The 115,343-nt window shown below is 70.0% G+C and carries 109 protein-coding genes and 2 tRNA genes (2 of these 111 running past the window's edge); 35 read left to right on the top strand and 76 right to left on the bottom strand.

All coding sequences use genetic code 11. The annotated features are described in order from the left end of the window. Positions 1–248, bottom strand: partial view of a sugar ABC transporter ATP-binding protein gene (locus tag PIR02_09070; protein ID WZH38810.1) — the 5' portion only. The gene continues 1,354 nt to the left of window position 1, outside the view; 248 of the gene's 1,602 nt are visible here — the first part of the coding sequence; it begins with the start codon at positions 246–248; the stop codon falls past the left edge of the window. A 74-nt stretch (positions 249–322) separates the two neighbouring features. After that, the gene (locus PIR02_09065; GenBank protein WZH38809.1) at positions 323–1,303 is read right to left on the bottom strand and encodes an ABC transporter substrate-binding protein; all 981 of its coding nucleotides are present in this window, start codon (positions 1,301–1,303) and stop codon (positions 323–325) included. Positions 1,304–1,552: 249 nt separating this feature from the next. On the opposite strand from PIR02_09065, the gene PIR02_09060 reads away from it, so the two are divergent. Further along, positions 1,553–2,113 (top strand): flavin reductase family protein, encoded by a 561-nt coding sequence (locus PIR02_09060; GenBank protein WZH38808.1) that lies wholly within the window; start codon positions 1,553–1,555, stop codon positions 2,111–2,113. Positions 2,114–2,234: 121 nt separating this feature from the next. Here the strand turns inward: PIR02_09060 and PIR02_09055 are convergent, their stop codons facing one another. From PIR02_09055 to PIR02_09005, 11 genes are all read right to left on the bottom strand, one after another. Then, positions 2,235–3,041, bottom strand: a complete 807-nt coding sequence (locus PIR02_09055) for a hypothetical protein (GenBank protein WZH38807.1) — start codon at positions 3,039–3,041, stop codon at positions 2,235–2,237. Beyond that, positions 3,038–4,267, bottom strand: a complete 1,230-nt coding sequence (locus PIR02_09050) for a CoA transferase (GenBank protein ID WZH38806.1) — start codon at positions 4,265–4,267, stop codon at positions 3,038–3,040. The genes PIR02_09055 and PIR02_09050 overlap by 4 nt, the downstream gene beginning before the upstream one ends. Further along, positions 4,264–5,235 carry a hydroxymethylglutaryl-CoA lyase gene (locus PIR02_09045; protein ID WZH38805.1) on the bottom strand — a complete coding sequence of 324 codons (972 nt, stop codon included), beginning with the start codon at positions 5,233–5,235 and terminating at the stop codon, positions 4,264–4,266. The genes PIR02_09050 and PIR02_09045 overlap by 4 nt, the downstream gene beginning before the upstream one ends. Further along, positions 5,232–6,506, bottom strand: coding sequence for a hydroxymethylglutaryl-CoA reductase, degradative (locus tag PIR02_09040; protein ID WZH38804.1), 1,275 nt, complete (start codon positions 6,504–6,506; stop codon positions 5,232–5,234). The genes PIR02_09045 and PIR02_09040 overlap by 4 nt, the downstream gene beginning before the upstream one ends. 121 nt (positions 6,507–6,627) lie before the next feature. Further along, complete coding sequence (locus tag PIR02_09035; GenBank protein ID WZH38803.1) at positions 6,628–8,391, bottom strand: GAF domain-containing protein; 1,764 nt, start codon at positions 8,389–8,391, stop codon at positions 6,628–6,630. Between the two features lie 8 nt (positions 8,392–8,399). After that, complete coding sequence (locus PIR02_09030) at positions 8,400–9,170, bottom strand: ABC transporter ATP-binding protein (GenBank protein ID WZH38802.1); 771 nt, start codon at positions 9,168–9,170, stop codon at positions 8,400–8,402. Further along, positions 9,167–10,939 carry a dipeptide/oligopeptide/nickel ABC transporter permease/ATP-binding protein gene (locus PIR02_09025; GenBank protein WZH38801.1) on the bottom strand — a complete coding sequence of 591 codons (1,773 nt, stop codon included), beginning with the start codon at positions 10,937–10,939 and terminating at the stop codon, positions 9,167–9,169. Before PIR02_09025 ends, PIR02_09030 begins: the two co-directional genes overlap by 4 nt. Positions 10,940–10,942: 3 nt before the next feature. Continuing rightward, positions 10,943–11,980: an ABC transporter permease gene (locus PIR02_09020; GenBank protein ID WZH38800.1), complete on the bottom strand. Its 1,038-nt coding sequence runs from the start codon at positions 11,978–11,980 to the stop codon at positions 10,943–10,945. 4 nt (positions 11,981–11,984) lie between these two features. Next, positions 11,985–13,574, bottom strand: coding sequence for an ABC transporter substrate-binding protein (locus PIR02_09015; protein ID WZH38799.1), 1,590 nt, complete (start codon positions 13,572–13,574; stop codon positions 11,985–11,987). Positions 13,575–13,654: 80 nt separating this feature from the next. After that, positions 13,655–15,235 (bottom strand): hydantoinase/oxoprolinase family protein, encoded by a 1,581-nt coding sequence (locus tag PIR02_09010; protein WZH38798.1) that lies wholly within the window; start codon positions 15,233–15,235, stop codon positions 13,655–13,657. After that, positions 15,232–16,344 (bottom strand): DUF917 domain-containing protein, encoded by a 1,113-nt coding sequence (locus tag PIR02_09005; protein WZH38797.1) that lies wholly within the window; start codon positions 16,342–16,344, stop codon positions 15,232–15,234. The genes PIR02_09010 and PIR02_09005 overlap by 4 nt, the downstream gene beginning before the upstream one ends. Positions 16,345–16,417: 73 nt before the next feature. Here PIR02_09005 and PIR02_09000 point away from each other — a divergent pair, with 73 nt between their 5' ends. The 4 genes from PIR02_09000 (at position 16,418) to PIR02_08985 (ending at position 20,321) form a co-directional block, all read left to right on the top strand. Then, the gene (locus PIR02_09000) at positions 16,418–17,902 is read left to right on the top strand and encodes a helix-turn-helix domain-containing protein (protein WZH38796.1); all 1,485 of its coding nucleotides are present in this window, start codon (positions 16,418–16,420) and stop codon (positions 17,900–17,902) included. 58 nt (positions 17,903–17,960) lie between these two features. Further along, complete coding sequence (locus PIR02_08995; GenBank protein ID WZH38795.1) at positions 17,961–18,635, top strand: hypothetical protein; 675 nt, start codon at positions 17,961–17,963, stop codon at positions 18,633–18,635. Between the two features lie 110 nt (positions 18,636–18,745). Further along, positions 18,746–19,372: a pyridoxamine 5'-phosphate oxidase family protein gene (locus PIR02_08990; GenBank protein WZH38794.1), complete on the top strand. Its 627-nt coding sequence runs from the start codon at positions 18,746–18,748 to the stop codon at positions 19,370–19,372. Positions 19,373–19,394: 22 nt separating this feature from the next. Then, complete coding sequence (locus PIR02_08985; protein ID WZH38793.1) at positions 19,395–20,321, top strand: PDR/VanB family oxidoreductase; 927 nt, start codon at positions 19,395–19,397, stop codon at positions 20,319–20,321. Between the two features lie 154 nt (positions 20,322–20,475). Here the strand turns inward: PIR02_08985 and PIR02_08980 are convergent, their stop codons facing one another. The 4 genes from PIR02_08980 to solA are packed head-to-tail and all read right to left on the bottom strand — an operon-like array spanning position 20,476 to position 24,746. Further along, entirely contained in the window at positions 20,476–21,936 is a 1,461-nt protein-coding gene (locus PIR02_08980; protein WZH38792.1) for an amidohydrolase family protein, read from the bottom strand. Beyond that, entirely contained in the window at positions 21,933–22,961 is a 1,029-nt protein-coding gene (locus PIR02_08975; protein ID WZH38791.1) for an ornithine cyclodeaminase, read from the bottom strand. Before PIR02_08975 ends, PIR02_08980 begins: the two co-directional genes overlap by 4 nt. Beyond that, on the bottom strand, positions 22,958–23,602 hold the full coding sequence (locus PIR02_08970; protein WZH38790.1) for an FMN-binding negative transcriptional regulator: 645 nt from the start codon (positions 23,600–23,602) through the stop codon (positions 22,958–22,960). The genes PIR02_08975 and PIR02_08970 overlap by 4 nt, the downstream gene beginning before the upstream one ends. A gap of 10 nt (positions 23,603–23,612) precedes the next feature. Beyond that, a complete protein-coding gene (gene solA, locus PIR02_08965; GenBank protein WZH38789.1) occupies positions 23,613–24,746 on the bottom strand; it encodes an N-methyl-L-tryptophan oxidase in 1,134 nt (377 codons plus the stop codon). Positions 24,747–24,876: 130 nt separating this feature from the next. Here solA and PIR02_08960 point away from each other — a divergent pair, with 130 nt between their 5' ends. Further along, positions 24,877–26,325, top strand: a complete 1,449-nt coding sequence (locus PIR02_08960) for a helix-turn-helix domain-containing protein (GenBank protein ID WZH38788.1) — start codon at positions 24,877–24,879, stop codon at positions 26,323–26,325. A gap of 40 nt (positions 26,326–26,365) precedes the next feature. Beyond that, entirely contained in the window at positions 26,366–27,229 is an 864-nt protein-coding gene (locus PIR02_08955; GenBank protein WZH38787.1) for an alpha/beta hydrolase, read from the top strand. Positions 27,230–27,257: 28 nt separating this feature from the next. Here the strand turns inward: PIR02_08955 and PIR02_08950 are convergent, their stop codons facing one another. Both PIR02_08950 and PIR02_08945 read right to left on the bottom strand, forming a co-directional pair. Next, positions 27,258–28,241 (bottom strand): PDR/VanB family oxidoreductase, encoded by a 984-nt coding sequence (locus PIR02_08950; protein ID WZH38786.1) that lies wholly within the window; start codon positions 28,239–28,241, stop codon positions 27,258–27,260. 1 nt (position 28,242) lies between these two features. Next, the gene (locus tag PIR02_08945; GenBank protein WZH38785.1) at positions 28,243–29,352 is read right to left on the bottom strand and encodes an aromatic ring-hydroxylating dioxygenase subunit alpha; all 1,110 of its coding nucleotides are present in this window, start codon (positions 29,350–29,352) and stop codon (positions 28,243–28,245) included. A 92-nt stretch (positions 29,353–29,444) separates the two neighbouring features. Between PIR02_08945 and PIR02_08940 the strand changes: the two genes are divergently transcribed. After that, positions 29,445–30,032, top strand: a complete 588-nt coding sequence (locus PIR02_08940; GenBank protein ID WZH38978.1) for a PadR family transcriptional regulator — start codon at positions 29,445–29,447, stop codon at positions 30,030–30,032. 1 nt (position 30,033) lies between these two features. On the opposite strand, the gene PIR02_08935 is transcribed toward PIR02_08940, so the two are convergent. Next, positions 30,034–30,507, bottom strand: coding sequence for a MarR family transcriptional regulator (locus PIR02_08935; protein ID WZH38784.1), 474 nt, complete (start codon positions 30,505–30,507; stop codon positions 30,034–30,036). 80 nt (positions 30,508–30,587) lie between these two features. Between PIR02_08935 and PIR02_08930 the strand changes: the two genes are divergently transcribed. The 4 genes from PIR02_08930 (at position 30,588) to PIR02_08915 (ending at position 34,482) form a co-directional block, all read left to right on the top strand. Beyond that, positions 30,588–31,517: an SDR family NAD(P)-dependent oxidoreductase gene (locus tag PIR02_08930; GenBank protein ID WZH38783.1), complete on the top strand. Its 930-nt coding sequence runs from the start codon at positions 30,588–30,590 to the stop codon at positions 31,515–31,517. A 3-nt stretch (positions 31,518–31,520) separates the two neighbouring features. After that, entirely contained in the window at positions 31,521–32,423 is a 903-nt protein-coding gene (locus tag PIR02_08925; GenBank protein WZH38782.1) for an amidohydrolase family protein, read from the top strand. Continuing rightward, positions 32,420–32,872: a MaoC family dehydratase gene (locus tag PIR02_08920; GenBank protein ID WZH38781.1), complete on the top strand. Its 453-nt coding sequence runs from the start codon at positions 32,420–32,422 to the stop codon at positions 32,870–32,872. The genes PIR02_08925 and PIR02_08920 overlap by 4 nt, the downstream gene beginning before the upstream one ends. Positions 32,873–32,940: 68 nt before the next feature. Beyond that, the gene (locus PIR02_08915; GenBank protein ID WZH38780.1) at positions 32,941–34,482 is read left to right on the top strand and encodes a long-chain fatty acid--CoA ligase; all 1,542 of its coding nucleotides are present in this window, start codon (positions 32,941–32,943) and stop codon (positions 34,480–34,482) included. Positions 34,483–34,497: 15 nt separating this feature from the next. Here PIR02_08915 and PIR02_08910 read toward each other — a convergent pair whose 3' ends face one another. The 13 genes from PIR02_08910 to PIR02_08850 form a co-directional block, all read right to left on the bottom strand. Continuing rightward, positions 34,498–34,743, bottom strand: a complete 246-nt coding sequence (locus PIR02_08910; GenBank protein WZH38779.1) for a hypothetical protein — start codon at positions 34,741–34,743, stop codon at positions 34,498–34,500. Between the two features lie 62 nt (positions 34,744–34,805). Next, a complete protein-coding gene (locus PIR02_08905; protein WZH38778.1) occupies positions 34,806–35,141 on the bottom strand; it encodes a hypothetical protein in 336 nt (111 codons plus the stop codon). Between the two features lie 160 nt (positions 35,142–35,301). Next, positions 35,302–36,222, bottom strand: coding sequence for a DUF808 domain-containing protein (locus PIR02_08900; protein ID WZH38777.1), 921 nt, complete (start codon positions 36,220–36,222; stop codon positions 35,302–35,304). A gap of 117 nt (positions 36,223–36,339) precedes the next feature. Next, the gene (locus PIR02_08895; GenBank protein ID WZH38776.1) at positions 36,340–37,281 is read right to left on the bottom strand and encodes a PrsW family intramembrane metalloprotease; all 942 of its coding nucleotides are present in this window, start codon (positions 37,279–37,281) and stop codon (positions 36,340–36,342) included. A gap of 57 nt (positions 37,282–37,338) precedes the next feature. After that, positions 37,339–38,382 carry a LacI family DNA-binding transcriptional regulator gene (locus PIR02_08890; GenBank protein WZH38775.1) on the bottom strand — a complete coding sequence of 348 codons (1,044 nt, stop codon included), beginning with the start codon at positions 38,380–38,382 and terminating at the stop codon, positions 37,339–37,341. A gap of 69 nt (positions 38,383–38,451) precedes the next feature. Beyond that, positions 38,452–39,168 (bottom strand): gluconate 2-dehydrogenase subunit 3 family protein, encoded by a 717-nt coding sequence (locus PIR02_08885; GenBank protein WZH38774.1) that lies wholly within the window; start codon positions 39,166–39,168, stop codon positions 38,452–38,454. Positions 39,169–39,203: 35 nt separating this feature from the next. Beyond that, the gene (locus PIR02_08880; GenBank protein WZH38773.1) at positions 39,204–40,853 is read right to left on the bottom strand and encodes a GMC family oxidoreductase; all 1,650 of its coding nucleotides are present in this window, start codon (positions 40,851–40,853) and stop codon (positions 39,204–39,206) included. Positions 40,854–40,894: 41 nt separating this feature from the next. Continuing rightward, positions 40,895–41,836, bottom strand: a complete 942-nt coding sequence (locus PIR02_08875; protein WZH38772.1) for an aldo/keto reductase — start codon at positions 41,834–41,836, stop codon at positions 40,895–40,897. Positions 41,837–41,852: 16 nt separating this feature from the next. Then, positions 41,853–42,854 carry a LacI family DNA-binding transcriptional regulator gene (locus PIR02_08870; GenBank protein WZH38771.1) on the bottom strand — a complete coding sequence of 334 codons (1,002 nt, stop codon included), beginning with the start codon at positions 42,852–42,854 and terminating at the stop codon, positions 41,853–41,855. 55 nt (positions 42,855–42,909) lie between these two features. Next, positions 42,910–43,977, bottom strand: a complete 1,068-nt coding sequence (locus PIR02_08865; protein ID WZH38770.1) for an ABC transporter permease — start codon at positions 43,975–43,977, stop codon at positions 42,910–42,912. A 51-nt stretch (positions 43,978–44,028) separates the two neighbouring features. Then, positions 44,029–45,537: a sugar ABC transporter ATP-binding protein gene (locus PIR02_08860; protein WZH38769.1), complete on the bottom strand. Its 1,509-nt coding sequence runs from the start codon at positions 45,535–45,537 to the stop codon at positions 44,029–44,031. Between the two features lie 99 nt (positions 45,538–45,636). Then, positions 45,637–46,710 carry a sugar ABC transporter substrate-binding protein gene (locus PIR02_08855; GenBank protein ID WZH38768.1) on the bottom strand — a complete coding sequence of 358 codons (1,074 nt, stop codon included), beginning with the start codon at positions 46,708–46,710 and terminating at the stop codon, positions 45,637–45,639. 130 nt (positions 46,711–46,840) lie between these two features. Next, a complete protein-coding gene (locus PIR02_08850; protein ID WZH38767.1) occupies positions 46,841–47,926 on the bottom strand; it encodes a hydrolase in 1,086 nt (361 codons plus the stop codon). Between the two features lie 331 nt (positions 47,927–48,257). Here PIR02_08850 and PIR02_08845 point away from each other — a divergent pair, with 331 nt between their 5' ends. Beyond that, complete coding sequence (locus PIR02_08845; protein ID WZH38766.1) at positions 48,258–48,497, top strand: hypothetical protein; 240 nt, start codon at positions 48,258–48,260, stop codon at positions 48,495–48,497. A gap of 533 nt (positions 48,498–49,030) precedes the next feature. Beyond that, complete coding sequence (locus PIR02_08840) at positions 49,031–49,633, top strand: hypothetical protein (GenBank protein ID WZH38765.1); 603 nt, start codon at positions 49,031–49,033, stop codon at positions 49,631–49,633. A gap of 271 nt (positions 49,634–49,904) precedes the next feature. Here the strand turns inward: PIR02_08840 and PIR02_08835 are convergent, their stop codons facing one another. The 13 genes from PIR02_08835 to PIR02_08775 all read right to left on the bottom strand — a co-directional run bounded on the left by PIR02_08835 (position 49,905) and on the right by PIR02_08775 (position 58,282). Next, on the bottom strand, positions 49,905–50,102 hold the full coding sequence (locus PIR02_08835) for a hypothetical protein (protein WZH38764.1): 198 nt from the start codon (positions 50,100–50,102) through the stop codon (positions 49,905–49,907). After that, positions 50,099–50,614, bottom strand: coding sequence for a hypothetical protein (locus PIR02_08830; GenBank protein WZH38763.1), 516 nt, complete (start codon positions 50,612–50,614; stop codon positions 50,099–50,101). The genes PIR02_08835 and PIR02_08830 overlap by 4 nt, the downstream gene beginning before the upstream one ends. 393 nt (positions 50,615–51,007) lie before the next feature. After that, positions 51,008–52,069, bottom strand: a complete 1,062-nt coding sequence (locus PIR02_08825) for a M23 family metallopeptidase (GenBank protein ID WZH38762.1) — start codon at positions 52,067–52,069, stop codon at positions 51,008–51,010. Beyond that, positions 52,062–53,183 (bottom strand): hypothetical protein, encoded by a 1,122-nt coding sequence (locus PIR02_08820; GenBank protein ID WZH38761.1) that lies wholly within the window; start codon positions 53,181–53,183, stop codon positions 52,062–52,064. Before PIR02_08820 ends, PIR02_08825 begins: the two co-directional genes overlap by 8 nt. A 197-nt stretch (positions 53,184–53,380) precedes the next feature. After that, positions 53,381–53,764: a DUF2190 family protein gene (locus PIR02_08815; protein WZH38760.1), complete on the bottom strand. Its 384-nt coding sequence runs from the start codon at positions 53,762–53,764 to the stop codon at positions 53,381–53,383. A 4-nt stretch (positions 53,765–53,768) separates the two neighbouring features. Beyond that, positions 53,769–54,119, bottom strand: coding sequence for a hypothetical protein (locus PIR02_08810; GenBank protein WZH38759.1), 351 nt, complete (start codon positions 54,117–54,119; stop codon positions 53,769–53,771). After that, positions 54,116–55,312, bottom strand: coding sequence for a hypothetical protein (locus PIR02_08805; protein ID WZH38758.1), 1,197 nt, complete (start codon positions 55,310–55,312; stop codon positions 54,116–54,118). Before PIR02_08805 ends, PIR02_08810 begins: the two co-directional genes overlap by 4 nt. Further along, positions 55,309–55,749 carry a hypothetical protein gene (locus PIR02_08800; protein ID WZH38757.1) on the bottom strand — a complete coding sequence of 147 codons (441 nt, stop codon included), beginning with the start codon at positions 55,747–55,749 and terminating at the stop codon, positions 55,309–55,311. The genes PIR02_08805 and PIR02_08800 overlap by 4 nt, the downstream gene beginning before the upstream one ends. After that, entirely contained in the window at positions 55,746–56,600 is an 855-nt protein-coding gene (locus PIR02_08795) for a hypothetical protein (GenBank protein ID WZH38756.1), read from the bottom strand. Before PIR02_08795 ends, PIR02_08800 begins: the two co-directional genes overlap by 4 nt. After that, positions 56,597–56,887: a hypothetical protein gene (locus tag PIR02_08790; protein ID WZH38755.1), complete on the bottom strand. Its 291-nt coding sequence runs from the start codon at positions 56,885–56,887 to the stop codon at positions 56,597–56,599. Before PIR02_08790 ends, PIR02_08795 begins: the two co-directional genes overlap by 4 nt. Then, positions 56,884–57,144: a hypothetical protein gene (locus tag PIR02_08785; protein ID WZH38754.1), complete on the bottom strand. Its 261-nt coding sequence runs from the start codon at positions 57,142–57,144 to the stop codon at positions 56,884–56,886. The genes PIR02_08790 and PIR02_08785 overlap by 4 nt, the downstream gene beginning before the upstream one ends. Beyond that, a complete protein-coding gene (locus PIR02_08780) occupies positions 57,141–58,082 on the bottom strand; it encodes a hypothetical protein (protein WZH38753.1) in 942 nt (313 codons plus the stop codon). Before PIR02_08780 ends, PIR02_08785 begins: the two co-directional genes overlap by 4 nt. Then, positions 58,079–58,282 carry a hypothetical protein gene (locus PIR02_08775; protein ID WZH38752.1) on the bottom strand — a complete coding sequence of 68 codons (204 nt, stop codon included), beginning with the start codon at positions 58,280–58,282 and terminating at the stop codon, positions 58,079–58,081. The genes PIR02_08780 and PIR02_08775 overlap by 4 nt, the downstream gene beginning before the upstream one ends. A 102-nt stretch (positions 58,283–58,384) precedes the next feature. Between PIR02_08775 and PIR02_08770 the strand changes: the two genes are divergently transcribed. Together PIR02_08770 and PIR02_08765 are read left to right on the top strand one after the other, a co-directional pair. Continuing rightward, positions 58,385–59,017: a hypothetical protein gene (locus tag PIR02_08770; GenBank protein ID WZH38751.1), complete on the top strand. Its 633-nt coding sequence runs from the start codon at positions 58,385–58,387 to the stop codon at positions 59,015–59,017. Further along, positions 59,010–60,119 (top strand): site-specific integrase, encoded by a 1,110-nt coding sequence (locus PIR02_08765; GenBank protein ID WZH38750.1) that lies wholly within the window; start codon positions 59,010–59,012, stop codon positions 60,117–60,119. Before PIR02_08770 ends, PIR02_08765 begins: the two co-directional genes overlap by 8 nt. Positions 60,120–60,177: 58 nt before the next feature. On the opposite strand, the gene PIR02_08760 is transcribed toward PIR02_08765, so the two are convergent. From PIR02_08760 to PIR02_08715, 10 genes are all read right to left on the bottom strand, one after another. Further along, positions 60,178–60,269: transfer RNA gene (locus PIR02_08760), tRNA-Ser, on the bottom strand. Positions 60,270–60,374: 105 nt separating this feature from the next. Then, entirely contained in the window at positions 60,375–61,643 is a 1,269-nt protein-coding gene (locus PIR02_08755) for an LCP family protein (GenBank protein ID WZH38749.1), read from the bottom strand. Between the two features lie 171 nt (positions 61,644–61,814). After that, positions 61,815–62,234 carry an ATP-binding protein gene (locus PIR02_08750; protein WZH38748.1) on the bottom strand — a complete coding sequence of 140 codons (420 nt, stop codon included), beginning with the start codon at positions 62,232–62,234 and terminating at the stop codon, positions 61,815–61,817. Then, positions 62,227–62,559: an STAS domain-containing protein gene (locus PIR02_08745; GenBank protein WZH38747.1), complete on the bottom strand. Its 333-nt coding sequence runs from the start codon at positions 62,557–62,559 to the stop codon at positions 62,227–62,229. The genes PIR02_08750 and PIR02_08745 overlap by 8 nt, the downstream gene beginning before the upstream one ends. Then, positions 62,556–63,746 carry a SpoIIE family protein phosphatase gene (locus PIR02_08740; protein WZH38746.1) on the bottom strand — a complete coding sequence of 397 codons (1,191 nt, stop codon included), beginning with the start codon at positions 63,744–63,746 and terminating at the stop codon, positions 62,556–62,558. The genes PIR02_08745 and PIR02_08740 overlap by 4 nt, the downstream gene beginning before the upstream one ends. Further along, entirely contained in the window at positions 63,743–65,767 is a 2,025-nt protein-coding gene (locus tag PIR02_08735; protein WZH38745.1) for a glycosyltransferase, read from the bottom strand. The genes PIR02_08740 and PIR02_08735 overlap by 4 nt, the downstream gene beginning before the upstream one ends. Before the next feature lie 26 nt (positions 65,768–65,793). After that, positions 65,794–68,151 carry an OpgC domain-containing protein gene (opgC, locus tag PIR02_08730; GenBank protein WZH38977.1) on the bottom strand — a complete coding sequence of 786 codons (2,358 nt, stop codon included), beginning with the start codon at positions 68,149–68,151 and terminating at the stop codon, positions 65,794–65,796. 468 nt (positions 68,152–68,619) lie between these two features. After that, positions 68,620–69,366, bottom strand: coding sequence for an alpha/beta fold hydrolase (locus PIR02_08725; GenBank protein WZH38744.1), 747 nt, complete (start codon positions 69,364–69,366; stop codon positions 68,620–68,622). 113 nt (positions 69,367–69,479) lie between these two features. Beyond that, positions 69,480–69,854 (bottom strand): hypothetical protein, encoded by a 375-nt coding sequence (locus PIR02_08720; protein WZH38743.1) that lies wholly within the window; start codon positions 69,852–69,854, stop codon positions 69,480–69,482. Between the two features lie 228 nt (positions 69,855–70,082). Next, positions 70,083–70,167 (bottom strand) — tRNA-Ser (locus tag PIR02_08715). Positions 70,168–70,252: 85 nt separating this feature from the next. On the opposite strand from PIR02_08715, the gene PIR02_08710 reads away from it, so the two are divergent. The 3 genes from PIR02_08710 (at position 70,253) to PIR02_08700 (ending at position 72,299) form a co-directional block, all read left to right on the top strand. Then, positions 70,253–71,548 carry a DUF2254 domain-containing protein gene (locus PIR02_08710; protein WZH38742.1) on the top strand — a complete coding sequence of 432 codons (1,296 nt, stop codon included), beginning with the start codon at positions 70,253–70,255 and terminating at the stop codon, positions 71,546–71,548. Between the two features lie 203 nt (positions 71,549–71,751). After that, positions 71,752–71,949, top strand: coding sequence for a PLDc N-terminal domain-containing protein (locus PIR02_08705; protein ID WZH38741.1), 198 nt, complete (start codon positions 71,752–71,754; stop codon positions 71,947–71,949). 155 nt (positions 71,950–72,104) lie between these two features. Continuing rightward, positions 72,105–72,299: a PLDc N-terminal domain-containing protein gene (locus tag PIR02_08700; GenBank protein ID WZH38740.1), complete on the top strand. Its 195-nt coding sequence runs from the start codon at positions 72,105–72,107 to the stop codon at positions 72,297–72,299. Positions 72,300–72,302: 3 nt separating this feature from the next. Here PIR02_08700 and PIR02_08695 read toward each other — a convergent pair whose 3' ends face one another. Continuing rightward, positions 72,303–73,199 (bottom strand): HAD family hydrolase, encoded by an 897-nt coding sequence (locus PIR02_08695; GenBank protein ID WZH38739.1) that lies wholly within the window; start codon positions 73,197–73,199, stop codon positions 72,303–72,305. Further along, a complete protein-coding gene (serS, locus tag PIR02_08690) occupies positions 73,196–74,464 on the bottom strand; it encodes a serine--tRNA ligase (protein WZH38738.1) in 1,269 nt (422 codons plus the stop codon). The genes PIR02_08695 and serS overlap by 4 nt, the downstream gene beginning before the upstream one ends. A gap of 167 nt (positions 74,465–74,631) precedes the next feature. Here serS and PIR02_08685 point away from each other — a divergent pair, with 167 nt between their 5' ends. Both PIR02_08685 and PIR02_08680 read left to right on the top strand, forming a co-directional pair. Next, positions 74,632–75,921, top strand: a complete 1,290-nt coding sequence (locus tag PIR02_08685; protein ID WZH38737.1) for a diacylglycerol kinase family protein — start codon at positions 74,632–74,634, stop codon at positions 75,919–75,921. 210 nt (positions 75,922–76,131) lie between these two features. After that, the gene (locus PIR02_08680) at positions 76,132–77,502 is read left to right on the top strand and encodes a deoxyribodipyrimidine photo-lyase (protein ID WZH38736.1); all 1,371 of its coding nucleotides are present in this window, start codon (positions 76,132–76,134) and stop codon (positions 77,500–77,502) included. A 102-nt stretch (positions 77,503–77,604) separates the two neighbouring features. Here the strand turns inward: PIR02_08680 and PIR02_08675 are convergent, their stop codons facing one another. Beyond that, on the bottom strand, positions 77,605–78,027 hold the full coding sequence (locus PIR02_08675; GenBank protein ID WZH38735.1) for an Asp23/Gls24 family envelope stress response protein: 423 nt from the start codon (positions 78,025–78,027) through the stop codon (positions 77,605–77,607). Between the two features lie 304 nt (positions 78,028–78,331). Between PIR02_08675 and PIR02_08670 the strand changes: the two genes are divergently transcribed. Next, on the top strand, positions 78,332–79,381 hold the full coding sequence (locus PIR02_08670; protein WZH38734.1) for an LLM class flavin-dependent oxidoreductase: 1,050 nt from the start codon (positions 78,332–78,334) through the stop codon (positions 79,379–79,381). Between the two features lie 172 nt (positions 79,382–79,553). Here PIR02_08670 and pheA read toward each other — a convergent pair whose 3' ends face one another. The 3 genes from pheA to PIR02_08655 form a co-directional block, all read right to left on the bottom strand. Beyond that, on the bottom strand, positions 79,554–80,516 hold the full coding sequence (pheA, locus tag PIR02_08665) for a prephenate dehydratase (protein ID WZH38733.1): 963 nt from the start codon (positions 80,514–80,516) through the stop codon (positions 79,554–79,556). A gap of 66 nt (positions 80,517–80,582) precedes the next feature. Continuing rightward, a complete protein-coding gene (locus tag PIR02_08660; protein WZH38732.1) occupies positions 80,583–81,992 on the bottom strand; it encodes a lipocalin-like domain-containing protein in 1,410 nt (469 codons plus the stop codon). Positions 81,993–82,115: 123 nt separating this feature from the next. Further along, positions 82,116–83,054, bottom strand: coding sequence for an EamA family transporter (locus PIR02_08655; GenBank protein WZH38731.1), 939 nt, complete (start codon positions 83,052–83,054; stop codon positions 82,116–82,118). A 72-nt stretch (positions 83,055–83,126) separates the two neighbouring features. Here PIR02_08655 and PIR02_08650 point away from each other — a divergent pair, with 72 nt between their 5' ends. Continuing rightward, positions 83,127–84,044: a LysR family transcriptional regulator gene (locus PIR02_08650; protein ID WZH38730.1), complete on the top strand. Its 918-nt coding sequence runs from the start codon at positions 83,127–83,129 to the stop codon at positions 84,042–84,044. 76 nt (positions 84,045–84,120) lie between these two features. Further along, positions 84,121–85,767 (top strand): phosphoglucomutase (alpha-D-glucose-1,6-bisphosphate-dependent), encoded by a 1,647-nt coding sequence (gene pgm, locus PIR02_08645; protein WZH38729.1) that lies wholly within the window; start codon positions 84,121–84,123, stop codon positions 85,765–85,767. Between the two features lie 618 nt (positions 85,768–86,385). Here pgm and PIR02_08640 read toward each other — a convergent pair. Further along, positions 86,386–87,432: an NAD(P)-dependent alcohol dehydrogenase gene (locus PIR02_08640; GenBank protein ID WZH38728.1), complete on the bottom strand. Its 1,047-nt coding sequence runs from the start codon at positions 87,430–87,432 to the stop codon at positions 86,386–86,388. Positions 87,433–87,565: 133 nt separating this feature from the next. Continuing rightward, positions 87,566–88,015, bottom strand: a complete 450-nt coding sequence (locus tag PIR02_08635; protein ID WZH38727.1) for a MarR family transcriptional regulator — start codon at positions 88,013–88,015, stop codon at positions 87,566–87,568. A 46-nt stretch (positions 88,016–88,061) separates the two neighbouring features. Here PIR02_08635 and PIR02_08630 point away from each other — a divergent pair, with 46 nt between their 5' ends. Next, entirely contained in the window at positions 88,062–89,321 is a 1,260-nt protein-coding gene (locus tag PIR02_08630) for a multidrug effflux MFS transporter (GenBank protein WZH38726.1), read from the top strand. An 89-nt stretch (positions 89,322–89,410) separates the two neighbouring features. Here PIR02_08630 and PIR02_08625 read toward each other — a convergent pair whose 3' ends face one another. The 10 genes from PIR02_08625 to PIR02_08580 all read right to left on the bottom strand — a co-directional run bounded on the left by PIR02_08625 (position 89,411) and on the right by PIR02_08580 (position 100,118). Beyond that, positions 89,411–90,373: a sugar kinase gene (locus PIR02_08625; protein WZH38725.1), complete on the bottom strand. Its 963-nt coding sequence runs from the start codon at positions 90,371–90,373 to the stop codon at positions 89,411–89,413. Continuing rightward, entirely contained in the window at positions 90,373–91,212 is an 840-nt protein-coding gene (gene kduI / locus PIR02_08620; GenBank protein ID WZH38724.1) for a 5-dehydro-4-deoxy-D-glucuronate isomerase, read from the bottom strand. The genes PIR02_08625 and kduI overlap by 1 nt, the downstream gene beginning before the upstream one ends. A gap of 167 nt (positions 91,213–91,379) precedes the next feature. Further along, on the bottom strand, positions 91,380–92,144 hold the full coding sequence (gene kduD / locus PIR02_08615) for a 2-dehydro-3-deoxy-D-gluconate 5-dehydrogenase KduD (protein ID WZH38723.1): 765 nt from the start codon (positions 92,142–92,144) through the stop codon (positions 91,380–91,382). Further along, positions 92,141–92,989 (bottom strand): fumarylacetoacetate hydrolase family protein, encoded by an 849-nt coding sequence (locus tag PIR02_08610; GenBank protein WZH38722.1) that lies wholly within the window; start codon positions 92,987–92,989, stop codon positions 92,141–92,143. The genes kduD and PIR02_08610 overlap by 4 nt, the downstream gene beginning before the upstream one ends. Beyond that, positions 92,986–94,170 carry a glycoside hydrolase family 88 protein gene (locus PIR02_08605; GenBank protein WZH38721.1) on the bottom strand — a complete coding sequence of 395 codons (1,185 nt, stop codon included), beginning with the start codon at positions 94,168–94,170 and terminating at the stop codon, positions 92,986–92,988. The genes PIR02_08610 and PIR02_08605 overlap by 4 nt, the downstream gene beginning before the upstream one ends. 19 nt (positions 94,171–94,189) lie before the next feature. Continuing rightward, positions 94,190–94,864, bottom strand: coding sequence for a ferredoxin-NADPH reductase (locus tag PIR02_08600; protein ID WZH38720.1), 675 nt, complete (start codon positions 94,862–94,864; stop codon positions 94,190–94,192). 3 nt (positions 94,865–94,867) lie between these two features. Then, on the bottom strand, positions 94,868–95,782 hold the full coding sequence (locus PIR02_08595; protein WZH38719.1) for a carbohydrate ABC transporter permease: 915 nt from the start codon (positions 95,780–95,782) through the stop codon (positions 94,868–94,870). Further along, positions 95,782–96,732: a sugar ABC transporter permease gene (locus PIR02_08590; protein WZH38718.1), complete on the bottom strand. Its 951-nt coding sequence runs from the start codon at positions 96,730–96,732 to the stop codon at positions 95,782–95,784. The genes PIR02_08595 and PIR02_08590 overlap by 1 nt, the downstream gene beginning before the upstream one ends. A 75-nt stretch (positions 96,733–96,807) precedes the next feature. Further along, positions 96,808–98,109 carry an extracellular solute-binding protein gene (locus PIR02_08585; protein WZH38717.1) on the bottom strand — a complete coding sequence of 434 codons (1,302 nt, stop codon included), beginning with the start codon at positions 98,107–98,109 and terminating at the stop codon, positions 96,808–96,810. Beyond that, positions 98,106–100,118, bottom strand: a complete 2,013-nt coding sequence (locus PIR02_08580; protein WZH38716.1) for a DUF2264 domain-containing protein — start codon at positions 100,116–100,118, stop codon at positions 98,106–98,108. The genes PIR02_08585 and PIR02_08580 overlap by 4 nt, the downstream gene beginning before the upstream one ends. Before the next feature lie 152 nt (positions 100,119–100,270). On the opposite strand from PIR02_08580, the gene PIR02_08575 reads away from it, so the two are divergent. From PIR02_08575 to PIR02_08565, 3 genes are read left to right on the top strand one after another with little or no spacing between them, the layout of a single operon-like run. Next, entirely contained in the window at positions 100,271–102,193 is a 1,923-nt protein-coding gene (locus PIR02_08575; protein ID WZH38715.1) for a heparinase II/III family protein, read from the top strand. Continuing rightward, the gene (locus PIR02_08570; GenBank protein WZH38714.1) at positions 102,190–103,290 is read left to right on the top strand and encodes a substrate-binding domain-containing protein; all 1,101 of its coding nucleotides are present in this window, start codon (positions 102,190–102,192) and stop codon (positions 103,288–103,290) included. Before PIR02_08575 ends, PIR02_08570 begins: the two co-directional genes overlap by 4 nt. Continuing rightward, entirely contained in the window at positions 103,287–104,879 is a 1,593-nt protein-coding gene (locus PIR02_08565) for an acyltransferase (GenBank protein WZH38713.1), read from the top strand. Before PIR02_08570 ends, PIR02_08565 begins: the two co-directional genes overlap by 4 nt. 42 nt (positions 104,880–104,921) lie before the next feature. Here the strand turns inward: PIR02_08565 and PIR02_08560 are convergent, their stop codons facing one another. Next, positions 104,922–105,233 (bottom strand): LPXTG cell wall anchor domain-containing protein, encoded by a 312-nt coding sequence (locus tag PIR02_08560; GenBank protein WZH38712.1) that lies wholly within the window; start codon positions 105,231–105,233, stop codon positions 104,922–104,924. Positions 105,234–105,319: 86 nt separating this feature from the next. Next, positions 105,320–106,366: a LacI family DNA-binding transcriptional regulator gene (locus PIR02_08555; protein WZH38711.1), complete on the bottom strand. Its 1,047-nt coding sequence runs from the start codon at positions 106,364–106,366 to the stop codon at positions 105,320–105,322. A 109-nt stretch (positions 106,367–106,475) separates the two neighbouring features. Here PIR02_08555 and PIR02_08550 point away from each other — a divergent pair, with 109 nt between their 5' ends. From PIR02_08550 to PIR02_08520, 7 genes are all read left to right on the top strand, one after another. Further along, positions 106,476–107,399, top strand: a complete 924-nt coding sequence (locus PIR02_08550) for a sugar ABC transporter permease (GenBank protein WZH38710.1) — start codon at positions 106,476–106,478, stop codon at positions 107,397–107,399. Between the two features lie 116 nt (positions 107,400–107,515). Further along, entirely contained in the window at positions 107,516–108,325 is an 810-nt protein-coding gene (locus PIR02_08545) for a carbohydrate ABC transporter permease (GenBank protein ID WZH38976.1), read from the top strand. Between the two features lie 80 nt (positions 108,326–108,405). Beyond that, positions 108,406–109,758: a sugar ABC transporter substrate-binding protein gene (locus tag PIR02_08540; GenBank protein WZH38709.1), complete on the top strand. Its 1,353-nt coding sequence runs from the start codon at positions 108,406–108,408 to the stop codon at positions 109,756–109,758. Between the two features lie 73 nt (positions 109,759–109,831). Beyond that, positions 109,832–111,352, top strand: coding sequence for an alpha-L-arabinofuranosidase C-terminal domain-containing protein (locus PIR02_08535; protein ID WZH38708.1), 1,521 nt, complete (start codon positions 109,832–109,834; stop codon positions 111,350–111,352). A 15-nt stretch (positions 111,353–111,367) separates the two neighbouring features. Further along, complete coding sequence (locus tag PIR02_08530; protein ID WZH38707.1) at positions 111,368–113,089, top strand: beta-galactosidase; 1,722 nt, start codon at positions 111,368–111,370, stop codon at positions 113,087–113,089. 42 nt (positions 113,090–113,131) lie between these two features. Then, the gene (locus PIR02_08525; GenBank protein ID WZH38706.1) at positions 113,132–113,704 is read left to right on the top strand and encodes a pyridoxamine 5'-phosphate oxidase family protein; all 573 of its coding nucleotides are present in this window, start codon (positions 113,132–113,134) and stop codon (positions 113,702–113,704) included. Between the two features lie 140 nt (positions 113,705–113,844). Continuing rightward, positions 113,845–115,343, top strand: partial view of an ATP-binding protein gene (locus tag PIR02_08520; protein WZH38705.1) — the 5' portion only. 145 nt of this gene lie beyond the right edge of the window; 1,499 of the gene's 1,644 nt are visible here — the first part of the coding sequence; its start codon is at positions 113,845–113,847; its stop codon lies beyond the right edge, outside the window.

Below are 115,343 nucleotides of genomic sequence, written 5' to 3'. Positions count from 1 at the left end.
CGGAAGAGCCGCTCCTCCCCGTCCACGCGGATGGTGCCGGCATCGATGCCGTAGACGCCGGTGAGGGCTTTGATGAGCGTGGATTTGCCGGCGCCGTTCTCGCCCATGAGGGAGTGGACTTCGCCGGGGTAGAGAGTGAAGTCGACCCCGTCGAGGGCTTTCACTCCGGGGAAGGAGATGCTGATTCCTCGCATCTCCACCACGGCGGCCCGCGGGCTCGGGACCGCGGCAGCACGTTCGGATGTCATGCTCGATCGCTTTCTGGGGTGCCGGGAGGGTGTGCGGGGCCGGGATCGGCCCCGCACACCCGGGAAGGGAGGGATCAGTACTTGCGGTCGGGCAGAGCGGCCTTGGCCTGCTCCTGGTCGAACGCCTGGTCCTCGACGATGTAGCTCTTGTCGACGGACTCGCCGGCCACGACCTTCTTGACGACCTCGGCGACCTTGTCACCCAGCAGCGGGTTGCACTCGACGATGTAGTTGAACTCGCCGTCGGCCAGAGCCGTCATGCCGTCCTTGACCGCGTCGATGGTGACGATCTTGATGTCGGTGCCGGGCGTGAGGCCGGCGGCCTTGATCGCGTCCAGGGCGCCGAGGCCCATGTCGTCGTTGTGAGCGAAGAGCACGTTGATGGTCGAGCCGTACTTCTGCAGGAAGCCCTCCATCACGGTCTTGCCCTCCGCGCGGGTGAAGTTGCCCGTCTGCGAGTCGAGCACCTTGATGTCGGTGCCTGCGATGGCTTCGTCGAAGCCGGCGGCGCGGTCGGTCGCGGCCGACGAGCCCGTGGTGCCCTCGAGCACGACGAGGTTGGTGGGCGTCTTGCCGAAGTTGTCAGCCACCCACGTACCCGCGGTCTCGCCCTCCTTCTTGAAGTCGAGGCCGACCCAGCTCGCGTACAGGTCTTCGGGAGCGGAGACCGTGCGGTCTTCGAGGATGACGGGGATGTTGGCATCCTTCGCCTCCTTGAGCACGTCGTCCCAGCCGTCGGTGACGATCGGGGCGAGCACGATGGCGTCGACGCCCTGGTTGATGAAGCTGCGCACCGCGGCGATCTGCGCCTCGGGCTTGTTGTCGGCCGCGTTGAAGATGAGGTTGAAGCCGTTGGCCTCGCTGAACGCCTCCTTCATCGACTCGGTGTTGGCACTGCGCCACCCGCTCTCGGAGCCGGTCTGCGCGAAGCCGACGGTGATGACCTTGTCGTCGCCGCCCCCACCGGCGTTGCTGCCGCCGCCGGCGCAGCCGGACGTCGTCAGGGCGATCGCACCCACCAGCGCGAACCCGGCAAGAATCTTCTTCGCCTTCATGTTGAAACCTCCTCGTTTCGCCGGCATCGATGCCGGTTCATGTGATGCAGCCCCCTCGGGCGGGCTGACTCCTGAATGTTAGCGCTCACACAATCCGTTCTGTCAAGGAATTTTCGCGCGCAAAAGTCACAAATGAGTAAATGTGAAGCCTCACACTCATGGCCCGCGGGGTCGGAAATCCGCCCGGAGCGTGTCGTCGTGTTGCGCCCCGCGGTGCCGACCGCCGCGGAAGCGCCTACCGTTTGAGGTATGACTTCGCTCCCGCACGCCACCCCCGAGGGCACCCCCGCGATCGGCACATCGGTCTCGGCGGACGACTTCAAGCGCGCGTTCCGCGGCCACCCCGGCGGCATCGCCGTGATCACGGCGTACGGCGAGAACGGTCCGGTCGCGCTGACGGCATCGTCAGTGTCGTCGGTCAGCGCCGACCCGCCGTTGCTCATCTTCTCGGTGTCGGCCCTGTCGTCCGCGACGCCGACGATCATCGCCGCCGACACAATCGTGGTGCACCTGCTCGACGCCGAAGACATCGGGCTCGCCCGCACGGCCTCCACCAGCGGCCTCGACCGTTTCGCCGACACCTCGACATGGTCGCGTCTTCCCACCGGCGAGCCGGTCTACCACGGTGTGCGTGCGTGGCTGCGCTGCAAGATCGTCAGCCGGATGGATGCCGGCGGCTCGACCGTCATCGCCGCTCAGGCCCTGCAGGTCGACGTCGAGCGCGACCTCGAGCCGGGCGACCCGGGAGCGGCCCTGGTCTACCACAACCGCGCCTGGCACCGCCTCGGCGAGCACTCGCGGCTCGACTGACCCGCGCACGCGGGTCTCTGCCCACGGGGCCGTGTCGCGCGCCGGCGTCCCCCGGGACGAGGCGCGCGGAGCCGTGTTCTATGAGCTGAACACGACCGCGTTCACCGGCGGCAGAGACCGCTCAGGCCCCGTCGATCTCCGCGGTCGCGAGGATGACGTCCCCCGCGTCGAGGGCGACCACGCGTGAGGCATCGGACGAGCCGCACAGGCGAATCGGGGTGTCGACGAAAGCCGGCGCCGTCATACGCACGCGCAGAGCGGTGATGCTCCGGCCAGGGGCGTGACGACGGGCGGCATCCACGAGCAGCATGCGCAGGAGCGGTCCGTGCACGAGGAGGTCGGCGAGACCCTCGATCTCGCGTGCCCATCGGCGGTCGTAGTGCACGAGGTGGGTGTTGAACGTCAACGCCGAGAACCGGAAGAGCTGCCGCGCGTCGAGGACGATCTCGTCGATCCAGGCCGCCCCCGCCGCCGCGGAGGGGTCCGTCCGCGGGGCGCGGCCCGCACCGGCGGATCCCTCGAGGAATACATCGTGCCAGGTGCTGCGCACCGCGACGTGACCGTCGACGGAGAGCTCCCGTTCGATGTCGGCGAAGACGAGACGACCACCGGAGCCGGTCTTCTCCGTGACCGCGCCCGCGGCGGCGGCCTGCGTCACGACGTCACCGAGACGCAGATCGCGGAAGAACACCGTGTCCTCCCCGGCGTACATCCGGCGGGGCAGGTCGATCTCGGGCAGGATGCCGTCACGTCCGGGCGTGCCGTCGGGGCGGAGGTCGGCCAGAGCCACTGCGAACGGGAAGAACACGCCTTCCCATCCCGCCGGGAGCACGTCGCCGTCGGCACGCGTCGGTTCCTCGGCTGCGAACGTGCCGCGGTAGGCCTCGGCGTGCGCGGCATCCAGGGTTTGCCTCCGGGACGCCGTCATGACAGGGCTCCCGATGCGCGCAGGGCGGCGATGCGGTCGGCGTCGTACCCGGCGAGGCCCGTGAGGACGACGTCGGAGTGCTCCGCGAAGCGGTTCGCGACGCGGGCCGGCGTCGCCGGCGTCGCGCTGAGCTTGATGGGCTGGCCGAACATGCGGAGCGTCCCGAGTCCCCCGTAGTCGGCCTCGACGATCATGTCGCGCTCAGCGGTACCGGGGTCGTCGACCACCTCTCCGATCGTCTTGATCGCGGTGAGGGGGATGACGTCTCCCGCGAGGGCCTCGAGCTCGGCCTTCGTCCGGTCGCGCAGCCACGCGGCGACGACGGGCTTCACCCGACGGGCGTAGATCTCCGGGTCGAACCTCTTGCGCATCGTGTCGATCTCGGGGTCGTCGGCGATCTCGGGCGAACCGAAGAGAGCACAACTGGCCCGCCAGAGCTTGTCGGTGTAGGCCCCGAAGAAGACCTGACCGTCAGCGCAATCGAAGAGCTCGTAAGGGCGGACCCAGGCGTGCTCGTTCCCGGCCGGCGCGGCCTCGACGCCCCGCACCGTGTAGTCGACGACGGCGGTCTCGGTCAGCGCGAGGATGCTGTCGACCTGCGCGACATCGACCATCTGCCCCTCCCCCGTGCTCTCGGCGTGACGAAGGGCGGCCAGGGTGCCGACCACGGCGAACAGGGTCGCCGACAGATCGCCGATCGTGACGCCCACGCGCACCGGGGGCTGCCCCGGATAGCCGTTCATCGACCACATGCCCCCGGCCGCCTGAGCGGTGTTGTCGAAGGCGGGGCGACGGCTGCGCGACCCCGTCTGGCCGTAGCCGGAGACAGCGACGTAGACCAACCGCGGGTTCGCCTCGCGGAGCACCTCGTAACCGACGCCGAGCTTGTCCATCGTGCCGGGGCGGAAGTTCTCGACCAGGATGTCGGCCCGCCGCACGAGGTCGATCAGGGTCTCCGTCCCCCCGGGGGCGGCAAGGTCGAGGCCTACGCCCAGCTTGCCGCGGTTGTACTGCGCGTAATACGCGCTGAACTCCTCGTCGCCGTCGGTCAGATACGGCGGGAAGCCGCGCGAGACGTCGGGGTCACGCGGGTTCTCGATCTTGATCACCGTCGCCCCGAGGTCGGCGAGCATCTGCGCGGCGTAAGGCCCCGCCAGCACGCGCGAGAGGTCGACGACGACGACCCCCGCCAGGGACCCGGATCCGGGGGTCAGGACGTTGCTCATACGGGGGTCTCCTCCGGGAGATCGGAACGGGTGAGGGCCGCGGCGACCCGCGAGACGTGCGGCCGACCGCGCACCCCCGCGAGCCACGCGCTCGTGCGCGCGAGGGCGGCGACGTCGAGACCGGTGCGGATGCCGAGGCCCTGCAGCATCCACACGAGGTCCTCGGTCGCGAGGTTGCCCGTAGCGCCGGGGGCGTACGGACACCGCCCGAGACCGCCGACCGAGGAGTCGAACTCGGTCACCCCGTTGCAGAGGCCCGCGTACACGTTGGCAAGAGCCTGACCGTACGTGTCGTGCAGGTGGAGGGCGAGGGCGGAGCGGGGGATGCCGGCGGCCGAGACCGCGTCGATGACCCGCTCCACGTGTCCGGCCGTCGCCACCCCGATCGTGTCGCCGAGGGCGAGGGTGCGGCATCCGGAGTCATGGAGGGCGGAGGCCGCGTCGACAGCGGCAGAGATGTCGACATCGCCCTCCCACGGATCGCCGAAGGCCATCGACACGTACCCGCGGACCGGGAGCCCCTCGGTGCGTGCGGCCCTGACGACGTCGGTCGCGCGGGCGATCGCCCCCGCACGGTCGGTGTTCAGGTTGGCGCGCGCGAAGGCGTCCGTGGCGCTGACCACCACCGCGACCTCGCGGATCCCGGCTGCGAGCGCGTCGTCGAGCCCACGTCGGTTCGGGACGAGGGCGACGCCGCGGCGGCCGGTCGGGATGTCGACGGATGCCACCACCTCCCGCGCATCGGCCAGCTGCGGGATCCACGAGGGCGGGACGAAGCTGGTCAGCTCGAGCGCCTCGACGCCGGCGGCGTACAGCCGACGGCACAGGTCGGCCTTCACCGGTGTGGCGACGACGTCGGTCTCGGCCTGGAGCCCGTCGCGGGGACCGACCTCGAAGACGGTCACCTCGGCCGGCATCCCCGGGCGGGGGACCACGCGCGGAGACGACCGCGGGGCGGGGGCCGTCACGACGAGCACCCGCGCAGTTCGCCGAGCACCTCGCGGGCGTACTCGACGCGGATGCGCCCGTCGGCGACGATTCGCTCGGCGACCGTTGCGATCTCGTCGATCGCGGCGCCCGCGCTCGCGGCGATCGTGCGCGCGTGAAGGGTCATGTGCCCGCGCTGGATGCCCTCGGCGGCGAGCGCGCGGCACGCGGCGAGGTTCTGTGCGAGACCCACCGCCGCGATCGCGGCTGCGAGCTCTCTCGCGGAGTCGACGCCGAGCAGCCGTACCGCGGCGCGCGCGGCGGGGTGTGCGCGGGTCGCTCCTCCGACGAGTCCGACAGCGAGGGGGACCTCGAGGGTGCCGACGAGGTCGCCGTCGGCGGTGCGCTCGAAGCGCGAGAGCGCGCGGTAGCCCCCGGTGCGGGCCGCGTGGGAGTGGCATCCGGCCTCCACCGCCCGTGTGTCGTTTCCCGTGGCGAGGACGACGGCCGAGATGCCGTTCATGATGCCCTTGTTGTGCGTGGCGGCGCGGTATGCGTCGGCCTCGGCGAACGCGCTGGCCGCCTCGATGTCGGCGACCACCTGCGGACCGCCGAGCATCTCCGCCGGGAAGACGGCGCGGGCGCGGGTGAGGCGCAGATCGGCCTTGTTCGTGAGGATCCGCAGCAGTGTGCGGGCCCCGGCGATCTCGGCGATCCGGGGGGCGAGCGCCTCGGCCATCGTGTTCACGGCGTTCGCGCCCATCGCGTCGCGGACGTCGACATGAAGGTGCACGATGACCTGCACGCCGGTCCGGGTGGCGAGGGTGCGCACCGCGATGTCGATCGCGCCGCCGCCGAGCGACACCAGGACGGGGTCTTGCGCGTCGGCGAGCGCCAGGAGCTCTTCGCGTGCCTCGAGAAGTCGGAGGCGCGCACCCTCCGGATCGACCGCGTCGAGCACCTGCACCTGCGCGATCATCACCTCGCCGGTCGATGAGGTGACGAATCCGCCGGTCGCTCGAGCCATCCGCGCGGCGTTGGACGCGGCGGCGACGACGGAGGGCTCCTCCGTCGCCATGGGGATCAGGCGATCGACGCCGTCGATGCGGAAGTTCGTGGCGATGCCGACGGGGATGCCGATGAGACCGACGACGTTCTCGACGAGGTGGTCGGCGTGCGAGAGGCTCAACCCCGCGTCCGGGTCGAGCGAGTCCAGCTCGGCCGCCGTGAGACCCGCGGCCTCAGCGACGAGGGCTCGGCGTTCGAGCGGCGCGTGATCGCGCAGACCCGAAAGACGGCTGGTGGGGGTCACGGGGTCTCCTTCGCAGACGGATTCCGCCGCGACGACGGCGGCGTCTCCTCGAACGGTAGGGCGCATTCCTCCGGGCGCATATGGATCCGCGCCCCACCGAAAAGCGGCGCGGATGGGTCGCTCACCCATCGCCCTGACCGCTCAATCGCTCGCGGAGGGCGTCGAGGCGGACGGCCGTCGAGAGACGGAAGAACCGTTCGTCGTCGCGCCAGTCCTCACCCAGGAGCGTGTCGAGTTTCTCCAGCCGCTGCAGGATCGTGTTGGTGTGGAAGGTCAATGCCCGCGCCGTGCGCGTGGGACTCGCGCCGTGCCGGACGAAGGCACGCAGCGTGGCGAGCAGCTCGGTGCCCCGTGCCGCATCATGACGACGCACCACGCCGAGCGTGGAATCGAGGAACGCGTCGAGCGCGCGTCGATCGGCCCCGATCGTCGCCGCATAGGGCAGGAGATCGTCCGCGGTCACGAGAGCGTTCTCCACTCCGAGCGCGCGAGCGAGCGCGATGGCGGTGCGCACATCGGAGGCCGCCCGCGCAACCTCTCCCGGTGCGGCGTCAGCGGTGACGGCCAGCACGTTCGCGCCCACGGCCCGCCCCACCTGGCGGTACAGCGCCGTGTCGAGGGGCGCATCGTGTACCGCGACGACCAGGGCGTTCCAGTCGCCGACGAGCGCGGCCGCCCCGAAGAGCGGAGCCAGGATTCGCGCGGCATCGGCCCGTCGCTCCCCCGCGAGAGAGAAGGCGGTGACCGCGCGCAGTCCGGCCTCCTCGAGGCCGGCGCGCCGGAGTGCCGCGGCGACGTCCGCCCGCCGCTGCGGCGACGCCGTGACGACCTCGACCAGGAGATCCGAGCGGGCGCGATGATCGGCGGCGGCCACCGCTTCCTCCGACAGAGCGAGCAGCGCCGCCACCTGCCCCGCGCGCTCCACCGTCCGCACATCGACGTCGTCGAGGGCTCGCTCCGGCACGCCCACGATGATCGCCCCCAGCGCGCGTCCGCCGCCCGCGACCGCGCTGACGATCCCTCCGTCGGCTGGCCGCACGGGCAGGCCCTCCGCCCGACTGCTCGCGATCGCGCGGACGACGTCGGCCGCCTCGGCCGTCACGTCGCCGCGTCTCGCGCGCACCGCGCCCTCGGCATCCACGATCATCACCGGCGCCTCCAACGCCGTCGACAGGGCCGCAACCACCGGTTCGAGGCCTCCTCCGGCCAGAACCGCGTCGACCAGTTCGCGGTGCACCCGGTTGGCCCGGTCGCGTGCGGCGACGTGAGCGGTGAGCTCGGCCACAGCGGCCTCGGCGCGCTCCGCCTGACGTCGAGCGTCGGCGAGCGCGGCCGCTGTCTGCAACACGACCGACGCGTGGTCGGCGAGGGCGGTGAGCACCGCGATGTCGTCGGGTGTGAAGTCGCGCTCGCGGCGCTCCGCGACGAACAGCACCCCCAGCACGCGGGCGTCGGAGAGCAGCGGCACGCCGAGGAGGGAGACGATGCCCTCTGCTTCGACCGCGGCATCGATCCCGTCGGCGTGACGCTCGGGCGCGACGGCGTCGTAGCGACGCAGCGCCCGCGGCAGGCGTGTCTCGGCGATCGCGCTCACGAGGCCGCGGCCCGCCGGCACGACGAGATCGCGCAACGCGGCGGTCACCGCCCCGCGGGTCGCCCGCACCCGGAGCGTCGCGTCGACGCCGTCGAACTCGGACAGGTAGGCGACGTCCGCGGCGAGCAGCTCCTGCGCGCGTTCGACGAGACGTTCCAGCACCGCGCCGGCGTCGCGGACGGCGGTCAGCTCCCGCGCACTCGCGTACAGAGCGGTGAGTTCACCGGTCCGACGGCGGAGGGCCTCGACCTCGCTGTCGAGGTCGTCCGCGGGGCGGGCGGGGTGGTTCACGGTCCGGCTCAGTCCGTGGTCATGCGCACGCCCAGCACCGGGACGGCGTCGAGGAGGTCGAGCGTGTAGGGCTCGGTGGGAGCGGCCAGCAGCTGCTCGGTCTGCCCCGACTCCACGATCCGGCCGTGACGCATCACCGCGATCTCGTCGCTGATGTATCGCACGACGGCGAGGTTGTGCGAGATGAAGAGCATCGACAGCCCGAAGCGTTCCTGGAGTTCGCGCAGGAGGTTGAGCACCGAGCCCTGCACCGACACGTCGAGGGCGCTGGTGACCTCGTCGGCGATGAGCACGCTCGGCTCCCCCGCCAACGCGCGGGCGATCGTGATGCGCTGACGCTGTCCGCCGGAGAAAGCGGCCGGCATCTCGCCCGCGCGGTCCGGATCGAGGTGCACGAGGCCCAGCAGCTCGCGGACACGGGCCACCCGCGCATCGCGCGTGAAAGTCTTCCCCGTCGCGCGCAGGGCCTCCGCGATCGACTCGCCGACGCTCATCCGCGGATCGAGGGCCGAGAACGGGTCCTGGAACACCAGTTGCAGGCGCCGTCGCGCCTCTCGCGCGGACTTTCCCCGACCGGATGCCACGACCCCGCCGACCCGCACCTCACCGGCGGCGGGCGGCACGAGGCCCACCACGGCGGCGGCGATCGTGCTCTTGCCCGAGCCCGATTCCCCCACGAGGCCGAGCGTGCGCCCGGCCGGGACGACGAGCGAGACGTCGTCGACGACGGTGCTGCGGCCGTACCGCACGGACAGGCGGTCGATCTCGAGGGCGTTCACACCCCCACCTCCTCGGCGAGGGCGGCCGCGGCGAGGTCGGAGGGGATCACCGGAAGCGGCCGCGTGCGGTCGGATGTCATGTCGGGCAGGCAGGCGATGAGCGCGCGCGAGTAGGGATGCGTGGCGTCCTCACGGATGCGTTGCGCGTCGAGCTCTTCGACGATGAGGCCGTCCTTCATGACCAGCACGCGATCGCAGAACGCCGAGACGAGGGCGATGTCGTGGGAGATGAACACGATCGCGGCGCCCGTGTCGCGCTGCGCCCGCCGGAGCACGCCCATCACCTGGCGCTGCACCGTGACGTCGAGCGCGGTGGTCGGCTCGTCGGCGATGATGAGCTTCGGGCGTCCCGTGAGTGCCTGACCGATCATCGCGCGCTGACGCATCCCGCCGCTGAACTGGTGCGGATACTGCGACAGTCGCCTGGCGGCATCCGGGATTCCGACAGCCTCGAGGGCCGCGGCCGCGTGAGCTCGCGCCTCGCTTCGCGACATCTTCAGGTGCACCTCGGGGACCTCGGTGAGCTGGCGACCGATGGTGAGCGCGGGGTTGAGCGAGGTGAGCGGATCCTGGAACACCATGCCGAGCTCGACGCCGAGGGTCGAGCGGTCGGCCGCGGAGAGCGGGCCGGTCATGTCGATCCCGGCGAAGCGGTGCGCACTCGTCGCGATGCGGGCATCGGAGCCGAGCAACCCCGCGAGGGCCATGGCCGTGAGCGATTTGCCCGACCCGGATTCCCCCACGATCCCCACGACCTCACCGGGGAGGACGCGCAGGCTCACTCCGCGCACACGCTCGACCTCGCCGCCGTCGGCGGTGCCGAACGCGACGCGCAGGTCGGCGATCTCGGCGACCGGCTCGCCCGGGAGCAGTTCGGGCCGGGCCGACGCGGCGCCGCCCGCCGGGCGACGGGTGGGAGCGACCGCCCCGAGCGCACGCCGCCCGACGGCCCGCGTGCCCGAGCCCGGCGCGTCGCCGAGGGTCTCGCTGACGAAGGTGAACACCAGCCCGGCGAGCACCACGGCGATGCCCGGTCCGATCGCGGCGAGCGGGTTGACGTAGATGCGGGTGATGCCGTCCTGCAGCAGTCGCCCCCAGTCGTACTCGGGAGCCTGCACGCCGAGGCCGAGGAACGACAGCCCCGCGAACGACAGCAAGGTCACGCTCGCGGTGGCCGCGGCGTTGACGAACAGCGGGTTGGCGATGTTGGGCAGGATGTGGCGGACCAGGATGCCGAACGGCCCCACGCCGACGACCCGGGCGGCGCGGACGTAGTCGCGGCCCGACACCGACGAGGCGAGGTTGTAGACCAGTCGCGCCATGAACGGGATGCCGGCGATGCCGATCGCGAACATCGCCGTCACGGCGCTCGCTCCCCAGATGACGGTGAAGAACAGCACCATGAGCAGCCAGGGGAAGGCCAGCAGCACGTCGAGCAGTCCGGTCGCGAGGCGGCGAACGGGCCGCGGCAGGATCACGGCGATGAGCCCGTAGGCGATGCCGCCGACGGTGGAGACGACGGTCGCGCCGAGCGTCAGCAGGAGGGAGATGCGCGCAGCCACGAGCACGCGCGCCAAGATGTCGCGGCCCAGGTCGTCGGTGCCGAACGGGTGCGCGAGGCTCGGCGGCAGGAGCCGGTCGGGGACATCGGAGGTCTCGGCCGCGGCGAGGAAGAGCGTCGGCCCCGCCACGGCGAGGAAGAGGAACAGCAGCACGCCGAGGAGAGCGGCGATGCCCGCCGGGGAGAGGAGTCGCGAGCGCCAGGTCATGGGTCAGCCCTCCGTGATCGAGGACCGCGGGTCGACGGTCACGAGGATGAGGTCCACGACGAGGTTCACGCCGAGGATGATGAGCGCGTAGACGACGACGAGTCCCTGCACGATCGGGTAGTCCTTCGCCCCGACCGCCGGGACCATCACGCCGCCCATTCCGGGAATGGCGAACACCGTCTCGATCAGCACGGTGCCGGCGATCATCCCGCTGAGCAGCAGACCGCTGACGGTGAGCGAGGCGGTGATGATGTTCGGCAGCGCGTGGCGGAGGTAGATGAGACGTCCCGGCAGCCGCTTGGCGCGCGCCGTGATCATGTAGGTCGCGCCGAGCACTCCCGACATCTCGACCTGCACGATGCGCGCGAGGTACGCCATGGGGCCGAGAGCGAGGGCGAGCACCGGGAGCACGGCATCCTCGGGCTTACCCCACCCGGCGGCCGGGAGCCAGCGCAGCTGCACGGCGAAGAGGGCGATGAGACCCACCGCGAGGAGGAAGCCCGGGACGGCGATGAGCATGCCGAGGACGCCGGAGATGAGGGCGTCGGCGACCCGGCGGCCCGGGCGCTGCAGGGCGACGGCCGCGCCGATGCCGAGCGGGACGGCCGCGAACAGAGCCAACAGGAAGCTCAGCACTCCGAGCGTCACCGTGGCGGGGAAGCGCTGACCGATGGTTTCGGAGACCGAACGGCCGGTGCGGATCGAGTCGCCGAAATCACCGCGGAGGAGATTCGCGAGGTAGTCGAAGAACTGTTGCGGCAGCGGCTTGTCGAGCCCCAGCTCGGAGCGCGTGGCCGCGACGAGTTCCGGAGACGCCTGGATGCCGAGAGCCGCGCGCACCGGATCCCCGGGCACGAGGTGGATGAGGAAGAAGGAGGCGACGACCACGACGATCAGCGACACGAGCAGGCGCCCGAGTCGGCGGACGAGGAAGGCCGCGCGGGGCGAGAGCTGACGGCCGCGCCCCTCCGCCCGCACCGCGAGGGCGGCGGTCGGAGCGCCGGCCAGGTCGGCGACGGCGGGCGGAGGGGTCGCGGTCATGGGGTCAGCCCTGCATCCGGATCGAGGTCGGGTTGAGGAAGTTTGGCTGCTCGAACGTCGCGCCGCTCATGTAGTTCGGCAGGATGTTGTCGATGACCGGGAAGGTGTCGAAACGGTCGATGAGCTTCTTCTCGGCCTGCTGCCACAGTCCGCACGCCGCGTCCGGAGTCGCGGTCTTGGCCTGGGTGGCGAGCTCGTTGTACTCGGGGTTGTTCACGAACATGAAGTTCAGACCGCCCTGGTCGGGGGTCGCCCCACCGAAGAACAGGTCGAGCACGACGGGGCTGCCCGGCGCGATCTGCACCCACCCCGTGTCCCAGTCGAAGCTCGTGTAGAGCTGGTCCGACCACGCCGCGGCGTCGTTCGCGGACAGCTCGGTGACCACGCCGAGCTTGTCCCACGTCTCCTTGACCAGTTCGGCGGCGGGAGCGTGCGAGGCGGTGGGAGCGTCGTAGATGAACTTCACGGTCAGCGGCTGTCCGTTCTTCTGGCGGATGCCGTCGGACCCGAGCACCCAGCCCGCCTGGTCGAGCAGTTCGCCCGCGCGGTCGAGGTCGGTTTCGGGGAGGGTCCAGCTGGGCGGGTCCTGCACGCACAGCAGGGGCGTCTTCATGACGAGCCCGCTGGAGGGCAGCCCGGTGGCACCGGCGATGACGGGACCGACCTCGTCGCGATTGATCGCGGTCGACAGGGCCTCGCGCACGAGCGGGTCGGAGAAGGGACGGCCCTCGCGCTCGTTGAAGAGGATCTGTCCGACGGGGTTGCGCACGCCCGCGTACTCCAGACCGGCACCCTGCAGGCGGTCCTGGTCGGGTCCGGTGACGACGCCCGTGTTGAGCTCGCCGGAGAGCAGGAGGTTGGTCACCGTGCTCTGGTCGGAGACGATGCGCGTCTCGATGGTGTCGGGAAGACCCGCGGTCTCGCTGGTGACGTCGTACGGGCCCCAGGTGTAGTTGTCACGCTTGGTGAAGACGTAGGCGTCGCCGGGACGCGCTTCGCTCAGCTGGAACATGCCGGTGCCGTTGGTCGTGTCCGACAGGGACGGGATGTCGGCGAGACCCGCGTCGCACACCATCATGATCGTGCCGATGTTGATCGCGAGGAACGGGTCGTTCACGGTGCTCGTGACCGTGACGACGTTGCCGTCGGCGGTGGCCGAGACGGCGTCGGTGATGACGGTGCCGTACGAGAACGTCGCGTTGGCGGGGTCGGCGTTGTAGGTGATGTTGTCGGCGACGGTCTGGCCCGTGAAGGCCGACCCGTCGGCACAGGTGATGCCGTCCTTCAGCGTGAAGGTGGCGGAGGTGCCCTCGTCGGTCCAGCTCGACGCGAGCCACGGCTCGTACTCGCCGTCCGGGGTGACGTAGATGAGCGACTCGTAGGCGATGGTGACGACGTCGAAGGTGTCGGGGGAGACGGCCTTCATCGGGTCGAGGTCGCCCGGGTCGTCGCTGATGGCCTTCACGAACGTGCCGCCCGAGACGACGTCTCCTCCGCCACCCCCTCCGTTGTCAGCGGGGGCGGCGCACGACGCCAGTGTCAGTGCGAGGAGAGCGATCCCGGCCGCGGCCGGGACGAGGATGCTGCGTTTCATTGCCTTGCTCCTTCAATCGGGTGAAGCGTCGGTGGTGCAGGGGTGGGCGGTGCGGCTGGGGCGGGTGGTGCGGTGCGGGGTCAGCGCGCGGGGATGGGCGCGGCAAGGTGGCTCAGAGGACCGGCGGCTTTCACCGAGACCTTGAGGGTGGGGCGCGCCGTGTATGACAGCGCGGTCTCGAGGACATCAACGATCTCGACCGCGAGGGGATCGGCCCCCGCCTGGATCGCCTTCGCGATCGCCGCTTCCGAGGCGGCCGCGATCGCGGCATCCCGGTCGTCGGCATCCGAGATCTGCTCCGCGCGGCCTCCGGCGAGCGAGATCGCCGCACCGACGGCATTGGCGACGTCGGCCCGATCGGGGCGCAGCACGTCGCCGGCTCCGGTCAGGTCGTCGGGCACGAGCTGGGCACCGCCACCGACGACGATGAGCGGGAGGTCGACGCGACCGAGCGACAGCCGCTCGACGGCTTCCTCGATGCGCTCGTGCGCGTGGGCGAGGCCGCGAGCCAAGAGGTCGCGCTGACCGCTCGAGAGCGACGGGAGCGCGTGCCCCCGGATGCCGTGCCCCGCCGCCGCGGCGGCATCGGTGAGGGTGAGGGTCGATCCGCCGAATACGAGTCCTTCCTCGGCGATGCGGTACCCCACCGACCCGGGGCCGACGGCGCCGGTGCGCGGGTCGATGATCGTGCCGCCGCCGATGCCGAGGCTCAGGATGTCGGGCATGCGGAAGTTCGTCCGCACGCCGCCGATGTCACGGGGAAGGGTCGACTCGCGGGGGAATCCGTCGACGAGAACGCCGAGGTCGCTCGTGGTGCCGCCGACGTCGACGACGATGGCGTTCTCGACGCTCGAGAGGAAAGCGGCTCCGCGAAGGGAGTTCGCCGGTCCCGACCCGATCGTCAGCACGGGGTAGCGCACCGCGTAGTCGAGCGACATGAGCGTGCCGTCGTTCTGCGCGAAGAAGGTCGAGACGTCGAGCCCCTCCTCGGCGACCACGTCGACGAGAGCTCGTGTCACCTCGCTCGCGACGCTGCGGAGAGCCGCGTTGAGCACCGTGGCGTTCTCGCGTTCGAGCAGGCCGTCGGGCCCGATGTCCTGGCTGAGGAACACGGGAACGCCCTCGCCGAGGTGGTCGAGGACGAGCTGCTCGACCTCGCGCTCCTGCTCGGGAGAGGAGGGCGCGAAGATGCCGCACACGGCCACGCTGTCGAAGCGCCCGCCGAGCCCGTCGAGGAAGCGGCGGATGCCGTCGCGGTCGAGGGGAGCGATCGGGGTGCCGTCGACCATGTGCCCGCCGCCGAGCATCGCCGCTCCGGCGAGAACCTGGTCGCCCAGGTCGGACGGCCAGCCGGTCAGCGGGGGCCACTCGGTGGCGGCGGGGGCGCCGAGGCGGACGAGCGCGACGCGGTCGAGTCCCCGTCGCGCGACGATCGCGTTGGTGGCGTGGGTCGTGCCGAGCATCACGCGCGACACCCGCTCGCGGTCGGCAGCCAGCTGCGCCAGGACCGCGGCGATCCCGGCGCGGATGCCGCCGATCACATCGGCCGTCGTGGGCTGCTTGGTCCACGCGATCACCGAGCCCGCGGCATCCACGACGACCGCGTCGGTGTTCGTGCCGCCGACGTCGACGCCGAGGGACAGGTCGCGAACGGCGCTCATCGCGCGTCCTTCCGTTCGAAGGGCACGTACGGCAGGTCGTAGCCGAACGCCCGGGGACCGGCGATCTCGAGGCCGCGGTCGGAGCGCCACAGCGGGTCGCACGCCCACGCCAGCACCGAGACCCGCTGGCCGTAGCGCAGCATCTCGGTCGAGATCGCGTGCCCCGTCTCGATGTCGACGACGGTGATGAGGTCGGGCACGGTGGCCAGCACCTCGCCGTCTTCGAGGACGACGAGGTTCTCGTTGCGCAGTTCGATCCGCTGAAGGCGACCGCGATCGGTGCCGATGCCGGCGATCGTGATCGACCCGCGGACGAATCCCCCCTCGGTGCGACGCGAGAGGTCGACGATCTTGCCCGAGATGAGCACGTCGGCATCCAATTCGTCGGCGACCGCGGCCACCGGCTCGCTGGCGGTCAACAACGCTCGCCCCACGCGGATGGCCGTGCTGATGGTGCCCGGGATGACGGCACCGCGGGCCGTCTCGGCGGTGAGCAGGTAGTGGGCGCCGAGGCAGATGCCCCCCGCCGCGACGGTGACCGCGCGAGCGTGGCGCTCGAGCCAGCCGAGGTCGACGGTGCGCAGGGTCACGACGTTGCCGACCACGTCGCTGAGGACCGCGAACTCGCACGGGACGCCGGCGACGTTGGTGGAGATCATCGTGGCCTCGGGGAACGCGCGGCCCATGCCGTCGGCATCGAGGAGCGCGACGCCGAGGCGGGCTGCCCAGCCGGCGGGCGAGACGCCGTTGCTGCCGCCGATCTCCGCGGGCATGATCGCCGTGATCTCGCGGCCCGCGACCCGCTCGGCCTCCCGCAGGAGCGTCTCGACCTGCTGCACCGACGAGAGCATCTCGATGCCGACCGTCGGGGCTCCGATGCCGCTCATCATGATGACGGCGTCGTCGGGACCGAGGTCGTCCAGGCTCAACAGCCGCACGGGACCGTGTTCGCGGATCGCCCGCTCGGTCGTCATCTGCGAGGTGTAGACCGCTCCTCCACCTCCGGTGCCGAAGATGGCCGCGCCCGCGGCGAGCGCGGCGATGTCGTCGGCCGTGACGTGCTCGGGGACGCGGGCCGTGGTCGGCGGACTGAGGGACGGGGATGCCATGACACGACCCTAGGCACCCCCTCGACGCCCGACAATGTGCTCAGACGACAGGGAATCGGCGTACATTGTGCTCGTGGCACAGCTCACCACCGCCGATCTCCTCGCTCAGGCCGAGCGCCTCGGTGTCGCGCGCGCCGCGGGGCCCGCGGGCGGGGCGGCGATCGACCGGGTCGACGTCACGACCCTCGCCGACCTCCCGGCCCTACCGGCGGCCACCCTCGCCGTCGTCGCGGGCGACGAGCCGCCCGCCCCCTACCTCGTCGACGTCGCACTCCGTCAGGCCAGCGCTCGGGGGCTGGCGGGACTCGTGATGCCCGTCGGCTTCACCGCCACCGAGACCGCGGCCGCCCTCGCCGCGCGGGGAGGCGTGCCCGTCCTGGTCTCCCTCGCCGCCCGGGCTCCCGACCTCGCCGTGGCGATCGACCGTGTGATCAGCGGCGGGGCGGCCGAGTCGATGACGCGCGCCGCGTTCGCGGTCGAGAAGGCGACGCAGGCCGCGGCGAGCGGCGAGGGCGACACGGTCGCGGCGATCCTCGAGTCCGCGGGGGCCGCCCTGGGCGTGCGGGTGAGCCTGCGCGAAGACCTCTCCACGTCGTGGACAGACGCCGACGCCGTCTTCGCCGGCGAGGTACCGATCGGGCGGCTGGTCGCCGAGACCTCCGATCCCGCCGCGACCGTGGCGCTGCCGGTGGTCGCCTCCCTCGTCTCCCGGGCGATGCAGCGCAACCTGCAGGACCGCTTCGCCCCGAACCAGTCGCGCGCGGACCTCATCGTGGAGCTGATCCTCGCCGAGGCCGGACGCGTCGACGGCTTCGTGGCGCCCGCGGCCCGCTTGGGTCTGCCCCTGCAGCTGTCGCACGCGGTCGCGTGGATGCGCCCGCAGCATCGCACCGACCCGGGCCTGCGCGCGCCGCGGTTCGTCGAGGCGGCGCTCGAGCTGTTCACCCTGCAGCTCATCGAAGACCGGCCCGAGCTGTGGCACATCGCCTTCCTCCAGGACGACGTGCTCGTGGTCAGCAGCGAAGACCACGGTGCCGGCGACCACCAACGTCGCCTTCGCGACATCGTCCTGCGTGTGCAGGCCCAGGCACGACGTCTCGCCGGCGACGACTGGACCTACACGGTCGGCCTCGGCACTCCGCAGACGGGCGCCGCGGGCCTGCGACAGTCGGCCGCGGAGGCGCGTGTCGCGGCCGATTCCGCGATGGCCGCCGGACGATTGGATGCCATCGAGCTCACCGACGTGACCGGGCTCCGGCGCCTGCTGCTCGACTTCTACGCGTCGCCGGTGAGCCGCAACCTGCTCGACGACATCCTGCATCCTCTCGACGCGCTCGGCCCCGAGCGGTCGACGACGGCGGTGCGCACGCTCCTGTCGTATCTCGGCAACCGCAACTCGCTCGCCCAGGCGGGGCGCGAGCTCAACCTGCACCCCAACGCCGTCGGCTACCGCATCCGGCGCGCTCGCGAACTGCTCGACGTCGACCTCGACGATCCCGACACCCGGTTCGCGGTGGAGCTCGCCTGCCGGGTTCGGCTTCTGGGCGCGGGGCGCTAGGCGGGCACGGCCGCACGAGCCCCTCGCAATCCGCCCGCCATCGGCGCACACTGGATCGATGGAGTTCGCCGGTGTGATTCCCCCAGACGCCCCCGATCCGAGCATCGCCGCGAACGAGCGCGTGCGCGCCCTCCCGTTCCGCATGGTGGGGCTGCGTCCACAAGCAGCGCTGACACCTCTGGCGATCCCGGGCATCACCGAGACCGCGTATGCCACGGGCACGGCACGCACGACGGTGGCGCTGTCGTACACGCTCTGGCGCTACCCCGACGACCGTGCCGATCCCCGCAACGAGGTCGATGTGGACGAGGACCTCCGTCGCTCCATCGAGCAGGAGCCGCCGTGGGGGCGACCGGACTGGCTGCGCGAGCAGGCCCGCGTCTTCCTCTACCCGATGCTGTGGGAAGCGGTGCGCACGACCTCCCACCGCGAGCCGAGCCCGGTCGCGGACGAGCTGATCGATCACGCCAACCACGTGCTGCGCAATCGGTTCCGAGAGGAGCTGGGCCTGCCCGCCGGGCCCGGGGGCGGCGATGCGTGGAAGGTCAGTCCCACGGGTCTCGGACCCGCGACCCTGCGGGTGGACGGAGAAGAGCGCCCCGCCGTTCGCATAGACACCGACCCGTTCGTCGTCGGTCTGGGCCTCGCTCTCGACCCGCACACCGTCTGCACCGTCGTCGTTCCGCGAGACGACCTCGGGGCGTTCGATCTGGAGCTCGTCACGGTCGAGTGACCAGCGAGGGGTGAGGTGCGGGAAAGCTGTCGCGACGGCACACATCCGCCCGGTGATCCTGTGCCCTCGGCACGATGAGGTTCTCCGCGACGGAGGATAGCGTGGAGCACATGCTCTCCACAGACTTCCGCGCGCTCGGACTCGAGGAGATCCGTGGCACGCTCGGCGAGCCCGAGGGACCGTCTCTGCAGAAGATCACCGATCGGCTCGACGAGAACTGCCTGCGCTTCCTCGCCCACTCCCCTTTCGCCACCCTGGCGACCGCCGACAGCGACGGAACCTGTGACTGCTCGCCGCGTGGCGACTACCCCGGTTTCGTGCGGGCGATCGACGATCGCACGGTGGTCATCCCCGATCGCCTCGGCAACAAGATCGCCGATTCGATGCGCAACATCGTCGACAACGGCCACGCCGCCCTGCTCTGCTTCGTGCCGGGGATGAGTGAGACCCTGCGCATCAACGGCACCGCGATCGTGACCGATGACCCGACGCTGTTGCGCTCGCTCGAGCAGGACCACACGGTGCCGGATCTCGCGATCGTGCTGCGAATCGAGCAGGTCTACCTGCACTGCGGACGTGCTCTGCTGCGCGGCGGGATCTGGGATGCCGAGATGCAGGACCTCGCGACGCAGGTCCCGAGCTCCGGGCAGATCTGGGCGAGCACCTCGGGATGGGATGCCAGCGTGGGCGACGTCATCGACGAGGCGATGTCCGGCGCTTACCGGGCGCTGTACTGAGGTGCGCAGCCGCGAGGGACTGATGCCCCTGGTGGTCCGCGACATCACGCGGCAGACGCCCGACATCGTCAGCGTCACCCTTCAGAGCGTCGACGCGACCCCGCTCCCGGCGTGGCAGCCCGGGGCTCACATCGACCTCCAGCTCATCACCCGGCACGAACGGCAGTACTCGCTGTGCGGCGACCCCGCCGACACGGCGTCGTACCGGATCGCGGTGCGCCGGGAAGAGCTCTCGCGCGGCGGCTCGCGCTACATCCACTCCTTCCTCCGGGAGGGCGGCACCGTCTGGGTTCGGCCGCCGCGCAACCTGTTCGAGCTGGGCGAGGCGCCCGCGTATCTGTTGCTCGCCGCCGGCATCGGCGTGACCCCCATCCTGGCGATGGCTCGGCACCTGGCATCCGTCGGCGCCGACTGGCGCATGATCGACATCGTCCGCTCTCGCGGCGGGGTGGCCTTCGCCGACGAGATCGCCGCTCTCGGCGAGCGCGCCACGGTGCACGTGAGCGGGGAGGAGGGACGACTCGACCTCGCCGCCACGGTCGGCGGCATCGCCCCCGGCACCGACGTGTACGCGTGCGGCCCGGCGTCGTTCACCGACGCGCTGCTCGCCCTGGCTCCGACGCTGCCGGAGGGGTCCGGCATCCACCTCGAACGTTTCGAGCCGCGCACGCGCACCTTCGCCCCGAACGAGCCGTTCACGGCCACCGCGACCCGCTCCGGGGTGACCGTCGAGGTTCCCGCGACGCGGTCGCTGCTCGAGTCGCTCCAGGGCGCCGGGGTGCCGCTCAGCGGCTCATGCCTGCGCGGTGTGTGCGGCTCGTGCGCCGTTCCCGTGCTCGACGGCGCGGTGGAGCACCGCGACTCGCTCACGGTCGACGACGATGCCCGTGTGATGTACGCGTGCGTGTCGCGCGCACGAACCGGATCGTCCCTCGTGCTCGACGTGTGAGCCGGCGGGTTCAGGGCCCTCGCGGGCGATGGAACCCGCACGACCCTGACCCCGCGCGGGCCGATGCCCGCGGGGGCTCGAGTCAGCGAGGGCCCGAGCCCGCGACGGCGTGAGCCGCCGCCATCTCCGCACCGGCAGCTGAAGAGCCGTGCCCTCAGACCGCCCGATGCGTGAACCGGCCGCCCAGCAGAGTCCCGGCGACCGGCATGGCACGGAGGGCGTCGCGGTCGCACGCGAAGGGATCGGCGTCGACGACGACGAGGTCGGCGGGCTGTCCGACCGCCAGCGTCGTGCGTCTGCTCGAGGCCAGCGCGACATCCAGCGGCAGGCGCTGTTCCGGATGCCATGCCTCGCGGTCGCCGCGACTGCGCGCCGTCGCCGAGGCGATCGCGTGCCACGGGTCGAGCGGGGCGACGGGGGCATCGGAGCCCAGCCGCAGCGCGGCTCCCGAGCGGTGCAGCGAGCCGAAGGCGAAGGCTCGCGCCGTGCGACCGGCCCAGTGCAGGTCGGCGATGTCCCGATCGTCCATCGCGTGCTCGGGCTGAACGCTCGCGATGAGACCGGCCCTGCGGAAGCGCGAGAAGTCCTCGTCGCGCACGAGCTGGGCGTGTTCGATGATCCCCGGCATCCCGAGTTCTTCGAAGACCTCGATGACCTCGGTGTTCGCGCGGTCGCCGATCGCATGGACGGCGGGCAGGATGCCGCCCTCCTCCGCCCGCACCAGCAGGCGGCGCAGCTCGCCGACCGGAACGCTCTGCACGCCGCACCCGTGTTCGGCGTCCGCGTCCGCTCCCGGGTAGGGATCCCAGCACCACGCCGTGCGGGTGTTCAGCGATCCGTCCACGACCACCTTGAGACGCCCCATCGTGACCAGTCCGTCGGGGTCGAGCGGGTCGCCGGTGCGGAGCCGCGCCGCGAGAGCCTCGTCGAGCCGGTCCGGCCACACCGAGGCGTCGACGCGCAGCGACCGGACCCCGGCGGCGACCCGCTCGGGCCACTCGAGGAAGTTGGGCACGTTCTCGTAGTCGACGATCCCGACGATCCCGCGCCGGGCCGCGGCCTCCGCCACCTCGCCGTACGCCTCCACCGGAAGGGATGCCGCCTGCTGGAAGCGTTGGAGCGCGGCGATCCACTCGACCTCCGCGACGACACCGCTCGCATCAGGCCGCAGACCGAGCCGTTCGGCACCGCGGGAGTTCATCCACCCGGCATGGAGGTCGCCGCTGACGAGCACCACCGGGTCGTCGGGGAACGCGTCATCGAGCGCGCCGAGCGAGGTCGGTGTGGTCCACAGACCGTCGCGATAGCCGTACCCGACGAGCACGCCGTCGGTGCGCGGCGCCCCCGTGGCGAGCGCCCGGCGGACGGCATCCACGACCTCGTCGGGGCTCGCGGTGCCGCCGACGTCGACGCGGCGGCTCGAGATGACCCACTGCGTGAAGTGCACGTGCGCGTCCCACAGGCCGGGCCCGATCCATCGACCGTCGAGATCGAGCACCTCGCCTTCCGCGGCCGTCCGGGCCGGAACGATCGCGGCGATCAGCCCGTCGCGGACGACGACGTCGACCGGCTCCCCGCCGAAGGGCCGAGCGGCGCGCAGGGTGAGCACGCTCACAGCGCCGGCACCGGGGAGCCGACGAGACCGAAGAGGTCTTTCGGGTCATCGGGGGCGGCCACGAGGTCGATCTCGAGCGCGAGCTCGGTGCCCGCGACGCTGTCGCGGAGGAACCGCAACGCCGAGAAGTCCTCGATCGCGAACCCGACGGAGCCGAACACCGTCACCTGCTCGTCGGAGGTGCGACCGGCGGCACGACCGGTGAGCACCTCCCAGAACTCGGTCACCGGGAAGTCAGCGGCGACGCGCTGGATCTCGCCTTCGATGCGGGTCTGCGGGGTGTACTCCACGAACACCGGGCCGCGCGAGAGGATCGCGGGATCGAGCTCGGTCTTTCCGGGACAGTCGCCCCCGATGGCGTTGACGTGCATTCCGGATGCCACGTCCGCATCGCCCAGCACGGTCGCCGCCGTCTTGTCGGCGGTGCACGTCGTGACGATGTCGGCGCCCCGTGCGGCCTCGGCCGCGGAGTCGCACACGACGATGTCGAAGCCGAGGGGCGCCAGGTTGCGCCGGAGCTTCGCGGTCGCCGCGGGGTCGACGTCGAAGACGCGCAGCCGGTCGACCCCGAGGACGCCGCGGAAGGCGAGGGCTTGGAACTCGGCCTGGCTCCCGGCGCCGATCATGGCCATCGTCGCGGAGTCGGGCCGCGCGAGCCGGCGCGCCACCATCGCCGACGTCGCCGCCGTGCGCAGCGCCGTCAGCAGTGTCATCTCCGACAGGAACACGGGGTAGCCGTTGTGCACGTCGGCCAGCACCCCGAACGCGGTCACCGTCTGGTAGCCGCGACCGGGGTTGAACGGGTGGCCGTTCACGTACTTGAAGGCGTAGGTGTCGGGATCGCTGATCGGCATGAGCTCGATGACCCCGAACGGGGTGTGACTCGCCATGCGCTCGACCTTGTCGAACGACGGCCACCGACGGTAGTCCTCCTCCAGGTAGCCGACCATGTCGGTCATCACCCGCTCGGCCCCGTGTGCCGCGACCCAGCGCACCATGGCATCCACGCCGACGAATCCGGTCATCGTTCTTCTCGTTCCTTTCGGGGGCGGATGGCATCCATCCGTTCGGCCAGGGCCGGGTTGGTGTAGGGGCCGGGAGCGCGCAGCGCCGCCACGATGCGGTCGACGACGGCATCGGGCTTGTCCTGGCTGAGCTTCTGCTTGGCCTCGAGGCGCGTCACCGGGAGCCGGAACCCGACCGTGCCGTGCACGATCCGCTCGGCGTACGCGGTGTTCTCGAGGGTGCGGTTCATCAAGAAGGGATTCGGCAGGGGCGCCTCGAAGTGGGCCACCAGCCGGTCGAGGACCGCGAGGTTCTCGGGGTCGTCGAGCAGCTCGGGGGTGCCGGACAGGTGCGCGACGACGAAGTTCCACGTCGGCACCGCCGGAGACACGTCGTACCAGCCCGGCGAGATGTAGCCGCTCGGTCCGTACACGACCACCATGACCTCGTGCGCACCGAGCTCGTGCAGCGCCTCGTCGGGGCGGCCGACGTGGCTGAGCAGCACCAGGTCCTCGGAGGTGTCGTCGACGAGCACGGGGTAATGGGAAGCCACGAGCCCCCGCCCCGGCACGTGGCTGACGAGGGTCGCCCACGGGTTCTCCCGCACGAGAGCGCGGACGGCTTCGGGGTCGTCGAGGGAGTAATCGACGTTGTGTCTCACGGGCTCCGCCTCACATCGCCGGGGCGGCGGTCGCGTCGACCGCGAACGCCGTCAGGTCGTCGGTGGTGTCGACGCCCATCGCGAGCTCCGCGAGCGCCAGTCCGATCGCGGGCGTGAACTTGAAGGCGTGACCGGCGCCGAGAGCCACGACGATGTCGGGGTGTTCGATCAGCGACCCCAGGATGAAACGCCGATCGGGCGTGAGCGCGTACTGGCAGGTGACCGTACGCAGCAGGTCACCGCTCGCCGGGATGGTCGCGGCGAGGAACGCCGCCAGTTCCGCGGTGCGCTCCGGCGACGGCACGAACGTGCGCTGCGCGGGCGTCATGAGGTTGTCGGACACGTCTCGCGCGGCCTTGATGGTCGGCTCGCCGTAGGTCGGGAAGCCGTAGAAGCACTGCTCGTCCTCCCAGATCCACACCGGGAAACGCTCGCGGTCGAATGCCGCCGGGTCGGCCGGTGCGAAGTAGCTGACCTGCTCCTGCATGACCTCGAGGGGGATGCGGACGCCGAGCGGCTCGAGCAGCTCGTTGGTCCACGCGTCGGCGGCCACGACGACCCGGCGGGCACGCAGGTCACCGGACGAGGTCGAGACGACGACGCCGTCGGCATCCGGGATCAGACGATCCACGCGCGTGCGATCGCGCAGCTCGGCGCCGAGCATCCGCGCGTGCATCTGCAGCGTGGCGACCGTGCGGGCGGCGTGCGCGATCCCCGAGTCGGGGGTGTAGACGGTGGTCACTCCCTCCGGCACCGCGAACTGCGGCCATCGTTCGCGCACCTCGTCCGGGCGGAGCATCTCGAACGGCACCCCGTTCTCGGCGAGGCTTCGCGCGAAGTCCGCGGAGTCGTAGGGGCCGTCGTCGGGGATGAACACGACCCCGCCGGTGATCGTGACGAGGTGCTCCCCGGTCGCAGCCTCCAGCGCCGCCCACTCGCGGTAAGCGGCCTGGGCGAAGCGGACGTACTCCCCCGCCCCGTACGACGTGCGGACGATCCGCGAGGTGTCGTGCGACGCTCCGCGCACGTGCCCCAGCTCGAACTGCTCGAGACCGACCGCTCGCACGCCCTGTCGTGCCAGGTGATAGACCGCGGCGCTGCCGAGCGCACCGAGGCCGACGACGGCGACGTCGAACTGCTCCATGACGGGTCCTCCCAGACGGCCGGTCGGGTGCCCGGCGAATGTCAGCCATTATTCGAAGACCGCAGCGCGGGGCTGTTACGGTCACCTCAGAGTGCAATTGCTCGCTCGAGAGTTTGCAGAAACGGATGCCATGAGCACACGACTCGAACAGGCGATCGCCGTCCTGCGTCTCGTCGCCGCGCGGCCCGACCCGACACGACCGCTCCCCCTCTCGGCCATCGCCGCGGGGGCGGCGAGCACACTCAGCACCGCATCCCGCCTGTGCGCCGAGCTTGCGGACGCGGGACTGCTCGAACGCACCGACGAGTACGGGGCCTATCGGATCGGCCCCCGCGCCGTGCGCCTGTCCGGGTGCGCGGCATCCACCCTCGCGTCGGTGGTCGACGTCGAACTGCACCGCATCGCCCAGGACACCGCCGAGACCGTCGTGTTCGCCGCGCCCGAGCCCGGCGGTGTCCGCATCGTCGCGACCGTCGGGTCGGGCTGGACGTTGCACGTTCCCGCCGCGACCGGCGAGCTCGTGACCGATCCGCGTCGAGCTGTCGTGCAGGCGAGCGCCGGGGAGGATCCGGTCGGCGAATCGCAGGCGGGCCGCGCCGTCGAGATCGCGGTGGGGCTGACGACGCCCGACGGTCGACGGGTGGCGGCCCTGGCCGTGAGCCTGCCCGTCTATCGCGCGGCTCGGGCACGGCCGCGCGTGCGACGCGTCCTGGGCGAGGCCCGCCGCGCTCTCGAACGAGCCCTCGCCCAGGCCCCGCGCCACCCCGCACCCGAAACGGCCCCCGCGGCGGCGACTGCGCCGGGTACGGTCGAGACCGCCGCCCGCCTGCTCGAACATCTCGCGCGAGGCCCTGCGACGGCGCGCTCCGCCGCGTCCGCCGCGGGTGTCCGCCCCGATCGCGCGCGCCGCGCGCTCGACGCGCTCGTGCGCGCGGGCATCGCCCAGCGCGACCGGGAGGCCGACAAGGTCCACCTCGACCTCTCGGTACACGCCTGGTACCGCGCCGCGACCGAACCGCTGCTCGGCGGATCCGGGCCGGCTCGTGCCGCCGCGACCGCCGCGGAGACTCGAGCCTGCGTCTTCGTCACCGCTCTCAAGGGCATGCGCAGCTTCACGCTCATCGAGCACATCGAACCTCTCGGCGAAGGGCTGCTGATGGCCCCGTGGCTCGGCCGACCGCATCCGCTCGTCGGGTCCGACGGGGGGCCCACCCTCGCCATGGACTTTTCCCTCGACGAACTCGCCACCCTCTTCCCGCGCCGTCACGGTGCGGCCGAGTTCGCCCGCTTCACGGCCCGCGTGCAGCACGTGCGTGCCGAGGGGGTGCTCACGATGGAGTCCATCGACGAGTTCGGCATCACCTCCGTCTCGGCACCGGTACGCGATGCGGCCGGACGGGTCGCGGCGGCCGCGTGCATCGTGGGTGCCACCGAAGACGTCAAGCCGCGCCTCGCGGATCTCGAGACGGCCGCGCGTGCGCTGGCGTCGCGGTTGTCCGCCGATCTGTACACCCCGGACTCGGCACACATCCCCACCCCCACGGCGATGGGTGCTCCGCCCATACCCCTGTCCCGCTGACGCGGGCTAACGTCGCTCGCACACGAACGAAGGACCCCGGATGCCGCTCACCCCCGATCCCGCGATCTTCTACGACACCACGGGCGACGCCTCCGCCCCTACCGTGGTGCTGATCGCGGGCGGCGGTGCGCAACTCATCGCCTGGCACGTCGACCTCGTCCGCGCGCTCGTGGACAGCGGTCTGCACGTGGTACGCATGGACAATCGCGACGTCGGCCTGTCGGCGCGCTTCGGCGGGGCCGATGACATCGACGGCGGGTACGGCCTCGAAGAGATGGCCGACGACGTCGTGTGCGTCCTCGACGATCTGGGCGTCGAGGCGGCCCACCTCGTCGGGCACTCGATGGGCGGCATGATGGCGCAGATGGCGGCCATCCGGCATCCCGAGCGGGTACGGAGCCTCGGCCTGCTCTCCACGATCCCGGGGCGCGATCCGCGCTACATCCTGCACGACGAACGTCCCGAGCTCATGCGCGCGCCCGTCCGGTACCCGCGCGACGAGGTGGTGGCGGGGGCGGCAGCCTTCGCCGCCTCCACCGCGGGCGAGCGCTACCCCCTCGACGTCGAGTGGAACGCCTGGGCCGCGGGCGAGGCCTTCGACCGCGGCTACTTCCCCGAGGGCTTCTCCCGCCAATGGTCGGCACTGCTGCGGGCGCCCGAGCGCCTCGAGGCGCTCCGCGCGATCACCGTCCCCGCCCTGGTGTTCCACGGTCGCGACGACGACGTGCTGCATTGGAGCGCGGCCGTCGACATGGCCGAGGCCCTGCCCGCGGGAGAGCTGCAGGTGCACCCCGGCATGGGCCACTACCTCGTGCCCGAGCTCTGGTCCGAGCTCGTCGCCGGTATCGTGCGCACGGTCGAGGCGGGCGAAGCCCGAGCGGCATCCGCCGGCACACGGGCGTAGGGCTCCCCGCACGCCGACGTGTCCCGGCTCAGCTCGTGACGATCTCCACCACCGCGGAGCCACCGGCAGGAGCCACCACCCGCGAGACGCAGCAGCACATCTTCGAGCGGGCGTCCTTCTGGCGCTCGCTGTAGAACACGTCGCGGTGGTCGATGTCGCCCTCGAGCCCGAGAACCCGCACCTCGCACAAGCCGCACTCGCCCTTGCGGCAGTCCCACATCATGTCGGCCCCGGCCGCTTCGAGCGCCTCGAGCATCGACTGGTTCGGCCGCACCCGCGCCTCGATGCCGGTCGCGGGGATACGGACCGTGAACTCCTGCGCGTCGAACCAACCGCTGTTGCCGAAGGTCTCCATCCGCAGATCGGCGACGGGGCGTCCTCGTCGCATCCACTCCCGCCGGATGGCATCCATGAGTCGGATCGGACCGCAGACGTAGACCTCGGTGCCGGGCGGGATGCCGTCGACCACCGCGGGAATCGACAGCGACGTGCCCTCGTCGCGCACGTGCAGGCTGAGCCGCTCGCCGTGGATGCGCTGGAGATCGTCGACGTATGCCATGAGCGGGCGGCTGCGCCCGGCGTAGAGCACGCGGTAGTCGGCCCCGCGCGCCCGGAGGCTCGCCGCCATGCCGACCATCGCGGTGATCCCGACGCCGCCGGCGATCAGCACGTAGCGGTCGGCGCCCGGCCGCAGCGGAAAGTCGTTCAGTGGCCGGGTGAGCTCGAGGCGATCCCCCGGCGCGAGGGCGTTCATCACCGCCGCCCCGCCCCGGCTCGCCGGCGAGGTGTACACGCTGAGGGCGATCCGGCGACCGTCGTCGGTGGCATCCACGATCGAATACGACCGGCGGTCACGCTCGCCCGCGATGGTCAGACGCACGTCGACGTGTACGCCGGGGTCGACCGGGCCGGGGTCGTCGACCTCGATCTCGATGCGGCGGATCTCGGGCGTGAGGGCTCGAGATGCCACGACCGTCCCGCCCTGCCAGACCTCGGTCCGTGAGACCGCCACGTCAGCGCACCAGCTGGGCGCCGCGACGCGGGGCCGGAGCGTGGTCGCGCCCCTCGGCGAGCAGCATCCGTTCGAGGATGCGCCGCACCCACATGCCGCCGGCGTCGATGTTCAGGCTGTAGAACTCGTAGTCGGGGTTGGCATCGATCGCTGCCTGTTGGGCGGAGAGCATCGCCTCGTCCTCTCCGAAGACGCCGTGCACGCCGTCGCGCAGTTGCGTGGTGATGAGCTGACTGTCGAGGCGGTAGTTGCGCTGGAACGACCAGAAGTAGTGGCTCGAGCGGGCGGTCTCTGGGGTGATGGTGTTCATCACGTAGCCGTTGACACCCTGCGAGCGGTCGCCCTCGGGCGCTCCCGTGCCGGCTTTGGCGACGCCCACGTCGATGCAGATCGTCGAGGGGGCCTCGAAGTGGATGATCTGCCAGCGGTCGACACGCCCCGAGAAGCCGGGGAACTTGTCGCGCATGTTCTTGAGCCAGAACGGCGGTGCCTCGATGTCGTGCATCCAGCGCTCGACGGTGACCGTGGTGTCGGTGTGGCTGGTGACGAACTCGCTCTCGCTGAGCTCCTTCTGCCCGATGCTGCTGGAGTGCACGAACTCCTCGTGCGTGAGGTCCATCAGGTTGTCGAGGATCAGTTGGTAGTTGCACGGGGCGTGGATGGTGAGGCCGTCGCCGGTCCACGCGGCATCCGTCATCTGGTGCATGTCGGGAATGAGGTCGGGGTCGGCGAGGGCCGGGTCGCCCACCCACACCCACACATAGCGATACCGATCGACCACGGGGAACGAGGGGACCAGCGCGCTGGGGTTGATGGTCTCCTGCGCGGGCATCGAGGTGCAGCGTCCCCGGGCGTCGTAGGTGATGCCGTGGTACGGGCAACGGATGTCCTCCGGACCCATGAGCGTCCCCTGCGACAGCGGCGCGAGGCGGTGCCAGCACGCATCGGCGAGGGCGACTGCGCGGCCGTCCTCCGTGCGGTACAGGGCGAGGGGGCGGCCGGCGACCGTGCGCGCGAGGATCTTCTTGCGTCCGACCTCGTGATCCCACGCGGCGACGTACCAGGCGTTGCGCGGGTGATCGAGCAGTTTGGCGGTCACGGTCTGCTGCATGGAAGACTCCCTCGTCCACTATCTATCGGGATAGTTATACGCGAGAAGATACGGTGGATGCCGACCATGCGCAAGCACCCGAGGAGTCGCCCATGAGCCTGCGGTACGCCCTGCTGGCCCTGCTGACCGCTCAGCCCATGACCGGCTACGACCTCGCGAAGGCCTTCCACGTCTCGGTCGGGCACGTCTGGCACGCCCCCGACTCGCAGATCTACCCCGAACTCAAGCGCATGGTCGCCGACGGTCTCCTGGTCGACGAGTCGGTGCCCTGGGGTGCGACCTCGACCAAGACGCAGTACTCCATCACGGACGAGGGCATCGAGGCCTTCCGCGCGTGGATGACCGAGCCGATCGACTACCCGCGCGAGCGCGACCCCGCGCACCTGCGCGCCGCCTACTTCGAGTGGGCCGACCCCGAGGTCGCGCGCCGGCACCTGCACGAGCACATCGCCCAGTACGAACGGCGTCGCGCGCAGTGGCAGGCGCAGCTGGATGCCATCCGTCGCCGTTCGCATCCGATCGTGGCGCGTCGGCTCGCGAGCGACACCGAGCACGACCCCGACGCCATCGTCGCGTTCAAAGTGTTCACGTACGAGGGCTTCCTCGACCGCGCCGAGGGCGAGATCGCGTGGGCACGGCACGGCCTGGACCTGCTGGACCGGCTGCACCCGGCCGGATGACTCAGCCCTCGAGCGGGAAGGCGACAGTGCGCAGGAGACGCGTCAGCTCGAGACGGTCCGCGGCCGACAGACCGACGTGCGCACGACGTTCGCCCGCCTCCACGTCGGCGAGCGCGCGCCGGTAGAGCTTGCGCCCCTCCAGGGTCGCGGCGACCACGTTCGCCCGACGATCGCGGGGATCGGGTTCGCGCGTGACGAGTCCGCGACGCTCGAGGTCGTCGATCAGGGCGACGACCTGACTCGGGTCGAGGCGCAGGAAAGCGGCGAGCTCGCGCTGCGACGGTCGCCCGCCCGTGACGGCGAGGGCCAGCACCGAGTACGAGCGCACCTTCAGGTCGTGCTCGGCGAGAGCCTCGTTGCCCGCGACCTGCGAGACCGCCGATGCGCGAGCGAGGAGGAACCCGAGATCGTCGGCGAGGGGCGCGTGCTCGAGGCGCGACACCTCGGCTGCGTCATCGTCGGCCACGGGATCCATGCCGCCAGTGTAGCGAAAATCAATCATTGACTTTTTCAACGAATGGATGCCACGATGGCCGCGATACGAAGGAGTTCACCATGTCGCTCACCGGCAAAGTCGCCATCGTCACGGGATCGGGACGCGGCCTCGGCCTCGCCTACGCCCAGGAGCTCGGCCGGCAGGGCGCCGCCGTCGTCCTCAACGACGTGGATGCCGCCACCGCCGACGCCGCGGTGAAGACCGTCGTCGACGCGGGAGGACGTGCGGTCGCCGTCACGGCCCCCGTCGGCCCGACCGAGACCGCTGACGCGCTCGTCGCCGCCGCGGTGGAGAACTTCGGCCGCCTCGACATCCTCGTGACCAACGCGGGGGTGCTGCGCGACACCGTCCTCTGGAAGATGAGCGATGACGACTTCGACACCGTCATCGGCGTGCACCTGCGCGGCACCTTCACCACCGTTCGCGCCGCCGCCACCTACATGCGACAGAACGAGATCGCCGGCCGCATCATCTGCATCGGCTCGCCCACCGGCCAGCGGGGCAACTTCGGCCAGACGAACTACGCCGCCGCGAAGGCCGGCATCGTCGGCATGGTGCGCACGTGGGCCCTCGAGCTGAAGAAGGCCGGGATCACCGTGAATGCCGTTATCCCCGTGGCTGCGACGGCGATGACCGCGACCGTGCCGTACTTCGCCGCAGCCGTCGAGGCCGAGGCCGCGGGCGAGGCCATGCCCGCCTTCTTCCGCCACCACCTGGGCTTCGGCACCTCCGACGACGTCGCGGGGCTCATCGCCTTCCTCGCCACCGACGACGCGGCCGGGATCACCGGTCAGGCCATCGGCATCGGCGGAGACCGCCTGCAGCTGTGGTCGCACCCCGAGCCCGTCACGACGGCGTACCGCGAGGGCGGCTGGACGTTCGAGGCCCTCACCAAGGGCTTCGCCGCAGCGGTCGGCGACCTGCAGAGCGTCGGCGAGCGCTTCCCCGCCCTGCCCGCAGAGCTGCAGCGGCCCGTCCCGACGGCCTGACTCATGCCCCGTTACGAACCGGCGATCGACGTCGGGAGCCTGCACGCGATCGATGTGCACGTGCACATCGAGGTCGACGGGCACGGACACTCCTCGCTGCCCGACGACCTGGCAGCGGCCGCGAGCCGCTACTTCGCGGTCGATGCCGGCCGCCCCGACCTCGACAGCATCGCGGCGTACTACCGCGAGCGGAACATGGCGGCGGTGGTCTTCACGGTCGATGCCGAGAGCAACCTCGACCATCCACCCCTGTCGAGCGCCGACATCGCCACGGGCGCCGCGCGCCACAACGACGTCCTCATCCCGTTCGGTTCCGTCGACCCGAATCGCACCGACGCGGTCGACCTGGCGCATCGCCTCATCGAGGATTCGGGAGTCCGCGGGTTCAAGTTCCACCCGACGGTGCAGAGGTTCGATCCCAGCGACGAACGGCACTACCCGCTCTACGCGGTGCTCGAATCCGCAGGCGTCGTCGCCCTCTTCCACACCGGGCAGACGGGGATCGGCGCGGGGATGAAGGGCGGCCGCGGCCTTCGGCTCGGCCTGTCGAACCCGATGCTTCTCGACGCCGTCGCCGCCGACTTCGGCGATCTGCCGATCATCATGGCCCACCCCTCGGTGCCGTGGCAGGACGAGGCGATCTCGGTCGCGACCCACAAGCACAACACCTGGATCGACCTGTCGGGCTGGAGCCCGAAGTACTTCCCCGACCAGCTCGTGCGCGCCGCCAACTCGTTCCTGAAGAGCCGCATCCTCTTCGGTTCCGACTTCCCCCTGCTCACGCCCGACCGCTGGATGCGCGACGTCGAGCAGACCGCCCTGAAGGCCGAGGTGATGCCCGGGATCCTGAAGGACAACGCCGCGCGCCTCCTCGGTCTCTCCACCCCTCCCCAGGAGAACTCATGACCACCACCGTCACCCCCGACGACATCGCCGGCCTCACCGGCACCGACCTGGGCTGGTCGGCCTGGCTCGAGGTCACGCAGGACCGCGTCGACCTCTTCGCCGACGCCACCGACGACCACCAGTGGATCCACACGGATCCCGAGCGTGCGAAGGACGGTCCGTTCGGCGGCACCATCGCGCACGGCTTCCTCAGCCTCTCGCTCGCGGTGAGGTTCTGGACCGAGCTGCTCGACGTCACCGGCGTGACCACGAAGGTCAACTACGGCCTCGATAAGGTGCGCTTCATCTCTCCCGTGAAGGTAGGCGCGCGGGTGCGCATGAACGCCGTCATCGCCGAGGTCACCGACATTCCCGGCGGATACCAGCTCGCCGTCGACCAGACGATCGAGATCGAGGGCGGCAGCAAACCCGCCGTCGTCGCTCGCGGCCTCTACCGCTTCTACGTCTGAGCCGATCGGGGCCCGTGCCGCGCGACCCCGACACCCTCGCGAACCCGCACTCGAAGAAGAGACCGCGCATGAGAACCCAAGGACTCGGAGCCTGGCTCCCCCGCCGCCGCCTGCGCTCCCCCGACAAGACCGCCGTGGTGTTCGGCGAAAATCAACGACTCACGTACCGGCAGCTCGCCGATCGCGCCGAGGCCGTGTCGTCCGTGCTCGTCGAAGAGGGCATCGGCGCGGGCGACACCGTCGCCTTCCTGGGCGAGAACAGCCCCGAGTTCCTCGTCACACTCTTCGGTGCCGTGCGCATGGGCGCCGTCTTCGTACCGGTCAACACCCGCTTGGCCGGACCCGAGATCGCCCACGTGCTCACCGACAGCCACGCGCGCCTGCTCATCCACGACGCCGTGTTCGACGATCGCCTGGATGCCGTCGACGCAGGCCTCGCCACCCCACCCCGCCGCGTGCGCACGGGGGCGTCCGGACGCAACGGCGAACCGGGTCTCGATCGGAGGCTGGATGCCGCCGGCCCGGCGCCCTCACTCGTGATCGCCGAACCCGACGCCCCCGCCGCTGTGGTCTACACCTCGGGCACCACCGGGCGCCCGAAAGGAGCCGTGCTCACCCATGAGAACCTCACGGCCGTCGCGGTGAACACGATCGTCGACTACGACGTCGTCTCCGCGGACGTGGCCCTCATGATCTCGCCGCTCTTCCACGTGGCATCCCTGGGGATGGGGGCGCTCCCCGTCGTCCTGAAGGGCGGAACGCTGGTGCTCGAGAAGGGTTTCGAAGCCGGTCGGGCGCTCGATCTCATCGAACGGCACCGCGTCACCATGGTCTCGGGAGTCCCCACGACCTTCCAGCTCCTGGCCGACCACCCGTCGTGGGCGAGCACCGACATCTCGAGCCTGCACACCCTCACCTGCGGCGGATCCGCCGTGCCCGACCGCATCCTGCGCGCGTGGGAAGAACGCGGTCTGTCGTTCTCGCAGGGCTACGGCATGACCGAGACCTCACCCGGGGCGACCTCGCTCGCCCCGCACATGACGCGGGCGAAGCAGGGCAGCGTGGGCCTGCCGCACTTCTTCACCGAGGTCCGCGTCGTCGACGACGAGGGGCACCCGGTTCCGGCCGGCACGGTGGGCGAGGTCCACGTCACCGGTCCGAACGTCTTCGCCGGGTACCTGGGTCTCGACGAGGCCACGCGGGCGGCGAAGACCGACGACGGCTGGTTCCGATCCGGCGACCTCGGATATCTGGATGCCGACGGCTATCTCTACATCTGCGGGAGATCGAAGGACATGATCATCTCGGGCGGCGAGAACATCTACCCCGCGGAGGTGGAGGCGCTGATCGCCGACATGCCCGGCGTCACGGGCGTCGCGGTGATCGGCATCCCGGACGACCGGTGGGGCGAGGTGCCGCTGGCCGTGCTGACCCTGAGCGAGGGGGCGACGGTCGACACCGACGCCGTCCGCGCCCGTCTCGACGGACAGGTGGCTCGCTACAAGCTCCCCAAAGAGGTGGTCGTGATCGAGGCGTTGCCCCGCACGGCATCCGGAAAGGTCATCAAAGCCGAGCTGCGCGAGCGCTTCGGCGCCGCCTCTCCCGCCTGATCACATCCGGCCTGCTCAGCAGTCGCTGTAGAGCACGCTGATGACGTCGGGATCCTCGCTCCCCGCAGCCGCGACGAGGTCGGGAGTGACGTCGATGTCGACCGGGCCGACATCCGTAGAGGTCGACTCGAGGTGCTGCTGGATCTCGACCCCCACCTGTTCGTCAAGGTCTGGTCCGGCGGCGTGCGCCCCTCCGGCGAGCGCCACGACCGAGACGACTCCCATTGTCGCCCCGGCGAGAGATGTACGTGAAAGTGACATGGTTGTTCCTTTCGATCGAGCGGAACGGCCCTGTTCTCAGGCCTGTGAACGGGCGAGCTCTCTCAGAGGGAGAGGGCCCCGAGCACCGCGGTGATGATGCCGAGCACCAGACAGATCCCCTGTGCGACGCGATCCATGCCCTTCACCGAGGCGAAGCGGCGTCCCAGAAGAAAAGCCCCGAACAGCAGGACGGCGAGCACGAGGAGCACGACGCCCGTCGACACGCCTCCGGCGAGGGCCACTGCCCCGAGCGCGTCATCGGGTGCCACCCGGATGAGCAGGACGGCGGCTGCCACCGCGATGGAGAGCCACGCGACGATGCGGGCGACGAGTCGAGCTACAGGGCTGGGCGACGCAACGTTCAGCGAGCCAGGAACGGATGCTGTGTGGTCGGTCATGAGCGCGACGCTACGCTCGAGGTTCGCGACCTTCAAGACCCCCTCCCCGACGGCCACGAAAGATCACGCCAGGGGAAATAACCGCTGATCGGGGGAAAGCGAAGAGTCTCCGAGTTACCTGGCGGCCCTCGCGCCTGTCGGAAGGGTACTGCCGTAGAGGTCAGCCGTCGACGTGGGCCGTCGTGGGGGCGCTCTCCTCGGCATGCCCACCGCGCGTCGTCAGGCGTGTGATCCCGGTCACCACGGCGACGATGACGAGTCCGATCACGAGGCCGAACACCGCCGACATCGCCGTCTCGACGATCCACACGATCACCGGACCGGCGGCCTCGATCGCGTGCGTGACGACGTGCACGACGTCGTAGGGTCCCGCCCAGAGGGTCTCCGCCAGATTCTGCAGCAGGAGGTGCCCGCCGACCCAGAGCATCGCGACGGTGCCGACGATGCTGATCACGCGGAACACCGCCGGCATGGATGCCACGACCCGCACGCCGAAACGACGTACACCGCGTGACGGGCTCTTCATGAACCGCAGACCGATGTCGTCGATCTTCACCAGGAGCGCGACGGCGCCGTAGACCACCACCGTCATGGCCAGGCCGATGATGAGGAGGGCACCCAGCGTCATCCAGATCCCGAAGTCGGGGTCGAGGCTCGACAGGGCGATGAGCATGATCTCGGTGCTGAGGATGAGGTCGGTACGGACGGCGCCGAGCACCAGCTTCTTCTCGTCGCGGGGACCGTCGTCATCGTGCTCGCCGTGGCTCACGCCGAACCACTCGAGCACCTTCTCGGCACCCTCGAAGCACAGGAATGCGCCACCGACGATGAGGAGGTACGGCAGCACCATCGGTGCGAAGGCCTCCAGCAGGAGCGCGATCGGAATGATGATCACGTACTTGTTGATGATGCTGCCGAGCGCGATCTTCCACACGACCGGGAGCTCTCGCGCGGGGGTGAGTCCCTGCACGTACTGGGGGGTGACCGCGGCGTCGTCGATGACAACGCCCGCGGTCTTCGCGCTCGCCTTCAATGCGGCGCTGAGGATGTCATCGACGACGGCGAGCAGACCGACAGACATGGGGTACTCCGGGGGTAGAGGGGTGCGGCGGGGCCTTCAGTGAGGATATCGGCGTCGACGACATCGAGGGGCTCGCTTCCGGAAGCGCGCCCCTCGATGCTCAGGATGCCGAACTGCTCAGGCCGGAACGGGTGCCGCCGGAGGCGTGGCGACCGGAGGTTCTCCGCTCGCGGCGTCGTCGACGACCGGCGGCGCGGGTTCCTTGCGAGCGATGTGGCGCCAGATGAGCGCGCCGCCGATGATGCTGAGCGCCCACCCGAGGATCTGAACACCGAAGCCCAGGAGCGCGTTGCCCGTAAGCGCCATGACGGACACGAGGGAGCCGTCCCACGCCCCGTGCAGGATCGCGACGGCGATGTAGGTGCCGATCACGATCCAGGAGAGGCGGAAGCGTCCTTTCTTGGCCGCCGCGCTGAAGAGTGCGGCGCCGAAGAGCGCGCTCCACAGCACGTGGCCGAAGGGCGCGAGGATGCCGCGCTCAACGGCTTCGCCCGCGGCGGAGAAGATGGGGTCGGCCCCGGTGAACCGGGTGCTGATGTACGACATCGTCTCCAACACGGCGAAGCCGAGACCGACGGCACCGCCGACGAACAGCCCGTTGCGCGTGGACTTCACGATCCTCCAGCCCATCACCACGATGAGCAGGCCCTTGCAGAACTCCTCCACGAAGCCTGCGAGCACGAGGGTCAGGACCGGGAGGTCGCCGACTTTGGGTTGGGGGATGTACCCGACCAGGGTGTCGAAGGTCCCCCCGAGGGCAATGGCCAGAGTTCCGCCGATGACGGCAGCGGCGATGAGATTCACGGCGGTGACGGTGTCCGTCGTGCGCAGGCGATGCAGCATGATCCAGAAGATCGTCGCCGGCACGAGCGCGGCACCGATGAAGATCCACGTCGGAGCGACGGCGAAGTTGCGCAGCAGATGCAGGACGACGATGCCGAGATAGAGCCACACCGCCAACCCGCCGAGGAAGAACCACACCGTATGGGTGTGGCGGTGTTCACGCCGTCGGGGCGCGTGTCTGTGTGTACGAGTGGTGTGCTTCTCTGCCGTGGTCACGGCTCTCCCCCTGTCCGGAACGCCCAGCGCGCCCTGGTCAGAGTGTGGCAGAGCGCGTCATCCTCGCGGAAGGAACGCGCGTGATGCGGGGCCGGTGCTCTCTCGCACACGCAACTCCGGCTGTACCAGCGGGATGGTCGCGGCGGGTTCACCCTGTAGGGCGCCGAGAACGCTTTCGACGGCACGGCGTCCGATTTCCGTGAAATCGAGTCGCACGGTCGTGAGCGCCGGCTGGAAGTAGGCCGACTCGTCGCGGTCATCGAACCCGACCACGCTCACGTCCCCAGGGATGCTGAGCCCGCTGTCGTGCAGGGCCTTCATCACTCCTAGAGCTATCACGTCGTTGATGGCGAGGACGGCGGTGATGGACCGGTCCGCCGCGATGTGCATCCCGGCGCGGTACCCGGACTCCGCCGACCAATCCGTCGAAGGGATCTCCGCCGGTATCGGTCGACCCGCGAGGGCCAGCTCGGTCTGCCAGCCCCGACGCCGCGCCTCCGAGGCCATCCATCCCGACGGACCGCCGACGAAATGCACCGTGGAGTGACCGCGTTCCAGAAGATGACGGGTGGCCAGCTGAGCCCCCAGCGTCTCGTCGATGGAGACCGTGGCGGGGCCCGCCGGCGCCCCCTGCTCGAAACGCACGACCGGCACGTCCGCGTCCAGCCGCCGCAGGACCTCGGTTGCGGCCGTCATGGGGGCGAGGACGATGATAGCGTCCACGCCGCCCTCGACGAGGGAGTCGAGGCCTGCCCGGATGCTGGCGTGGTCGACCTTCGCGATGCTGACCAAGCTGGTGGAGTACCCGTGCTGACGGGCTTCCTCGGCGATCCCGAACAGCGCCAGCGCGGGACCGTGCACGGAGAGGGCGTAGCTCAACACGCCAAGATTCATCGACCGACTCGTCGCGAGCGCGCGGGCCGCAGAATTGCGCCGGTACCGCAGCTGCGACATGGCCGCCTCGACCCGATCCTTGATATCGGGCGCCACGTTGCTGTGCCCGTTGACCACTCGCGAGACCGTCTGTTGCGACACTCCCGCGAGCCGGGCCACGTCGACCATTCGCGGCGCGCGCGGAGCGGCGCCCCTCGTCTGCGTCATCCCCTCATTATGGCCGGGACCGGCCGGAGCCTTGGGCAGGGTCCGGTCGGTCCCGCGTCCCCGGGCGGGTCAGCGGTCGCCGTAGCGCAGCACCGCGGGGTGCTGCTCGTACGGCCACTCCGCCTCGGGGATCATGTACTCGAGGGTGGTGTAGCTGCCGTCCATCGTGGCGGCCAGAGACGGTGGCCCCGGGAAGCCGATGACGCGCCACCCGAGGCGATTGTCATTGCCGCCGTAGACGGGGTCGCCGTAGAAGCCCTGCCGAGTATTCAGCACGAGGAGCGGGAAGAACTCGAGGAAGTCCTCGTTGACGGGCTGATTACCCGCCGGCGCTCCGCCACTGCCCTGACCGTCCGACTCGGCGAACACGAACTTCGTCGGTTTCTCCTTCCGGGAGATCCTCTCCAGGACGGCATCCTGTTGATCTTCGGTCAAATTGAGGAAGTCGGCGCCGAACGCGTCCGCGGCGATCGCGTCGAGTTCGATGATCCCGTCACGGTAGAACGTCCGCCGGCTCTCGATGCGCTCCTGCCATGCCTGCTCTTCGAGCCCCTCCATCCGGAGGAAGCCCTTCCCGTCGGCGGCCGGGAAGACGAACTGCGTCCCCGCCAGCATGCGGTCGATGAACCGGACGACCCCCGCCTCACGGGCACCCGGGTGGTGGTCCGTCGGGATGATGCGTGCCGTGGCGGCCTCGACCGTCGCCCACTCGTGCTCCGTGAAGAACAGCGGCCCCTTGGTGTCTCGGGTCGAGATCGGTACGGTGGCCCATTCTGCCTGTCCCATTGTCTTGGTCCTCTCCTCTGAGGTCGGCGTGGATCTCAGTCGGTCCAGCCGTGGCGATCCACGGCGATGATCCGGTCGGCGCAACGCCAGGCGTTCGCCATGATGGTGAGCGCCGGGTTGATGCCGGTCGCGGTCGGGAAGAAGCTCGCGTCGAACACGTACAGGTTCGGCACCTCGTGCGACCGGCACCACTTGTCGACGACCGACGTGGCGGGATCGTTGCCCATGCGCACCGTGCCGAGCTCGTGCGAGGTGTTGCCGGTGATGCGTTCCATGTTGACCGGGACGACCTTGGACGCACCGGCGGCCTCGAGGATCTCCCCGTTCTTCTTCACCTGCCACTTCTCCTGCGCGAAGTCGTTCGCGTGCGGAGTGTGGGTGATTCGGGCGACCGGCAAGCCCCACGCGTCCTTCACGTTCGGATCGAGATCCACGCGGTTGGACTCCACGGGGAGGTCGTGGAGCAGGATGCCGATCTTCATGCTGTAGTTGAAGAGGTCACGATCGGCGTCCTTCGCCGCCTGGCCCCAGGTCGGCCGACCCGGGAAACTCCAGTTCACGGGGTGGCCGAGCATCGACGGGAAGATGAGCGAACCGAGGATGTGGCCCCTCGACTCGTCGGTCTCGTAGAAGTCGAACGAGCACAGGTTCATGTAGTGCCCGGACCAGCCGTACAGCGGGTCGTGCAGCGCCCTGTCGAAGAGCCCGACCGAGAACGAGTACTGGTGGAACGTGGCGTTCTTGCCGACCTGGCCGCTGCCGTTGCCCAGACCGTCCGGGAACAACGCGGACGTCGACATCAACAGCAGACGGGGGGTCTCGATGCCGCCGCCGCACACGATGACCGCTTTGGCGTTCTGGACGAACTCGTTGCCGTGCTCGTCCTGATAGCGCACGCCGGTCGCCTTGCCGGTTTTGTCGACCAGGACCTCGCTCACGTAGCAGTCGGACCGCAGATCATAGAGCCCCGTGTGGACGGCATCCGGAATGAAGCTGATCAGCGTCGACGACTTGCCCGTACCGGGATCCGGGTACTGCTGCCAGAAACCGTTCTCGCTGAAGGGCGTGCGCCCTCGATACGGTTCGGTCACCATCCCCTGCGGCATGGGGAACGTGCTGTGGCCCATCTTGTCCATCGCGGTGGCGAACTTGCGGCCGATCTGGCTCAGCGGCGCGGGCTTCGTCGGGTAGTCGCGGCTGCGGCGTCCCTCCCAGCGGTTGGCGCCCCCGAGTCCGGACGTGCCGAACTCCCATTCGACACGCGTGTAATAGGGCTCCAGGTCGTCGTAGGTGATCGGCCAGTCGACCAGGCTCGCGCCCTCGACATCACCGTGCAGCGAGCGGAGGCGGAAATCGTTCTCCGTCATGCGGGGAACCATGCCGCCCCAGTGGGTGGTGCCGCCGCCCACGACCTGCGGCGTGGCGGAGAAGTTCGTGACGACAGCTTCCTCGCTGTCGTTCTGGCGATACGTTCTTGGTTTGAGCTTGGGGTCCTGCCAGATGAAGTTGCGGTTCAGGAACTTGAGCTCGTCGCCGGAGGCGTGCTCGGGCTTCAGCCACGGGCCGCGCTCGAGCCCGACGACACGCAGGCCCGCCTCGGTCAGCACCTTCGCAGCCGTCGCACCGCCGGCGCCGGCGCCGACGATCACGACGTCGACCGGCTCGGGATTCTTCAGGGTGGTCATTGTCTGTCCTTCCTTGTGACGTGTGAGAGAGAGCGCATCGCTCAGGCGAGCACTCCGGCGCGACCCTGTCGCGCGAGGGGAAGCAGTTCGTCCCAGAGCGAATCGGGGATGTCGATGCTCGCGAGGTCCACCGTCTGCGCGACCCTCTTCGGGTCGGACATGCCGACGATCGTGGAAGTGACGCGGGGGTCGCGGAGCGAGAACTGGAGAGCAGCAGCGGCCAGCGGGACCCCGTGGTCCGCGCACAGCGCTTCCATCCGACGTACGCGCTCGAGCACCTCATCGGCGACGGGCGCGTAGCAATAGGTCGGGACGACGTCCGGACCCTTGACGAGCATTCCGCCTCCGAACGGGGCCGCGTTGACGAACGCGACCCCGCGTGCCTGCGCGTCGTCGAGGAGAGCCTCGGCCGACTGGTCGACCAGTGTGAACCGGTTGTGACTGATCACCGCGTCGAAGGCTTCGGTCGCCAGGTATTGCAACTCGAGATCGATCGGTCCGCCCGCGACGCCGAGGTGGCCGATCACCCCTTGGTCCCGGAGATCGATGAGGGCTTCGAGCGGTCCACCGGAGGCCACTCCCTCCGCGAAGCTGATCTTCTCGGGGTCATGGAGGTAGACGAGCGGAAGGGTGTCGAGCCCCAGTCGCTCCAGGCTCTCCTCGACGGAGCGGCGCACGCGATCGCCGGAGAAGTCGGTGGTCCCCGGGATGGGGTCCACCTTCGTCGCGATGACGTACCCCTCGGGCACTCCTCCGTTCTCGCGGATGGCCTGGCCGATACGCTTCTCGCTCTCGCCGCCGCCATACTCGTTCGACGTGTCGATGAACGTGAACGGTCCCTCGAAGACGCGGCGGATGGTCGCGACGGCCGTGTCGGCGTCCACCTCGTAGCCGTACTGCGCGGGGAAGCTGCCGAGGGCACTCGTCCCGACGCAGACCTTGGAGACGGTGAGTCCGGTGCGGCCCAATTGCGTGGTGGTCATAGCTTTTCGCTTTCTGTCAGGTGGTCGATCGATGACGGGTTCGTGGCGGTGCCGCGCTCTGCCGGACGACGAGTTCTGGCATCACCCGAGGGAGGGCGTCGGCCTCGCCGCCGCGCATGAGATGGAGGATCCGGTCGACCGCGAGGCGCCCGACCTCTTCGAAATCGAGACGGATCGTGGTGAGTCCGGGGCGGTAGTACTGCGCCTCGGGAACGTCATCGAAGCCGACCACGCTCACGTCCTCCGGGACCCGGACGCCGGCGTCGGCGAGCGCTTTGATGACGCCCAACGCCATCTGGTCGTTGGCGACGAAGACCGCGGTGATCGTCGGATTCGCGGCGATCTCGCGCCCGGCGGCGTAACCCGACCGTGTCGACCAGTCCCCCACGAACGCTCGGTTGGTCACGCGGCCCGTTGCGGACAGCGTCCGGGCCCAGCCGTCGAGGCGAGCCTCGGAGCCCAGCCATCCGCGAGGACCGGCGACCTGCCACACCGTCTCGTGCCCGAGTCCCAGCAAGTGTCGGGTGGCGAGCTCCGCCCCGGCGACCTCGTCGGTGGCAACGCTGCGCGTCCCCTCCGCAGCACCGGGCTCGAAGACCACCAGCGGAACACCGGCATCCAGCCCCGTGATGGCTTCCAGTGCCGCCTGCACCGGAGCCAGGACGACGATCCCGTCGACCGAGTCTTCGACGAGGTGCTCGAGGGCAGCCTTCATCGCGGCTCGATCCACGTCGCCGAGGGTGACGAGGTTGGTGGCGTAGCCTGCGGCCCTCGCCTCGTCCGCGATCCCGCTGAGGGCGATGGACGGACCGTACTGGGCGAGGCCGAAGCTCACGATCCCGATGTTCATCGTCCGGCCGTTGGCCAGCGCTCGCGCCGCCGGGTTGCGACGGTACCGCAGCTGCTGGATCGCGGTCTCGACGCGGTCGCGGACGTCGGGCGCCACGTTGGGGCTCCCGTTCACGACCCGCGAGACCGTCTGCTGGGAGACTCCCGCAAGGCGTGCGACATCGGTCATCCTGGCACCGCGAGTCGCCGACTGCTTCTCGTTGCTCGAAGGTGCCCGCATGGGATCAGCTCGCTGCCCGCGGGGTCCGGCGTCCGAAATGCGACCGGAAGAATCCGGAGATGCGCTGCACGCCTCCCGCGGAGGAGAGGAACACCGCGATGACGATGACGGCTCCCTTGATGACGAGCTGCGGCTCGGAGGAGATGCCCACGAGGTTCATCACGTTGATGATCGTGGCGAGCACGAAGACACCGATGACCGCGCTGATCGGGTCGCCCTTGCCGCCCATCAGCGAGGCGCCGCCGACGACGACCGCGGCGATCGCGTCCAATTCGTAGCCGACTCCGATGAGGGAGCTGCCCTGGCGGAGTTGTGCGGCCGCGATCAGCCCGGCGAGCCCCGCCAGCAGACCCGACATCGTGTAGGTGATGATCAGGTTCCGCGCGACGGGCAGGCCGGAGAGCCGGGCGGCTTCCGGGTTGCCGCCGATCGCGTAGAGCGACCGGCCGAAGGTCGTCAACTTCGCCACGATCGCCGCAAGGATCATGACGAGCAGGAAGATCATGACCGGGTTCTGCAGCCCGATGCTGGTCCCGCGGGAGAAGAGGTCGATGAATATCTGGTCCGTGATCTGGATGAGGCTCGTGGACTGGATGATGTAGCTGAAGCCTTTGACCGCGCTCATCATCGCCAGGGTTGCGATGAACGGCGGGATTCGCAGCCACACGACGAGCAGACCGTTGATGAGCCCCGCGATGCCGCAGCAGAAGAGAGTGAACGCCACCGATACTCCCGCGGGCATGCCCGATTGCAGGGTCAGGGCGACGATCACGGTGGACATCGCGAGGATGGAACCGACGGACAGATCGATGCCTCCGGTGAGGATCACGAAGAACTGGCCGACCGCAAGCACGGCCACGATGGACGCCGCCGCGATCACGTTCTCCGCATTGCGCAGCGTGAGGAAGTCCGCCGAGACGTAGTAGCCGATCACGATGATGACCACGAGAACGAGCAGCAGGTAGCTCTTCGGGAGCACGCGCGCGAGCACCGCGCTGCGCGTCGATCGGGGCCGAGCCGTCGAGGGCGATCCGGACGACGTCGCCGGCTCTGGAAGGGTCTTGTGAGACATTGTCTTTCCCGTCATTGGGTCGTGGTCGGTGAAGGTTGTGGGGGATGCATCTCAGGCGAGGACCTGCAGGATCCGCTGACCCTGCGGGTCGATCTCGTCGTGATCGAACTCGGCGACCACGCGGCCGCGCGCCATGACCAGCACGCGGTCGCACATCATGGCCTCGGAGATCTCCGAGCTCGCGATGACGACGGTGCCGCCGGACCGCGCGAAGTCGCGGATCAGTTCATACATGTCCTCCTTGGCGCCGACGTCGACTCCTCGGGTCGGCTCGTCGCAGATGAGGAGGCGTGAGGAGCGCACCAGCCAACGGGCGAGGATGCCCTTCTGCTGGGTGCCACCGCTGAGTGTCTTCATCGGCTGGTTGACGCTGGAAACCTTCATGCCCAGGCGCGTCACCATGTCCTGGGCCGCGCGCTTCTCGCGTGCGCCGTCGATGAGGGAGAGGCGACTGAACATCGGCATGCTGGCGAGCGTGATGTTTCCGGCCACGCCCATGTCGGGAATGAAGCCCTGGGCCTTGCGGTCCTGCGGGAGCAGTCCGATGCCGCGACGGATGGCGTCGCGCGGGGAGGCGAAGTCGACCGTCTTGTCATCCATCCGCAGGGTCCCGTCGGTCTTCCGTCGGGCGCCGGCGAGGAGGCTCGCCAGTTCTGACTGACCGGATCCGATGAGGCCGGCGATTCCCAGCACCTCGCCCTGGTAGAGGTCGAAGTCGATGTCGGTGACGCGATCGTCCTCTCCGAGGCCGCGCGCCGAGAGCAGAACGGTGTCCGTGCGGCCCGCTCCCAGCCGGGGGCTGCGCTCTCCGCGCAGCGCCGCGTCTGCGATCGACCCCTCGAGACTCTTCCCCACCATCGCCGTGACGACGTCGGCGGGCTTCGAGCCGGCCGTCTTCAGGTTGGCCGCGGTGACGCCGTCGCGCAGGATCGTGACCGCGTCGCAGAGGCTGTAAAGCTCATCCATCCGGTGGGAGATGTACAGGAGAGTGACTCCCTCCGAGGCGAGACGGCGGAGCACGGTGAAGAGCCGCTCGACGTCGGGGAGGGGCAACGTGGAGGTGGGCTCGTCCAGGAGGAGCACCCGTGCGTCTTTGCGGAGTGCCTTGGCGAGTTCGACGGCCTGCTGCTCCGCCACCGAGAAGCTGGAGACCGGCTGGCGGACGTCGAGGTCGAAACCGACGCGCGCCAGCGCGTCGCGCGCCTGGGCCTGCATCGCGTTCCAATCGACGGCACCGCCGCGCTTCGGAAGCGAGCCGAGGAAGATGTTCTCCGCGACCGACAGGGAGGGCACCAGGCTCAGCTCCTGGTAGATCGTGTGGATGCCGGCCGCCTGCGCGTCCGTCGGCGTCTTGAACCGCATGACCTCGCCGCCCAGGCGGATGGTCCCGCCGTCCGGGGTCTCCGCCCCGGAGAGGATCTTGACGAGCGTCGACTTGCCGGCGCCGTTCTGTCCGGCGAGAGCGTGGATGCTCCCCCGCCTGACGGAGAAGCTGACCCCCTTGAGGGCTTGGACGCCGAGGTACCCCTTGGTGATGCCCTCGAGCTGAAGCTCGTCCATGTCTTTCTGCACTTCCTCGTACGTGGGTGATGGAGCCGACCGCTGCGCCCGAACGGGTGACGTCGGGCGCAGCGGCGGCCGCTGGTCGGCGCTCGGCGCTTAGTCGTTCGCCCGGACGTAGGTGTCGTTCGGCTTGTAGTAGTCCTTGGCGTTCTCCGGGGTGACGACGGTGGTCTGGATGAAGACCTCCTTGTCCGGGCACGCCTGTGTGTCGGCGTTGTAGGCGGCGACGGCCATCTTCACGGCCTCCACTCCCTGATCCCACGGCTGGTTCGAGGCCGTGGCCTGCATCGGACCGGTCGGGTCGTCGACCATCTGCTTGACCACATTCATGCCGCCGTCGTAACCCGCCACGATCACGCCGTCACCCCAGATACCCGCCTGCTGCAGGCCCTGCTCGATACCGCCCTGCATGACGTCGCTCATGCTGAAGACGACCTTGAGATCGGGGTTGGCCGTCGCCACATCACGGATTGGCGCCAGCGCCTTGTCCGGCTTCCATTCCCCGTACTTCGTCTCCAACTTCGTGGTCGTGACGCCCGGGTGATCCTTCATGACGTCCTGCCACCCGTCCATGAAGCCGTTGAAGCGGAGGTCGCTGAGGACATCCCCGGGGAAGCCGCCGATTCCGACGATCTTCATCTCACCGGTGTCGCCGAACTTCGCCACGGCCTTCTCTGCGGCGACCTGGCCCGCGAGTGAGCCGGTGTAGCCCTGGTCCTCGGCGACGTAGCAGTACATGTCGGGCACGAGCGACCTGTCGAGGTTCGAGTTGACCGTCACGAGCGGCACACCGGCGTCCTTGAGCGCGGCGACCGAGGAGCCGACGCCGATGGGGTCGTTGGGGTTCATGATCACCACATCGACGTTCTTGGTGATGAGGGTCTGCACGTCGGCGTTCTGGCGGACGGTATCGCCGTTAGCGTCGAGCAGCTGGATCGTCGCACCGAGCTTCTCGGCCTCGGCCTGCCCGCCTTCGACGAGGGTCTTCCACCAGTCGCTCCCGCTGATGCCGCGCTGGCTCCAGCCGATGACGAGGCCCTCGCCGGTCTTCTTGTCGTCCGCAGAGGCGGAGCCGTCGGTTCCACCTCGGGCGCATCCGGTGAACACGACGGTGCTGACCGCCACGATGGAGGCGAGTTTGAAAATGGTTCGGGAACGGGTGCTGATCATGTTTCCACTTCCTTGTGAGGTGATCGGTGCAGGGTGGGTTCCGGGGGGAGGACGTTTGTCAGGACCGGTGGGGAGGGCGGCGGCGTCCGAGCGTGACGACGCGGCGTGCGCGGAACGCCGCCGCCGGCGGTCAGTCGAGCGGGGTGAAGACGCCGCGCTCTTCCAGCAGCGCGATGTTGCGCGCACGGGTGGCGCGTTCACGCGCGAGCCAGTCCTCGCCCGGGGGGGCCTCGAGGTACTGGTTCTTGGGGTAGATCGGCTTCTCGTAGATCGCCGCGTACTGCTCGGTGCGGAGGTCCTTGAAGCCGTTGAAGACTCCGTTCGCCTGACGATCGCGTCGGAGCGCGTCGATGTCGATCGTCGTGCTGACGAACGTGTCGCCGGCCGTGACGCCGGGCGTCTCGGTGATGATCTTGCCGCGCTGGTTGACGATCATCGAGCGGCCACCGAAGAGGTCGTTGATGACGCCATCCGGGCCGAGCTCCGGGCCGAGGTTGGGCGCGACGACGATCGCGTTGTTGAACAGGGCGTGGGCCTTGTTCTGCACCTCCCACATCCCCTGCGAGGTCTGGGGCTCGATGAGCGTGGCCCGGATGAGGATCTCGGCACCGTTCATGGCGAGACCGCGCGCGATCTCGGGGTACGCACCCTCGTGGCAGATGACGTATCCGATGTTGCCGATGTCCGGGGTCTTGGCGACGGGGTAGATAGCGTCCATGACGTTGCCGTTGCCCTTCTTGACGATCCACTCGTCCCACAGGTCGTGCGGGTTCGTGGTGCCGAGTGTGCCGCCCTCGAAGCCATCTGAGGTGGCCTTGGCACGGCGGTAGATGACCTCGCCGTTCGGATCGATCATGAACGCGCAGTTGAAGTAGCGGTCCGGGAAGTCGTCGTCCGCCACGAGATACAGCTCCCCGGCGATGTAGGTGTTCAGCTCACGAGCGGCCTTCCCCAGCTCGTCCGTCTCCGGGCCCGGAATGGTGCGGGCGAATTTCTTCTCGTCCTCGCGGTCTCCCGCGCGGAATGCCATGTGCATTCCCTGGATCGCCATCTCGGGGATGACCACCAGCTTGACCGGGTATCCCTCGGTCGCGGCGACACCGACCGCCGTCTTCATGAACTGGATGATGCGCCGGGTGTTCTTCAGCGCATCTTCCGGCTCGACGATCGGGATCTGCAGCGGCGAGAGCGCTACGACTGTGTACGGCTCAGTCACGTCCAACTCCTTCGTTGTGGGATTGAGTGCAATGTTAGCGCACTATCAAAAACGGTCAAGATGTAATTTAGACCCGCATTTATGCGGTTTCTGGCCTCTGCAACACTGAATTAGCGCACTCTCAGACCCGCGTATATGAGTCACCGTGCAGCAAAGCGCGTCACCCCCGCGCGGATGAATTTCACCCGACAGAGCTGTCGACGATCGCGCTCCTGGCCTGCGTGGCCGCGGTCATCGGCGCGTCCTTCCGAGAGGTCAGGACCGCACCGACCGCGGCGGCGCGCGAGCCCGTCGGCGTCCCCAACGCCCCCTGCTCGCCCCCGACCGCTCCGTGGTGGTCCCTCGCCAGCACGCCCTCCGAGGCCACGCCCAGCTCCTGCTCTTCGTCCGCCGCGGGTGCGGATCGTGCGAGGCGCTCATCGAGCGCGCCGACACCGACTTCGCCGCGATGGATGCCATCGACATCCGCCTCATCGCGGCCGTGGGCGACGGCCTCCCCGTGCCCGTTCGCGGTCAGGTCCGCACCCATCCGTCGGGCGCCTTGGCCGAAGCCCTCGGGATCCCCCCGTAGCGTCCCGCCGGCTTTCTCCCGTCTCAGCATCGCTCCGAAAGACGACGCCGACCGCGAGGACACCGGTCTGATGATCCGTCGGTTACGCAACGCGTCGGCGTTGATCCTCGTGAAACCCCGCGGGTGCGAGCACCCACTCTGGGAGGCGACGCTCACGGCGCGGGAGGACGAACAGAGGATGTCCGTCCACGACATCGCCCGTTTCGCTGCGGAGGTCATTGTCGCCGAGAATCTGTGCGCCTCCCCCCAAGGGGAAGTCGCTCGAGTGGGACCGCGAGAGCGGTCGACGCAGCCCGTGACCGGGCCCACGCAACGAGAAAAGCCCCGGCGAACCGGGGCTTTTTCTCAGTGCGGAGACGGAGGGATTTGAACCCTGCCGAGTGCCGCGGGATGCTGCGGGGCGAACCTGGGAGCCGCGTCTTTCCGGGCATTTACGCTCACTAGCGGGCGCGTCGAGACACGCTCGATTACTAGTTCTGTTGCCACGGTGTTGCCATGCGACAGTGCCCCACCGCGCGGGTGAAGATGCGCTCATGGGCAAGGTGAAGTGGCACACGTACAAGAGCGCGGCGGAGCGCGTGAACCGGTCGGAGCGAGCGATCCGACTTTGGGGGCAGGCGGGTATGCCGATGGATTGGCAGGTCATCGACGGGCAACGCACCCGCGTCGTCCGGGAGGACATCCTGCTGAAGACGTGGCAGCAGAAGATGCGTGACAACCCGGCTCACCAAAACAAGCTCGCCCGCAAGCGTCGAGAGCAGGGCCTGGCACCCTTCAAGCGGCCCACGATCGCCCGCACGACGCCGGTCGTGGAAGAGCTGAAGCCGACGGTCATGTCCCCGTCAGCGGAGCGCACACCGGTCGAGAAGCCGATGAAGGGCGGCCCCGAGTACTACGTCTTAGACAAGGCGCTGCGTGGGGACATCATGACGCCCGGTGTAGAGCCCGCGTGCCGTGGGGATGAGGCGTTCACGGCTGATCGCGCCGACGCTGCGACGATCGCGCGCATGACGGCCGTGTGCGCGGGATGCCCCGCCCTCGCCCTGTGCGCGGCGTACGCGGCCGCCGGTCGACCGTCTGCGGGCTTCTGGGCCGGTCGACCCGCGGGCACCGTCGCGGCCGACGCCGCCGCATAGCCCTCCGCGCCTCTGTGCGCCTCACAGACCGCCACCACGGCCCCACCGGCGCTACCGACACGGCCCGCGCTCAGGACGGACTCACGAGGCGCACACAGCCGCCCAGCCGGTAACGGACAACCCACCCACGGGGCACCCGCCAGAAAATCCCGCGCACCCGACCACACGGACCACTTCCCGCCCGGTGGCTTCCTCCCTCCCCGGGAAAAATGGGTACCCCCATCGCGCGCGAGGCCGTTTCTGGCGCGATGGGGCCGGGGTTGGGAAGAGTTCAGGCCCAGTCTCGCCAGCCGGCGTCGTAGGCGTCGCGTAGCTCGACGAGCTGCTCCCCAGTGGCGGCGGTGAAGCCGAGGGCGGCGGCAATCTTGCGGCCGCTGTGCAGGCGGACGTCCGGTTTGCCGGCGTGGTCGTCGTCGGCGTGGTCCATTCCGAGGTCGTAGGCCTGGCGGACGGGTGCGTCGTCGCTCATTGCGCCAGGCGCGCGCGGAGGGTGTCGAGCGCCTTCTTCACGGCGTTGTCGTCGGTGAGCTCGCTGCTGTTGTAGCCGCTTCGGGTGAAGGTGAACTCGATCCCCTCGACGGTGACGCTGACCTCGAGCTGGTTGTGCCGTTCGTAGCTCTTCGTGCCGTCGTAGTAGTTGTGGAAGGCCTTCACGCCAATGCTGTCGACGGCGCTCAACGGATGTACGGTGACCTCCGTCGTCGCGTCGTCGGACAGGATGGTGACGGCCGTGACGGTTACGATGACATCGGCGTAGAGCACGGCGAGGTTGCCGGTGCCGTTGTCGTCGAGCTGGCCCGCCATGGCGACGGGTGTGCGGTCCTCTCCGCCGGCGACGATGATGCCGGAGAGAAGTCGGCCGGCGTTGCGGGCGCGGTTTCCTCCCCAGCCGTGAGCGGTGCCGAGAGCTTCGTCCCAGCCCCTCAGGGAGTTGACTCCGTAGTGTACGTGATCGGACGGTTTCATGGTGTGTTCGGTCATGGGCGGCACGCTACTGGGGGGTTCCGACATCAGGCCCGGGTCACCCGAGGGATAAAGCCTCGCGGGCCGCTCTGTGCGGCTCAAAGGACGCCGCGACAAGGGGCGCGCCCGCCCCAGCTACTCCCGCGTCATCACGCGATCAGATCGGCGTCTGCCACGAGCCGACCCCTGGTAGAAATCGGGGACGCGAACCGGGGAGAGGGGAAGCGACCGGGCGGGAGGTGGTCCGTGGTTTGGGGTGTTCTGGATTTTTGAGGGGGTGGGGGGTCGGCCTCGGGCTCGGCCCCGGCCTGGGGTCGGTGGGGCGGGTCAGGCTCGCAGTAACGCGCGTGGCGCAGCAGAGCGCCCGCCTCCCTGTCGTGGGAAGTGGGGCGCTCGGGGTAGAGCCGGGAGTCAGGCTGCGGGCAGCTTCGAACGTGGGTTGACGCGCACGCCCTGGTACTCGACCTCGAAGTGCAGGTGATTGCCGAACGAGGTGCCGGTGTCACCGACCTCCCCGAGGATCTGGCCGCGTGCGACATGCGCGCCCGTGGTGACCTGCGGTGTCGCGTTCATGTGCGCGTAGCGCGTCTTGAGCTCTCCGCCGTGGTTGATGAGGACGTAGTTGCCGTACCCGCCGTCCGTGTCGAACCCTGCGAACTCCACCGTTCCTGCGCCGGCCGACGGGATCGGCGTGCCGTTCGCGGCGCCGAAGTCGATGCCCTCGTGGAACGTCGAGGCACCCTCGCCAGGGGACTCGCGCGGCCCGTACTCATCCGTCACGGTCGACGGTGGCAGCGGCCACGACAGGTTGCCGAACGGGCCGCCGACCGCGGGGGACACCACGACGAGCTTGCCGCCCTTCAACCCGAGCCACATCACACCATCGGTGCTCTCTTCCTCGTCGACGCCGGTCAAGGTGAACCCGTCCGCGGCGACGGTGAACGCCTTCCCGCCGACCAGCAGGGCCGCGAGCGTTTCACCGACGGTCAGGGAGCTGGAGCCCTTCCGGAGGCCGATCGCCGTTGCGTTCGAGTAGAGCTTGGATCCGTTGGAGAACAGGGCCGCGCCGCCGTCCTCTGCCGGGTCGAGCACCATGCTCTCTCCGACGAACAGCTTCCCGTCTTCCATGCGGACGAGGCCGGCGCGGATCATCCCGCCGAGCACGTCGATGTCGCCGCCATCCTCGACCGTGATCCCCCCGCCGCCGCGGACCTTCATCCGGCCCAGCAGGTCGATGAGACCGTTCACCTCGAGAATGCCCAGGCCGGTGACGACGAGCCGCCCGATGACGCGGAGCCATCCGGAGACGAGCTGGGAGCCGCGGACGATCAGCGAGTCCTCCCCGACGAACTCGGTAGACCCGTCATGCACGGACGCGTTGCGGCCGTAGACCATCGTCTCCAGGTTCTCGATGCGCTCCATGAGCCGATCGAAGACGACCTCCGGGCTGCCGACAGGGACGCGCTCAACCATCGCTGTCCCCGTCCTCCGCGTCCTGCAGCGTTTCCAGCGTGAGCTTCACCGTCTCTGGTTCGGCAAGAGACCCGGCGAACCCGAGCACCCGGTGAGCGCTCTCCCCATCGGGGGCGAAGCGGTGACCCTCCGACTGCACATAGATGATCGAGCCGAGTCGCAAGGTCGTCAGGTCCACCGCGTCGGCGTCCAGGTCGAACGACCACCGCTGCGTCGGCTTCTGCCGCGCCGCGAGATACCCCTCCGCGCGCTTGTGCAGTTGCGAATCGACGGTCACGCCGGTGTCTTTCTTGAACGTCACCTTGGAGTCGCGGACAATCCGACCGTCGGCGGCTGCGGGTACCTGCGCGACCTGTAGCCGCTGCTCGGACCCGTCACCGATACCGAACACACCGGTCGACACGGCGCGACCTCGGCGGGCGATCTTGAGGTTCTTCACCGGCGACGCATCGGCCCCCAACACGACCTCGACGTCGGGGCCAGTGAGAAACGGCGAACCGATCAGCGCCTCCCACCCGTACCCGCTGCCGAAGAAACCCGGCTGGAAGTCGACGTCAGGACCGCCCGGGCGCCCCTCGATATCGGCGAGGATCGATTCCCCAAGCTTCATCTCGTAGCACCAGGTACGGAACACCTCGTCGCCGGCTTCCTCGGGCGGGAGGTTGATCGGCACCGCCCACCGCGGCGAATCCTGGTACCGCAGCAGGTAGTACAGCGCACGGGATGCCATGCCGCGCCACGACAGGCCCGTCCAGTCGAACACGCCGTCCGAGTGATACCCACCGACACCGAACAGGTAACGGCCCGTCAACAGCTCACGCAGGTCGACGTGCGTGACGGTGTACGTGCCGGCGTTGTCGTCGTAGTCCCAATCGACGATCAACCCGTGATAGATCGGCGTCCCGTCAACGAGCTCGGTCAGCACCCGGTCGCGGGGACAGTCCTCCCCGAACAAGTCCGCACGGTCGGCGGGGTTGAGGCCGAGGGCATCGATCTGGAAGACGTGGTTCAGGTCGGTGACGCGGCCCCGCTCCCAGTTGCCCTCGGATGCCTCGACAGTCTCGAGGTGCTGGCCGGTGAGGGTCTCCCAGATCACCGTCTCGTGTGTGGTCATATCGGTTACTCCAAAGTCTCGCGATTCACGAAAGAGACGAGGGTGCCATTCCCCCGCCCAGCGGAATGGCACCCTCGGGGTGTGGGTGGTGAGCAAACCGCGCCCGCGGTTCGTCCGATGCTCACCGCCCGTCGAACTCGCGTGCCCCAAACCGGAAAGAAGGTCGGCGGGCGGGCCGCGAGCCCGAAGTCAGTTGCTCAGTAGAGCTCGACGAAGACGTCGTTACCGGCGGTTCCGGCCGACCAGGCGCGGCCGCGGGCCTTGCCGGATGCGAGCGTGACGGCACGCCCGTTCGCCCCGACCTCGACCTCGGCGCCGACACTGACGTCGCCGCCCGCCGTCACGGGGACGATGATGCCCTTCGCGCGGATGAGGTGCATAACCGCGCCGGAGGCGGTGTCGCGCGACGCCACGCCCACCGATGCGCCGGCGAGCGGCGCGGGCACGACGGTTGCGAGCTGACCGGTGGACGGATTGACGCCGCCCAGCAGTGCTACGAACGTCTTACCGACGATCGCCGACGCGGCGCGCACGGTTACGTCGGATGCCGGGGTGTACAGGGGAATGCACTCGTTCGCCATGTCGTCAGGCTTTCCAGCTCGCGGGGTAGTCCACTCCGGCGCCGCCCGGTGCGGCTGCGCGCGCGGCGGCGATCGCTTCCTGACCGTTCTCCGTCCACGATGCCGGGTAGCCTAGAGCGTCCACGCGGCGCTGCTCCGGCGTCGTGGACGGCGCAGCCGCTCGCGACGTACGCTCACGCACCGGTCGCGGTGCCGCGGCCCGAGCCGAGGCGAGAGCCGACGCGCGGCCTGCGATGAACGCATCGACCTCCGCTTGACCTCGCGCGATCACAGCCGCAGCGGACTCCACGCCCGCGCCCATCGCACCGCTGATCATGCCGACCGGGCGCGCCTTCATTCCGGTGAAGTCGATCACGCGCTCTGCCCCTCGCCCGCGGCATCGTTCAGGTCCATCCTCGGCGTCGACGTCGCCCATGCCTGGATCTCCGCAGATGCCGCCGCGGCGAGGTCGCGCGCCTCCGCCACCGTAACCCCGTCCAACCGGAGCGGGCTGACACCCGGCAGGAACACGTCCACCTCGGCCTGCACCGCGTGGGTGAGCGCCACATCGAAGTCAGCCGAGAACGTCCGCGGCAGGGGATTCTCACGGAACAGCGGGTTCCGGAGGGCGATGTCGCCGGAGCCGTACACGCCGAGTGCCCACGGGCCCGGAATCGACATGTCGTCAGGGCGACGATTCTGCGGGATCGGAGCCGCCTGCGACTGCTCCGTGATCATCGCGTTGACCCGCTCGAGAGCCTCCGTAAACGCCTCGTTGGCGGCCTTCTCGTCGTCCTCGTTGATCGCGTCGTCGTCGGATCGCGCCGCGGTGAAGTCGGACGGACGGAGGTCGACCGCCGCGCGCATCGCGACCTCCCACTCTGCGGCCTTCCGGTCCCAGTACCGCATCGATTCATCGGAACGCTTCGCGGCGTGGGTGGTGATCTGACCGAAGATGCGGCGCAGCACCTCGCGAGTGTGGGACATCTGCATCCACGCCCGCACGGCGAGGTCCGTCGAACCGCCCGGTTGACGGATAGCGGCGACGGCGAGCCGGAACTGGTTCAGGTCGAACTCGACCGCCGCGCGCATCTTCGGGAGCTGCTGGCCCAGGCGCGCGATGCGCTGATCCTCCGCCTGGTCGCGGCGCATCTGATCCTCGAGCTGCGCGCGCTGCGCGGCGAACTCGGCAGCGGAGAACTCGGCCTCCGCAGCTTCGAGGGCTGCGCGCGCTCGGTCCATGGCGCTGTTGGCCTCGACCACGGCCGCGTCCGCGACGTAGACGGGCGGCACGATGTCTGACGCCTCGGACGTCTCTGGCTCGGCAGTCTGCGCCCCATCCGTAACGGTGGGGTCGGCCGCGGCCGGCCGTGTGTCGGGCTCCGCGGCGGCGTCGGCGTTGATGTCGGGCTGGGCGTCGGCCTCCGAAGCGACGGGCGCAGCCGTGGCCCGAGAGCGGCTCTTGGTCAGCTCACGGGTGATGGCTTCCTCGAGCTTGCGCGCGCCGGACTTCGTGTCGGCCTCAGTGGCGTTCGGTTCGTTCGTCACCGTCTTGCGGGAAGGTGTCATGGGGAGTCTCCAGGTGTCGATTCGACATGCCGCACCGATCCCTGATCTGACGTGCGCTGGCCCCTGGCCTCCGTGGCGGTCGCGGGGCCCGTGGCCCTCACTGTCCGCTCGGTGAACCACTGTAGCGCCCCCAGCGACCGAACGCGACCATCGACCGGTTCCGGCGCGGCGAAGTGCGGCCGCGCGCGCAGCAGCTCATCCACGAGGACGTCGACGCGCTCCCAGACGATCGCGCCGCGGTCGTCGACGGGCATGCCGACGACCATCAGGAAGTCCGCCGGATCCGCGAGACGCTCCCGCAGGTAGACCGTCAGCAGCAGCCGGTTCGTCACGGTCAGCACGTCACGGGTGACCGCGTGCCGGTCCTGTTCCTCGCGCAGCTCCCGCCGACGTCGAGCAGCCTCCGCCGCCAGGGACTCATCCGTGCGGCCGCTCACGACACGCCCCGCAGCTCGTGAACCACCAGCGCATATTCGTCATCCGCGACCTGTTGAGCGACCATCGCCGCCTCATGCTCCCGGATCAGCCGGTCAGCCTCCGCACCCGCCTCGAGAGCGCTCATGCGTCGAGGGCGCTGCGCGGCGAGACGCAGCTGGTCGAACTTCTCCCGCAGCTTGCTCATGCTCAGGACATTCGACCGCCAGAACTCGTCAGCCTGGCACCACCGGATGACGTGAGATATCTCATCCACGGTGCGGCCGTCGACGTCGATCAGCAGACGGCCAGCGTCGATGCTCTTCCTGGAGCGCGTAGGCCGCTTGCCGCCGTTGCGCTCTACCTCCGACTCCAGCAGCGAGAGAATCTCTTCTACGTCGCCTCGGAGGGGCGCGTCAGCGGCCTCCGACGAGAAGTCTTTAGTCTTAACCGTCTCTATAGAAGGACCATCTGGCATATCTGCCACTTCCATGTGGCGAATCTGCCGCTTCGATGTGGCATCCCTGCCACGTGGCAAATCTGCCACATGGGCGATGACGGGTGAGTAGCTACCCCTCCGCGAGAAGCCCTCCGTCTGATCCGACAGCAGGAACCCACCCGCGACGAGCTTGTCCACCGCCCGGCGCGCCTGATCCTTCGTCAGGCCCGTCTCGGCGGCAATCTCGGCGTGCGTTGCCGCCCACCAGCGCGCACCGTCGTCGCCGGCGTGGCCCGCCGTGGTGGATGACGCGCGCCACTGGATGCGCGTCCACACGAGGGCCTCGTTCGCGCCGCCGACGCGGCGCACGAGCGCGGCACGTACCTGCATGAAGTCGTTCGCGGTGACCTCATCCGCGGGGACGCCGCCGCTCACCGGTTCAGCCCCCGAGGTCTACGCGAAGGGTGCAGCGTGTAGCTCACCGCGAAGCGTCGCCCACGGTCCCTGACGACGACGCCGAGAGCCTCGAGCTTGGCGATCGCGACGGACACCTGACTCACGGTGCAACCGGCCTCGGCCGCGAGAACGCGCAGCGGTGCCGTGATAGGTCCGGTGCCCGCGCGCGCCGACAGCGCCGCGAACACCAGCAGCGCTCTCCTCGGCACCGTCCGGTCCTGGATCATCCACGCGGGGATCATGGCCGCGCCTTCCACGCCGCTCACCGGTCCCGCTCCCGCAGCGTCTCGTCGACGTCGGCCGCGCGCCGCAGCTTCCGTGCCTCCGCCGCCTTCGTCTTCGCGACGACCGCGCGCACGTCACGCTCGATCGTCACCACGGCCGACAGGATCGCGCGTTGCAGCTCGCGGGCCTGTGCGGCTGTCAGAGCGACCGGGGCACCGTCCGGGGGTGTGACGATCACCGCACCGTCCTGACGCGCTGTCGAAGCGCGTGACGTTACCTGGAACGTGTCCCCGCTCACGCCGCCGCCACCTTTTCGGCACGGGCGGCGTTCGCCTTCCGGCACTCCGCCGTCATCCACTGCAGATGAGACGCGAACTCGGCGGCGTCGTCGGCCGTCCCGAAGAACTCGTCAGTGAACACGTCGACGATCCAAGTGTCCTCGTCGAGGCACCGCGTGACCGAGACGGAGTACTGCCCCCGCATGTCCGGCAACTTGACGCGCACCTCGTCGAGGACGTGCGTCACACCGTCCTCGTGCCACTTTCGGAGGCACAGCGGCTCATTACACGGGTAGACGCGCGGGGACGGGTCGCGGTGAGTGTACGGGTCGACGTAGGACCATGACGAGAACGTGAGCTTGAACGTCAACTCGTCAGCCCACGGCTGCTCGATCCGCTCCCACTCGTCCGCCAGGCCCTTCCCCGACCGTGCGCGCTCCACAGCGCCGAGCAACATGTCAAGGTCGCCACGGTTCGCGCCCTCGTGCAGGTACACCACGAACGCGCGCGGCCCATCCTGCTCCGGCCACCGCTGAATGCGGACCGCACCGCCCCGACGCCACCACTTCCCGTCAGTCGAGCGCCACACCTTCGCGTGACGGCCCCCGGTGCCCTTCACGATGAACACGGGGAGGTGCGCCAGCTCATCCTCCGCGAGGCGTGCGTTCCGCAGCGACACGACCTCAGCGTCCTGCACGGTCGCGGCTCGCGTCTCACTCACGGGCGTCGGGGCATCCTCGATCACGATCCGCGGATCCGCGGCGATCGTCCCTCGAGCGGCAGCTTTCGCGCGAGCTGCACGTGCCTGCGCGGCCGTCGACGTCGGGGCGGGCTGGTGCTCGGTGGCTGAATCGGTCATGATGGGTCCCGTCTGGTTCTTGCCGTGGTCGGTTCGGTTCTGGTCGATGCCCTCGGTCGCTGTTGGCGCAGCGCCGGGGGCTTTCTCGTTGATGGTCATCGCGTCATCGCGGCCGTGCTGGTGCGCTCGGACGCCTCGAGCCAGGCGATGATGTCGGCGCGGCGATAGACGACGGTGCGCGGTGTCGGCTTGAGGAACTTCGGACCCCTGCCCTTGAAGCGCAGCTGCGCGAGGTTCGTCGTGGTCATGCCAGGCACGAGCTCGCAGACCTGATCGGGGGTGATGTAGTCGTGATCCATTGCGGACCTTTCTTCTCATGTCCCCAATCCTGGGGTGCGTGAAAACACAGTAAAGATTTCTAACGCTTTGTGTCAAGCACCCCGACGCTGGATACTTGAGAAGTGAGCGACGAAACCCTCCCAGCCCCGCCGACAGTCGCGGTGGCGATTGGCCAGTTCGTCCGCCGATACAGGGCTGAGCACAACGTGCGACGAGATGCGCTCGCGCGAGCTGGCACAGCGCTCGGAATGACCTGGGGAACGACGAGCATCGAGAACATCGAGGCTGGTCGATTCGCCCCGACGTTGCCGACTCTGTTCGCCCTCTGCACGGCCCTCAGCTCGTCATCCGGGGCGCTCAGCGGCGCGGGTCAGATCAAACTCCCCGACCTATTCGACGGCACCGAGAGGCTTACCCTCTCGGATGGTTTCACCGTCTCGACAGAGCGGTTCCTGCACTTCATCGGCTCCGACGAGGCGGCACCGGCGCTTGGCGAGTTCATAGACGAATGGGCTCGACTCGCTGCCGACCGCGACCCCGTAACTCCAACGCTTGCCGAACGCAGGGCGGCGAAGAGGCTCGGCGTCAAGGTCGACGTTCTACGTCAGGTCTCGTTCGCAATCTGGGGCGAATCTCTGGAGAGCGTGGTCTCAGCATCGGTGGGGAGCGACGCCTCCGCCCAAGCTCGCGGACACGAGACGCGCGTCCGAGTTGCTCAGTTGCGAGATCACCTCGAGAGGAACTCTCATGGGTAGCGTCTACCCCTACGAGACGGCCGCCGGCAGAAAGCTGTACCGGGCGGTGTGGCGCGACCCGCTCAATCAGCAGACGTCCAAGCGGGGCTTCGCGACGAAGCGTGCGGCAGAGGAACACATCGCCCGCCAAACGGTAAGCAAGGCGGACGGCACCTACATCGCCGCGAGTGCCGCCAGGGTTACAGTGGGCGAGCTGTCGGGGCCCTGGCTGGCCAGCAAGGCCGCGCTGCTCAAGCCGTCGTCGTACGCGCCCCTGGCGGCGTCGTGGACGAACTATGTCGAGCCGAAGTGGGGCAGGCGCACCGTCTCCGGCATCCGGCACTCCGAGGTGCAGACGTGGGTAGCCGGCATCGGGATGAGCCCGACCGTCGTCGCTCGGGCGTACGGCATCCTCGCCGGGATCCTCGACGTCGCCGAGAAGGACCGACGCATCCTCGCCAACCCCGCGCGCGGCGTCCGCCTCCCCCGGAAGGTCACGAAGCGCGAGCGCCGCTACCTCTCGCATGACGAACTCTGGGCCGTCGCCGCGGCCTCCGGGAGGCCGGCGCTCGTGCTCACCCTCGGCTACTGCGGGCTCCGGTGGGGCGAGCTCGTCGCCCTCCGCGTCCGCGACGTGAACTTCCTCCGGCGCCGGATCTCTGTCACCCGCAACGTCGTCGAGGTGCACGGCGAGTTCCACCCCGGCACCCCGAAGACACACGAGTCCCGCCAGGTGCCCGTCCCCGCCGCCGTGCTGCAGCAGCTCGCGACGGCCGTCGACGGGAAGGCACCGGACGCGCTGATCTTCGACGACGGCCACGGCGGCTACATGCGCCGCACCCGCGCCTCTGCGGGCTCGCGCTCCTGGTGGGTATCGGCGCTCGCGACGGCAAGCGTGGAACCGCTCGTGCTGCACGACCTCCGGCACACCGCCGCATCGCTGGCTGTGTCGGCCGGCGCGAACGTGAAGGCGATCCAGCGCATGCTGGGGCACGCCTCCGCCGCCATGACGCTCGACGTCTACGCCGACCTCTTCGACGACGACCTCGAGGCCCTCACGACCCGCCTGGATGAGGCGATCGGGGCGCGGGTTGTTGCCGCGCCGTTGCCACGCGAGGCATGACAGGAACGAGAAACGCCCCCGGTCCCGCGTGATTCCGCGGTTCCGGGGGCGTTGAGTCTGGCGGAGACGGAGGGATTTGAACCCTCGGTCCCCTTACGGGGACTCCACCTTAGCAGGGTGGTGCACTAGGCCTGACTATGCGACGTCTCCAGGTGATCGACGCCGAAGGCGCGAGCACACCGGTTCATACTACCCGGTCGTGCCCTGGCATCCGAATCCGGAATCCGCGGGGATCCGGATGCCAGGGGACCGATGTCAGCGGACGTTGCCGTTCGAGCAGGTTGCCTGCGCGGCGGTCTGACCCGCGATCTCCGACGGCAGGGTGATCGCCGACGAGGACGGGTCGGGAGTCGGCGCCGCGCTGTCGGTCGGAGCGGGGGTCGCCGTGTCGGTCGGGGCCGGCTGGGCGTTGTCGTCGACGACCACGCCGTCGCCGTCGCTCAGGTTGCCCGAGAGCTGCAGCGGCTGGTTCGCGGCGAGCGCAGCCCAGAGCGTGTCGGCGGCGTCGTAGTCGGGGACCACGCGGTTCGGGTCGGCCGCGTCGGTGAACGTCGGGTACTGGATGAAGACGATCTCGTCGAACGGAACGTCCTTCACCGCCGAGGCGATCTGCACGAGCGTCAGGGGATTGGTCAGCGACGTCGAGGGGTCGACGTTGCGCAGGGCGGTCGAGGCGAGCTTGTACAGCGTGGCGGGGTTCGACAGCACCTCCTGGCTCTTCAGCTTGTTGGCCAGGCGCGACATGTACTGCTGCTGGTTCGAGATGCGCCCCAGATCGCCGCCGTCGCCGACGCCATGCCGGGTGCGCAGGAACTGCAGCGCGTCGAGGCCCTGCACGGTGCGCATGCCCGCGGGCCAGTCGATCCCGGTGTAGGGGTCTTTGATGCCGTTGGCGATGCAGACGTCGACGCCGCCGATGGCATCCGTGATGTTGATCACGCCACCGAAGCTGACCTTCGCGGCGAAGGGGATGTCGAGCCCGCTGAGCTTCGAGATCGTCTGCACGACGCAGGAGAGACCGCCGTACGAGAAGGCGCTGTTGATCTGCTGCTTGCTCATCGCGGACGTCTCGTTGCCGTCGGCGTCGGTGCACGAGGGAATCGGCACCATGAGGTCACGCGGGAACGAGATGACGGTGACGCGACGCGGCTCGTCGGAGATGTGCACGAGCATGTTGACGTCGTTGAGGCTGCCCTCGGAGTCGTCTCCGGTGCAGCGGTCGCCGAAGAGCTGAGCGAAGTCGGGCTCGCACTCGTCGGTCCCGACGAGCAACATGTTGACGCCGCCCTTGAGCTCGCCGATGTCCGGCGGGACAGCCGGCTGCCCCTTCAGATCGACCGCGTCGGCGGTGAAGCTCGACGACAGGTCGTAGACCGCGTAGGCGCCGACCCCGACACCGGCGACGAAGACGACAGCCATCGCCACGGCGACGGCACGGAGGATCTGTCCGACGGGGGTGAGCGTCCGTAGACGTCCGTGGCGCGCGACGGTTCTCTGCCCGCGCGGGGTCGTACTCTTGCTCACTCGGGTCCTTTCGGGGACGGATGCCACCGGCCGGGCACCCCATCGCTCCTGGGCGCACGGCCTCAGGTCGGAGCCATCCTAGGGACGAACTGCTGAGAATCGCGTGAGGGTCAGGGGAATCTCATCCCGCGCCGGGAAGATCGGCGGCGAGGGAGCGGGTCGAGGCGACCGTCAGCGAGGCGACGGCGGACTCATGTGGCGGACGAGGCGCCAGATGTTGCCGCCCCGGCGTTCTATCGAGAGCTCGTCGCAGACAGCCGCCGCGATCGCGAGCCCGCGACCCGACTCGGCGAGGGCATCGGCCATGGTCGCGGCGGTGAGGTCGAGGTGCACGGGGGCCGCGGAGTCGCGCAGCACCGCGCGCAGATCCTCCCCCACCGACACCTCGACCGAGAGCACCACGCCTTCGCCACCGCGGGGCGCGTGCACCGCGATGTTCGTCGCGATCTCGATCACCGCGAGGGAGAAGAGGGAGAAGTCCTCCTCCGAGACGTGCGGGGCGTTCGCAGCGAGCTCGTCGAGCGCCTCGTGCAGTCCCTCCACGAAGGCGAGGGTCGCCACCCCCTCGCGGGAGACGGTGGTCTCAGACACCGTCGAATGCGCCTTCGGCATCGGAGTAGACGTGCAGCACCCGATCGAGGTTCGTCAGACGCAGCACCTGACGCACCTGCTCCCCCGCCGCGGCGATGCGCAGATCGCCGCCGGCGACCCGCGTCGCCTTCAAGGCTCCGATGAGAGCGCCCAGACCTGACGAGTCGATGAAGTCGACCTTCGCGAGATCCACCACCAGCCTGGTTCGCCCCCCGGCCACGAGGTCAGACACCGCGGCGCGAAGCTGCGGTGCCACTGCAGCCGTGAGCCGCCCCTCGACCCCCAGGACGACCGCGTTCGCTGAGTCACGTTGCTCGATGTTCATTCCGTTCCCTTCCGGCTCACGTCGTCGTCGCGGGCCACCACCATCACCGTCACGTCGTCGGTGGCCGTCGCCCCGCGGGCGAGGCGGGCAGCCTCGTCCAGCGCCCCGCGGAGACCACGCTCGCGCAGAACGCGCCGCACGTGCCCGAGAGGATCCGCCGGGTCCAGCACGTCCAACAGACCGTCGCTGCAGACCATGAAGATGTCGCCCGGTCCCAGTCGCGTCTGCGCCTCGGCGCGCAGATCGGCGAGCCCCATCCCCAGCGGCATCCCTGTTGAGAACAGGTGCTCCCAGGTGTCGTCCGCACGAAGCACGTACCCCAGGCTGTGGCCGGCGTCGACGAAGCGCAGGGTGCCCGTCGCCGCGTCGAGTTGGCCATGGAACGCCGTGACGAAGGTGCCGAGGTCGGCGACGTCGGCGTCGAGAAGACGATCGGCCTCGCGGATGGCATCCACGAGGTCTCGCTCCGGCAGCGTCCTCAGCGACGCGCGGAGCCCGGCCGCCAGAAGAGCTGCGCCCAGCCCCTTGCCCATGACGTCGGCCAGGGTGAAGCGCGCGCCGCCCGTGACCGGATACCAGTCGTAGAGGTCGCCCGACATCTGGCCGGCGGCGACGGTGACGGCCGCCATCTCGTAGCCGGGGAGTTCGGGCGCGCTCCGGGGGCGGAGGGTGCTCTGTACCGCGACGGCGTCGTCGAGCTCGTTCTGCCGGAGGATCTCGGACTGCACCCACCCCGCGAGCTCGCGCAGAAGACCCTCTTCGCGCTCGTCGAGCGAGCGGGGCTTCGTGTCGAGCAGGCACAGCGTCCCGATACGTTCCCCTCCGGCCGCTTGCAGCGGATGCCCCGCATAGAAGCGCAGGTGCGGATCTCCCTCGACGAACGGGTTCGCGGACCACCGCTCGTCCTCGCTCGCGTCGGGGATGACCACGGTGCGCCCCTCTCGCACCGTGTAGTCGCAGAACGCGTCCTCGCGCGGCGCCTCGCGCCCGCCCATGCCGATCTCGGATTTGCGCCACTGTCGGTCGCGGTCGAGGAGCGTCACGCTCACCATCGGCACGCCGAACATCTCCTGCGCGAGACGGGTGACGCGGTCGATGCGCTCGTCGCGGGGAGTGTCCAGGATGCCGAGCTGCTCGATCGCGCGCTGACGAGCCACGTCGTCGAAGGTGGGGGTCGGGGCGGTCATCGGGTCTCCTTTCGCGACGCTCGCCGCGCGTGCTCGGCGAGCCGTTCCGCTTCGGCGGTCGGGTCGTAGCCGGTGAAGGTCGCCGCCTGGAACAGAACGCTCAGCACCACGAGGTCGTAGATCGCCCACGCGATGTTCACCGCCGTGCCGACAGGCTCCGCCCCGTTGACGAAGAGACGGATGCAGCCCACGACGATCGCCACGACGAGCAGCACCATCACGACCAGTTGCGTCTTGATGAGGTGCCACTGCGGTCCGTTCGTGCTCGGACGGGTCTTCGGTGTCACGGCGAAGCCGAGCGGGATGCGCAGCACGACGTTCGTGAATGCCGTGGAGCACGCCTTCAGCCATACCGGGAACAGAGCCAGGCTGTATTGCTGCCCGCGCCATGTCGGTGCGCCTTTCGCCGCGACGAAGAACAGCAATTGATTGACGAGCATGAACGGGATGAATCGGATGAAGAAATCTTCGGCGAACGCGTGGACGGGGAGGATTCCGAGCACCAGGAAGATGATGGGCGCCGCGAAGTAGACCACGGCGGCGTAGCCCGACAGATAGCTCCACATCGTCGCGAAGTACATGAGCCGCTGCGGGAGCGACATCCCCCACTGCACGAGGGGGTTCTCGCGCAGCAGGACCTGCATGGTCCCCTGCGCCCACCGCAGCCGCTGCGTGAGCATGGTGCCGAGGTCTTCCGGAGCGAGGCCGTCGGCGAGGAGCTCGTGGTGGTAGACGCTCTTCCAGCCCATGCCGTGCATCCGCATCGAGGTCGCCATGTCCTCGGTCACCGAGATGGTGGCCAGTGGCATGACCGGCTGCGCCTCACCGGCACGGTCCACCCCGATCGTCCGCAGCACAGCCTGGACCGCCTCGAGCGCGTTCAGGGGCGACAGCTCCCGCGTGGCGAGGGCGGCGACCGCCTGCTCGACGTCGAACGCCTGCTCCTCCGGTGTCGACCCGGCACCGGCGGGCCCCGCCAGTGCGGCGAGCTCGCGGAGATCGTCGTCGATACCGGCGACATCGGATGCCACGATCGACTGGGTCGCGGCATCCACTCGTCGGTGCAGGCGATAGGTCACCTCGCCGAGGGGCTCGCGCGCACGCAGTCGCGCGCGGGCTTCGGCGACACCGGCGGAGACCTCGTCGAGAGCGGCGGCGACGGCGGGGTCGGCAGCAGCGGGGGCCGACCGAGCCTTCTCGATCACGCGCGACGCGCTGCGCAGAGCGCTCGCCACGGAGCGGTCGAGTTCTCGCACGTAGCCGACGATGCCGAGTTGCATGAGCGCCTCGCGGCGCAGGATCGCGTTGGAACCGCAGAAGAACGCGGCGTTCCAGCCGTCCTTGCCCTGCTGGATGGGGCCGTAGAACAGGGGCGCTTGGCTTCCGAGCGGGTCGCCCGTGGCGACGTTGCTGAACACCTGCGGGGTCTGGACGAGGGCGACGCGCGGGTCGTCGAAGTACCCGAGTGTGCGGTGAAGGATCTCGGGCCGCGGGATCATGTCGGCATCCAGGATCAGGATGAATTCGCCGGCCGTCGCCTGCAGTGCGTTGTTGATGTTGCCGGCCTTCGCGTGACGCGGCCGGTCGTCCCACTCGGACCCCCGGGAGATGTAGCCGATCCCGGCGGCCTCCGCCCGCTCGCGCATCTCCTCGCGTCCGCCGTCGTCGAGGATCCACGTGTGGTGCGGGTAGCGGATGCGTTGCGCGGCGAGCGCGGTCGTCATTACGAGGTCGACGGGTTCGTTGTAGGTGGCGATGAAGACATCGACGGCCAGCCCCTGAGGCGGTGGCGGGGGTGCCGGGCGTCCGCGCGCCTTCCACATCATCATCCCGAAGAGGCAGACGTCGATGAGGCTGTACGTCTCCGCGGCGATGAGGGGCACCGCGATCCACAACGCATCCCCGTTCAGCGAGAACAGCCAGCGCCAGGCCACGTAGTTGACCCCGAGCAGGATCGTGAGCACGACGACGATCCGCAGGACGAGCAGGCGCCCCTCGCTGATGCGGGTGTCGTCGGTCATGGCATCCCTTCTCCTCTCCCGGCGGCTCATCGCGGCACCACCGCGAAGAGGAAGCGGGTACGCACCATGACCCACAACAGCGCGAGCACGACGACGTTGGCAAGGGTGTCGACCACGAGGTCTCCTCGGTGCAGAAGAGGGATGCTGGCCACGGCGAGGGCGAAGAACACGTGCATCACGAACACGTAGAGGGTGGACTGCCCGAGAGGGATGAGGAAGCCGCCACCGACGGCGGCGATCGGCTTCCAGTACGCCGTCAGCAGCGCATAGAGCGCGACGACGAGCACGAGCACGTTCACCAGCCGCCCGGGCGCGAGGTAGGTGCGCTCGAACAGGGCCGAGTACACGGCGCGGAAGGTGTTGTCCGAGAGCAGGCCGAGGCGGGGATCGCCCGGGGCCGGAGCGTAGGGGTTGTTCCACGAGAACAGCATCAACGCGACCGCCACCGCGATGACGGCGACGAGGGCGATGCGGCCCACCCGGGTGGAGAACCACGCGAGGATCTCGCGCCGGTGGAAGCCCGCCACCATGCCGACGACGAACAGCAGCTGCCACACCAGAAGGGGGAAGGAGTCTTCGAACTGGGCGGGGAGGAGGCGGAGCCGCGTGACGTAGCCGACGACATAGAGCAGGGCGCTCACCCCGAGCACCCACGGCCACCACCGGCGCCCCAGCGCCCACAGCACGAGGGGCGAGATCAGCAGCAGCACCACATACAGGCCCATGACGTTGAACTGCCAGGGCCCCATGCGCAGGAGGAGGAAGTCGAGCACGACCTGCGGATCCACCGGGTACTGCAGCAACCGGTCGGCCCCCGCGTAGAGGTCGTACACACGACCCGTGGCTCCCGCGCCGGCGGCTCCCGTGCCCTGGTCGGTGAAGGTCGTGACGGACTGACCGTTCAGGAAGGGCAGGAGCGACAGGAAGAACACGAGCAGCACGACGACGAGGGCGGTGCGGTACAGCTTCCACGAACGCCCCGCGGTGCGGATGACGACCTCGCCGATGCCGCCCGAGACGAGCTTCGGCCGGTAGACGAGGCCGAGCACCACCCCGGACAGCAGGACGAAGAGCTCGGCGCCCGAGACGACGCCGAGGAACTCCTGCGTGCCGATCTGGAGGTAGCTGGCGAGCCCGAGGTGGTTCACCACGACGAAGACAATGGCGAGGCCGCGCAAGAGGTCGATGCGCGCGTCGCGCGATGGCGGACCGGTGTACGACAGCCGCCGGGCCCCGGCCGAGCGGCGCGCGGCGATGACGACCAGGGTCGCGACGACCGAGACGACCAAGGCGACGAGGAGCCAGCCGAGGACTCCCTCAGCCGTCGCCGACGGAGCCGTCGCGCCCGACGGCTCGCGAACCGGGCCCAGGACGAGGGCGGACGCGCGCAGATCGGTGACGAACGCCGAACGCACGGCATCCGATGACAGGGTCACCGACCACCCGATCACCGTCTCGCCCACGACGCCGCGGGTGGTGGCCGTCTCTTCCCAGATGACCGCGGCGAGGGCGGGGAACTCACCGGAGCCCACGGCCGCCTCGATCTGCTGCCACCACGCCGATTTGATGTCGAGCTCCGAGGGCCCGACGGCACTCGCGCTGTAGAACGCCGCCGTCTCCACCAGCAGCGGACGCGCGGCCGAGGCGTACGTGCCGATGAAGTCGGGAGCGCCCGAGTCGTCGGCACCGGTCAACCGCGTCACGAAGTCGCCGGGTTCGGGCACGACGTTGCGCGCCTCCACCCCGCCCGTCTCGTCGAAGTAGAGCGAGAGCCCCACCGCATCGACCGCGGCGTCGCCGGGATAGTAGGGCGCGTAGGGATCGTCGCGACCGGTGAGCAGACCGTCGCCGTCGGTGTCGAGGCCGTCTCGGGGCGGCGCGGTGTTCGTGGTGAAGGGGTAGTCGCCGCCCCAGAACGGCGACCAGACCACGGCCGCCTCGGGCATGCGCTCGTGGACGACCTCGGCGAAGGCGGCGAAAGCCGCGCGGTAGGCCTGGGGCCGCTGTCCCCACGGAACCCAGGTCGTGTTCATGTCGGGCGCGAAACTGAGGGAGAGCGGAGCTCCCGCGGGCCGCGCGATGTCTTTCAGGACCTCGACGAACTGCTCCGCGTCCGAGGAGCCGAGCGCGTCCAGAGGCACGGTGGGATTGAGCGAGACCAGGGCGACCGAGCCGGCCGCCGCCGTCTGCTCGAAGAAGCCCTGGAGGTACCCGCGCTCCGCATCCGTGAGCGGGTAGGAGACGTCGCGTTGGTAGAGGGCGCTAGGTGCCCCGAGCCGCTCGGCCTGGTCGGCGACGCTGTCACTTCCCCAGTCGAGGATGGAGCCGAAGTACGCCCCCTCCGGCGGCACCAGGTCGCCCGCCGGACCTCGATCGGATGCCATTGCCGGGACGGCACCGAGCAGGAGGACGAGGAGGGCCGTGAGGACGGCGAGAGCCGAGCGGACGCCCGATCGGGACCGGCGCAGGCGATCATGCGGCACCGCATGAGCGTTGTGTATCCGGTCCTGCACCTCGAGCCATCCCCCGTTTCCGTCGATTTCTCGGACCCTATCGAAATGCTGTGATCGGGTGACGGCGCGATACGGATTACGCAATCGCCTCGCCGCGAAACCGCATTTCGCTGAATCGAGCACGCGGGAGCGGGGGCTCTGCTGTCTTCGAGCCCGTGCGAGTTCAGGTCAGATCAAGAGGAAAAGCGGTCGCTCGCGAAGAATCGAATCAGTGCTTCCGCGAGGGGCTGCGATGCTTCCTCTGCCATGTGGTGCCCGGAGTCGATACCGAAGCCGCTGACGTCATTCGCCCACTCACGCCAGATGACGAGTGGGTCACCATAGAGGTCTTCGATGTCATCACGCAGGGGACCACAGGAGAAGCAGCGGCATCGTGAGGCGTCGGCCGACTCTCCGGTCTGTTTCCTCATCCTCGCGGTCTTTCGTCAAGCCCGCACGGTAATCCTCGAGCATCGCGCGCACCACGTTCGGGTCGCGCATCGCCGCGCGCCACTCGGCATGATTCTCGACCCCCATGACGGCCGGGTCACCCGCGTACCAGGCATCCGGGTCTGCGTTGATGACGCGTTCCGGGAGCTCCGGTTGCGCGTAGAAGAACCAGTGCCACCACCGCGTCGCGAACTGTGCGTCCGCACGTCGAAGGTGCTCACTGATCGGGACGCAATCCATCAGGACGAGCTTCTCGACACGATCGGGGTGATCCAATGCGAGCCGCAGCGCGACATAGCTGCCGCGGTCGTGACCGACCACGGCGTATCGCTCATGGTCGAGCGCGCTCATCAGCGCGGTCAGTATGCCCGCTATGGCGCGTTTCGAATGAGCACCATGGTCGGCGCTCGGTTCGGGCCCCGTGGACCGGCCATAGCCTGGCAGATCGGGGACGACGACCGAGAAGCCCGCTCCGACCAACGCGGGGGCCACGAGGTGCCAGGTCGACCCCGTGCGAGGGTGACCGTGCAGCAGCAGCACTACCGGACCCGTTCCCGCCCGTCGGACCCGCAGGGCACACCCCTGGACCAAGACAATCTCATCGGTGAAATCGCGAAACATGGCACCAGCCTGCACCGGATGCGTGACAGCGCACACAGTTCGACCGATGAGGAGGGCCGCTCTGCGCTCCCGTGGGGACGCCCTCTTACCGGGACGACATCGAAAGTCTCAGGGATGCTGGAACGGCCCGTGGGCACGCATTCCGAATGTCAGTGAGCGTGGTGCCCACTCTCACGATCCCACTCGAGCGATTTCCACTGCAGGAATGAGCACAAGTTCCCCGCGATGACGAGTTCAGCGGCGAAGCTCGTGATGTCGTGCACGGACATCCGCTGTTCCTCGGGGTGCTCCGTGAGGGTCGCCTCCCAGAACGGGTCGTCGTACCCACGCGGTTTCATGAAGATCGACGACGAAGAGTTTCGCAGCCGCAGAATCACGAGCCCGGTGTCCTCGTCCCCATCGTCTTCCTGGGGCGCAATGGTGATCCGACCCGCGATGCAGTGCTCTTCTTCCTCGAACTCACGCACCCACGCCTCCAATTGTCGGCGAGAGCGGCGGGGCGGCGAATCCTCGAGCGAGTCCATTCGCAAAGTATGGCACCGGGTCCCGATGACGGAACCCGCCCGAACGTCCGCGCGGTCGGGGTTCGAGGACGCACCATCCGGCGGAGGGTATGGAATTCTCCCCACCGCCCCTCCACACGCCAATGCGCGACGCGCGGAGCCTCCGGCGGCGTGGGCCCAACGGCGTTCGACTCCCGCTCCGCCAGCCATGACGGAAGCGGCCCCCTTCGGGAGCCGCTTCCGTCGTTGCGGAGGGTGTGGGATTCGAACCCACGGGACATTGCTGCCCACTGGTTTTCAAGACCAGGTCCATCGGCCGCTCGGACAACCCTCCCGGTCGTCCGAGTCTACCGAGGGCCTGAGCGCACCGCGCGTCCAGCCCTCATCGATCGCAAAGCGCCCTCACTACCGTCGAGAGCATGGCGAAAGCAGCGCGCGGTTCGGTGGCATCCCTCCTCCTCCGGCTCGGCCAGCAAGTATGGGTTCGCGCGGCACTCTTCACGGCCATCGCGGTGCTCGTCGCCCTGGCCGCGCGATTCCTCGGCCCGCTCCTGCCCTTCTCGCTGTCCATCGACCTCGGGCAGAACGCGGTCGGCTCGCTGCTGCAGATCATCGCGACCGCCATGCTGACCGTCAGCACGTTCTCGGTGACGGCGATGGTGACCGCGTTCTCGTCCGCCACGACGACGGCGACGCCGCGCTCGACGTCGCTGCTCATCTCCGACCCCACCTCGCAGAACGCGGTGTCGACGTTCGTGGGCGCCTTCGCGTTCTCTCTCGTCGGGATCGTCGCGCTCTCGACCGGGTACTACACCGATCAGGGGCGGACCATCCTGTTCGTGGGCACGATCGTGATCATCGCGATCGTCGTGGTGACGCTCCTGCGGTGGATCTCGCACCTCTCCACCTTCGGGCGAATGGCCGACGTGATCGATCGTGTCGAAAAGGCCGCGACCGCATCCCTCGAGTTGTTCGCCTCCTCCCCCGCCCTTGGCGCGCGTCGGACCACCGGCGTCCCCGAGGATGCCACCCCGGTGGCAGCCGACGAGGTCGGATACGTCACCCACGTCGACATCGCCGGCCTCGATCGACTCGCTCGCTCCCACGACATCGACATCCACGTGCACGCCGGCCCGGGGCGCATCGCCGATGCCCGCGTGCCGTTGGTCTTCGTTCGCGGAACGGTCGATGACCGCCTTCGCTCCGGCATCCGCCGGTGTTTCCGCGTCGAGCATCACCGCACATACGAACAGGACCCGCGGTTCGGCGTCATCGCGCTCACCGAGATCGGCAGCCGAGCGCTCTCGGCCGCGACGAACGATCCGGGAACGGCGATCGAGGTGGTCGCCGCCCTGCAGCGCGTGCTCACCCGAGCCCTGGTCACGGAACCCGCGGACGACATCGAGTACGAGCGGGTCTTCGTGACGCCGCCGACGCTGGAAGAGATCGTCGACGACGCCTTCCGACCGCTCGCCCGCGATGGAGCGGCAGACGTCGAGGTCCAGGTGCGCCTGCAGAAGTGCCTCGCGTCGCTCGCGGCCACCTCACCGGCTCATGAGCGCCTGTTTCAGGATGCCGCGCACGCGGCGTTCGACCGCAGCCGTCGCGCACTCGACCGCACCGACACCCGCGTGCTGCGCTCCGCGATGCGGGAGGCCTGGATGGGGAGAAGGCGAACCCGCCACGAGGGGTCGATTGCCCCCACAGCGGGGTGAAGTCGCCGCGCCCGCGTACGTGGCTGCTGCTCCCCCGCCTGGTGCCGACGGCCCCGTCTGGTGTGGCGGTTTCGCCGACTCACCATGTCGGCCCGCTGGAGGGACGATCCGCGCAGGCTCCCGTTCTGGCAATAGACCGGTCTCGTCACCGAGCAGTTCGACCTGGGGAGCAAGTCGTGTTCGTCACCACCTGACACACGCACGTGGTCATCTTCGTCGCGTGCGCCGTCGTCTATGCCCTGTCCATCTGGGCCGTGATCGTCACCGTCCGAGATCTGCGGACCGCCGTTCTTCTCAAGATCGCCTGGACACTGGCGCTCCTGCTCCTCCCCCCGCTCGGCCTGCTCGCCTGGACGCTGGCTCGTGTCTCGACTCGCCAACGCCGTCGGCCACCCACATGAATCGGGCCGCTTTCCTGAAGGAACGCTAAGCGCCGATTATCGGTTCGCCTCGCGCCCGCCGGCTCCGCTTGAACGGCTGCGAGAGCAGGCGTACACCGGGAGAAGACAGCCCACCGCCCTCCGCAGCGGGCCCCGTTCGACAGGGAGGGAACCCCATGCTCATCGCCTTCGCGCTCATCTACGCGGCATCCATCTGGGCGACGGTCGTCACCGTCCGCGACACGCACAGCTCCGTCGGCCTCAAGGCCGCGTGGGCCACCGCCCTGCTGCTTCTCCCGCCGTTCGGGCTGCTCGCCTGGACGCTCGCGAACGTCGCGAGCCACCGCGCGGCTCACGCTGCCCACCTGTAGGAGCTACAGCGCGCGCAGCACCGCGGCGACGCCACCCTCGGTCACCGAGAGGCCGACCTCGCCCGCGGCCGCGTGGACCTCGGGCGGACCCTGGTGCATCGCAATCGCACGACCGCCGTTGCGGACGGCCCACTGCATCATCTCGATGTCGTTGCGACCGTCGCCCATCACGAGGACGCGCTCCGGCGGGATGCCGAGCCATCCGCGCACGAGTTCGAGCGCGGTCGACTTGTCGACGCCCTGCGGGGCGATGTCGAGCCAGGCCGTCCAGCCGATCGCGTACGAGACCTGGCTCAGACCGATGCGCTCGACGAGCTGCAGGAAGTCTTTGTCGGTCTTCTCGGGCGCGACCACGACCACGCGGCACACCGGCTGGTCCGACAGCTGGTCGAAGCTCACGCGGTTGGCACCCTTGAGGTTCCAGTCGTCGAGGTAGTCGGTGAACAGACGCGAGCCGTCGGGAAGCTCGACGAGGAAGTGCGCCCCCGAGAGGTGTTCACCGAGAAGGGTCAGCACCTCGGTCGGGTCGAACGTCTCGACGTGCGCGCGCTCGTAGTCCGCGGCATCCGGGTGTCCGATCCGGCGCATGACGATCGCGCCGTTCGAGCACACCGCGTACTCGGGACGGATGCCGAGGCGCTCCATGATCGGGTGCGTGCTGTCCCAGCTGCGCCCGGTGGCGAGCATCACCTCGTGGCCCGCGGCGTGGGCCCCCGCGACGGCCTCGACGACGCCGGGGCTCAGGGTGTCGTCTTCGAGGAGAACAGTGCCGTCGATGTCGAGCGCGATGAGCATGCGCTCGACGGGGGCGTCGGCGAGATCGGCGACGACATCGGCCGCCTCCTGCTTTGGCGCGCTCTCGACGGCACCGGTAGCGGGCAGAGCGGCCTCGTCGTTCACGCGATCGGCTCCATGACCTCGAGTCCGCCGAGGTAGGGCCGCAGCACCTCGGGGACCGTCACCGAGCCGTCCGCGCGCTGGTGCGTCTCGAGCAGGGCGACGATCCAGCGCGTCGTCGCCAGGGTGCCGTTCAGGGTCGCGACCGGCTGCGTCTTGCCGCCACCCTCGGGACGGAACCGCGTCTCGAGGCGGCGCGCCTGGTAGGTCGTGCAGTTCGAGGTGCTCGTGAGCTCTCGGTACGCGCCCTGCGTGGGAACCCACGCCTCGATGTCGAACTTGCGCGCGGCGCTCGAGCCCAGGTCGCCCGCCGCGACGTCGATGACGCGGTACGAGAGGCCGAGGTCTTGCAGCATCCCCTCCTGCATCGCGACGAGGCGGTCGTGCTCGGCCTCGGCGTCAGCGGGGTCGGTGTAGACGAACATCTCGAGCTTGTTGAACTGGTGCACGCGGATGATGCCGCGGGTGTCTTTGCCGTACGACCCGGCCTCGCTGCGATAGCACGTCGACCAGCCGGCGTAGCGCTTGGCGCCGCGCTCGAGGTCGAGGATCTCGTCCATGTGGTACCCGGCGAGGGGCACCTCGCTCGTACCGACGAGGTAGAGGTCCTCCTTGGGCAGGTGGTAGACCTCGTCGGCGTGCTGACCGAGGAATCCGGTGCCGCGCATGACCTCGGGACGCACGAGCGTCGGCGGAATCATCGGCGTGAACCCGGCCTGCAGCGCCCGGTCGAGAGCGAGGGTCATGAGCGCGAGCTCGAGGCGCGCGCCGATCCCGGTGAGGAAGTAGAAGCGACTGCCCGACACCTTCGTGCCGCGCTCCATGTCGATCGCGCCGAGCTTCTCGCCGATCTCGAGGTGGTCGCGCGGCTCGAAGTCGTAGGTCGGGATCTCGCCGTGGGTACGGAGGGTGATGAAATTCTCTTCGCCACCGGCGGGGACGCCCTCGAGCACGATGTTCTCGATCTTGGCCAGAGCCGCCTCCGCGGCCTCCTCCGCCGCGTTCGCGGCCTGCTGCGCAGCCTTGACCTGCTCGCTCAGCTCTTTGGCCTCGGCCACGAGCGCAGCCTTCTCGTCTTTCGGTGCCTGCGCGACGCGCTTACCATGCGCGTTCTGCGCGGCCCGCAGCTCTTCGAACGCGGTGATGGCGGCGCGGCGGTCGCGGTCGGCGGTGAGGGCTTCATCCACCGAATCCGGCGACTCCCCGCGGGCGATCTGGGAGCGCTTCACGAGCTCGGGATCATCACGCAGCAGAGTCAGGTCGATCACGCGTCCATCCTACGGTCGGCTCCGACCCGTGTTCGGCCTCCGATCGACCGACGCCGAGCCGCGGAACGCCGCCGCGGTCCGCGCGGCACATGCGTGTTCGGCATCCGGTCGTCAAGCCCATGCGGTTCGCCCGTTCTCGCGCGGATCGCGGTCCTATGGTTGATCCCATGGCCGCCCCTGACGAGCCGCGTGACGACGCGGACTCCCCCGAGAACGTCCCCGCCGACGCGCCCGATGAGGTGAAGGCGGATGCCGCCGCAGCCGAGGGCTCGGGAGAGGACTTCCACGCCGCGCGTCTCGGCGACGACGTGAGCGATCACCCCCGTAAGGACGTCCCGGATCCCAAGGATGCCTCGGAGCCCGACGACACCATCCACCAGCCGGAAGACATCGCCCCCGACTCGTCGGCGGAGGTGCCCGGCAAGACGCAACGCGTCGACGCGGACGGCGACGAGGCGCCCATCGACGCCGAGCCGACGCAGAAGAAGCGCGCCGCGCTCATCTACAACCCCACCAAGGTCGAGCCGGAGGTGCTGCGCGCGCGCGTGGCCGAGCTCTCGGCCGAGGCCGGCTGGGCAGAGCCCCTCTTCTACGAGACGACCGTCGACGACCTCGGCGACGACGCGACGCGAGCCGCGCTCGACGAGAAGGTGGATGCCGTGCTCGTGGCGGGCGGAGACGGCACCGTACGCGCGGTGGCCGAGGCTCTCACCTCCACGGGGGTCCCCCTCACGATCGTGCCCAGCGGCACGGGCAACCTCCTCGCGCGCAATCTCAACCTGCCCCTCAACGACACCGACGCGATGATCCGCTCGACCTTCGACGGCGACATCCATTCGATCGACACCGGGCTGGCCCGCATCCGTCGTGCCGACGGCGAGGTCGAGGAGCACGGATTCTCCGTCATGGCCGGTATCGGCCTGGACGCGGCGATGATCCAGAACACGCGTGACGACCTGAAGAAGCAGGTCGGGTGGGTCGCGTACGTCGACGGCGCGGCACGGTCTCTCGTCTCGGCCAAGCCCTTCCGCGTCATGTACCAGCTGAACGGGCACCGCCTGCACTCGGCGAAGGTGCAGAGCGTGCTCTTCGCCAACTGCGGCGCCCTGCAGGGCGGCGTGGCGCTCATCCCCGATGCCTCGATCGCCGACGGTCGCCTCGACGTGGCGGTGCTTCAGCCGACGGGGGTGCTGGGCTGGCTGGGCGTGTGGCGGAGCATCGTGTGGGACAACTCGGTGCTGCGCAAGTTCCGCGCCGGCCGACGCGTGCTCGAACGCCGCAAGGACACCTCGGTGCGCTACCTGCGGGGCACGGGCATCGAGCTCGCGACCGCTCCCGCGCAGCCGATCGAACTCGACGGCGACGAGTTCGGCGAGGCGACGCGCATCTACACGCGCATCGTCGAGGGTGGCCTCACCGTCGCGCTGCCGAAGGGCCACGACGTCTCGAAGCTCTGACGACCCGAGCGGTGTGACAGTACGCCGACGACGCATTCGTTCGGCGAGAACGCACTCGTTCGGCCGCGAACGGATACGTCCTCGCCGAACGCATGCGGTCTCGCGCGTCAAAAGCCACGGGCGGCGCGGTGCGGGCACGGCGCGGGATCGGCGCCGCGCGACGGGTGTCAAGCCCGGAGGGCGGGATGCCGCGATGGATAGCGTCGAGGAATGGCTTCGCCCTCGATCGTGTGGTTCCGTGACGACCTGCGCCTGACCGATAACCCCGCCCTCCGTGCGGCGCTCGACCGCGACGAGCCGATCGTGGCGCTGTACCTGCTGGACGAGGAGTCGGACGGCGTCCGCCTGATCGGCGGGGCGGCGCGGTGGTGGTTGCACGGATCGCTGGCATCCCTCGGCGAGCGCCTCGAGGAACGCGGCGGCGCACTCGTGCTTCGTCGGGGCCGCGCGGCGGAGGTCGTCCCCGCGATGGTCGACGAGGTCGGCGCCGGTGCCGTGTTCTGGAACCGGCGATACGGCGGGGTGGAACGCGAGATCGACGCAGGCATCAAGGAGAAGCTGCGCGAGGACGGGGTGACCGTCGCGTCGTTCGCGGCAAACCTCCTCTACGAACCGTGGACCGTGCGCACGCAGGCCGACAAGCCCTACGGCGTGTACAGCCCGTTCGCTCGCGCGGTGCAGAAGCTTCCCGCGCCGCGACCGCCGATGCCGGAGGCGCGCAAGGTTCCGGGGTTCGATGGGCGCCTCGACGGTGACGATCTCGACTCCTGGGACCTGCTGCCGACGAAGCCCGACTGGGCCGGCGGCCTGCGCGAGACGTGGGAGCCGGGCGAACCGGCGGCGAAGAAGCGGCTCACGGAGTTCCTCGACGACGACCTCGGCGACTACTCGCGCTACCGCGACGAGTTCGCCGGCGGTGCGACCTCGAACCTGTCACCGCGCCTGCGGTGGGGCGAGCTCAGCCCGTACCAGGTGTGGCACGACACGATCGCGCACCGGGGATCGGGCGAGCATGCGAAGAGCGCGACCGGCTTCCTCTCCGAGCTCGTGTGGCGCGAGTTCGCGTGGCACGTGACCTACCACTCCCCCGACATCGCGACGGTGAACTGGCGCCGCACCTTCGACGCGTTCCCCTGGCCGAAGCTGAACCGGGCGGACCTCGAGACCTGGCAGCGGGGTGAGACGGGGGTCGCCGTGGTCGACGCGGGCATGCATCAGCTCTGGCGCACGGGCGTGATGCACAATCGCGTGCGGATGGTCACGGCATCCTTCCTCATCAAGAACCTGCTCATCGACTGGCGTCACGGGGAACAGTGGTTCTGGGACTGCCTGGTGGACGCGGATGCCGCGAGCAACCCGTTCAACTGGCAGTGGGTCGCGGGATCCGGCGCGGACGCCGCCCCGTACTTCCGCGTCTTCAACCCCGAGACGCAACGCAAGAAGTTCGACCGGCACGACGAGTACGTGCGCACCTGGGCGCCGGAGCACCTCGGTGAGAACCCGCCGGAACCGATGGTCGATCTGGGCGAGACGCGGCGTCGCGCCCTCGACGCGTACGCGCACGTGCGGCACGGCGACTGAGGCGAGGCCTACCCGGCCTTCTGCTCCCCCCAGGCATCTCGGTACGCCGCCCGGCGCACGGAAGGGGCGCCACCTTCCGGTGACGCCCCTTCACGATGGATGTCAACTGACGCGAGCGTCTTCGACCTCGTCCTCGTCGTCCTCGCCCGGGATGTAGACGTCGACGACGGTCACGTTGATCTCGGCGACCTTCATGCCGACGAGCTCGGTGATGGCCTGGTGCACCGCGGCGCGGACGTTCGAGGCCACGCGCTGCAGCTGCTCGGGGTAGTCGACCTGAATGGCGATGTCGGCGGCGACCTCGGTCTCGCCCACCTCGACGCTCACGCCCTGGGCGTAGTCCTTCGCGCCCACGGCCTGGCGGATGTTGCCGATCACGCGCGCCGCGCCGCCGCCGAGGGCGTGCACGCCGGGAACCTCCGCTGCGGCGATGCCGGCCACCTTGGCGACGACGGCGTCGACGATGACGGTCGAGCCGCCGTCCTTCGTGGCGGTGGTGGGGGTGGCGGTGGTGGGGGTAGCCATTGTTCGCTTTCCTTCCGTCGTCTCCGGGACCGTGTGTCCCGCGATGTCAGAGGTGAGACGTGGCGGGGAGGGGATTCGTCACGGAAGTTTGCTGAGAGAAAGCTGAGGACGGATGCCGGGCTCGGGCGTCGAAGAAGCCCCGAACGGGTCGCCGGAGTCACCGTCCGCACCATCGTCTCCCCGTCCGCATCCCCCGCGTCCGTCTGGTCGCCGCTCATGCGGCGGAGGCGAGGAGTGCTCTCCGCGACGGCCGGGGCTCACCCCCCAGCGGAATAGTGGTCGGCGCCGCGCGGTTGCTTTCGTCGTGACCCCCTCGCTCTCCGTCCTCGACCTCGTCCCCGTCCGCACCGGGCAGACCAGCGCCCAGGCCGTGGCCGCCGCGCTCGACCTCGTGGAGCGCGCTGACCGCCTCGGCTATCAGCGGTACTGGTTCGCCGAGCACCACAACATGCCCGCCGTCGCGTCGACGACTCCCCCCGTCCTGATCGCCGCAGCCGCCGCCCGCACCTCGCGCATCCGCGTGGGCTCGGGCGGTGTGATGCTGCCGAACCACTCACCGCTGATCGTCGCCGAGCAGTTCGCGGCCCTGGAAGCGATCGCTCCGAACCGCATCGACCTGGGCATCGGTCGCGCGCCCGGCAGCGATCCGGTCATCACCCAGCTGCTGAACAGGTCCGGGACCACGAGTGACGTCTCGCGGTTCCCCGATCACGTGACCGACATCATGGCGCTCACCTCCCCCGAGGGGGCCACGGTGCGTTTCACGTCGGGCACCGAGTATCAGGTGAAAGCGACGCCCTCGGCATCCGGGATGCCACAGGTCTGGCTGCTCGGCTCGAGCGACTACTCGGCGCAACTGGCCGCCGGCTTCGGTCTGCCCTACGTCTTCGCGAACCACTTCTCGGGCGAGGGGCTCGACCACGCGCTGCGGCTCTACCGCGATCAGTTCGTGCCGAACGAGTCGGGCGAGGGTCCGCGCACCTTCGTCACCGCGAACGTGGTCGCCGCGCCCACCGCCGAAGAGGCGGAGGAGCGTGCCCTGCCGCAACTGCGGATGATGGCGCGTCTGCGCACGAACCGCCCGTTGGTGCCGCTCGAGACGGTCGAGCAGGCGAAAGCCGATCCGTTCGACGCGATGGCGGAGTCGATCATGGCGTCGACGCGTCAGAAGTGGTTCGTCGGGACCGGATCCGAGGTGCAGGGACAGCTCGCCGCTTTCGCCGCGCAGCACGGCGTCGACGAGATCATGGTGTCTCCCGTGGCGGGGGCCTACGAGGGCGAATCCCTCGACACGGCCGCGGGGCGCGCGCAGACGCTCGAGCTGATCGCGGCACCGGCGGCCGTCGCGGCCTGAGCTATCGGTTCCGCGGCGCGGTGGTCGGGCGGCCCGCGGCGGACCGTCACGCGGAGTGCTGGGCCGGCACGCCGGGCCACGGCATCCCGAACCGGCGTGTCGCACACGAACTCCGCAGGACGGTGCGGGTCGAGCCTCTCGACGGCCTGGGGCCCCCGGGCCGCCAGGGCGGTCAGGCCTCGGGCTCGCCGCTCAGCAGGCCCCGCAGCCAATCGCGGGCCTCGACGAACACGTCGTCGCTGTAGCGCTGCGGGTAGCGCACGATCGCGCGGTCGGCGCGGGCGTACGAGCCGAGGAAGATGACCTTCGGGCTGAACCGGCGAAGGCCCAGGAGCGCGTCGGCCATCCGCTCGTCCTGCACATGGCCGTCGGCGTCGATCACGAAGCGGTAGCGGCCGAGGGCGTCACCGATGGGACGGGATGCCAACAGGCTCAGGTTGATGCCGCGGGTGGCGAACTGCTCGAGAAGTTCGAGAAGGGCGCCGGGGTGGTCCTCGGGCAGCTCGACGATGAGCGAGGTCTTGTCGGCACCGGTGGGCGGAGCCGGAGCGACCGTGCGACTGACCAGCACGAAGCGGGTCACCGCATTGGGATTGTCGCCGATGTTCTCGGCCAGCACCGTGAGGTCGTGGTGGGCGACGATCCCGGGTGCCGCGATCGCGGCATCCGCGGCACTCGTCCCGTCGAGGACCCCGAGGGCACTGGCGACGTTGCTCTCCGCGGGCAGATGCGCGTGCGCGGGCACGTTGCGGCTCAGCCAGCCGAGGCACTGCCCGTAGGCGACGGGGTGAGCGGCGATGAGGGAGACGTCGGCGAGGGTCGCGCCGGGGCGGCCGACGAGCACGAAGTTCACCGGAACGAGGTACTCGCCGACGATGCGCAGGCCCGGCACGGTGGCCAGCGCGTCCTGCGCCGTGGAGACGCCGCCGTCGACCGAGTTCTCGATCGCGATCATCGCGGCATCCGATCGCCCCTCGACGACATCGGCGAGCGCTTCACCGACGTTGCGGACGGGACGCCAGATCTGGTCGCGCGCCTCGGGGACCTGAGCGAGCGCGGCTTCGGTGAAGGTACCGGCGGGACCGAGATAGCTGTAGGTACGGCGGGCGAGGGGGTGGTCTGTGTCGGGCAGCACCGGCTCAGCCTAGTGCGCCGGGCCTCGGCCGCCACTCGGCGACCGCTCCCCCCGTGACGGGAGGACTCAGTAGGCCTGTTCGATCCAGGCGTCTCCCGCGACGTCGTCTCCGAGGAACGTGCCCGTCGGTTCGGCCGTGCCCTCGTAGATCGGCGCCCCGCTCGCCGAGAACTCCTGATCCTGAAGGCGCGTCGTCACCAGGATGTCGGCGTCGAACGACGGGATCTCCACCCGGAACTGCTGCGCGTAGCTGTTGCCCGTCGAGGGGCTCGTCCACAACTCGCCGACCGGAGTGATCGTGCTCGCGACGTAGAAGGTGTCGCCGGACGGCTCTTGAATCGTGGCGAACGCGTCGACCGAGACCCCGATCTCGGGCGTGTAGCCCTCCCCGATCATGCCGGCGGTCGACAGGGTGTAGCCGTTGTCGAGCTGGATGTCTTGCAGCAACCAGCGCACGCGGGTGTCCGCCGAGTTGCCGCCGAAGAACCCGTACTCGTGATCCATCCAGGTCGTGCCGGTCACCGAGAAGGTCTCGCCGCCGAAGGTGATGGTGCCGGATGCCTTCAGCCGGGTGAGGGAGAAGTAGTAGTTGTCCTTCTCCAGACTCTGGGTCGTCGCGCTGGGTTCCACTCCCGTGCCGAAGACGAACATCGGTCGCCCCTGCTGCGACAGCGTGAGGTCGAACTCGACCTCGTCCAGCGTCTTGGCATCCTGCAGGACGGCCGTGACCGAGATGTCGCGCGTCGGGTCGGCCTGCGGCGCCGTCATGACCACCGAGTGGCGTACGGCCACGGCCGTGGCCCCCGAGCCGCCGCCGCCGACGAGGGTCACGGCCGGAGTGGTCGTGTACCCCGAGCCCGGCTTGAGCAGGATGAGCTGCGTCACCCCGCCCTTGTCGTCGAGGATCGCGATCGCAGACGCCCCGGTGCCGTCGCCCTCGATGTGGACCGAGGGCGCCTCGGTGTAGCCGGATCCGGTGTCGGTGACGCTGAACCCGCCGACGAGCCATCTCGGATCGCCGAGTCCCGCGTACCAGGGCTGGGAAGGATCGCCCTCGGCCCAGGTGTCGACGTCGAAGAACCCGAACGGCTTGGGGCCGTAGACCTGCGTGCGTTCGTAGTGGCGCCCGCCCTCCACGTCGCTGAGCGAGATCTGCGACATCGCGAAGTGCGAGCCGTTGAACGAGGCGGCGTTGATGTCGAACCCGAACACGCGATCGCCCGCGCGGAGAGTGCCGATGTGCCACCACCACTCGGTCGGTGCTCCCGCGTGCCGGTACATGTCCTTCGGCAGGCTGAGGACGACGTTCTCCTCGGGGACGGGTGCCGGTTTGGTCGTCCCCGTCCAGAGCGGATTCTCGGGAACCGGGACCGACGGTGCCGGCACGCCACTCGGCGTGCGTCTTACGAGTGCCGCGATCCCCGCCACGACGAGGCCGAAGCCGGCGATACGGGCCACCCACGATTTACGCGTCATGGTCGGAGTGTAGTGACGGCAGGTGACGCGTTTGGGTGAGGGTTCTTCATCGTCCCGTGGCCGGTCGAGGTGGCGGGCCGGGGCGGGCGGTCGAGGTGGGCCGTCGAGGTGGGCCGGACGCGGTCAGCGGGTCGGCCGCGGGAGCACGCCGCCCGTGTCGCTGTCTCTCGCCCCGTCGCGCCGACGGGCCCGCGGCGGAAACGCGACGGTCGTCACGAGCACGCCCGCCACCAGCACCACCCCGCCGATGATCTCGGCCGGTGCCGGGACCTGGCCGAGCAGGGCCGCCGCCGCGGTCATCGCCACGACCGGTGCGAGGAGCACCCAGGGCACGACCGCCGCCGAGGGGTTGCGGGCGAGCAGGCCGTTGAACACGGCGTACCCCACGAGAGTGCAGAGCCCCGCGGTGTACACGGTCGACAGCACCGCGGCGACGCCGAACGATCCGAGACCCGCCCCGATGGCCGCGGGCCCTTCGATCACGAGCGAGAGGCCGAGAGCGGGCACGGGCACGACGAGCGCCGACCAGACGGTCAGCGACAGCGCACCGAGCGGCCCGCGGCCCGTCACCACTCCTGCGCGACGCGAGATGACGTTGCCCACGGCCCACGACAGCGCCGCGGCGAGCGCGAGGGCGACGGCGAGCGCGGGCGCCGCGCCTCCTCGCCCGACTGCCACCACGGCCAGCCCCACCACGCCGAGTGCCACGCCCAGCGCCTGACCGCGGGTCGGGCGTTCGCGGAGCACTCCCGCCGCGATCAGCGCCGTGAACACGGCCTGCGCCTGCAGCAGGAGCGCCGCGAGTCCGGGCTGCAGCCCCAGGGCGAGGGACGTGTACAGCAGAGCGAACTGTCCGAGGCTCATGAAGAGCCCCACGCCGATGACGGTGCGCCAGGATGCCACCGGGCGCGGCACGATCACGACGAACAGCGACACCACGGCGAACCGGATCGCGACGAACAGCAGCGGGGGGATCCCACGCATGCCCCACTCGATCACGAGGAAGTTGAAGCCCCAGGCGGCGGCGACCCCGGCCGCCAGCATCATGTCGCGTCTGCTCACGACGTCAGTCCAGCGGCATCCACCGTGAAGCACCAGCGATGGTTCTTTCACAAGACGCGGTAGCTTTTCTGCATGATCGATCTCGAGGCCGTCCGTTCGCTGCGCGCCGTCGCGCAGGAGGGGAGCGTGTCGGGCGCGGCGACCGCTCTCGGGTTCACGCCCTCGGCCGTGTCGCAGCGGATCAAGCGCCTCGAACGAGAGACGGGTGTCGCCCTGCTCGAGCGGGTCGGCCGCGGCGTCGCCCTCACCGATGCCGGGACGCACCTCGTCGTGGGGTCGACGCCCATCCTCGCGGAGATCGAGAAGCTGCGGGCCGATCTCCAAGCCAGCGCCACCACGACCGGGGCGGTCAGCGGAGACCTCCGGCTCGCGGCGTTCTCGACGGTGGTGCGGGGCGTGGTCGCTCCCCTCCTGGTCGACCTCGCCTCGCACCACCCCGACCTTCGGCTCCTGGTCCGCGAGAGCGAGCCCTGGGAGACGATCGCGCTCGTCGCCTCCGGCCAGCGCGATCTCGGTATCGCGCACCAGTGGGGCGGTGTCGCCCTCGCGATCCCCGACAATCTCGTCGTCACTGCGCTGTTCACTGACGTCGCCGACGTCATCGTGCATCGAGACCATCCACTGGCCGACCGCGACCTCGTGCGCCCCGCCGATCTCGCCGACGAGGCGTGGGTCGCGACCTTCGAGACCACGATCTGCCGCCAGTGGCTACGGCGGTTGTTCGACGGGGTCGGCAACGCCCCGCGCGTGGTCTACGAGTCGATGGAGTTCGAGACCCACCTCGAACTCGCGCGAACGGGGCGGGCGGTCGCTCTCGTCCCTCGCCTGGGGCGCGCGCCCCTCGGCGACGACCTCGTCGCCATCCCCACCATCGACCCCGCCTCGACGCGCGACGTCGTCGCCGTGCATCGACGGTCGCAGTCGGACTCTCCGGCGCTGCGCGTGGCCCTCGAAGCCCTCATCGCCGCGGGGCACCCCGCGGAGCGCTGACGCGCATCGGCGTCGGATTCACCGAGAATGTGTCGCCGCGTGTGCGCATGTCGGACGCAGCGGGCAGACTGGGCGCATGAGCAGTCGCGCAGGGCAGCCCGCAGAGGCATCCGATCTCATCGACATCGACGAACTGATCGCGGCGTACTACGACCGCAAACCGGATGCCACGGTGCCGGAGCAGCGCGTCGCGTTCGGCACGAGCGGCCACCGCGGATCGTCGCTGAGCACGAGCTTCAACGAGGACCACATTCTCGCCACCACCCAGGCGATCGTCGACTACCGCGCGGCACAGGGCATCACCGGTCCCCTCTTCCTCGGCCGCGACACCCACGGCCTGTCCCTGCCGGCCGAGCGCAGCGCCATCGAGGTGCTCGTCGCCAACGGTGTCGACGTGCGGGTCGACGCGCGCGACGCGTGGGTGCCCACCCCGGCCCTCAGCCACGCGATCCTCACCTACAACCGCGGCCGGGCGACCGGTGACCCGGGTCGCGCCGACGGCATCGTCGTCACCCCGTCGCACAACCCTCCGCGTGACGGCGGCTTCAAGTACAACCCCCCGCACGGCGGTCCCGCCGACACCGACGCCACGGGCTGGATCGCCGACCGTGCCAACGCGCTGATCACCGCAGGCCTCGAGGGTGTCCAGCGCACCCCGCACGCCGACATCGACCTCGACGGTCTCGGCCAGTACGACTTCCGTGACGCGTACGTGCGGGATCTGGCATCCATCATCGACATCGACGCGATCAAGAACGCCGGCGTGCGCATCGGCGCCGACCCGCTGGGCGGGGCATCGGTCGAGTACTGGGCACTCATCGCCGAGGTCTATGGGCTGAACCTCACCGTCGTGAACCCCGAGGTCGACCCGACGTGGAAGTTCATGACGCTCGACTGGGACGAGAAGATCCGCATGGATCCGTCGTCGCCGTCGGCGATGGCCTCGCTCGTCGCCGCGCGCGCCGATTACGACATCCTCACCGGCAACGACGCCGACGCCGACCGCCACGGCATCGTCACCCCCGACGCCGGGCTCATGAACCCCAACCACTACCTCGCCGTCGCGATCGACTACCTGTTCTCGCACCGCCCGAGCTGGCCCGCCGATGCGGCCGTGGGCAAGACGCTCGTGTCGTCGATGATCATCGACCGCGTCGCCGCGTCGCTCGGGCGTCAGCTGCTCGAGGTTCCCGTCGGCTTCAAGTGGTTCGTACCGGGCCTGCTCGACGGCTCCGTCGCCTTCGGCGGTGAGGAGTCGGCCGGAGCGTCGTTCCTCCGCAAAGACGGAACCGTCTGGACCACCGACAAAGACGGCATCCTGCTCTGCCTGCTCGCCGCCGAGATCCTCGCCGTCACCGGCAAGACGCCCTCGCAGCGGTACGCGGAGCTCGAGGCCGAGTTCGGCGCCTCGGCGTACCAGCGCGTCGACGCTCCCGCGACACCCGCGCAGAAGTCGGCGCTGTCGAAGCTGTCTCCGGATGCCGTCACCGCCACCGAGCTCGCCGGCGAGCCCATCACCGCGAAGCTCTCGCACGCGCCCGGCAACGGCGCAGCGATCGGGGGCCTGAAGGTCCAGACGGAGTCGGCCTGGTTCGCCGCGCGCCCCTCGGGCACCGAAGACGTCTACAAGCTGTACGCCGAGTCGCTCCGCGGCGAGGACCACCTCCGCGAGGTGCAGGAGGAGGCCCGCGCGGTCGTCTCCGCGGCGCTCGGTCAGGCGTAACGCGGTCGTCGAAGCGGCGTCGTCCTTCGGGGCGGCGCCGCTTTCGCGTACGTGGGGGGCGCGCGGGCAGTGCGCGGACCGTCAGGCGGACTCCATGGGCGACACGCCGGCACCGCGGCCCCGGCCGCGGCGAGTCGGGCACGAACTCCGCACGACGGCACAGCACGGGGGATGCCACGGCCCCGGCGAACCGGAAACGTCGCGGCCACGGCATCCGGAACCGCCGACCGTCAGGCGGACTCCACGGGCGACACGCCGGCACCGCGGCCCCGGCCGCGGCGAGTCGGGCACGAACTCCGCACGACGGTACGGCCCGGACCGCGGCCCCGGCCGGGCACCAAGGACGGCGGTGTGCAGCCCGGCGACACAGGGACGGGCGGGCCGACGAGCGTCAGGCGGGCCGACGAGCCGTCAGGCGGATTCGGTGACGACACCCCGGGCCACCGGGGTCCCCAGCCGGCGTGTCGGGCGAGAACTCCGCGCGACGGTACGCGCGCGGGCGGGCGGAGGCAGGACGTGGACAGGAACGCCTCGGGGAGGGATGCCACGGCCCCGGCACTCGGAAGAACGTGGGGGCCGTGGCATCCGGGGCCGAAGCCCGGGCCGGGAGGGCCGGGATCAGGCCGGGGCGAACGTCTTCGCGTCGATGACGAAGCGGTAGCGGACGTCGCTGTTCAGGACGCGCTCGTAGGCCTCGTTGATCTGGTCGGCCGAGATGAGCTCGGTCTCAGGCGCGATGCCCTTCTCGGCGCAGAAGTCGAGCATCTCCTGGGTCTCACGGATGCCGCCGATCGACGAACCGGCGAAGGAACGGCGGTTGGTGAACAGCGTGAAGACCTGGATGGGCAGCGGCTCCGGCGGGGCGCCGACGTTCACCATCGTGCCGTTGAGCGTGAGGAGCCCGAGGTACTTCCGCAGCTCGAGCGGGGCGCTCACGGTGTTGATGATGAGGTCGAAGTGCTTCTTCAGCTTCTCGAAGGTCTCTTCGTCCTTCGTCGCGTAGTAGTGGTCGGCGCCCATCTTCAGGCCGTCGTCCTTCTTGCTGAGCGTCTGCGAGAGCACGGTGACCTCGGCGCCCATGGCGTGGGCGATCTTGACGGCCATGTGACCGAGACCGCCGAGGCCGACGATCGCGACCTTCTTGCCGGGGCCGGCGTTCCAGTGGTTGAGCGGGGAGTACGTCGTGATACCCGCGCACAGCAGGGGCGCGGCCTTCTCGTACGGGATCGACTCGGGAACCCGCAGCACGAAGTGCTCGTCGACGACGATCTTCTCGCTGTAGCCGCCCTGGGTGATGGTCCCGTCGACGTCCTTGCCGGCGTACGTGCCGATGTTGCCCTTCTCGCAGTACTGCTCCTCGCCCGCGAGGCAGTTGTCGCACTCGCGGCACGAGTTGACCATGCAGCCGACGCCGACGCGGTCGCCGACCTTGTGCGTGGTGACGTCTGCGCCGACCTCGGCGACCGTGCCGACGATCTCGTGGCCGACGGTCAGGGGGTAGGGGACGTCGCCCCACTCGCCGCGGATGGTGTGGATGTCGGAGTGGCAGATGCCGGCGTAGGCGATGTCGATGAGGACGTCCTTCGGGCCGACGTCACGACGCTCGATGGTCGTGGGCTCGAGGGGCGAGGTCGCGGACGACGCCGCGTAGGCGTTGACGTGCATGGGTCTCCTCAGGAGGGTCGATGCGGATGCATCCATCCTCCCCCTCGCCGAACCCGCACGGCACCGCCTTGCACGGATGTGCGGGAGGTGTCACGCGCGCGGATGCGTCTCGACGGATGCCGGTGCACCTCGCTTACGACGACGCGGGGCCACGGAGGTTCTCGTCGATGCGCGCCAAGACCCGCGCCGCGACGAGCACATCGCGCTCGTCGCCCCCGAGGGCAGCACGGAGCCGCTCCGCCCAGTGCGCGTGGAGTCGTGCGATGCTGCGCTCGGCGACGGGGGTGGCGTGAAGATGCACGGCGCGCCCGTCGAGAGGTTCGGTGCGGCGCTCGACCATTCCCTTGGCGACGAGGGACCGCAGTGCGACGCTGCAGTTGCTCCGCTGAAGAGCCGTCGCCTGAGCGACCTCGCTGGGGGACGTGCCGGGGTTGCGGTGCACCCAACGCATGACGAGGGCCTCGGTGCCCGTCAACGGGATGATGTCGAGCGCGTGCGGCCCGTGCGGATCGAGTTCGCGACCGACGCGGAGCACGATGTCGGCGAAGTCGGCGAGCGCGCGATCGGGCACAACGGAAGCCATTCCGTCACTGTACAGCGCTCACGTATTTAGTTATGATTTAATAATCATGACGACCGACACCGGATCTCTTCGCGCCTCGACCGCGGCACCCTCGCCGCGGGGCATCACCGCCCCTCTCCTACTCGTCCTGGGCCTGCTCAGCGCGGTCGCCCCGTTCGCGACCGACCTCTACCTGCCCGCTTTCCCGCTCATTGCCACCGATCTCGGCGCCTCGGCGTCGACGGTCCAGCTCACCCTCACGGCGTTCCTTCTCGGGGTGACGGCGGGCCAGCTCGTCTTCGGACCCCTGTCGGATCGGTTCGGTCGCGTGCCGCCGCTCGTCCTCGGAGCCCTCCTGTGTGTGATCGCCAGCGCGGTGGCCGCCATGGCGCCGGATGCCACGACCCTGATCGTCGCCCGCCTCCTGCAGGGATTGGGCGGTGCGGCGGGCATGGTGATCGGCCGTGCCGTCGTGTCGGACCTGGCGACCGGCAAATCCGCGGCTCGCGCGTTCTCGCTGATGATGATCGTCGGCGGGGTGGCGCCGGTGGTCGCACCGCTCATCGGCGGCGCCCTGACGGCGCCCCTCGGGTGGCGGGGGCTGCTGGCGGTCGTGCTCGGCCTCTCGATCGTGATGCTCGTCTGCATCCTGATCGTCGTGCGAGAGACCCACCCCCGCTCCCGCCGCACTGCCGTGCGCGCTCAGCGCGTCGACGGCGACTCTCCCCTGCGCGCCCTGCGATCGCGCGCGTTCGTGGGATACACGACCGTGTTCGCCTTCGCGTTCGCGGTGATGATGGCGTACATCTCGGCATCCCCGTTCCTGTACCAGGGGCTGCTCGGTCTCGACGCCGTCGGCTACGGTCTGGCGTTCGGCCTGAACGCCCTCGCCCTGGTCATCGTCAGCGCGCTGTCGACGAGGCTCACCGCGACCCGGTCGGTGGAGAGCGTGCTCACCGTCGGTATCGTCGTCGTCGTGTCGTCGGCGGTGGCCTTCGCCCTGCTCGTCGCGTTCGCGGCGCCGGTGTTCTGGCTGGCCGTCCCCCTCTTCACCGTGGTCGGGTCACTGGGCCTCGTCTTCGGGAACGCGACATCGCTGGCCCTCGATGCGGTCCCCCGCGCCGCGGGGAGCGCGTCGGCGGTTCTCGGCGCCGCGCAGTTCGGCCTGGCCGCTGTCGTGTCTCCCCTCGTCGGCATCGGAGGCGAGGACACCGCGGCTCCCCTGGCGATCGTCATGCTCGCGTCCGCCGCGACCGCCGCGGGCGCCTTCGCGGTCGCCCACCGGCGGTCCGGCCCGTCGAGGGTCGCGGGAGGAGACGACCTCTGACGCGGGCGCGGCGTCTGCCCCGCGCGGGCGGGCACTCCCGCCCGATCAGACGGCGCGCGAGAGCGAGGCGGCGCACCCCGGGATTCCGTCTAGGGACGGGCGTCGTCCAGGGAGTCACCGAAGGTCCGCAGCGTGAGCGCTGCTCGTTCATGCCCGGCGGTCAGGCGACCGACGACGTCGAGCCCGTGCGCGCGGGCGGCGAGATAGCCGCCGGCGAAGGCGTCACCGGCGCCGACGACGTCGAGCACCTCGACACGCAGGGCGGGGACGAAGCTCCGCACGGCACCGACGAAGGCGGTCGCCCCCACGTCGCCGTCTTTCACGACGAGCTCGGGCACCTCGGGCAGGAGCCCCTGCACGTCGGTGTCGCGGGGTGCCCCCCAGAGCGCCTCGGCCTCGTCGCGCCCGACGAACACGACGTCCGCGCGTGCCGCGAGGTCGAGGAGGACGGGGCCCGCCGTCGCCGCCGTCCAGAGCGCGGCACGGTGGTTGACGTCGAAGCTCACCGTGACGCCCGCTGCTCGCGCGCGCTCCATCGCCGCGACCAGGAATGCCCGCGCCGACGCCGACAGGGCCGCCGTGATGCCCGACACGTGCAGCACGTCGACGTCGTCGAGGACGAGGCCGGCGGCATCCGTTTCCTGAAGAGCGGATGCCGCGGACCCGCGCCGGTAGTACCGCACACCCCAACCCGGGTCTTTGACGTAGAGGCCGGTGGGGCGCTCAGGATCGCGCACGACGCTCGACACGTCGACCCCGCGAGACGCGATCTGACGCAGCACGCGGTCGCCGAGCGGGTCGACGCCGAGGCGGCTGTGCCAGCGCGCCGTCATTCCCGCGGCCGCCGCATGAGCGGCGACGTTCGACTCCGCGCCGCCCGCATCGACGAGGAACGCGGTGGCGTCGACCACGCCTGCGCCGTCGGAGGGTGCGAGCATCGCCATCGTCTCTCCGACGGCGAGAAGCACGGCGGGCGCGCCGGTGACGATGCGAGACACCGATCCGCGACCCCCGGCCGCAGTGGGGGTCGCGCCCCGTGACGCACCGCCCATCAGCGCAGGTCGGTGATGGGCGCGGCATCCATGTCGTCGAAGGCCTGGTTCTCGCCCGCCATCGCCCAGACGAACGAGTACGCCGCGGTACCGACACCCGAGTGCAGCGACCAGCTCGGCGAGATGACGGCCTGGCGGTCGCCGACGATGAGGTGACGCGTCTCGTCGCGCTCGCCCATGAGGTGCACGACACGCGCGTCTTCGGGGACGTCGAAGTAGAGGTAGCACTCGGTGCGACGGTCGTGGGTGTGCGCGGGCATGGTGTTCCACATCGAGCCGGGGTGCAACGCGGTCACCCCCATCACGATCTGGCAGCTCTTCACGCCGTTCTCGTGGATGTACTGGTTGAGGGTGCGGCGGTTGCTGGTGAGCTGGTCGCCGAGCTCGCGCACGGTCCCTTCACCCGGCGATACCAGGGCCGCGGGGTAGGCCGTGTGAGCGGGCGCCGAGAAGAGGTAGAACTGCGCGCCCGCCCCCTCCGAATCGGCGAACACCACATCGCGGATTCCGCGGCCGAGGTACAGGCACGCACCGGTGACGAGCTCGTAGACCTCGCCGTCGGCGGTGACTGTGCCGGTGCCGCCGACGTTCACGATGCCGATCTCTCGGTGCTCGAGGAAGAAGTCGCTGCGGATCTCGGGGTAACCGGTCAGCGGCAGGTCACGACCCGCGGGCACCGCTCCACCGAGGACGATGCGGTCGTGGTGCGTGTACGTCAGGCGCACCTCCCCGGGGACGAACACGTCATCGATGAGGAAGCGCTCACGCAGGTCGGCGGTGTCCATGCCGGGGATCTGCTCGGGGTGGGTCGCGTAGCGCTGGGGGATGGAGGCGGTCATGCGGTTCTCCTGGGGTCGAGCCCGGCGGGCCGGGGCGGGGCGGGTGGCGCTCGGTCGAGCGCGAGGCGGGGCGGTCGGGAAGCGCTCGGGGTCGAGCGCGGCGTGGGCGGGGGGCGGGGACCCGCGGTGGGTCGAGCGGGCGGCGCGCGGGCGGTCGAAGGGTCAGGTCACCGCACGAGCCACCCGCCGTCGACGGGGATCACGGCCCCGGTGACGTAGGCGGCGGCATCGGATGCCAGGAAGACGAACGCGCCCTGCAGGTCGCCCGGCGTGCCCCATCGTCCGGCGGGGATGCGCGCGAGGATCGACGCCTCGCGGTCGGCGTCGGCGCGGATGGGCGCGGTGTTGTCGGTGGCCATGTAGCCCGGGGCGACGGCGTTCACCGTGACGCCGGAGGCCGCCCATTCGTTCGCGAGCGCCTTGGTGAGGCCCGCCACCGCGTGCTTCGAGGCGGCGTAACCCGGAACGAGGATGCCGCCCTGGAACGACAGCATCGAGGCGACGTTGACGATACGGCCCCACCCCTGCGCGATCATGCGTCGCCCCGCGGCCTGGGAGAGGTGGAACACCGCGTCGAGGTTGACGGCGAGCACGTCGTCCCAGTCTTGGGCGCTGTGCTCGGCGGCGGGCGCACGACGGATGGTGCCGGCGTTGTTGACGAGGATGTCGACGCGGCCCAGCGCGTCGGCGGCCTCGTCGATCGCGGCGGCCAGCTCGTCGCGCGAGGCCGAGACGAAGTCGCGGTGGATCGCGTGCACGCGACGCCCGAGGCCGCGGGCGAGCTCGGCGGTGTGCGCCGCGTCGCCGCGGTCGATGAGCACGAGGTCGGCGCCCGCCTCGGCGAGGGCGAGGGCCGCCCCCTGACCGAGCCCACGGCTCGAGCCGGTGACGACGGCGACGCGGCCGTCGAGGCGGAAGGTGTCGAGGATCATGCGGAGACTCCCGAGGGTGCGATGAAGGTCGTGGTGAGCTCGCCGATGCCCGCGACACGGACGATGACCGCATCGCCGGGGGCGAGGGGCCGATGCGCGTCCTGCGCGCGGGCGAGCTTCTGCGGGGTCCCGGTCGAGATGACGTCCCCGGGGTCGAGGGTGAGCACCTGACTCAGGTAGTGCACGACGAAGGCGACCGAGAAGATCGTCGTCGCCGTCGACTGCGAGACGGTCACCTCGCCATCGCGGACGACCTCGACCACCAGGTCTCGCGGGTCGACCTCGTCGGCCGTGACCATCCAGGGCCCGAGCGGAGCGAACCCGTCGAAGCACTTGCCGAGCGCCCACTGACTCTGTCGGCGCTGCCACGACCGGTCGGACACATCGTTGAGCAGCGTGTACCCGGCGACATACGACAGGGCGTCATCGAGAGCGACGCCATGGGCGCGCCGACCGATGACGACCGCGATCTCGCCCTCGTAGTCGACGTCGTCGGCGACCGCCGGCACCACGACCGGGTCGTTCGGTCCGCCGAACGTGTTCGGGGTCTTCACGAAGACGTCGGGAGTGGACGGGTCGTCGGCGGTCGGATCGACGCCGTCGGGCACGTGTCCGCGGTAGTTGTAGCCGAGACAGAGCATCGTGCGCGGCACCACGGGCGCGCGCAGCGCCGCGGTGTCGAGGGGCGGCAGGGTCTCGGCATCCGTGGTTCGGATCAGATCCCGGATGCCGTCGAGCTCGGCGAAGAGCTCGGGGAGCGGGCGCGGGCCGAGGTCGAGCATGCGGTCGCCGCCGGAGCCCTCCAGCACGGCGACCGAGCGATCGCCGACGCGCGCGAGCCTCACCACACCGGCCGCCAGTCGGGCCGGGAAGCGCGGGCGAGGGCCTCGAAGTAGAAGTAGTCGCCCCAGAGCGTGCCCTCGTCGACACCGACGTTCTTCGGCAGGTCGTAGACGCTGTGCAGCAGCACCGTGTCGGCGTCAGCGGCGCGCGCCGGGGTGTACCGGGCGATGAGGGATGCCAGGATGCGGTCGGCCGCGGCCCGCCAGCGCTCGGCGCCCTCGGGGTCGACGTCGGCGAGCTCGTAGAGTCCGCAGACCGCGATCGCGCCCGCCGAGCTGTCGCGCGGGGCGTCGGCACCGTCGTTGTACACGAGGTCCCAGTAGGGCACATCGTCGGCGGGGAGGTGCGCGAGGAAGTACTCGGCGCAGATGCGGGAGGCGTCCAGGAGGTCGCCGTTGCCGGTCGCCCGGTGGTTCATGGCGAAGCCGTAGATGCCCCACGCCTGCCCGCGCGCCCAGCACGAGTCGTCGAAGGCGCCCTGCTCGGTCGCTCCGCGGAGCGGCTCGCCGGTCTCGGCGTTCCAGTAGAAGGTGTGGAAGGTCGAGCCGTCGGGCCGCAGGATGTGCCGACGGAGCTCGGCCGTGTGCCGGGCGACGACCTCGCGGTATCGCTGGTCGCCGGTCTGCTCGGCTGCCCACGTGAGCAGCGGCATGTTCATGAGGCTGTCGATGATCGTGCGACCACGCTGCGCGGGATCGGCGAGGTCGCCCCAGGCCTGGATGATCCCCGCCGAGGGCAGGTAGCGGGTCATGAGGTGGTCGGCCGCGGCGAGCGCGGCGGCACGGGCGTCGTGGTCGTCGAGCAGGCGCTCGGGCGCGACGCACGACAGCGTGTAGAGGAAGCCCAGATCGTGGGTGTCGAGGTCGTCTCCCTCGCGCACGCGGCGACCGAAGTCCGCAGCGTGGTCGAGGGCGGCATCCCGGTACACGTCGTCACCGGTGAGCTCGTAGGCGATCCACTGCATGCCGGGCCAGAAACTGGTCGTCCATCCCCGGTTCGCTCCCTCGGCGAAGCCGGGGACCGCGGGGCGCAGGGCGTAGCGGTTGTCGCTGGTCGTGTCGTCGGGGTAGCGCGGGCCGAAGGCGTCGATGTTGGCGCGGACGGTGGCGAGCACCTGCGCGATGGCGCGGTCGGTGTCGACGCGGGCGGTGCCCACTCCGGTGGCGGGAGGCGAGGTCGTCATGCGGGGGAAGTCCTTCGGTTCAGACGGCGGCGACGGAGGCGTCGGCCGGAAGCACGGGGCGGAGGGCGTAGCGGGCATTCGCCCACACCAGGTAGAGGGCGGGCGCGGCGGTGAGACCGAGAGCCAACGCGGGAGAGGTGACGAACAGGGCCGCTTGACCGGCGACGACCAGCAGGCTCACCGCGCTGAGGTACCAGCGGCGAACCGCCAGGACCACGGCCGTCTGCAGGAGCACCCGCAGCGGCGTGCCGGGAGCCTCGGTCAGCGCGGTGAGCGCCACCGGCGCGGTGGCCAGCACGAGCAGGGCGACCGTGCCGCACAGCGGCACGACGACGACGGCCCAGGATGCCGCGGACACCACGCGCACGTCGACGAGCACGATCGCGACGACGGCGGACACGAGGGCGCCCACGGCGAGGGCCTTCCCCGCGGTGCGCCGCCACCCGGCCCAGAAGGCCCGGGCCACGCGCCCCTCCCCCAGCCCGTGAGCACGGAAGGCGGTCAGTGCCCCGGCCACAGCGGGGGCGCACAGCGGTGCCGCGATCACCAGCAGGGGCCAGGAGACGGTCGGGTCGGTCGTCAGCAGTAGGAACACCAACGGAGCACAGCCGACGAGCAGCAGCGCGTTGACCATCAGACCGAGGTAGACCGTGGCGAAGATACTCGCGTACGTGTCGTGAGAGATGCGGCGCACGGCTCAGCCCTTCATCCCGCTGGTGGCGATGCCCTCGACGAAGTACTTCTGCCCGAGGAGGAAGACGACCGCGATCGGCACGACCGACATCGTGAGCCCCGCGAACAGCAGCGCGTAGTTGGCGTCGTACAGGGTGCTGACGAAGCTCTGGAGGCCGAGCTGGATCGTCCACAGGTCGGGGTTGCGCAGGTAGATGAGCGGTCCCAGGTAGTCGTTCCACGTGCTGACGAAGGTGAGCATCGTCAGGCTCGCGATCGCGGGGATCGACAGGGGCAGCATGATGCGCGCCCAGATGCCGTACTCGCTCAGACCGTCGAGGCGGGCGGCCTCGGACAGGTCTTCGGGGATCGTGTCGTAGTACTGCTTCATGAGGAACACCCCGAACGCACCGAACGCCTGGATGAGGATGATCGCCCAGAGGGTGTTCGACACCTTGACGTTCGAGAGCAGGATGAACTGCGGGATCATGTACGACTGCCACGGCACGGCGATCGTGCCGATGTAGACGAGGAACAGGACGTCGCGCCCCGGGAAGCGCATGCGCGAGAACCCGTAGGCCGCGAACGAGCCGGTCAGCACCTGGAGGAACGTCACCACGACCGCGAGCACGAGGGTGTTGCGGATCCACGTGAGCATGCCGGACTGCGTCCAGATGTCGACGTAGTTGCTCCACACCCACGTCTCGGGGAACCACTTCACCGGCGCGCTGAAGACGTCGTTCGGCGTCTTGAGCGAGCTCATGATCATCCAGAAGAACGGCAGCAGGAGAGCCGCGGCCGCCAGGATCATGACGGCGTAGCCGATGACGCGTCCCACGCGTCGGGCGGGATGGGCACCGGCGATCGGGCGCCGGCGCGGCGGCTTCGCGCCCGCGGTGACGAGCGTGCGGGTCGCGTCGGGGACGAGGAGATCGGTCATCAGGCGTCCCGCTTCTTGTTGAGGAAGAACTGCACGAGCGTCACGACGATGCACAGGAGGAACAGCACGATCGAGGCCGCGGAGGCGTACCCGAACTGGTTCTCCTGGAAGCCCTTCTGGTAGATGAACTGCGAGAGCACGAGCGTGGACTGCCCGGGGCCGCCCTGGGTCATCACGAGGATCAGGTCGAAGATCTTGAACGAGTTGATCGTGAGCATGACCGTGACGAAGAACGTCGTCGGGCGCAGGCACGGCAGCGTGACGTTGACGAACCGCTGCCAGACGTTCGCGCCGTCGACGCGCGCCGCCTCGTGCAGCTCGCGCGGCACGGTCTGCAGCCCCGCGAGGAAGAGGATCATGTAGTAGCCCATGTCTCGCCACGTGCTGATGATGACGACGGCGGGCATGGCCCACTCCGACGAGGTGAGCCATCCGGGCGGGTTCTGCAGACCGAAGAACCGCAGGATCTCGTTGATGGGGCCGTATTCGGGGCTGAAGAGCAGGTTCCACACCACGGCGATCGCGACGATCGAGGTGATGTACGGGAAGAACGCGGCGGTGCGGAAGAACGCCACTCCGCGCAGCTTGTTGTTCAGCAGCAGCGCGAGCCCCAGCGCGACGATCATCGTCAGCGGGATGTGCAGGGCCGCGTAGTACAGCGTGTTGAACAGGGCGATGTGGAAGCTGCCGTCGCCGAGGAGGCGCTGGAAGTTCGCGAGCCCCACGAATGCCGACGACCCGAAGACGTTCCAGTTCGTCATCGACATGTAGAACAGCGTCACGACGGGAACGAGCGTCAGCGCCGCGAAGCCGAGGAAGTTGGGGAGGATGAAGCTCCACCCGATGAGGGTGCTGCGCAGCGTCAGACGGGAGCGGCGGCGCTCGGGTCGTCGCCCGGGTCGACGCCCGGTCTGCGGCGCCGTCCGGCGCGTGTCGGCGATGGTCGCCATGGGGTCTCCAGATCGTGAAGGGATCTCAGGGGTGGCCGGCCCGGGACGGACCCGGGCCGGCCGGCGGAGGGAGCGTCAGCCGACGCCGACCTCGCTCTTGACGCGGTTCTCGGCGGTCGTGATCGCGTCGTCGATCGACGTCGACCCCGACATCACCGCGGTGTGCAGGTCGAGCAGGATGTTCTGCACCGCCGCGGTCTTGGCCGACGTGGGGTTCTCCGGCTTCGTGTCGTGCGACGACCACGCGAACGACGACAGCTCGTCGGTGGGGGCGCCCTTGACCGCGAAGTACGTCTGGGCGACGGTGTCGCTGGTCAGGGCCGGCGTGATGCCCAGACCCGCGAGCACCTGCGCGCCGTCTTCCCCGGCGGCGAAGGCGAGGAACTTCTTCGCGGCGGCGAGCTTGGTGGCATCCGCCGCCTTGTTGATCGCGAAGCCCGTCGGGTCGCCGAAGGTCACCGGGGTCTTCGAGGTGCCGGTCGTCGAGGAGTCGTACTGCGGGATGGGGGCGAAGCCCCACGAGAACGCGTCGGCCTCTCCCTTGGCCTGCTGCGCGATGAGCGTCGCGACGTACCAGGTGCCCATGGGCATCATGGCCGCCTGCTGCTTGCCGAACTCGGCCTGGTAGGTGAGCTTGTTCGCGGTGACGGTGTTGTACTCGACCTGGGCGCCCGCGTCCTGCAGCGCGAGCGAACGCTCGTAGTACGGCTTCAGGTAGCCGAAGTTCCCGTCGAGGATGTCGGCGTCGGGGCTCTGCGCGTTGGCGAAGCCCTGGACGGTCGACTGCCAGCTGTGCTGGTAGGTGCCGAGAGCGGCGGAACCGGCGGCACCGAGCTTCGTGGTCAGCTGCTCGGCCGCCTTCTCGTAGTCGTCCCAGGTCCACGACCCGTCGGGCTCGGCGACGCCGGCCTGCGTGAAGAGGTCTTTGTTGTAGAAGAGCACCCACGAGTCCTGGCGGTAGGGCACGGCCCAGGTGGCGCCGTCGACCTCGTAGGCCCCGGCGCCGCCGATGCCGTCGGGCAGGGTCACGTCGGAGACGTCGGCGAGCTGACCACCGGCCTGGTACGTGATGAAGGTCTTGAGGTTCTTCTGCGTGACGATGTCGGGACCGGTGCCCGCGGCCAAGTCGGCCGTCATGAGGGTGTCGTAATTGGTGGAGTCGTACTCCTTGACCTCGATCGTGATGTCGGGGTTCTCTTCGTGGAAGGTGTCGGCGAGGGCCTGGAACTCCGGCGTGGTGCTGAGGCTCCACCCCGACATCGACAGTGTGACCGGACCGCTCTGGGCGGGGGCCTCGGACGATCCGCCGCTGCAGGCGGTCAACGACAGGGCGGCGACGATGCCCACCCCAGTCGCGACGACGATCTTGCGCTTCATGCGTGCTGCTCCTTTGCGATTGCGTACGGGGCGCCGGTGCGGGCCCGTGAATGCCGGTGCGCCCATCGGGAGGCTCCGGAGTCTGTGAGAGGGGTGCGCGTGCGGTGACCGTCGGGCCAGGTCACGACCGCGGCGGGCTCGTCGCCCTCGATCTCGAGGGAGACCGGAGCGTCGCCGGGGGCCTCGTCACCGGCGAGGGTCACGAGGGCGGCGAACGGCATCCCCACCTCCGCGTCCCAGGTGAGGACCGGGACGGCGGCGACAGCGCCGAGAGGACTGGCGTTGCGGCGGACCACGACGCGCGAGGTGGCATCGGGGGTGAGAGCCCGGATGCCGGAGACCCGGCCCTCCACCCGAACCTCGGCGGTGCCGGTGTCGGTGGCGTGCTGCGGGGTCTCCCCCGCGAGCGGCCAGCCGCCCAGGCGGACGCGCAGGCCGTCGACGTCGAGGCCGGGGGCGAGGGCGTCGATCGAGGCGATGCGCACCTCCCACGCACGCCGCACGAGCGAACGCACCGTCACGCGGCCGAGAGGACGCACGGCACCGGCGAGTCCTGCGCCGTGACGGTGCGTCGTGGGGACGACGTCGACCGTGTGCACGTCCGACGTCGAGGCCGCCACCCCCACGCCGTCGAGCACGTGCGCGCCGAGCGGCCGGAGAGCGGTCCGGTGCGACGCACGGCCGGTCGCGTCGACGAGCGAGACGGACTGCTCCAGCGGATCTGCCCAGGCGAGGTCGTCGAGCAGCGGAAAGGTGGCCGTGGAGTAGCCGAGGCGGGCGTACAGCGGCGAATCGGCCGTGCGGTCGCCGGGGCGGGCCTTGTCGGTCCCGTGGTTGACGACGCGGACGATGCCGTCGGCGCGTGTCCCCGAGACGATCCATCCGGCCGCGGCGACGGTGCGGAGGTCGTCGCCCTCGGCGATCGGCAGCGGTTCGTCGACAGCGCTCCACACGGGGTGATCGGCGGGGAGGACGATGCCCATCAGCCCCTTGACCGCCCAGTAGGGCGAGCCGGGACCGGAGTACGACTGGGCGAGCTCGCGCCACGCACCGTGCCACCCGAGAGTGAGGATGCCGTCGGCGTCGGGCGCGCCGCGCGAGACGAAGTGGTCGACGACGGCACCGGCGGCGTGACGCAGACGCCCCACCCCGGTGGAGGGGACCTCGGCGAGGACACCCGCCCAGAACGGTGCGGCCGCGGCGAAGCGGTAGATGAGGCTGCGGCCCTGGAGCAGCGGCGAACCGTCGGCGCCGACGAGGTGGACGGCGTCGAGGAGGAACCGGTCCAAGCGCGCGACGTCGTCCGTCGTACGGTCGCCGACGAGGTCGGCGGCGCCGGTCATGCGGGGCCACAGCACCGGGTACACGTGCAGCGCCCATCCCACGTAGTGGTCGAAGGCCCGCTCCGTACCGTCGGACAACCATCCGTCGGCGCGGACGAAGGAGTCGTGCCGCGCGAGGTCGGCGGCGATGTCGGCGGCCGACCAGGGGCCTCCCACCGAGCGGAGGAACGTCTCGACGACGATGCGGAACCAGACCCAGTTGGTCTGCGGGTAGGTGCCGTCGCCGACGACCGGGGCGAGGTACGCGATGACCCGCTGACGTGTCGGGGCGTCGAGCGCATCCCAGATCCAGTCGCGCGTGAGGTCGAGCGCGAGGGCGAGGGAGGCGGCTTCGACCTTGGCCTGCGCGTGCTCGTCCATACGCACCCAGCGGTCGGCGGCATCCGGGTCGACGCCGGTCCGCACGCCGTCGGAGAAGAACGCGATCAGGTCGTCGACACCCTCTCCTCGCGCTCCGGCGATGCGGAACGCCGCGAGCAGGAACACCCGCGCGAAACCCTCGAGGCCGTCGACCGCGGCTCCGTAACCGCCCTCGGCGCCGGGGAACACGATGCGTCCGCGGCCCGGGGTCGCGTGCCGCCGCGCGGCGTCGAGCAGCACATCGGCCACGGCGAGCCAGTCGCTACGCTGTCCGCCGGCGAGGCGGGGAAGGGCGGAAGTCGCCACGGATTCTCCTTCGAAGACCGTCGGTGCACCGGCGGGGACCGGTGAACGTTGGCGAGCGTATCAATCAAAAAACAACATCACAACATCTTTTCTGATTCTTAATGATCGTTTATGATCGTTTTAGGCGAGAGAGCACCGCCGTAAGGAGACCGATGCCGTTCCCCACCACCCCCTTCACCGGGCCGCTCGCGCCCCACTTCGCGGGCATCTCGCTGCGCGCGCCCGACGAGGCGCTGCCCGTTGCCCCGGCCACCGACCGCACCGTCTGGGACGGCCACGAAGGGTCAGCCGATCGTGTCGGAATCGCCGAGATCCTGGCGCGCGCCGAGGCTGAGCGACAGACGTCCTGGCCGCACCCCCGGGCCAGCGACGCGGCGCGTGTGCACCGCGACGGCGACCGCACCGCGTGGGAGGACGCCGCGTTCGCACGTCAGCGTCGGTTGAGCCGCGCATCGATCGCCGCCGCCGTCACGCTCGACGACGCGTGGGTCGATGACGTCGTCGACGGTGTGATCCTGCTGTGCGAGCAGAGCTCGTGGTGCTGGCCGGCGCACGACGACACCCGCCGGGTCCACGGAGCGGTGCTCGCGACCGTGACCGACCCGTACGTCGACCTCGGCGCGGGTGAAGCGGTCGCTCAGCTCGCGTGGGTCGACCACCTGCTCGGCTCGGTCCTGGACGCCCGGGCGCCCGGCGTCCGAGACCGCATCCGCCACGAAGCCCGGGTCCGTGTGTTCGAGCCGTTCCAGCGTCGGCGCGACTGGCACTGGATCGGTCTCGACGGCGACGTGCACAACTGGAACCCGTGGATCCACGGCAACGTCATCGTCGCCGCCCTGCGCCTCCTCGACGGCCAGGACGAGACCGCCGAGCGCGACCGCGTCGTCGCCCTCGCGCTCGAGGGGCTCGACCGCTACGTCGCCGTCCTCCCCGCCGACGGCGCCATCGACGAGGGCTACGCGTACTGGTGGAACGGTGCGGCACGCGCGCTCGAGGTCCTCGACGTTCTCGCGCACGCGACCGTCGGCGGCGGCGACACCACCACGGTCACCGCTTTGCGCGAGACGGTCGCGTTCCCCCACCGATCGCACCTCGGCGGCGACTGGTTCGTCAACCACGCCGACGGCCAAGCGCGGCCCCCGGCGGATCAACCCTGGCACGCCCTGCACCGGGCGGCCCGCCGTCACGGCGACACCGAGGCTGCCGCGTTCGCGGCCGCGCACCGCCGGGCGGGCACCCCCGTGGCCACCGAGAGGGAGGGGCTCGGACGACTGCTGCGGGCCCTCACCGACGACGCATGGGTGACGGCGTCGCCGGCGACACCGCCCCTGCCACGCGAGGTGTGGCTCACCTCGACCGAGGTCTTCCTCGCTCGCGAACAAGCCGGGGCGAGCGACGGGCTGACGCTCGTCGCGAAGGGCGGCCACAACGGCGAGCACCACAACCACAACGACGTGGGCTCGTTCCTCGTCGCCGTCGACGGCGTACCGGTCATCGTGGACGCCGGGCGCCCCACGTACACCGCGGCGACGTTCGGGCCCGACCGGTACGACATCTGGACCATGCAGAGCACCTGGCACAACGTTCCCCTCGTGCGCGGGACCGCCCAACCGGCGGGGAGGGATGCCGCGGCCCGCGACGCCGCGGTCACCCTCGGCGACGATGTCGCGACCTTCACCGTCGACCTCGCCGATGCCTACCCTGACGCCGGGCTGTCGACCTGGCGGCGCCGCGCGACGCTCGACCGCGCGGCCCGGCGCGTCGAGATCGACGACGTCTGGCGTTTCGCCGACGACCACCCCACCGACCATGACACCCGGCTCCACCTGCTCGTGGCCGGTGAGGTACGCCTCGAGCCCGGCGGCGCCCGCATCGTCCCGCTCGAGGGCGCCCGGCCGACACGTCTGCGCTGGCCGGCCGACGTCGACGCGAGCCTGGAGGTGCGCGACCTGGACGATCCGATGCTCACCGACGTGTGGGGGCCGCGGCTGACGCGCCTCGCCCTGCCCCTGGCATCCCGCACTCAGCTCCGGCTCACGGTAGAACTGGACACACCGATCGAGGACCTGCAATGACCGACACCACCCCGCATCAGCCGCTGGCCGCGGAGCGACGCGCCCACATCCTGGGCGTGCTGCACAGCGACGGTGCCGTGCGCATCTCGCAACTGACCGAAGACCTGGGCGTCGCCACCGTGACCCTGCGTCGCGATCTCGCCCAGCTCGAGAAAGAAGGGGTTCTGCGCCGCGTCCACGGCGGTGCCGTCGCCGGAGAGAACGCCCCCGCCCGCTCGGAACCTCGCTCCGATGACACCTCGGCCGGGTCGATCGCCGTGCTCGTGCCCTCGCTCGCCTACTACTGGCCGGGCGTGGTGCGCGGCATGGAGACCGCCGGGAGGCGGCTCGGCTACAAGATGCTGCTGCGCGGCGCCTCGTACGAACTGCAGGACGAGCGGCCCGTACTCGAACGCCTCGTCGCGAACGGGGATGTGCGCGGACTGATCGTCGCGCCCAACACCGACACCGCCCACGCGAGCGACGTGATGGCGTGGCTGGCCGACTGCCCCGTACCGAGCGTTCTGGTCGAACGTGACGCCGTGCCCGGGGTGGGAGGCATCCCGAGGGAGTCGGTCACCACCGACCACGCCCTCGGTGCCCTGCTCGCCGCCCGTCACCTGGCGACCCTCGGCCATCGCAAGGTGGGCCTGATCCTCTCGCGGCACTCGCCGACCTCGCGCAAGATCGCCGCCGGATGGCAGACGGCGTGCGAAGAGCTCGCCCTCACCCCCGCCGACCATTTCGAGCAGACCCTGCCCGACCGGGCGAGCCCCGACTTCTCCGATGTCGTCAACGCCACCCTCGACTCGGCGCTCGCGACCGGCGTGACGGCTCTGCTGGTGCACTCCGATCCCGAGGCCATGGCCTTCGTCGACCTCGCGCTCACGCGGGGCATCTCGGTGCCCGACGACCTGTCGATCATCGCGTACGACGACGAGGTCGCCCAGCTCTTCACGCCGGCGCTCACGGCCGTGAGCCCCCCGCGGGCGAGCGTCGGCGAAGCGGCGGTGGAACTGCTCGCGCGACGTATCGCCGAGCCCGACCGCCCCGTCCACCGCGTGCAGCTGAGCCCGCGCCTGAACGTGCGCGCCTCGACGGCGGCCCCGCGGTCATGACCGCGCCGTCGTCGCACGACTTCTCGCCGTGGACGTTCGTCGCCGAGGCCTCCCCCGCGGACCGGGAGCGGCAGCGCGCGCACCTCGCCGCGCTCCGCGAGGCGCACCCCGCGTGGACGCTCGGCGACGACGTCTTCCTCTCGGAGCACGCCGGTGTCGACCCCGACCACCTCGAGCTCGGGGACCGCTCGTACATCGCGCTCGGCGCCTACCTCACGGGGACGGTCCGCATCGGTGCGGACTGCTCGATCAATCCGTACGCGGTCGTCCGCGGCGACGTGCGGCTCGGCGATGCGGTGCGCGTGGGTGCGCACACCTCGATCATCGGCTTCAACCACTCGTTCGAACCGGGAATCGAGGTGTTCCGCCAGCCTCTCACGTCGCGGGGCGTGCACATCGGCTCGGACGTGTGGATCGGTTCGCACGTCGTCGTGCTCGACGGGGTCACGGTGGGCGATCACGCGGTGCTCGCGGCCGGCGCGGTCGTGACCAAGGACGTCCCGCGCGGCGCGATCGTGGGCGGGAATCCCGCACGCGTCCTGCGCTGGCGCGTCGCTCCGCCGGTCGCCTCCGACCCCCGCCGCGACGAGCTCGGGCGTTTCGCCGACCGCGCCCGCGACGACCTGGCATCCGTCTTCTCCCGCGCGGCCGTCGACGGCGGATTCCGCGATCGCCCCGGGGCCGAGCCGTCGCTGCGGCCGCTCGGTGATGCCGTCGAGCTCGCAGACCTGCTGCACGGCGCGCCCCCGCCCGGCGCGACGCGGGCGGAGTGGATCGCGCTGCTCGCGGCGCAGCAGCGCCCGACCACCGGACTCGTCACGGACGCGGCCTCGCTGTGGGACGATCCCGACGCCGCGTACGGCGTGCTGAGCGCCGGATACGCCCTCGACCTGCTGGGCGGAGGTTTCGCGCATCGCCTCGCCGATGTCGTCGGCACCGACCCCGCGGGCCTCGTCGCCCGCCTCGACGCCTTGCCCTGGACGACCGACCCATGGCGAGCGGGGCACCACGTCGATGCGATCGGCACGGCTCTGCTGTGGAGCGCACGGCGGGCGGATGCCATCCCCCCGGGGTTCGCCGAGGCCCTGTTCGGCTGGCTCGCGTTGCGCGCCGATCCGCGCACGGGGATGTGGGGCGAGCCCGACGGCACCGGCGACCTGCACCTCCTGGTGAACGGGTTCTACCGGGCCGCGCGGGGCACGGTGGCGCAGTTCGGTCTCGACGTCGCCCACCCGCACGCCGTGATCGACACCGTGCTCCGACACGCGCGCGACGACCGGTGGATACGGCCCGACCGCCGCGACGCGTGCACCGTCCTCGACATCGCGCACCCGCTCTGGCTGACCCGCTCCACCGGGTACCGCACCGGCGAGGTCCGCGCCCTGGCGGGCGAGCTGCTGCGTCACGCCCTGAGCGGATGGCACGAGGGGGCGGGCATGGCCTTCCGTCTCGACGGCGACGATCCGGGGCTGCAGGGCACCGAGATGTGGCTCGCGATCATCTGGTATCTCGCGGACCTGCTCGAGTGCTCCGACGCGCTGGGCTACCGCCCACGCGGGGTGCACCGCCCCGAACCGGCGCCGCGCTGAGACGCGGGGGCGCGGCCCGCAGGTGGCGGGACGCACCCGATCTCACGCCCGCGATCGACGGCGTCGCAGCACCAGTGCACCCGCGCCGAGCGCGAGCAGCAGCAGAGCCGCGGCGACGGAGGCGGTCACACCCGCGGTGTCCTGCCCCGTGGATGCCAGGTCGTCGCGCCCGCGAGCGGAGGAGATTCCGGGACGGGAGGACGCGCGCCGCGGCATCCGTCCTCCCGTCGCCAGAATTCCTCCCCTCACCACGCGGCGCCGCTCGATGCGCGGACCGAGCACCACGCCGGCGCCGCGTGACGGGCGGAGGGTCAGGGACACAGGGAGGACGAACACGGCCCACGGGTCCTCCACCAGCCTCCGATCCTCCGTTCGTCACGCGCACCCGCGCCGCGGCGCGCGCCCACGACCGCAGCCTCGGCGCGGGACTCCCGAGCGCCTCAGCCCCGCGGCCCGGAGCTCTCGCGCACCACGAGGGACGTCGGTACGAGCGTGCGAGCGTGCTCGCCGCCGGTGCCCTCGATGTCGGCGATGAGGGCGCTCATCGCCTCCTCGCCGACGCGTTCGAAGCGCTGGCGCACGGTGGTCAGCGGCGGCCAGAAGTTCGCGGCCTCGGGCATGTCGTCGAAGCCGACGACGCTGACGTCGCCCGGAACGGCACGACCGGCCTCGTGCAGCGCGCGGATCACACCGAGCGCCATCTGGTCGTTGGCGGCGAAGACCGCGGTGACGGCCGGGTCATGGGCGAGCGCCGCCCCGATGGCGTGCCCCGACTCCGCCGTCCAGTCCCCGATCTGCACCTCGGGCACACGGCATCCGCGGTCCTCGAGGGCGGCCCGCCACGCAGCGCTCCGTCGCTCGGCGGCGAACGACTCGCGCGGACCCGAGACGTGCCAGACGGTCTCGTGCCCGAGGTCGAGCAGGTGCTCGGTCGCCAGGCGCGCCCCCTGGGCCTGATCGTTGTCGACGACCGCGTAGGGATAGTCGGCGCTGGAGTCGACGACCACGACCGGCAGCCCCGTGGGAAGCGACAGCTCGTTCTCCCCGAGTCGGTGCGTCTCGATGAGGATCACGATCCCGTCGACCGCGTGCTCGTGCAGACGCACGAAGGCTCCCGAGACGTCGGACTGCGACGCCGACTGCACGGTGATGAGGGTGATGGAGTACCCGGATGCCGCGGCGATCGAGGCCAGCGCATCGAGCGTGCGCGTGTTGCCGTAGGAGCTCAGCGAGAACATGATCACGCCGATGCTCCGGAAGCGTCCTGAGCGCAAGGCGCGAGCGGCGCTGTTGGGGCGATAGCCGAGCGTGGCCATGGCATCCATGACCCGCTGTCGCGTGTCGGGGTCGACGTTGGACCGCCCATTGGCCACGCGCGAGACCGTCTGCCCCGAGACACCGGCCGCGGCCGCGACGTCGGCCATCGACACCTCGCGTCGTCGACCGCGCGTCGAGATCGCCGCCGACGTCGTCGTCGCCTCGCTCATGCCTACCCCCTGAGATGTTGACGTTGACACACTAGCGTGGCGCAGTTATGTTTACGTCAACATCTCGGCCACCCGGACCGGATGCGCACCAACGAAGAGGCAACGGACAATGACGACCACCGCGGCTCCCCCGCCCGCCCTGCGCCCGCCGCGCCGGAAACGGCGCGCCCGAATCGACGACCGCGGCTGGCTGTTCGTCGCCCCGTTCGCGCTCGTCTTCGCGCTGGTCTTCCTGGCACCGCTGGCGTACTCGCTCTACCTGAGCCTGTTCCGCGACCAGCTCATCGGCGGCAACGCCTTCGTCGGTTTCGCCAACTACGCCGCCGCTTTCGGCGACGAGAAGTTCTGGGACGGCTTCGGGCGCGTCGCGATCTTCCTCGTCGTGCAGGTGCCGATCATGCTGATCCTGGCCCTGGCTGCCGCCCTCGCGATCGACAGCGCGCGCCTGCACGCCGCCGGCTTCTACCGCATCGTGATCTTCCTGCCCTACGCGGTCCCCGCCGTCGTGGCCGTGCTGATGTGGGGCTACATCTACGGCGACCAGTTCGGTCTGACGCGCAACCTCAACGACCTCCTGGGCGGACAGGTCGTGCAGCCCTTCCTCCCCGAGTGGATGCTGCTGTCGATCGGCAACATCGTGACCTGGCAGTTCGTGGGCTACAACATGCTCATCTTCTACTCGTCGCTGAAGACGATCCCGGGCGAGCTGTACGAGGCGGCCTCCATCGACGGAGCCGGCGCGTGGCGCACGATCTTGTCGATCAAGATCCCCGCCGTCCGCGGTGCCGTGGTGATCGCCACGATCTTCTCGATCATCGGCAGCTTCCAGCTCTTCAACGAGCCCAACATCCTCAAGCCGCTGGCGCCCAATGTGATCTCGACGTTCTTCACGCCGAACATGTACGCCTACAACCTCTCGTTCGCCGGCCAGCAGTACAACTACGCGGCCACCATCGCGATCATCATGGGCGTCATCACCGCCGTCATCGCCTACGTCGTGCAGCTGCGCGGCTCTCGTCAGGAGGCGCGATGACCACCGCGACCGCACCCCGCACCGACACCGTGGCCGTCACGACCCCGCACCGCGGCGCCCGCTTCGCGCGCCGTTCCCCCACGAGCAGCAAGAAGTCGCTCGTGCTCAGCATCGTGATGGGGCTGTACCTGCTGTACACGCTGGTGCCGCTGTTCTGGCTCCTGATCAACGCGACGAAGACCCAGCCCGACCTGTTCACGACCTTCGGCCTCGGCCCCGGCAACAGCTTCGCGCTGTTCGACAACATCGCCGAGACGCTGACCTACCGTGACGGCATCTTCGTCCGGTGGCTCGGCAACACCCTGCTCTACGTCGTGGTGGGCGCGGGTGGCGCGACGCTGCTCGCCACCCTCGCGGGCTACGGTCTGGCCAAGTACAACTTCCGCGGACGCAAGGCGGTCTTCGCCGTCGTGCTCGGCGCGATCGCGGTGCCCGGAACAGCCCTCGCCGTGCCGACGTTCCTGCTCTTCAGCCAGCTGGGCCTGACGAACACCCCGTGGGCGATCATCATCCCCTCCCTCATCAGCCCGTTCGGGCTGTACCTGATCTGGGTGTACGCCACGGATGCCATCCCCACCGAGCTGCTGGAGGCTGCCCGGATGGACGGTGCGGGCGAGTTCCGCACGTTCTTCACCATCTCGATCCGGTTGCTGACCCCCGGGATCGTCACGGTGCTGCTGTTCGCGGTCGTGGCGACCTGGAACAACTACTTCCTGCCGCTGATCATGCTGAGCGACCCGCAGTGGTACCCGCTGACGGTCGGCCTCAACCAGTGGAACGCGCAGGCCACCGGCGTCGCGGCGCAGCCCATCTACAACCTCGTCATCACGGGCTCGGTGCTGTCGATCGTCCCGATCGTGGCGGCGTTCCTCGTGCTGCAGCGCTTCTGGCAGTCGGGGCTCAGCGCCGGCAGCGTCAAGCAATAGCTCTCCCCCCACCCCGCACCGGAGCGTCCTGCGCCGGACTCCACAACAACACTCCACAACAACGAAGTGAAGGAAACCCCATGACATTCATCCGCAAGGGCACCGTCGTTCGGCGGACCGTCTTCGCCCTGGCCGCGACCGCACTCGCGGCGGGCGCGCTCACCGCCTGCTCCGGAGGCAACGCCAATGGCGGCGGTGCCGGCGGCAGCGCCGACGACATCGAGAAGGCCCTCGAAGCCGGCGGCGAGATCACGTACTGGTCGTGGACGCCCTCCGCTCAGGCCCAGGTGGACGCGTTCCAGAAGAAGTACCCCAACGTCAAGGTGAACTACGTCAACGCGGGCACCAACAAGGACGAGTACGCCAAGCTCCAGAACGCCATCAAGGCCGGTTCGGGCGCGCCCGACGTCGTGCAGATCGAGTACTACGCCTTCCCGCAGTTCGCCCTCTCGGACTCGCTGCTCGACCTCTCCTCCTACGGCTTCGCCGACCTCAAGGACGACTACAGCCCCGGCACCTGGGGCTCGGTCGACTTCGACGGCAAGGTCTACGGCCTCCCCCAGGACTCGGGCCCCATGGCCCTCTTCTACAACAAGGCGGTCTTCGACCAGTACGGCATCACCGTGCCGACCACCTGGGACGAGTACCTCGCGGCGGCGGAGAAGCTGCACGCGGCCGACTCGACGAAGTACATCACCGCCGACACCGGCGACGCCGGCTTCACCACCAGCATGATCTGGCAGGCCGGCGGCACGCCCTTCACCACCTCGGGCACCGATGTGACCATCGACCTGCAGGATGCGGGGTCGAAGAAGTTCGCCGACAACTGGAACCGCCTCATCGAGGGTGGGCTCATCTCCGACACCCCGAGCTGGAGCGACGAATGGTTCAAGGGCCTCGGTGACGGCTCGATCGCTTCGCTCGTGATCGGCGCGTGGATGCCGGGCGTGCTCGAGTCCTCGGTCCCCGACGGCGCGGGCAAGTGGGCCGTGGCCCCCATCCCGACCTACGACGGCACGGCCGTCACGTCGGAGAACGGTGGCGGTGGCCAGGCGGTCACGAAGCAGAGCAAGAACCCGGCCCTGGCCGCAGGCTTCCTCAAGTGGCTCAACAACGACGAGGAGAGCCTGAAGATCTTCGCCGAGTCGGGCGGCTTCCCGTCGACGACCGCTCAGCTGAGCGACCCCGCGTTCGTCGACAAGGCGTCGGACTACTTCGGCGGACAGAAGATCAACGAGGTGCTCACGCAGGCCTCCAGCGAGGTGCGCGAGGGATGGAGCTACCTGCCCTTCCAGGTGTACGCGAACAGCATCTTCAACGACACCGTCGGCCAGGCCTACTCCACGAAGGGCGACCTGAACGCCGGCCTCAGCGCCTGGCAGGACCAGCTCGTGCAGTACGGCAACGACCAGGGCTTCTCGGTCAACAAGTAAGCACGACCACCGGGGGGCGGGTCGCATCGTTCGCGAGCGGTCCGCCCCCTTCCCTTCCCCGCAGGAGAGATGCATGACCTCCCCCACCCGGATCGTCGTCGAGGGTGAAGCCCTCGGCGCCCCCGTCCCCCGCCGCCTCTTCGGCACGTTCGTCGAGCACATGGGCCGCTGCGTGTACGACGGCATCCACGCGCCGACGCACCCGACGGCGGATGCCGCGGGGTTCCGCTCCGATGTCCTCGACCTCGTCCGCGAGCTGGGCGCCACCGTCGTGCGCTACCCCGGCGGGAACTTCGTCTCCGGCTACCGCTGGGAAGACGGGGTGGGCCCGCGGGGCGAGCGGCCGGTGCGCCTGGATGCCGCGTGGCACAGCACCGAGACGAACCAGGTCGGTCTGCACGAGTTCGCGCAGTGGGCGGATGCCGCGGGCCTGGAGGTCATGGAAGCGGTGAACCTCGGAACCCGGGGCGTCGCCGAGGCCGCCGACCTGCTCGAGTACGCCAACCACCCCTCGGGGACCGCGCTCAGCGACCGCCGTCGCGACAACGGCCGCGACGAGCCGTTCGACATCCGCCTCTGGTGCCTCGGCAACGAGATGGACGGTCCCTGGCAGATCGGGCACAAGACCGCCGACGAGTACGGGCGTCTCGCCGCCGAGACCGCCCGCATGATGCGGTTCATCGATCCGACGATCGAGCTCGTGGCCGCCGGCAGCTCCAACCATGAGATGCCCACCTTCGGCGCCTGGGAGCGCACGGTGCTCTCCCACACCGCCGGCCTGATCGATCACATCTCGGTCCACGCCTACTACGAGGAAGACCCCGATGACCCCGCGAGCTTCCTCGCCAGTGGCGTCGCCCTCGACCGCTACATCGGCGAGGTCGCCGACATCATCGATGAGGTCGGGGCCACGAGCCCCGACGGCCGCCCGGTCGGCATCAGCGTCGACGAGTGGAACGTGTGGAACCAGACGCGCTGGAACGAGGTCGACAAGCCCCGCGTCTTCACGGGCGACTGGCCGATCGCCCCGCGCCTCATCGAGGACGACTACACGGTCACGGATGCCGTGGTCGTCGGCTCGCTCCTGATCACCCTCCTTCGCCGTTCCGACCGCGTGTCGATGGCGAACCTCGCGCAGCTCGTGAACGTCATCGCCCCCATCCGCACCGAGCCCGACGGCGGCGCGGCCTGGAGACAGAGCACGTTCCACCCCTTCGCGCTCACCGCGGAGGCGGCATCCGGTCGCATCGTCCTCCCCCGCATCGACGGCACCACCATCGACACCCCTCGACACGGCCCGGTCGACGCGATCGACACCGTCGCCACCCTCGACGGCGATGCCGTGTCGGTGTTCCTCGCCCACCGCGAGCTGGACGCCCCCACCGAGGTCGAGCTCGACCTCGGTGCCGTCCACGAGGTCGAGGCCGTCGTCGTGACCGTCCCGGAGGGCGGCGACCGCCACAGCACCAACTCCGCCGACGCCGAGCCCGTCGCCCCCCGCGGGCTCGACGTGCGGGTGGGCGACGACGGCATCCTGCGCTTCACCCTGCCCGCACTCGCCTGGGCGCGCATCCGCGCGCGGCGGCTCGCCTGACCCCCGAAAGACACCGTGACGACCTTCACCATCGGCGAAACCGACTTCCTCCTCGACGGGCGACCGCACCAGGTCATCTCCGGCACGCTGCACTACTTCCGCATCCACCCCGAGCACTGGGCCGACCGCATCCGCACCGCGAAGGCGATGGGCCTCAACACCATCGAGACCTACGTCGCGTGGAACGCGCACGAGCCCGTCAAGGGCGAGTGGGATGCCACGGGGTGGAACGACCTCGGACGCTTCCTCGACCTCATCGCCGCGGAGGGCCTGCACGCGATCGTCCGCCCCGGCCCGTACATCTGCGCCGAGTGGCACAACGGCGGCCTGCCGGTGTGGCTCACCTCGACGCCGGGGATCGGCATCCGTCGTTCCGAGCCGCAGTTCGTCGAGGCGGTGTCGGAGTACCTGCGTCGTGTCTACGAGATCGTCGCGCCGCGTCAGATCGACCGGGGCGGCAACGTCGTGCTCGTGCAGATCGAGAACGAATACGGCGCCTACGGCTCCGACAAGGAGTACCTGCGAGAGCTCGTCCGCGTGACGAAGGATGCGGGCATCACCGTGCCGCTGACCACGGTCGACCAGCCCCTCCCGGGGATGCTCGAGGCGGGGAGCCTTCCCGAGCTGCACCTGACGGGGTCGTTCGGCTCGCGATCGGAGGAGCGCCTCGCGACGCTGCGCGCGCACCAGAGCACCGGCCCCCTCATGTGCAGCGAGTTCTGGGACGGGTGGTTCGACTGGTGGGGCAGCATCCACCACACGACCGACCCGGCGGCATCCGCCCACGATCTCGACGTGCTGCTCGCCGCGGGCGCCTCGGTCAACATCTACATGGCGCACGGCGGCACGAACTTCGGCACCACCAACGGCGCGAACGACAAGGGCCGGTACGACCCGATCGTGACCTCCTACGACTACGACGCCCCCATCGACGAGTCGGGCCACCCGACGGCGAAGTTCCACGCCTTCCGCGAGGTCATCGCCAAGTACGCGCCGGTTCCCGACGACGTGCCGGACGCGCGTCCGCCCGCACCGGAGTTCGACGTGCCCCTCTCGGGAGAGGGCGAATGGATGCCGGCTCCCGGACCCCGCGTGCAGACCGACGTCCCGGCGACGTTCGAGCATCTCCGCCACCTCGGGCCGCTCGTGCGCTACGACGTCGATCTCCCCGCGACCGAGCGACCGGCCGCCCTCGTCTTCGCGGAGGTACGCGACCTGGCCTGGGTGCACGTCGACGGCGTCCGGATCGGCCGCCTGTCGCGCTCGTCGAACGAGCGTGCCCTCATCGTCCCGCCGGGCGCCCGACTCACCGTGCTGGTCGAAGACCAGGGCCGCGTGAACTACGCCGATCGCCTGGGCGAGGCCAAGGGCCTGATCGGTCCGGTCACCCTCGACGGCGCTCCGCTGACCGGTTGGAGCGCCACGCCCGTCGCGCTCGACGCGGCCTCGGGCACCGGTGCGGGTGCGGTCGGGCGGGCGCTCCTGCGGGGATCGTTCCCGCTCGAGACGCCCAGCGATCTGTTCCTCGACACCTCGGCGTGGGGCAAGGGCTACGCGTTCGTGAACGGCTTCTTCCTCGGTCGGTACTGGAGCACAGTGCCCCAGCGCACGCTGTACGTTCCCGGGCCCGCCACGCGCGCCGGGGTCAACGAGCTGGTCGTACTCGAGCTGGAGCATGCGATCGACACGATCGCGCGCTTCGTCTCCGCGCCCTCCCTGGGACAGATCGAGGAGTGAGCCGTCGTCTCGCTCACGCTCACCGGACGGCAGGATGAGGGGATGACGATCGCCGCGTGGCTCCGCTCGATCCCCTCCCTCACCGGCACCGCACCGGCACGAGACCCCGAGCCGCTCCCCGCCGAGCCGGAGGCGCTGTTCGAGAGATGGATCCGCGGAGCCGTCGACGCGGGCGTCGCGGAAGCTCACGCCGCCACCCTCGCGACGGTCGACGGCGACGGCATCCCGGATGCCCGCACGCTCATCCTCAAAGACCTCGGACCCGACGGATGGTCCTTCGCCGGCCCGCGCACCTCCGCCAAGGCGGCACAGCTCGGGGCCCATCCGGCCGCCGCCCTGAACTTCTGGTGGCCTCCGATCATGCGCGCCGTCCGGGTGCGCGGGCGCGTGGTCGAAGCCTCCGCCGAAGAGAGCGCGGCCGATCTGGCGGCACGCTCGCCCGCGGCGCGCGATGGCATCGAGCCCGGGCAGTGGGTGCTCTGGCGTCTGGTGGCCGACCGCGTGGAGTTCTGGCAGGGTGCCCGCGACCGCCGGCACGTTCGCGTGGTCTACCGCCGTGCCGGCAAGAGCTGGGAGCGGATCGGCGCCACCGCTGACGAGACGGCGGGCGAATGATCGACCACGCGATCACGCGCGACCCCGATCGGTCGATGACCTGGACGTCCCCGCTGTGAGAGTCGTGTCCGGCGGTCCCGGCACGAGCAGCGTGAAGTACGGTCAGAGGGCGCGCAGGCGCGGGGAGTAGGGGAGCAGCGGTGCCGTTGTTCGAGATGGAGGCCAGTTCGCGCGGCCGCGTCCGCGTCTTCGTCCGGGCTCAGCTGCCGTTCACGCTCAGCTTGGTCATCCTCGTCGGCATCGTCGGGCTGGCCGCGCCGTCGACGCTCACCGTCGGAGTCGTCATCGCCGGCCTCGCCGTCGGCGTCGTCGCCACCGTCCTTGCTCTCGTCGTGCCGTGGGAGCGCCTCCCCCTCGCCTTGATGATGATCGTCGCCGGCCTCGACCTGCTCGCCGTGGCCCTGGTACGCGCCGAGATGCTGCCCTCGTTCCCCTCCGTCACGATCCTCGCGGTCTTCCCCGTGCTGTGGCTCGCCTACGGGTTCCCCTGGTACGGCATCGCCGCGGCGGTGTTCGGGGCGGGCTTCATCACCTCGTTCCGCTTCGCCTACGTCGGAGCGTGGCCGGCAAGCCCGGTCGAATGGGCGAACGTCGTGATCCTCCCGACCTTCATCGTGGGAGTAGCGGTCATCGTCTTCGTCGCCGCGCGGCACCTTCGCCGCAGTTCGCAGCGGCTGCGGGAGGCGTCCCGCGCCCAGGAGCGGGCGCTGAGAAAGGCACAGGACACCGAGGCGGTCGCGCTCGGCATCGTCGACACCGTGAGCGCCGGCGTCATCTTCTACGACGCGAAGGGACGGCTCGACGTCGCCAACGCCCGGGCGCATGGCTTCGCCGAGCTCGGCGGGTTCCGTCTCGACGTGCCGCCGTTTGCCGGGAAAGAGGTGTTCGGTGCCGACCAGACGAGCGTCGTCCCCGCTGACGTACAGGTCATCCCCCGCGCGCTCGCGGGTGAGACGGTCAGCGACCAGCTCGAGTGGTGGGGGCCGGACGACACGCGGGTCGCCGTGCTGGCGTCGTCGAGCCGGGTACGTCGACCCGACGGCGATGTGCTGGGAACGGTGGTGGTGGTCTACGACGTGACCGAGCTCGCCGAGGCCATCGAGGTGCGCGAACAGTTCCTGCGGACCGTGTCGCACGAGCTGCGCACCCCGCTGACGAGCATCACGGGCTTCCTCGACCTCATCGACGACGAGGTCGACCCCGCGAACGCGCGACTGCGCCGCTACGTCGACGTGGTCACCCGCCGCGCGGACGATCTGGCGCGGCGCGTCAGCGACCTCTTCGCCGCAGGGGAGAGCGAGAAAGACCTCCGGCGCGACACCGTCGACCTCGGCGACGTGGTCGCGGCGGCGGTGCAGATCGTGGAGAGCTTCGCCGAGGCCCGCGCCCACACCATCGAGGCGGTGGGCGCCGTCGGCACCCCTGCCCACCTCGACCGCGCACAGCTGGTGGTCGCGATCGCCGAGCTTCTCACGAACGCCGTGAAGTTCGGCCTCCCATCCGCTCCCATCACCGTGTCGCACGGCGTCCGGGACGGGCGCGCGCGGATCGCCGTGACGAACGTGGGGCCGGGTATCGCGCGCGCGGAGCAGCGCCGCGCCTTCGACCGGTTCTACCGGGGGCCGCTCGCGCGCTCGAG

It is taken from the genome of Microbacterium enclense (assembly GCA_038182865.1).
GTDB lineage: Bacteria > Actinomycetota > Actinomycetes > Actinomycetales > Microbacteriaceae > Microbacterium > Microbacterium enclense_B.
This window is presented reverse-complemented; position numbering and strand designations above follow the sequence as displayed.

Bases quoted from the DNA above. Each gene is read 5' to 3' on its own strand.
- kduD (WZH38723.1), bottom strand. From the start codon at position 92,144: ATGATCCTCGACACCTTCCGCCTCGACGGCCGCGTCGCCGTCGTCACC.
- PIR02_08830 (WZH38763.1), bottom strand. From the start codon at position 50,614: ATGACCGAACACACCATGAAACCGTCCGATCACGTACACTACGGAGTC.
- PIR02_08935 (WZH38784.1), bottom strand. From the start codon at position 30,507: ATGGATCCCGTGGCCGACGATGACGCAGCCGAGGTGTCGCGCCTCGAG.
- PIR02_08545 (WZH38976.1), top strand. From the start codon at position 107,516: ATGGGGCTGTACCTGCTGTACACGCTGGTGCCGCTGTTCTGGCTCCTG.
- kduI (WZH38724.1), bottom strand. From the start codon at position 91,212: ATGACCGCCTCCATCCCCCAGCGCTACGCGACCCACCCCGAGCAGATC.
- PIR02_09015 (WZH38799.1), bottom strand. From the start codon at position 13,574: ATGAAACGCAGCATCCTCGTCCCGGCCGCGGCCGGGATCGCTCTCCTC.
- PIR02_08875 (WZH38772.1), bottom strand. From the start codon at position 41,836: ATGACCACCACGCAATTGGGCCGCACCGGACTCACCGTCTCCAAGGTC.
- PIR02_08920 (WZH38781.1), top strand. From the start codon at position 32,420: ATGACCACCACCGTCACCCCCGACGACATCGCCGGCCTCACCGGCACC.
- PIR02_08660 (WZH38732.1), bottom strand. From the start codon at position 81,992: ATGACGCGTAAATCGTGGGTGGCCCGTATCGCCGGCTTCGGCCTCGTC.
- PIR02_08555 (WZH38711.1), bottom strand. From the start codon at position 106,366: ATGAGCGAGGCGACGACGACGTCGGCGGCGATCTCGACGCGCGGTCGA.
- PIR02_08575 (WZH38715.1), top strand. From the start codon at position 100,271: ATGCCGTTCCCCACCACCCCCTTCACCGGGCCGCTCGCGCCCCACTTC.
- PIR02_09020 (WZH38800.1), bottom strand. From the start codon at position 11,980: ATGACCGCGACCCCTCCGCCCGCCGTCGCCGACCTGGCCGGCGCTCCG.
- PIR02_08910 (WZH38779.1), bottom strand. From the start codon at position 34,743: ATGTCACTTTCACGTACATCTCTCGCCGGGGCGACAATGGGAGTCGTC.
- PIR02_08585 (WZH38717.1), bottom strand. From the start codon at position 98,109: ATGAAGCGCAAGATCGTCGTCGCGACTGGGGTGGGCATCGTCGCCGCC.
- PIR02_08880 (WZH38773.1), bottom strand. From the start codon at position 40,853: ATGACCACCCTGAAGAATCCCGAGCCGGTCGACGTCGTGATCGTCGGC.
- PIR02_08840 (WZH38765.1), top strand. From the start codon at position 49,031: ATGGGCAAGGTGAAGTGGCACACGTACAAGAGCGCGGCGGAGCGCGTG.
- PIR02_08890 (WZH38775.1), bottom strand. From the start codon at position 38,382: ATGACGCAGACGAGGGGCGCCGCTCCGCGCGCGCCGCGAATGGTCGAC.
- PIR02_08915 (WZH38780.1), top strand. From the start codon at position 32,941: ATGAGAACCCAAGGACTCGGAGCCTGGCTCCCCCGCCGCCGCCTGCGC.
- PIR02_08780 (WZH38753.1), bottom strand. From the start codon at position 58,082: ATGACCATCAACGAGAAAGCCCCCGGCGCTGCGCCAACAGCGACCGAG.
- PIR02_08565 (WZH38713.1), top strand. From the start codon at position 103,287: ATGACCGCGCCGTCGTCGCACGACTTCTCGCCGTGGACGTTCGTCGCC.
- PIR02_08775 (WZH38752.1), bottom strand. From the start codon at position 58,282: ATGGATCACGACTACATCACCCCCGATCAGGTCTGCGAGCTCGTGCCT.
- PIR02_08635 (WZH38727.1), bottom strand. From the start codon at position 88,015: ATGGCTTCCGTTGTGCCCGATCGCGCGCTCGCCGACTTCGCCGACATC.
- PIR02_08765 (WZH38750.1), top strand. From the start codon at position 59,010: ATGGGTAGCGTCTACCCCTACGAGACGGCCGCCGGCAGAAAGCTGTAC.
- PIR02_08900 (WZH38777.1), bottom strand. From the start codon at position 36,222: ATGTCTGTCGGTCTGCTCGCCGTCGTCGATGACATCCTCAGCGCCGCA.
- PIR02_08825 (WZH38762.1), bottom strand. From the start codon at position 52,069: ATGGTTGAGCGCGTCCCTGTCGGCAGCCCGGAGGTCGTCTTCGATCGG.
- PIR02_08985 (WZH38793.1), top strand. From the start codon at position 19,395: ATGCCCCTGGTGGTCCGCGACATCACGCGGCAGACGCCCGACATCGTC.
- PIR02_09055 (WZH38807.1), bottom strand. From the start codon at position 3,041: ATGACGGCGTCCCGGAGGCAAACCCTGGATGCCGCGCACGCCGAGGCC.
- PIR02_08860 (WZH38769.1), bottom strand. From the start codon at position 45,537: ATGGACGAGCTTCAGCTCGAGGGCATCACCAAGGGGTACCTCGGCGTC.
- PIR02_08650 (WZH38730.1), top strand. From the start codon at position 83,127: ATGATCGATCTCGAGGCCGTCCGTTCGCTGCGCGCCGTCGCGCAGGAG.
- PIR02_09060 (WZH38808.1), top strand. From the start codon at position 1,553: ATGACTTCGCTCCCGCACGCCACCCCCGAGGGCACCCCCGCGATCGGC.
- PIR02_08995 (WZH38795.1), top strand. From the start codon at position 17,961: ATGGAGTTCGCCGGTGTGATTCCCCCAGACGCCCCCGATCCGAGCATC.
- PIR02_08540 (WZH38709.1), top strand. From the start codon at position 108,406: ATGACATTCATCCGCAAGGGCACCGTCGTTCGGCGGACCGTCTTCGCC.
- PIR02_08605 (WZH38721.1), bottom strand. From the start codon at position 94,170: ATGACGACCTCGCCTCCCGCCACCGGAGTGGGCACCGCCCGCGTCGAC.
- PIR02_08955 (WZH38787.1), top strand. From the start codon at position 26,366: ATGCCGCTCACCCCCGATCCCGCGATCTTCTACGACACCACGGGCGAC.
- PIR02_08720 (WZH38743.1), bottom strand. From the start codon at position 69,854: ATGGACTCGCTCGAGGATTCGCCGCCCCGCCGCTCTCGCCGACAATTG.
- PIR02_08550 (WZH38710.1), top strand. From the start codon at position 106,476: ATGACGACCACCGCGGCTCCCCCGCCCGCCCTGCGCCCGCCGCGCCGG.
- PIR02_08945 (WZH38785.1), bottom strand. From the start codon at position 29,352: ATGCAGCAGACCGTGACCGCCAAACTGCTCGATCACCCGCGCAACGCC.
- PIR02_09005 (WZH38797.1), bottom strand. From the start codon at position 16,344: ATGGCATCCCCGTCCCTCAGTCCGCCGACCACGGCCCGCGTCCCCGAG.
- opgC (WZH38977.1), bottom strand. From the start codon at position 68,151: ATGGCATCCGATCGAGGTCCGGCGGGCGACCTGGTGCCGCCGGAGGGG.
- PIR02_08630 (WZH38726.1), top strand. From the start codon at position 88,062: ATGACGACCGACACCGGATCTCTTCGCGCCTCGACCGCGGCACCCTCG.
- PIR02_08865 (WZH38770.1), bottom strand. From the start codon at position 43,977: ATGTCTCACAAGACCCTTCCAGAGCCGGCGACGTCGTCCGGATCGCCC.
- PIR02_08680 (WZH38736.1), top strand. From the start codon at position 76,132: ATGGCTTCGCCCTCGATCGTGTGGTTCCGTGACGACCTGCGCCTGACC.
- PIR02_08625 (WZH38725.1), bottom strand. From the start codon at position 90,373: ATGGGCGGTGCGTCACGGGGCGCGACCCCCACTGCGGCCGGGGGTCGC.
- PIR02_08700 (WZH38740.1), top strand. From the start codon at position 72,105: ATGCTCATCGCCTTCGCGCTCATCTACGCGGCATCCATCTGGGCGACG.
- PIR02_08710 (WZH38742.1), top strand. From the start codon at position 70,253: ATGGCGAAAGCAGCGCGCGGTTCGGTGGCATCCCTCCTCCTCCGGCTC.
- PIR02_08815 (WZH38760.1), bottom strand. From the start codon at position 53,764: ATGGCGAACGAGTGCATTCCCCTGTACACCCCGGCATCCGACGTAACC.
- PIR02_08855 (WZH38768.1), bottom strand. From the start codon at position 46,710: ATGATCAGCACCCGTTCCCGAACCATTTTCAAACTCGCCTCCATCGTG.
- PIR02_09025 (WZH38801.1), bottom strand. From the start codon at position 10,939: ATGACCTGGCGCTCGCGACTCCTCTCCCCGGCGGGCATCGCCGCTCTC.
- PIR02_08925 (WZH38782.1), top strand. From the start codon at position 31,521: ATGCCCCGTTACGAACCGGCGATCGACGTCGGGAGCCTGCACGCGATC.
- PIR02_08595 (WZH38719.1), bottom strand. From the start codon at position 95,782: ATGACCGATCTCCTCGTCCCCGACGCGACCCGCACGCTCGTCACCGCG.
- PIR02_08835 (WZH38764.1), bottom strand. From the start codon at position 50,102: ATGAGCGACGACGCACCCGTCCGCCAGGCCTACGACCTCGGAATGGAC.
- PIR02_08735 (WZH38745.1), bottom strand. From the start codon at position 65,767: ATGACCGACGACACCCGCATCAGCGAGGGGCGCCTGCTCGTCCTGCGG.
- PIR02_08590 (WZH38718.1), bottom strand. From the start codon at position 96,732: ATGGCGACCATCGCCGACACGCGCCGGACGGCGCCGCAGACCGGGCGT.
- PIR02_08975 (WZH38791.1), bottom strand. From the start codon at position 22,961: ATGACCGGATTCGTCGGCGTGGATGCCATGGTGCGCTGGGTCGCGGCA.
- PIR02_08940 (WZH38978.1), top strand. From the start codon at position 29,445: ATGAGCCTGCGGTACGCCCTGCTGGCCCTGCTGACCGCTCAGCCCATG.
- PIR02_08685 (WZH38737.1), top strand. From the start codon at position 74,632: ATGGCCGCCCCTGACGAGCCGCGTGACGACGCGGACTCCCCCGAGAAC.
- PIR02_08905 (WZH38778.1), bottom strand. From the start codon at position 35,141: ATGACCGACCACACAGCATCCGTTCCTGGCTCGCTGAACGTTGCGTCG.
- PIR02_08525 (WZH38706.1), top strand. From the start codon at position 113,132: ATGACGATCGCCGCGTGGCTCCGCTCGATCCCCTCCCTCACCGGCACC.
- pgm (WZH38729.1), top strand. From the start codon at position 84,121: ATGAGCAGTCGCGCAGGGCAGCCCGCAGAGGCATCCGATCTCATCGAC.
- PIR02_08990 (WZH38794.1), top strand. From the start codon at position 18,746: ATGCTCTCCACAGACTTCCGCGCGCTCGGACTCGAGGAGATCCGTGGC.
- PIR02_08570 (WZH38714.1), top strand. From the start codon at position 102,190: ATGACCGACACCACCCCGCATCAGCCGCTGGCCGCGGAGCGACGCGCC.
- PIR02_08820 (WZH38761.1), bottom strand. From the start codon at position 53,183: ATGACCACACACGAGACGGTGATCTGGGAGACCCTCACCGGCCAGCAC.
- PIR02_08805 (WZH38758.1), bottom strand. From the start codon at position 55,312: ATGACACCTTCCCGCAAGACGGTGACGAACGAACCGAACGCCACTGAG.
- PIR02_08870 (WZH38771.1), bottom strand. From the start codon at position 42,854: ATGACCGATGTCGCACGCCTTGCGGGAGTCTCCCAGCAGACGGTCTCG.
- solA (WZH38789.1), bottom strand. From the start codon at position 24,746: ATGGAGCAGTTCGACGTCGCCGTCGTCGGCCTCGGTGCGCTCGGCAGC.
- PIR02_08740 (WZH38746.1), bottom strand. From the start codon at position 63,746: ATGACCGCCCCGACCCCCACCTTCGACGACGTGGCTCGTCAGCGCGCG.
- PIR02_09050 (WZH38806.1), bottom strand. From the start codon at position 4,267: ATGAGCAACGTCCTGACCCCCGGATCCGGGTCCCTGGCGGGGGTCGTC.
- PIR02_08960 (WZH38788.1), top strand. From the start codon at position 24,877: ATGAGCACACGACTCGAACAGGCGATCGCCGTCCTGCGTCTCGTCGCC.
- PIR02_08930 (WZH38783.1), top strand. From the start codon at position 30,588: ATGTCGCTCACCGGCAAAGTCGCCATCGTCACGGGATCGGGACGCGGC.
- PIR02_08535 (WZH38708.1), top strand. From the start codon at position 109,832: ATGACCTCCCCCACCCGGATCGTCGTCGAGGGTGAAGCCCTCGGCGCC.
- PIR02_08745 (WZH38747.1), bottom strand. From the start codon at position 62,559: ATGAACATCGAGCAACGTGACTCAGCGAACGCGGTCGTCCTGGGGGTC.
- PIR02_08640 (WZH38728.1), bottom strand. From the start codon at position 87,432: ATGCACGTCAACGCCTACGCGGCGTCGTCCGCGACCTCGCCCCTCGAG.
- PIR02_09065 (WZH38809.1), bottom strand. From the start codon at position 1,303: ATGAAGGCGAAGAAGATTCTTGCCGGGTTCGCGCTGGTGGGTGCGATC.
- PIR02_09010 (WZH38798.1), bottom strand. From the start codon at position 15,235: ATGAGCGCCGTTCGCGACCTGTCCCTCGGCGTCGACGTCGGCGGCACG.
- PIR02_08675 (WZH38735.1), bottom strand. From the start codon at position 78,027: ATGGCTACCCCCACCACCGCCACCCCCACCACCGCCACGAAGGACGGC.
- PIR02_08885 (WZH38774.1), bottom strand. From the start codon at position 39,168: ATGGGACAGGCAGAATGGGCCACCGTACCGATCTCGACCCGAGACACC.